Below are 113,124 nucleotides of genomic sequence, written 5' to 3'. Positions count from 1 at the left end.
CGCCGCCGCCATGGTGGCGGCCAGCCGCGCCGCATCACACTAAACGAAAGCACCAATGAAACACGTCGCACGCAAGCGCTTCGGCCAGAACTTCCTGACCGATAAACTCGTCCTGGGCAATATCATCGACGCCATCGGCCCACGCCGCGGCGAGGCGATGGTCGAAATCGGCCCCGGCCTGGCGGCGATGACGGCGCTGCTGCTGAAGGAACTCGACCACATGCACGTGGTCGAACTCGACCGCGACCTGGTGGCGCGCCTGGAAAAGGCCTACCCGCGCGAAAAGCTCACGATCCACGCCGGCGACGCATTGAAATTCGACTTCGGTTCGATCCCGGTGCCCGAAGGACAGAAGCTGCGCGTGGTCGGCAACCTGCCGTACAACATCTCCAGCCCGCTGCTGTTCCACCTGGCCGACTTTGCGCACCTGATCGAGGACCAGCACTTCATGCTGCAGAAGGAAGTGGTCGAGCGCATGGTGGCCGAGCCGGGCACCAAGGCCTACGGCCGCCTGTCGGTAATGCTGCAATGGCGCTACGACATGGCCCTGATGTTCATCGTGCCGCCCACCGCCTTCGATCCGCCGCCGCAGGTGGAATCGGCCATCGTGCGCATGGTGCCGACCCGGCGCCAGTTGCCGGCCGACGGCCCGACCCTGGAAGCAGTGGTGCAGAAGGCCTTCTCGCAGCGCCGCAAGGTGATCCGCAACTGCGTGGCCGGCATGTTCACCGAACAGCAGCTGCTGGACGCCGGCATCGACCCGGGCGTGCGTCCGGAGACCGTGTCGCTCGAACAGTACGTGGCGCTGGCGAACATCCTCAAGCCGGTGCAGTAAATTTCTTCCGGCGGTCCGCGTGGCCGCCGCGTCTCTTCTTTCCCGTTTTTCCTTCACTAGCCCGCTGAGCTACTGCGCTGCACAAACACGCTATATCGCCGTTTGACGCGCTTTGGCGCCTGCTTTTTGCAGTTCGTCGCAGGCCGCTGGAAGGTGGCCGAGGTGCTTGCTAATCTACTCCCATCGAAAGCCCGAATGCAGACGCAAAGGGCCCACCACTCAACCGAAGGGAGCCTGAAATGAACGTCCTCAAACACATGGAATCGATCTTCGTCGTCGCCGCACTGCTGGTCGGCGTCAGCACTTACGCCAGCGCCGAGAGCTACAAAGCGCAAGTGCGTGCCGACGCGATGGTGGCGGTGAGCACCGGCAAGATGGCGATCGTGAAGGTCAGCGGCAAGCGCCTGGTGCCGGTTACCAAGCTCGGTTGAGCGGCTGCCCCGGAGGTTGTGAAAAAATGGCCATGGCGGCGTTGCCTCGTCTCGCCGTAGGCTCGTACTGTCTTCGACTCGGCGCCTTGCCCTGACCATTTTTTCACAACCTCCCGTGCAGGGGCAAAAAAAAAGCCCACCGTTGCGGGTGGGCTTAAATCCAATTCTTTTCTGAGGAGAGTTGGAGGAGACAGGTAGGATTATGCTGCGCTACAACATATAAATCCAATTTTCTTTTGGAATGATCGTCATCAGCGCAGCGTATATCTGTCTCAAGGTCTGTCTCAGGCCGGATTGGCGACGCAGGTGACGTCGATGTTCGTGACCGGATTGTCGCCCATCGTGCCGGTGGGGTTGGCGACGGTGCAGGTATAGCCCGCAGGATTGGTCTGGACCGTCACGCCATAGGTCTTGCCGTAGGTGACAGGAACCGAGAAAGTGTAGGCGATGTCGGCCGGCGGTGTGACGGCCGGTGTGACGGCGGCGATGGAGAACAGGCTGTCGCTGCCGTTGTTCAGCACCAGGGTGCCGGCGCCCAGGCCCTTGACCTTGCCGCCGATGGTCGGCGTCACCAGCTGGCAGACGAAGTCGGCGCTGATGACCGACAGGCGTCCCGCCGTGTCGCTGGTGCGGCTGTTGCTGGCCGGTCCGCAAACCTGGTGCGGCGGCTGCTGGATGGTCACGTTGCCGGACGCATCGGTGACCTGCTTCTGGATGACGTTGTACACGTCGCCATACTCGAGCTTGTCCGGGAAGGCATACGTCACATCCTTGATGTCGGTGGCGGTATTGGTCGTGTTCGGCTGGATGGCCGTTTCCATGCCATTGGTGGTGAGTACCAAAGGACCATACTGCAGCCCGTAGACGACGCCGCCGATGGTGTACTTCGAGCCGCCGCCACCGCAGGAAGCCAGGGCCGCGGCCATGACCAGCGCCAGGCCCGCGCGGGCCGATACGTTGTTCTTCAAATTCATCTCCTGGAATGCGTTAAACCGTCAGGCGCAGGTCACGCTGACGTCGATCGTTTTCGGTTCGTCGGCGCTCGGCACCGTGCCGACACCGTTCTGGACGGTACAGGTCTGGCCGCTCGGCTGCTCGTACACGGTCACGCCGTAAGGCTGGCCCCAGCCAGCCTTCAACATCTCGAAGCTGCCGTTCGCCGTGACATCCTTGCGCACCGAGCCGTTGACCAGCACCAGGTTGCCGCCGCGCAGGCCGCTGACGTTGACGTTCAGGGGCTTCGACTTCAGCGTGCAGACGATCTCGACCGTGTTGATGTTGAAGGTGGCGCGGCCGACGCCGGTCGGCGAAATGACCTCGCACTTCTCGGCATTCTTGGGCGCCTGCTTGATCTCGACCCGGTACGAGGAGTCGGCATCGACCAGGTCGGGGAAGTAGAAGGTGGTGGCGCCGGCGGGCACGGCATAGTCGGAGCCGCCGTTATTCGTGACAACCAGGCCTTCCGCCGTGTTGTTGATAATGCTGCCGCCCAGGTAGAACTCACCGTCGCCGCCGCCGCAGGCGGACAGGCTCAACGCGCAAGCCAGCGCGACACCGGCACGCAGGGGGGAACGAATCATAATTTCTCCAAATAAAAGGGAACTGGACAAGACGCGCAACGGCGTCCGTGCCGCGTCGAAGCTGGAAGTTTGCCCATCATTTTAGAGCATTTGACAAGCCCCGGGCTCATCGCCGTTTGTATCACGGTGTAACGACGGGGCTGCGCACGGCGCGCGATTGCATTTCGCAGCCGGCCTCGCTATGCTCGGATCACCGTCTTTTCGCCCCGACGCCCGAATTGAAGCCTGACTTGATGCCTGAATTGAAGCCCGAATTGAAGTCTGCCACGCCGCCCGCGCGCCGGCCCTGGCCGCGTGCCGTCCTGTTCGACCTGGACGACACCCTGTGGCCGATCGCCCCCGTGATCCTGCAGGCCGAGCAGACCCTGTTCGCCTGGCTGGCCAGCCATGCCCCGCGCGTGGCCCAGCGCTTCACCATCGACAGCCTGCGCCAGGCGCGCCTGGAACTGCTGGCCAGCCGCCCGGAATTCCAGCTCGACCTGGGCGCCCTGCGCCGTGCCGGGCTGCTGGCCGCGTTCGAGCAGGCAGGAGAAGACACGGCCAAGGTGGAACTGGCGATGGTCGAGTTCTTTGCGGCCCGGAATGCCGTGACGCCCTACGACGACGTGCTGCCGGGACTGCTGCGCCTGAAGGGCCGGGTGCTGCTCGGCGCGGTCACCAACGGCAACGCCGATTTGCAGACCATCGGCCTGGCCCACCACTTCCAGGCATCGGTGTCGGCGCCGCGATTCGGCCGCGCCAAGCCGGACCCGGCGATCTTCCACGCCGCCTGCGAGGCGCTCGGCGTGGCCCCGCAGGAGGCGGTGTACGTGGGCGACGATTTGATCCTGGACGTACAGGGCGCCCAGCGCGCCGGGCTGCGCGGCGTGTGGATGAACCGCACCGCCAGCCGCCGCCACCTGGAAGAGGGCGTGGCGCCGGACGCGATCGTGGCCAACTTCGACGAACTGCTGGCCTGGCTCAGGCAAGCGTTCGGCTGACTGCGTGCCCGACTGCGCGGTTGACTGCACAGCCGCCTGCCAAAGGTGCATAATGGAAGCAGACCGGGAAGCGCAGCGCTTCCGATCCCCTTCCGCTTTCGCTTCTGTCCTTGCCTCCGCCTTATGCAACTTGATACCCGTGCCCAAACCCTGCTGAAAGCCCTGGTCGAGCGCTACATCGCCGACGGCCAGCCGGTCGGGTCGCGCGCGCTGTCGAAGATCTCCGGCCTGGACGTGTCGCCGGCCACGATCCGCAACATCATGGCCGACCTCGAGGAGATGGGCTATGTCGCCAGTCCCCACACCTCGGCCGGGCGCGTGCCCACGCCGCGCGGCTACCGCCTGTTCGTCGATACCCTGCTCACCGTGCAGCACCTGGGCGAGGGCGTCGACGCCGAGCGGATGCGCCTGCCGGCCTGCCAGCCGCAGAAAGTCATCGCCAACGCGGCGCAGATGCTGTCGTCGCTGACGCAATTCGCCGGCGTGGTGCAGAGCCCGCGGCGCGAATCGGTGTTCCAGCAGATCGAATTCCTGCGCCTGTCGGAAAAGCGCATCCTGCTCGTCATCGTCGACCCGCGCGGCGACGTCCAGAACCGCCTGCTGCTCACCGAGGCCGACTACACGCCGTCCCAGCTGGTGCAGTCGGCCAATTACCTGAACCAGAACTTCGCCGGCCTGTCTTTCGACGATGTACGCACCCGCCTCACCGGCGAACTGCGCCAGCTGCGCGAGGACATCGGCGGCCTGATGCAGGTAGCGGTGGAAGCGGGCAGCGAAGCCATGGCCGAGGGCGAGGACATGGTCATCGCCGGCGAGCGCAATCTGCTGTCGGTGGCGGACCTGTCGTCGAACATGACGTCGCTGCGCCAGATGTTCGAGATGTTCGAGCAGAAGACCGGCCTGATGCAGCTGCTCGACGTCTCCAGCCGCGCCGGCGGCGTGCAGATCTTTATTGGCGGCGAATCGAAGCTGGTGCCGATGGACGAAATGAGCATCGTCACCGCACCCTACGAGGTGAACGGCAAGATCGTCGGCACCCTGGGCGTGATCGGGCCCACGCGCATGGCCTACGAGCGCGTGATTCCGATCGTCGACATCACGGCCAAGCTGCTGTCGAATGCGCTGAGCCATTCATAACAACAGCGTTGTGTAAAACGGCGTAAAAAACGGCGTCGCGGCGCCGTTTCTTGTTGTTGTTGTTGTTGTTGTTGTTGTTGTTGTTGTTGTTCGTAGGGTGGGCACTTGTGCCCACGCGGTAGAACGTATGATGGTCGTACCGCTTCGCGAAGCAGTGGAGGTGTGCGGGAGTACGACCGCGTGGGCACAAGTGCCCACCCTACGTGTAAAACGGCGTAAAAAAACGGCGCCGCAGCGCCGTTTCTTGTTGTTGCTACCACAATCGATCAATCAATTCCCGCGGTGCGGGCAAGCCGTCTTGATGCAATTGCCGTAGATGGCCAGCGCGTGCTCGGCGATCTTGAAGCCGCGTTCGGCGGCGATCTTGTTCTGGCGCGATTCGATTTCCTCGTCGAAGAACTCTTCCACATGACCGCAGTCGAGGCAGACCAGGTGGTCGTGGTGCGAGCCGGCGTTCAGCTCGTAGATGGCCTTGCCGGTTTCGAAGTGATTGCGGTTCAGCAGGCCGGCCTGCTCGAACTGGGTCAGTACGCGGTACACCGTGGCCAGGCCGACGTCCATGTTCTCGGCCAGCAGGATCTTGTAGACGTCTTCCGCCGTCAGGTGCCGCACTTCGCTGTTCTGGAAAATTTCCAGGATCTTGAGGCGTGGCAGGGTGGCCTTCAGGCCGCTCGCCTTCAGGTCGGTGGGTTTGTTACTCATGTTTGTTACTCGTAGATGGGCGGAGTGCTTTATGATATAGCGTTTTGGAAGCTCCCGCTTAAACGTTTTGAGGTTACTTATGCGTGTCACCGATGCCGTTGTTCACAGTTTTAAGGTCCGGGCTGCGCTCGCCGCGGGCCTCGCATGCACGCTGTTGCTGTCCGGCTGCGCATCCTGGCGTAACCAGACCCGGCCTGCTGCACCGGCGAGCACCGACGCGGCAGCCGTAACAGCCGACGCCGACAAGGCCGCCGCCCTGGCAAATTCCGGCGCACAAACGACCCAGTCAAGCAAGCTGCAAAAATTCCTCTGGATCTTCTCGCCCTACCGTCCCGACATCCAGCAGGGCAACTTCGTGTCGCAGGAAATGCTGGCCCAGCTGAAGCCGGGCCAGACCCGCGAGCAGGTGCGCTTCCTGCTCGGCTCGCCGATGATCGCCGACATGTTCCACGCCGACCGCTGGGATTTCCCGTTCTACCTGGCACGCGGCGACGGCGAGCTGACCACCAGCCGCGTTACCGTCTACTTCAAGGACAATGTCGTCGAGCGTTTCGACGGCGGCAACCTGCCGACCGAGCGCGAGTACATCGACCGCATCGCCGGCCCGACCAAGTTCCCGACGAAAAACGCGCCGACCCGCGCCGTGGCCCCGGTGACGCCGGCGTCGCCGACCAATTCCAACATCCAGTAACCAGTACGTCATGACGCAATTGAAAATCGCGGTTGCCGGCGCCAGCGGGCGCATGGGCCGCATGCTGATCGAGGCCATCGCCGCCGCTCCCGACGCCACCCTGTCCGGCGCCCTCGACGTCGCCGGTTCGCCCTTCATCGGCAGCGACGCCGGCGCCTTTTCGGGCCAGCTGACCGGCGTGGTGATCCACTCCGAATTCGAGCGCGCGCTGGCCGGCGCCGATTGCCTGATCGATTTCACCCGTCCCGAAGGCACCCTCAAGCACCTGGAATACTGCGCTGCCAACGGCATCCAGGTCGTGATCGGCACCACCGGCTTCGACGACGCCGGCAAGGAAGCGATCCGCACCGCCGCCGAGAAAGTGGCGGTCGTGTTCGCGCCGAACATGAGCGTGGGCGTGAACGTCACCCTCAAGTTGCTGGAGATGGCGGCGAAAAGCTTCGCCGAAGGCTACGACATCGAGATCATCGAGGCCCACCACCGCCACAAGGTCGACGCGCCGTCCGGCACCGCCCTCAAGATGGGCGAAGTCATTGCCGACGCTTTGGGCCGCGACCTGAAGGACTGCGCCGTGTATGGCCGCGAAGGCGTGACCGGCGAGCGCGACCCGTCGACCATCGGCTTTGCCACCGTGCGCGGCGGCGACATCGTCGGCGACCACACCGTGCTGTTCGCCGGCACCGGCGAGCGCATCGAGATCACCCACAAATCCAGCAGCCGCGTCACCTATGCCCACGGCGCCCTGCGCGGCGCGCGCTTCATCGCCGGCAAAGCCAACGGCCTGTACGACATGCAGGACGTGCTGGGCCTGAAGGGCTGACATGGCCAGCGTCCAACTGAACGGCGCCGCGATCGTCGACGAAGCGGCCTTCCACCTTGAAAGCCGCCGCGCCTTCGGCTTCCCGGAGACCTACGCCGACACCATCGACGCCTGGGTCGACTGCCTGAGCTACCTGCGCGACGACGAGAACATGACGGCCTTCCGCCTGAAGCCGAACGAGGTGCTGGAGATCGTCATCACCGACGGACCAGCCCTGCAGGCGCGCCTGCCCGACCTGCTCGAGGAAATCGCCTTCTGCGTCGGCGGCATCAACGAGCGCTACGAAGACTACGGCGAAAAACCGGCCCTGAAGCTGGTGCTGCGCTAACAGGTTTTTGCCCGCAAACGGCCGGAACACTACCCTGGCTTTTTGTCTGCAAACGGCCCGGAACGTGTCTCGTACGGTGGGCCGGGCCGCGCAAGGCACTCCGTGCCCACGCGGATGGAGCACACCAATAACAGGGCAGCCGCAGCTCCACGACCCCGGACCGCCATGACCGCCGACGACCTCCTGCGCATCTCCCACTACGTCATGCCGGCCCATCCCGTAAGCTACTTCGGCCTGCCCGCCGAGCGCTGGCACGAGCACGACGAATTCGGCGCCCGCGTGCTGGGCGAGTTCGGCAAGATCCTCCCCTACATCGAGCAGGGCTTCCTGCGCGAGATCGACGCTCTGGGCGCCTATCCCACCGTGACGAAAGCGCCATGAAGCGCCTGGGTAAAGCCATGCTGGTGCTGCTCGCGGCGCTGGCCCTCTACCTTGCGATTGCCGCCGGCTGGGCCGCCGCTTCGTTCGACGATCTGCTGGCGCGCTGGCCGCGCGGCGCCGCGCCGGCCGCGCTGTCCCCACGCCAGACCGACATCCTGCTGCGCATCGAAGATCCCACCTTCCATACCCACCACGGCCTGAGCCTGGCCGAAGGGCAGGGCGTGGCCACGATTTCCTCGGCACTGGCGCGTGAATTCTTCCTGGAAGGCCCGCGCCTGGACGGCGTGCAAGGCAGCCTGCAAGGTTTCTATCGCCGCGTCTTCGACTGCTGCAAGCGCATCGACTTCGGCCGCGACACGATGGCGCTGGTGCTGGACGCCCGCCTGCCGAAGGAGCGGCAACTGGCGATGTACGTGCAGTCGGTCTACATGGGCCGCCACGATGGGCAGCAAGTGCGCGGCCTGGCGCAAGCGGCCCAGGCCTATTTCGGCAAACCGCTGGCGCAACTGAGCAACGCTGAAACAGCCGGCCTGGTCGCCATGATCAAGGCGCCGAACGCTTATCACCCCGTGCGCGAGCCAGTCGCGTATGCCGCCCGCCTGGTCCGGGTACAGGCGGTGCTTGACGGACGCTGCCGCCCGACGGGCTGGTTCGATACCGATTACTCCCATTGCGCCGCAGCGAAATGAACTGCCCGGGGTGATCGACCACGCTCGGGGAAAGGCATTGCCTCGCTACGCCGCAGTGCAAGATGAACCAGTATAATGTCCTGCTCACCCTCCAATATTCTTCCGCAGAACATCATGCAAGATAAATATAGTCCAGCCGAAGTTGAACAGGCCGCCCAGGCGTACTGGAAGTCGATCGACGCCTACAAAGCCGTCGAGAACGACCCACGTTTCCCGAAAGGCAAATACTACGCCTGTTCGATGCTGCCTTACCCATCCGGCAAGCTGCACATGGGCCATGTGCGCAACTATACGATCAACGACGTGATGTACCGCTACCTGCGGATGAACGGCTACAACGTGCTGATGCCGATGGGCTGGGACGCCTTCGGCATGCCGGCCGAGAACGCGGCGATGGCCAACAACGTGCCGCCAGCCGAATGGACCTATTCGAACATCGCCCACATGCGCGGGCAGATGGAGTCGATGGGCCTGGCCATCGACTGGTCGCGTGAGATGACCGCCTGCAAGCCGGAATACTACAAGTGGAACCAGTGGATGTTCCTCAAGATGCTGGAAAAAGGGATCATCTACCAGAAGACCGGCACCGTGAACTGGGACCCGGTCGACCAGACCGTGCTCGCCAACGAGCAGGTCGTGGACGGCAAGGGCTGGCGTTCGGGCGCGCCGATCGAAAAGCGCGAAATCCCGATGTACTACGTGCGCATCACCGACTACGCCGACGAGCTGCTCGACTTCGTCGACAACAAGCTGCCGGGCTGGCCCGAGCGCGTGCGCATCATGCAGGCCAACTGGATCGGCAAGTCGACCGGCGTGCGCTTCGCCTTCCCGCACGTGATCATGGATGAAGCGGGTGAGCTGATCAACGACGGCAAGCTCTACGTCTTCACCACCCGCGCCGACACCATCATGGGCGTGACCTTCTGCGCCGTGGCGGCCGAGCACCCGCTGGCCCAGCACGCCGCAAAAAACAACCCGGAACTGCAGGCCTTCATCGCCGAATGCAAGCTCGGTTCCGTCATCGAAGCCGACATGGCGACGATGGAGAAGAAGGGCATGCCGACCGGCCTGTCCGTCACCCACCCGGTGACCGGCGAGCAGGTGCCGGTCTGGATCGGCAACTACGTCCTGATGACCTACGGCGACGGCGCCGTGATGGGCGTGCCGGGCCACGACGAACGCGACTTCGAATTCGCCAAGAAATACGACCTGCCGATCAAGCAGGTGGTCGCTGTCGAAGGCCAGGAATACTCGCTCGACGGCTGGCACGAGTGGTACGGCGACAAGGAAAGCGGCCGCACCATCAACTCCGGCAAGTACGACGGCCTCGATTACACCGCCGCCGTGAACGCGGTGTCGGGCGACCTCGCCGCGCAGGAACTGGGCGACAAGAAGGTCACCTTCCGCCTGCGCGACTGGGGCATCTCGCGCCAGCGCTACTGGGGCACCCCGATCCCGATGATCCACTGCGGCGAGTGCGGCGTGGTCCCGGTTCCTGAAAAGGACCTGCCGGTCGTATTGCCCGAGCACCTGGTCCCGGACGGCACCGGCAACCCGCTGAACAAGGACGAGGCCTTCCTGAAGTGCGACTGTCCGAAGTGCGGCAAGCCGGCACGCCGCGAGACCGACACGATGGACACCTTCATCGATTCGTCCTGGTACTACATGCGCTATACCTCGCCGGGCTCGAACGATGCCATGGTCGACGCGCGCAACGATTACTGGATGCCGATGGACCAGTACATCGGCGGCATCGAACACGCCGTCATGCACTTGCTGTACGCGCGCTTCTGGACGAAAGTCATGCGCGACTTCGGCCTGGTGAAGTTCGACGAGCCCTTCGTCAACCTGCTCACCCAGGGCATGGTGCTGAACGAGACCTACTACCGCGACGACGCGGCCGGCAAGAAGACCTGGTACAACCCGGCCGACGTGGAACTGACCTTTGACGACAAGGGCCGTCCGCACAGCGCCGTGCTGAAGGCCGACGGCCAGCCGGTGGAAATCGGCGGTACCGAAAAGATGTCGAAGTCGAAGAACAACGGCATCGACCCGCAAGCGCAGATCGAGCAGTACGGCGCCGACACCGCGCGCCTGTTCACCATGTTCGCTTCGCCGCCGGAACAGACCCTGGAGTGGTCGGACAGCGGCGTCGAAGGCGCCAGCCGCTTCCTGCGCCGCGTGTGGGCGTTTGCGTATGCCCAGTCGAGCCGCGTCAAAGCCGCCCTGGCCAACACGGACGGCGCCGCGACCCTGGACGAAGCGCATAAAACCCTGCGCCGCGAAGTGCACAAGATCCTGCAACAGGCCGACTACGACCTGAAGCGCATCCAGTACAACACCGTGGTGTCGGCCTGCATGAAGATGCTCAACACGCTGGAGCAGGCTAAGCTGGCCGAAGGCCCGGCCGGCGACAGCGTGATCGCCGAAGGCCTGTCGGTCTTCCTGCGCATCCTGAACCCGGTGGCGCCGCACATCACCCACGCGCTGTGGCAGGAACTCGGCTACGCGCAAGCGCACGGCGACATCCTCGACGTGCAGTGGCCACAGGTCGACCCGGCCGCGCTGGAACAGGCCGAGATCGAGATGATGATCCAGGTGAACGGCAAGCTGCGCGGCTCGGTGAAGGTGCCGAAGGCAGCCGACAAGGCGGCGGTCGAAGCCGCGGCACTCGCGTCGGAAGCGGTACAGAAGTTCATCGAAGGCACGCCGAAGAAGGTCATCGTCGTGCCCGGCAAACTCGTCAACATCGTGGTGTAACCCATGCGCGCATCCTTTCCTTCCCTGATGCGCGCCGTGTGCGCGCTGTTGCTGGTGTCCAGCCTGGCCGCCTGCGGCTTCCAGTTGCGCGGCTCGAACGGCTCGTACAACATGCCGTTCCAGACCATCCACCTGGGCTTCGGCGATGCTTCGCCGCTCGGCAACGAGCTGAAACGCAACCTGCGTGCGATCGACAACGTCATCATCGTGCCCAAGGCCGATGCCGCGCAGGCGCGCTTCGAGGTTGTCTCCGAGGCGCGCAACAAGGCGGTCCTGTCGCTGAACAACCTGGGCCGGGTGCGCGAGTACCTGCTCAGCTACACCCTGGTGTTCCAGGTGCGCGACACGGCCGGCAATCTGATCCTGGCGCCGACCGAGATCACCCTGCGCCGCAACCTCACGTTCAGCGAGGAAGCCGTGCTGGCCAAGGAAGGCGAGGAAGCGCTGCTGTACCGCGACATGCAGTCCGACCTGGTGCAGCAGATCATCCGCCGCCTGGCGGCGATCAAGACCTGACGCGCGGAGCAGGACAGTACGATGCAATTGCGGCTTGAGGCGCTCGAAGGCCATCTGTCGAAAGGCCTGGCGCCGCTGTACGTGATCACCAGCGACGAGCACCTGCTCGCGCTGGAGGCCGCCGACAAGATCCGCCGCGCCGCGCGCGCGGCCGGCCATACCGAGCGCGACGTGCTGACGGTGGAGCGCACCTTCAAATGGGGCGAGCTGCTGGCGGCGAACCAGGCCTTGTCGCTGTTCGGCGACAAGAAGCTGATCGAGTTGCGCATCCCGGGCGGTAAACCGGGCAAGGACGGCAGCGCTGCGCTGCAGGCCTACGCCAAGGATCTCAGCCCCGACAACCTGACGCTGATCACGCTGCCCAAGCTGGACTGGCAGACGGCCAAGGCCGCGTGGGTGACGACGCTGCAGCAGGTGGCCGTGTACATCGACATCCCGAACATCGAGCGGGCGGCGCTGCCGGGCTGGATCGGCATGCGTTTGAGTGCGCAAGGGCAGAGCGCGGACCGCCAGAGCCTGGACTTCATCGCCGACCGCGTGGAGGGTAATTTGCTGGCGGCGCACCAGGAAATCCAGAAGCTCGGATTGCTGCACGAGCCGGGCAAGCTGAGTTTCGAGCAGGTGCACGACGCGGTGCTGAATGTGGCGCGCTATGACGTGTTCAAGCTGTCGGAGGCCATGTTGAGCGGAGATGCGGCGCGCCTGGCGCGCATGCTCGACGGGCTGAAGGGAGAAGGCGAGGCGCTGCCGCTGGTGCTGTGGGCGGTGTCCGAGGAAATCCGCACGCTGCTAAAATTGAAGTCCGGGATGGCGCAGGGGCGGCCGCTCGGGGCGCTGCTGAAGGAATACCGGATCTGGGGGCCGCGCGAGCGGATGATGGAGCCGGCGCTGCGGCGCGTGTCGCTGGCGACCCTGGAAGCGGCGCTGCAGGATGCGGCGCAGGTGGACAAGATGGTCAAGGGGTTGCGGGCCAGGGCGTTTGCGGGGGATGCGTGGGATGCGATGCTGCAGTTGGCGTTGCGGGTGGCCAGGTAACGTCAAGTTCGTAGGGTGGGCGCTCCTGTGCCCACGCGTGAACGATGAACATACGCGGCCTCATCCACGCCAACACGACGCACGCGTTACGCGTGGGCACGGGGCGCCCACCCTACTGTTTTGACATTACCACCACATCACCTGCTGTTTGAACGTACACGGGAACCAACACGATGGACATCACCGACTACATGCACACGCTGGGCCGCAATGCCCGGGCCGCGGCGCGGGCGATGGCGCGCGCCGATGGGGCGACGCGCAACCGCGCGCTGCTCCTGATCGCCGAGGCCATCGAACGCGAGGCCGCCGCGCTGTCCGCCGCGAACCAGCTCGACCTCGACGCCGCCCGCGCCAGCGGCCTGGCCCCGGCGCTGCTCGACCGCCTGGCGCTGCCGCCCGCGGCGATTGCCACCATGGTCGACGGCCTGCGCCAGATCGCCGCGCTGCCCGATCCGATCGGCGAGATCTCGAACATGAAGTCGCGCCCGAGCGGCATCCAGGTGGGCCAGATGCGCGTGCCGCTGGGCGTCATCGGCATCATCTATGAGGCGCGTCCGAACGTGACGGTGGATGCGGCGGGCCTGTGCATCAAGAGCGGCAATGCGGCGATCCTGCGCGGCGGCTCGGAAGCCATCCACTGCAACCGCGCGCTGGCGAAACTGGTGACCGAAGGCCTGGAAAAGGCTGGCCTGCCGCTGGACGCCGTGCAGGTGGTGGACACCATCGACCGCGCCGCCGTCGGCGCCTTGATCACCATGCCGCAGTACGTCGACGTGATCGTGCCGCGCGGCGGCAAGGGCCTGATCGCGCGCCTGATCGAGGAAGCCACGGTGCCGATGATCAAGCACCTGGACGGCATCTGCCACGTCTACATCGACGACAAGGCCGATCTTGCCAAGGCGCTGCCGGTGGCCTTCAATGCCAAGTGCCACCGCTACGGCACCTGCAACACGATGGAAACCCTGCTGGTGTCGCGCGCGATTGCGCCGGCCGTGCTGCCGCAGCTGGCTGCGCTCTACCAGACGAAGGAAGTCGAGCTGCGCGCCGATGAAGAGGCCCGCGCCATCCTGGCCGGCTATCCGTATCTCGCCGAGGCGGTGGAAGAAGACTGGCGCACCGAATACCTGGCCCCGATCCTGGCCGTGAAGGTCGTGGCCGGCATCGAGGAAGCGATGGACCACATCGACCGCTATTCGTCGAAGCACACCGAAGCCATCGTCACCGAGGACTACAGCGCCGCGCTGCGTTTCCTGCGCGAGGTCGATTCGGCCTCGGTGATGGTGAACGCCTCGACCCGCTTTGCCGACGGCTTCGAGTATGGCCTGGGCGCCGAGATCGGCATCTCGAACGACAAGCTGCACGCGCGCGGCCCGGTCGGGCTCGAGGGGCTGACCTCGTTGAAGTACGTCGTGTTCGGCCACGGCGAAGTACGCAGCTAAAAAACTCACACAAGGAACCGCATGTACCTCTGGATCAAAGCCTTCCACATCGTCTTCATCGCCTCCTGGTTCGCCGGCCTGTTCTACCTGCCGCGCATCTACGTGAACCTGGCCCAGGAAACCAACAACGTCGCCACCGCGCGCCTGCTGCTGATGGCGCGCCGCCTGTTCCGCTTCACCACCATGCTGGCCGTCCCGGCGCTGCTGCTGGGCCTGTGGCTGTTGTGGCTGTGGATGGAGGCCGGCATCAAGGGCGGCGGTTGGCTGCACGCGAAACTGGCGCTGGTGGTCCTGGCGATCGGCTACCATCATGCGTGTGGTTCGATCCTGAAGAAATTCGAGGCCGGCGTGAACAAGCGCAGCCATACGTGGTTCCGCTGGTTTAATGAAGTGCCGGTGATCCTGCTGCTGCTGATCGTGATCCTGGTGGTCGTGAAGCCGTTTTAATTTTTACGGACGGTCATCCGCGCGGCGGATTCGCGCGTTGATGGGCGTTCGCGCCATGTCATACGTGCGTTGACCGCGTGGGTTCTCGAACCCACCACCGCGCAATAACAACATCGAAACACCATCGTGGCTGCAAGCGACCGGCGCTTCCAGCCACATTATTTTTTCAACACCAACGGACAAAGGGTACCCCATGACCTCCTATTTTTGCCCCTGCCCACGCGGCATGGAAGCGGCGCTTGCCGAAGAACTTCTTGAGATCGCCCAACAGCACAGCACTACGCTGAAGGTCCACAACCAGGTTCCTGGCGGCGTGCACTGCTCCGGCACCCTGGTCGACTCCTACCGCGTCAACCTGCACTCGCGCATCGCTTCGCGGGTGCTGATGCGCATGGGCCAGCGCAGCTACAACAACGAAAACGACATCTACGACCTGGTGCTCGAGCAGCCCTGGGAAGACTGGTTCAGTGTCGACCACACGATCCGCGTCGATGTCACCGCCGTCAAGTCCCCGCTCAAAAGCCTGGAATTCACGACCCTGAAGATCAAGGACGCGATCTGCGACCGCTTCCGCGACCAGTTCAACAAGCGTCCGTCGGTCGACACGCGCGAGCCCGACATGCGCATCGTCGGCTTCCTCGACGCGCGCAACTTCATCATCTACCTCGACACTTCGGGCGAGGCGCTGTTCAAGCGCGGCTGGCGCGAGGAAACCGGCGACGCGCCGCTGCGCGAAAACCTGGCGGCCGGCATGCTGCGCGTGTCGGGCTGGAAGCCGGGCACGCCGCTGTTTGACCCGATGTGCGGTTCGGGCACGATCCTGGTCGAAGCTGCGCAGATGGTGCAGGGCATCCCGCCCGGCGCACGCCGCCGCTTCGCCTTTGAAAAGTTCGCCGACTTCGACCGCAACGCCTGGCAAGACATGAAGGCTGCGATCAAGGCCAATCCATTGCCGAGCGAACCAAGCATCTTCGGCTCCGACATCTCGGGCGACATGGTCGCCATGACCCGCCATAACCTCAAAATTGCCGGCGTGCTGTTCGCCGTGCCGCTGAAACAGATCGAAGCCCAGCACGTGTCGCCGCCGGTCGAGGGTCCGGGCATCCTGCTGACCAACCCGCCGTACGGCGAGCGGATCGGCGTGCGCGGCGACTCGACGGTGCCGCAGGACGAGATGGCCGTCTCCTTTTATTCCGCGCTCGGCACCACGCTCAAGCAGCGCTTCGCCGGCTGGACCGTGTTCCTGTTCACGGCCGATTTGTCGCTGCCCAAGCTGCTGCGCCTGAAGGAAGCACGCAAGACCCCGTTCTTCAACGGCGCCCTCGAATGCCGCCTGTTCCGCTTCGATATGGTGGCCGGCTACAACCGCCGCGAAGAAGCCAAACCGAAGCAGGAACCGACCGCAAATTAAGTAGACCATGCTGCCACCCACCGAACCCGACGAACTGCCCAAGGACCCGGTGATCCCGGTTCCGCTGCCGGAACCGCACAAGATCACGCTGCTGACCGCCGGCGGCCTGGCCACGTTGCTGGCCGGGTTGTCGATGCTGGGCCCGTTCTCGATCGATGCCTATCTGCCGGCCTTCCCGCAGATCCAGGCCAACCTGCACGCTTCCGCGCTGGAAGTGCAGCAGACCCTGACCGCCTACATGCTGGCCTTTGCCGGCATGGTGCTGTGGCATGGCGCGCTGTCGGACGCCTTTGGGCGGCGCAACGTGATCCTGGTGTCGCTGGTGGTGTTCGCCATCGGCACCTTCGGCTGCGCGGCGGCGTCCTCGGTGCATTACCTGTGGGTGTTCCGCATCATGCAGGGCATCTCGGCGGGGGCGGGCGTGGTGGTGGGGCGCGCCATCATCCGCGACCTGTATTCGGATACGGCGGCGGCGCGCCTGCTGTCGATGGTGACGATGATCTTCTCGATCGCGCCGGCGGTGGCGCCGGTGCTGGGCGGCTGGATCGTGATCCTGCTCGGCTGGCGTGCGATCTTCCTGGCGCTGTGCGTGTTCACGGTCTTCCTGGGCTGGATGTGCTGGCAGCACCTGCCGGAAACCGTGCCCAAGGAAAAACGCCAGCCCTTCAATCCGCGCTTCCTGGCGGGCAGCTACAGCGCCATCTTCGGCTCCTTCCTGTTCCTCATGAAGGCCGGGATCACGGCGCTGAATTTCGCCGGGCTGTTCCTGTACATCACGGCCTCGCCGGTGATGCTGCCCGAGCAGCTGCACCTGGGGCCGTCGGGCTTTGCCTGGCTGTTCGTGCCCACCGTGAGCGGGATCTTCCTCGGGTCGATGGCTGCCAACCGCATGGCCGGCAAGAAGAGCTTCTCGTACCAGATCTGGGCCGGCTTCGCCTTCATGCTGGCGGCGGTGGCGTTCAACGTGGGCTACCACCTGTTCCTGCCGCCGGCGCTGCCCTGGACAGTGCTGCCGATGTTCTTCTTTACTTTTGGCAGCTCGATCATCGCGCCCGGCGCGACATTGCTGGCGCTGGACCTGTTTCCGCATATCCGCGGCACCGTGGCATCCTGCCAGTCCTTCGTGTCGACCCTGCTGGGCGCGATCGTCGCCGGGCTGATCGCGCCGGCGCTGTCGCATTCGGTGCTGGCGCTGGCGCTCGGCCAGGCCGGCTTTGCCCTGGCGGCGCTGGCATGCTGGATGGTCTCGCGCCAGTACCGGCGCATCAAGGCACGGAATGCCGGGTAAGGCATCCGAGGGCAGCCTTATTCGATAAGGCTGCCCGGACAATATTTCTATATGCACAATAAAATTGTCTTGAATATACAAATCCTCACGTAAAAGCTCATGCTTTTAACAGAAAGTATTGTTCCTGATCAGAAATGTATATATGCTAAGACGCTTATTTTGTGCGAAGTGGCAATAAAAATAACATCCGGTTTCAACAGTACTTAAATGTCATGTCGTGGTAGCTCAGGGATGGAGCGCCACCTTCAAACCTTAGTGGCGTCCTCGAGCGAGACCATGCACCAACCAGACCAGGATATTCGCAATCGCCTGCTTGTTGCCAGGCTGCCGGCGATGCCGCAAATTCTCGTCAAGCTGCTCGGGCACTTGCAGGCCGACGACCTCGGCATGCAGGAACTGGCCGCCCTGATTGCCAAGGATGCCGGCATCACCGGCAAGCTGCTCGCGGTGGCCAACAGCTCGGCCTACCACCGCGGCAACCGCGCGGCCAACCTGGAGCAGGCGCTGGTGGCACTCGGCACCGACATGATCAAGACCCTGGTCATCGGCGATTCCGTCTTCCAGACCTTCAACAACTTCCCCCATTCGGGCAGCACCGACCTGCGCGCCTTCTGGAAGAATTCGCTGTCCGCGGCCGTGATCGCGCGCGACGTGGCGCGCCGCATGGACTATCCGCACCTGGAAGAAGCCTATCTTGCCGGGCTGCTGCACAACGTCGGGCGCCTGGCCCTGCTCGCCACCGCGCCCAAGGAATACGGCTTCAACTTCACCGCGCGCGACGACGAAGACCTGTGCGCGGTCGAGCAGCGCACCCTGCAGATCACCCACGCCGAAGCCGGCGCCTGGCTGGTCGAGCGCTGGGAGCTCGATTCCTTCCTGGCCGACGCCGTGCTGTACCACCACGAGTCGAGCGAACGCCTGGAATCGGCCCATCCCCTGATCCGCATCGTGCGCCTGGCGCACCTGATGGCCTGTCACCCGGAAGACGACGCGGCCCTGGCCGAAGGCGCGCTGCTGTGCGGACTGGCGCAGGACGAGGTCGCCGAGATGCTGGCCGCCAGCGCGCGCCAGGTCGACAAGGCCGCCGTCCACCTCGGCATCGACTTGACGGGAGCGGACGATATCCCGGCGCCGCCGGCCTATGCGCCGCCTGTCGTCGACCCGGTCCAGCAGCGCCTGTCGGAAGAGGTGCGCAACCTGGTGCTGGTGTCCGAAGTCGGCCAGGCCTTTGCGCGCCAGGAAGGGGAGAGCGCGCTGCTCGAGTCGATGACGCGCACCGCGCGCATCCTGTTCGACTTCGACAACACCGTGATCCTGCTCGAGAACCCGACCGGCCAGCTGCTGGTGGGCGCTCCCGGCATCGCCACCGCGCGCATCGCCGAATTCGCGATCCCGCTGGCCAAGGGCGGGCCGATTGCCGCAGCCGCGCTGGCGCGCCGCCCGGCCTATTTGCAGCGCGGCGGCGACGCCCTCGGCCTGCCCGAGGAACAGCTGCTGCGCATGCTCGGCACCGAGGGCCTGGTCTGCCTGCCGCTGGTGTCCGGCGCGCGCTGCCTGGGCGTGCTGGTGGGCGGCGTGGCATCCTGGCAGCTGGCGGCCTGCCAGAAGCGCGAGCGCTTCCTGCAATCCTTCGGCACCCAGGCCGCGACGGCGCTGGAAAGCGCGCTGCAGGAACGCCAGAATGCGCGGCGCCAGGTGGCCAGCGTGGCCGAGGAATACCGCGAAGCCTCGCGCCGCGTGCTGCACGAAGTGAACAACCCGCTGTCGATCATCAAGAACTACCTGAGTGTCCTCGACAGCAAGCTCGAACGCCACGAGCCGGTGGCGGGCGAGATGTCGGTGCTGAACGAGGAGATCGACCGCGTCGGCCAGCTGATCGGCACGCTCGCCGACATCAAGCCGCTCGAGACCGGCCCGCGCGCCACCGACGCGGTGAAGGTAGCCGAGGACGTGGTGCGCCTGTTCCGCGCCGGCCAGTTCGTACCGGGCAGTGTACAGATCGGCACCGCGCTGCACGACGATGCGCGCCTGGTCGAAGGCGACGCCGACACCCTCAAGCAGATCCTGGTGAACCTGGTCAAGAATGCGGTCGAGGCCCTGGCCGGCAGCGGCGGCGGGCGCATCGAGATCGCGAACCGCGGCCACGTGCACCGCGAGCGCCGCCTGTACCTGGAACTGAGCGTGTCCGACACCGGCCCGGGCCTGGCGCCCGAGGTGATGGCGAACCTGTTCGCGCCCGTGAAGAGCACCAAGGACGGCGCCCACCGCGGCATCGGCCTGTCGATCGTGCATGGCCTGGTGAAGAAGCTGAACGGCCACATCGCCTGCCGCAGCGGCCGCACCGGCACCGCATTCGAAATCCTGCTGCCGGCGTGGTCCGGCGCCAGCGCAGCGCCGGCCCTGCCCGTGCGCGTGCTGGGTTCTGTATAAGGTAAGACCAACGTGTACTCAGCCAGCGCAAGTTCAGCCATGTTCCAGGTTGTGGAGGGCCAGGTTGGCTCAGGTGCCAACGTTGAAACGGGCGCAGAAGTCCACCCCGAACCGCGCCTGCTGCTGGTGGACGACGAGCCGCGCCTGCTCGCTTCGCTCTACGAACTGCTGCGCGACCGCGGCTACCACCTGACCACCGCCAGCTCCGGCAGCGAAGCGATTGCCCATTTGTCGTCGTTGCGCTTCGACCTGGTGCTGCTCGATTTGCGCCTGCCCGACATCGGCGGCCACGAGATCATGGACTTCATCAACGCGCGCGGCATCGACGCCGACGTGATCGTGATGAGCGGCGAAGTCGGCATCGACGCGGCCATCGGCGCCCTCAAGCGCGGCGCCTACGATTACCTGCGCAAGCCCTACGCCCGGGAAGAGCTGCTGAAGACGGTCGGGAATGCGCTGGAGCAGCGGCGCCTGGCGACCATGAATGCGCACATCGCCAACCAGCTGGAAAACTCGGAGAAGATGTACCGCTACCTGGTCGACAGTTCGCCGGACATCATCTATACGCTGAACCACGAAGGCCGCTTCACTTTCGTGAACGACCGCGCTTACCAGTTATTGGGGTTCTCGCGCGATGAACTGATCGGCAAGCATTACTCGATCCTGGTGCACGACGAAGACCTGGAACGCGCGCGCTACGTGTTCAACGAGCGCCGCGTCGACGAGCGCGCCTCGCGCAACGTCGAGCTGCGCCTGAAGTGCCGCGGCGCGCGCAGTAACGCCGGCGACCGCACCTTCAACAATACCCTGATGACGATCTCGCTGAATTCGATCGGCATGCACGTGCCCGACCAGGACGTGAAGAAGCTCGAGTTCTTCGGCACCTATGGCGTGGCGCGCGACATCACCGACCGCAAGCGCGCCGAGGAGGTGATCTCCTACCAGGCCTACCACGACATCCTGACCGACCTGCCGAACCGCATCCTGTTCAAGGACCGCCTGGGCCTGGCCGTGATCCAGGCCAAGCGCAAGCAGACCGAATTGGCGGTGATGTTCATCGACCTGGACCGCTTCAAGCTGGTCAACGACACGCTCGGCCACGTGAAGGGCGACGAACTGCTGCAGCAGGCTGCCGTGCGTTTGAAGGAATGCCTGCGCAAGGGCGACACCCTGGCGCGCCAGGGCGGCGACGAATTCACCATCGTGCTGCCGGAACTGCGCGACCGCGACGACGCGCGCATGGTGGCCGACAAATTCCTGGAAAGCCTGCACCGTCCCTTCGACCTCGATGGCCACGAAGTCCACATCTCGGCTTCGATCGGCATCGCCATCTATCCGGGCGACGGCGAATCGATCGACGAGCTGCTGCGCCATGCCGACATCGCCATGTACCAGGTGAAGGCCCTGGGCAAGAACGGCCACAGCTTCTACCACGACTCGATGCTCGACGTGTCGCACCAGAAGATCGCGCTCGAACACGCGCTGCGCCGCGCGCTCGAGCACAACGAGCTGGAGATGTATTACCAGCCACAGCTCGACGCAGTGAATGGCCGCATCGTCGGCGCCGAGGCGCTGATGCGCTGGAACCATCCGACCCGCGGCTTGCTGTCGGCCGGCGAGTTCCTGCCGTTCGCCGAGGACAACGGCCTGATGCTGCCGATCTCGGACTGGATGATCGGCGCCCTGTGCCGCGACATGCTGCAGTGGAACCTGGCCAGCGGCCAGGAAGTGCGGCTGTCGCTGAACCTGTCGCCGCAATACCTGGACCGCGGCGACTTCTTCGAGAAGATGCGCGGCGCCCTGGTGCGCTACGGGATTTCGCCGAGCCAGATCGAGGTCGAGATCACCGAAAACATCTGCATCCGCAATCCGCAGTACGCGATCGAGCAGCTGCACAAGCTGTGCCAGCTGGGCGTGTCGGTGGCGATCGACGACTTCGGCACCGGCTACTCGTCGCTCTCCTACCTGCACCGCTTCCCGATCCACACGATGAAGATCGACCAGTCCTTCGTGAAAGAGATCCACGACGAGAACGGGCACTACCCGGTGATCCTGGCGATCATCTCGATTGCGCGCGGCCTCGGGCTGCACCTGATCGCCGAAGGCGTCGAGACCGAAGTCCAGTCGAACTACCTGAAGGCGAACGGCTGCGAGACCATGCAGGGCTACCTGTTCTACCGCCCGATCTCGCTGTCGAATTTCATCGGCGTGCTGCGCGCGCAGGGTGCGCCGGCAGGGTCCATTGCCGCGCGCGCCGGCCTGGCCTGATCCGGGACCCAGACTCCACCGATGGATTCCGCCACCGCCCCCGCCCAGGAACGCCACACGGCTGAATTCCTGCGCGTGAAGGGGCTGGCCGAGCGCGGCGTCGCCAGCGCCCAGCACAGCCTGGGCTTCATGTACGTGAACGGCCAGGGCGTGCCCCAGGACTACGACCTGGCCGTGTCCTGGTACCGCAGAGCCGCCGCCGCGGGGCTGGAACAGGCCCAGTACAACCTCGGCGTGATGTACCAGAAGGGCCAGGGCGTGGCCCAGGACCACGCGCAGGCGCTGTACTGGTATGGCTGCGCGGCCGAGCAGGGTTACGCGCCGGCCCAGTACAACCTGGGCTGGCTGCATGCGAAGGGGCTGGGAACGGCCGTCGACGTGCACCAGGCGCTGCACTGGTTCCGCCAGGCTGCGGAGCAGGGCGACGCCGGCGCCCAGCACAACCTCGGCCTGATGTACGAGGGCGGCAAGGGCATCGCCCAGGACCAGGAGGCAGCGTCGATGTGGTACCGGCGCGCGGCCGAAGGCGGCTATGCACGCGCCCAGTTCGCGCTGGCGCTGCGTTACGACAGCGGGCAAGGGGCAGTGCGCGACCCGGCCCAGGCGCTGGCCTGGATGCGCCGCGCCGCGGACCAGGGCCATGCGCCGGCCCAGTTCAACCTCGGCCTGCGCTACGACAAGGGCCAGGACGTGGACCAGGACAGCGCCCAGGCGGTGCACTGGTACACGCGCGCGGCCGAGCAGGATCACCTGAGTTCCCAGTTCAACCTGGCCCTGGTCCACGACAGCGGCCATGGCGTGCCGCGCGACGAGGAAGCGGCGCTGAAGTGGTACCGGCGCGCGGCCGAGGGCGGCCACGCCGGCGCCCAGGACAACCTCGGCCTGCGCTACGAGCACGGCCAGGGCGTGGCGCGCGACGCCGGCCTGGCCGCGCACTGGTACCGCAAGGCGGCCGAACAGGGCCTGCCGGCGGCGCAATACCACCTCGGCCAGTTGTTCGATGCGGGCCAGGGCATGGAACGCGACCCGGAGCAGGCGGCTGCCTGGTTCAAGCAGGCCGCCGAGCAGGGCCACCTGCGCGCCCAGTTCGACCTCGGCCTGCGCTGCGAAGCCGGCAACGGCGTGCCGCAGGATACGGCGCGCGCGCTCGACTGGTACCGGCGCGCCGCCGCGCAAGGCTATGCGCCGGCCCAGCACATGGTCGGCGCCCTGCTCGAGCGCGAAGACCGGGGCGACCCGCGCGAAGCGGCCGAGTGGTACCGCAAGGCCGCCGAGGGGGGGCATGCGCTGGCCCAGTTCGCGCTGGCGCTGCGCTACGACAGCGCCCACGGCGTCGAGCGCGACTACGAGGCCGCCCACTTCTGGTACCTGTGCGCCGCGCGCCAGGGCCATGCACGCGCCCAGTTCAACCTCGGCGTGATGGCGGCGGCGGGGCAGGGCACGCAGCGCGACCCGGTTGCGGCCTATGGCTGGCTGCACCGCGCGGCGCGCGGCGGCATCGCGGCCGCCACGCCCTACCAGAAACGCCTCGCGGCGCGCATGGCGCCGCTGCAGCTGGCGCAAGCCCAGGTGCTGACCGAAGGCGCATAGAAACCCCGCACATCTGATGCACCGGGCATTAGAATACCGCCCACAACACACCACCGTTCCCGGAGACACATGAACAAGAAGCTACTCGGCGCGCTGGCGCTGGCCTTTGCCGGCAGCGCGCTGCACGCCGCACCTGCATCCGCCGCCGCATCGTCCGCACCTGCCGCCAAGGCCGCGCCCTTCGACCGCGCCGCCTACAACATCAACCATAAAAAGTTCGTGCTGCAGAACGGCCTGACCCTGATCGTGCATGAAGACCACAGCGTGCCGGTGGTCGGCGTGAACATGTGGTACCACGTCGGTTCGCGCAACGAGAAGCGCGGCAAGACCGGCTTCGCCCACCTGTTCGAGCACTTCTTCTTCAACGGCTCCGAGAACTACCCGCACGGCTTCCGCGAGGCGATGGACGACCTCGGCGCGAACAACCGCAACGGCACCACGAATACCGACCGCACCAACTTCTTCGAAGACGTGCCGGTGTCGGCGCTGGAGCGCACCCTGTTCCTGGAATCGGACCGCATGGGCTTCCTCGGCAACTACATCTCGAAGGAGATGCTCGAGCGCGAGCGCGGCGTGGTGCAGAACGAGAAGCGCCAGGGCGAGAACCAGCCATATGGCCGCGTGCGCATGGAAGTGAGCGCCAAGATGTACCCGTACTCGCACCCCTACTCGTGGTCGACCATCGGCTACATGGAAGACCTGCAGGCCGCCTCGCTGGACGACATCAAGGAGTGGTACCGCACCTATTACGGCCCGAACAACGCGGTGATCTCGCTGGCCGGCGACATCACGCCGGAACGCGCGCTGGAACTGGTAAATAAATACTTCGGCGCGATTCCGCCGGGCCCGCCGCTGCCGCGCCTGGAAGCATGGATTCCGACCCTGGACCGCAACATCCGCGACGAGATGGAAGACCACGTGCCGCAGGTGCGTGTCTACCGCAGCTGGCATGCCGCCGCCTGGAAGGATGCCGACACCGCGCGTCTGTCGCTGCTGAGCGGCGTGCTGGCCGGCTCGAAGAGCGCGCGCCTGGACAAGCGCCTGGTCTACGACAAGGGCATGGCCACCAATGTCAGCGCCTACCTGAACGACGCCGAACTGGGCGGCACCTTCAACCTGGTGGTCACCGTGAAGCCGGGCGTCGACCCGCTGCTGGTGGAACGCGAAGTCGACGCCATCGTCGCCGAGCTGCTGGACAAGGGACCGAGCGCCGCCGAACTGGCGCGCGTGAAGACCAGTACCCTGGCCGACTTCTCGCGCAGCGTCGAACGCCTGGGCGGCATGGGCGGCCGCTCGGACGTGCTGGCCGAAAGCATGACCTACGGCGGCACGCCGGAAGCCTACCTGGACCGCCTGGAGCAGCTGGCGAACACCACCCCGGCCGAAGTGAAAGCCGCCGGCGGGCGCTGGCTGCGCGCGAATCACTACACGATGACCGTGCGTCCGTTCGCCAAGCTGGCGGCGGCGAAATCGGCCATCGACCGCAAGCAGCTCCCAAGCCTGGGCGAAGCGCCGGACGTCAAGTTCCCGGCCCTGCAGCGCGCCCAGCTGAAGAACGGCCTGAAAGTGATCCTGGTCGAGCGCCACAGCGCGCCGATCGTCAACGCGACCCTGGCCATCGACGCCGGCGCCGCATCGGACAGCAGCGCGAAAGCCGGCGCCGCCGCGCTGACGCTGGACCTGCTCGACAAGGGCACGAAGACGCGCGACGCCTTTGCACTGTCGGACGCATTGGAAAACCTGGGCGCCACCCTGTCCACCGGCACGGGGCTCGACCAGTCGCTGGTGCGCCTGCAAGCCACCGCCGCCAACCTGGCGCCGTCGCTGGCGATCATGGCCGACGCCGCGCTGGCGCCGAGCTTCCCGCAAGACCAGTTCGCCCTGCAGAAATCGCGCCGCCTGGCCGGCATCGGCCAGGAAAAAGCCCAGCCGAACAGCCTGGCGACGCGCATCCTGCCTGGTCTGCTGTACGGCCAGGAGCACGTGTACGGCAAGCCGGCCAGCGGCTATGAAGCCAGCGTCGCCGGCATCACGCGCGACGATCTGGCACAGTGGCACGCGACCTGGTTCAAGCCGGGCAGCGCGACCCTGGTCGTGGCCGGCGACGTCACCATGGACAAGCTGCTGCCGGCGCTGGAAGCCTCGTTCGGCAAGTGGGCGGCCGGTTCCGCTCCGGCCAAGCAGGTGAATGGCGCCGCTTCAGTGTCCACTGCTGGTGCGCCACGCAAGATCTATTTGATCGACAAGCCGGACGCGCCGCAGTCGACCATCGTCGCGGCCCAGCTGTCGCTGCCGTATGGCCAGCCGGAAGACCTGGCGATCGAGCCGGTGATGACCAACTTCGGCGGCATTGCCACCTCGCGCCTGAACCGCAACCTGCGCCTGGACAAGCACTGGAGCTACGGCACCAGCGCGCGCCTGTCGGAAGTGCGCGGCCAGCGCAGCTTCGTCACCATCGCGCCGGTGCAGACCGACAAGACGGTCGAGGCGATGCGCGAAGTGCGCAAGGAAGTGCAGGGCGTGGCGGGCGAGCGTCCGCTGGTCGGCGCCGAGTACGAGAGCATCATGCGCAACATGACCTCGCGCCTGGCCGGCCGCTTCGGCACCCTGAACGCGCTGGAAGGCGCGGCGCTGGCGACCGTCAACCTGGGCCTGCCGGAAGACTACTGGGCGAATTATTCGCGCAACGTCAAGGCGCTGACGCCGGCGCAGCTGGGCCAGGCGGCCGGCAAGTTCGTCAAGCCGGATGCAGTGACCTGGCTGGTGATCGGCGACCTGCGCAAGGTGGAAGCGGGGATTCGTTCGCTGGGCTGGGGCGAGGTGGTGGTGCTGGACCAGGACGGCAAGCCAGTGCGTTGATGTGGTCGTGGCCCGCGGTGGCGGTGGCGGGCGACGCCTCGCCGCCGCGGGTGCAAGGATGGGCACGTAACCGCGTGGGCACGGAGTGCCCACCGTACGGTCCCCTGCACAGTTGACGTAGCGTGGGCACCCTGTGCCCACGCGTAACGATGCATGGTGATGGCTTCCTTCCATTGAAATCTTGCCCCCCGCCAACGCATCCCAAGGCATCCCCGCACCTTCTCCATCTTCCTGTTGTACCCACACCTCACCCGCGCGCCACGCGCAACGCGACTGGTATATGCTGTACATCCATACAGCTCCACCTTTCGCGATGGAACTTACCGATAAGCTCGAAATCCTGGCCGACGCCGCCAAATACGACGCCTCCTGCGCCAGCAGCGGCGCTCCCAAGCGTGTGTCCGACAGCAACGGCGACGGCATCGGCGCCACCACCGGCATGGGCATTTGCCACAGCTACACGCCTGACGGCCGCTGCGTCTCGCTGCTCAAAATCCTGCTCACCAACTTCTGCGTCTACGACTGCCAGTACTGCGTCAACCGGCGCAGTTCGAACGTGCCGCGCGCCCGCTTCTCGGTCGAGGAAGTGGTCAAGCTCACCCACGATTTTTACCTGCGCAACTACATCGACGGTTTGTTCCTCAGTTCGGGCATCATCCAGTCCAGCGACTACACGATGGAGCAGCTGGTCGAGGTGGCGCGCCAGCTGCGTGAAGTGCACAAGTTCCGCGGCTACATCCACCTGAAGACCATCCCCGACGCCGACCCGGCCCTGATCGCCAAGGCCGGCCGCTATGCCGACCGCCTGTCCGTGAACATCGAGCTGCCCACGCACGACAGCGTCACGCGCCTGGCGCCGGAAAAAAACGTGCACATCATCAAGCTGGCGATGGGCTCGATCCGCCGCAAGCTCGACGAAAAGGCCGAGGAACCGAAGGCGCCGGCATTCGCGCCGGCCGGGCAGAGCACGCAGATGATCGTCGGCGCCGACGCCAGCGACGACCACACGATCCTGAACACGGCCGAGACCCTGTACGGCAGCTATAAACTCAAGCGCGTGTACTACTCGGCCTTCAGCCCGATCCCGCAGAGCCCGAAGAGCGTGCCGCTGGCGCCGCCGCCGCTGATGCGCGAGCACCGCCTGTACCAGGCCGATTTTCTCCTGCGCGGCTATGGCTTCACGGCTGGCGAAATCATTCCGCAGTCGGGCAACCTGGCGCTCGACATCGACCCGAAACTGGCCTGGGCGCTGGCCAACCGCGAGCACTTCCCGATGGACCTGAACCGCGCCGACGCTGAAATGATCGCGCGCGTGCCCGGCATCGGCATTCGCAACGCCAAGCGCATCGTCGAACTGCGCCGGCTGCGCCGCGTGCGCTGGGAAGATTTGTCGCGCCTGCGCTGCAGCATGAAGAAGATCGCACCCTTCGTCGTCACGGCCGACTACAAGCCGGCCCAGGGGCAATCGAGCACCCACCTGCTGCGGCGCCACCTGGCCGATGCGCCCGAGCAGATGAACCTGTGGCCGGAATTGCAGGCCGCATGAGCGCGGCGGCCGCGGCGTCGGCAGTTGCGGCCGGCCAGCCGCTGCTGGTCGCCAGCTTCGCCGAATGGCGCGAAGCGGCGCGCGACTTGCTGGTCCACGCGGTCCCGCCGGAGCTGGTCACCTGGAGCCAGCCCGGCGCCGGCGATCTGTTTTCAAGCGCGCCGGCGCCGGCCGAGCCTACTCAGCATCCATCCATCAGCCTGGATGCAACGCGGCCCGCGCCGCATGTGCCGCGCTCGCTGATGGACATGCTGCAAACGGCGGCCTGCTGCCGCATGCCGGACCGCTGGGCTTTTCTCTACCGCGTGATCTGGCGCTGGACGCAAGGCGAGCACGACGTGCAGTCCGCCGCCGATGCCGACGGCGGGCGCCTGCACTCGATGGTCAAGGCGGTGCACCGCGAAGAGCACGACATGCACGCCTACATCCGTTTCCGCGAACGTCCCGAAGCGGCAGGGCCGCCGCGCTTCGTCGCCTGGTTCGAGCCGCACCACGACGTGCTGCCCCAGGTGGCCGAGCATTTCGTCAGCCGCATGGGCAAGGTCAGCTGGATGATCGCCACGCCCGACGCCAGCGTGCTGTGGGACGGCGCCACCCTGCACAATACCGGCCCCCTGATGAACAGCGCGGCCGATCTCGACGACGCCGGCGAAGCGCTCTGGCTCACCTACTACCGCAGCATCTTCAACCCGGCACGCCTGAATACCCAGGTCATGCAAAGTCATATCCCTTCGCGTTTCTGGAAGAACCTGCCTGAAGGAGCGATTGTGCCGAACATGATTACCGACGCCGCCCTCGGCGCGCGCCGCACCGGCCAGGCCCAGGCCGTCGGCCGCAAGAGCGGCGCCACCATCCCGATTGCCCCGGCCGACGCCCAGCCGGAACGCCAGCAGCCGTCGAAGCTGGATGAATGCCGGCGCTGCGAGCTGTGGCAGTACGCCACCCAGGCCGTGCCCGGCGAAGGGCCGACGCATTCGCCGATCATGCTGGTCGGCGAGCAGCCGGGCGACCAGGAAGACCTTGCCGGCCATGCCTTCGTAGGCCCGGCCGGCAAGCTGCTCGACAAGGTATTCGAAGCGGCCGGCGTCGAGCGGCGCGGGCTGTATCTCACCAACGCAGTAAAACACTTCAAGTGGGAGCCGCGCGGCAAGCGCCGCCTGCACAAGACCCCGGCCCAGCGCGAGGTCGAGGCTTGCCATTACTGGCTGGACAAGGAATTGGCGGCGGTGAAGCCGAAAGTGATCGTGGCGCTGGGCAGCACCGCGCTGAAGTCGGTGCTGGGCACCGGCAGCGTGACGCTGAAGGACACGCTGGGCAAGCCGATCCGCCACGAGGGCCGGTGGGTGGTCACCGTCTACCACCCCTCGTACATCCTGCGCGTGCCGGATGAAAACGCGAAACAGCAGGCGTTCAAGGTGATGGTCGATGGCTTGAAGCTGGCGCAGGAGCTTCTGGAGCGGCCGCCGGAAGAACCGCCAGCCTGATGTGTGCGCAATGCTCGCGTCCTGTGTTCGTTATTCCAATCACGGACATCGAGGAAGGCGTAGGGTGGGCTCTCGAGCCCACGCGGTACGGCAGTGGCAGGTGGCGGAGGGTGATCTCGCACGCGGCCACGGATCAACCGATATCGATTGAACATCGTTTCGACCATCAGCAGTAGCACCGCGTGGGCACAAGTGCCCACCCTACAACGTCAAGGGCTTACCGCCACATCGAAGCGCACCAGATCCCCCGCACTGACCTGCTTCGCCGCCGACGCCGGCTCGATCCGCCCGATCGCGAACCCCGGCTGCACCTGCACGATCGCCACCGTGCCCAGCGGCGCTTCCACCGTCCCCAGCGGCACCAGCGGATCGTTGCCGTACACCTGCTGGCGCGCATCCGCGCGGTACAGCACCAGCTGGTCTCCCGGCGTCACCGACGAGGTACTGCCGGCATCGATAAATATCCGCTCGCCCTGCACCTGCACCACCTTGGCCATGAAGGGCAGCGGGGCGATATCGCGGGTGATCTGGGCAATGCCCTCGTCGAGCGCACGCAGGATCGCGCCGCCGAACGGCGTGGCGGCAAAGCTGGCGCTCCCAAAAGGCTTGTCGCGCCCGATGCGGCGTTCGCCCACGCCCTCGGCCACCACGGTGCGGCGCGCCACCAGGGCGCCGCTCAGGCCGTCGTGCACATACAAGGCGATCTCGATGCGGCGCGCATCCTTCTTGAGCAGGCCGTAATAGGCGGGTTTGCCGAAATTGCTGGCGTCGATGATCTCGCCCGAGATCACGAACTGGCTTTCGTACAGGCCGGCGATGCGGCGCACCGCGGCGGTGTCCGCGGCTGGCCCGATCGTGCCGGGCGCAATCACGTAGGGGCTGTCCTTGCCGAGGAACTTGCCGGTCTCGCCCATGCGGCGCAGCAGTTCCTGGGGCAGGCGGGTGGCGATGTTGTCGATGTCGTCGAGCTGGGGCGAGCTGCGCACGTGGAAGGGCGTGACGACGATCTTCTTGCGGTAGGCCAGGTTGACGTTGCCGCGTGGCCGCGCTTCTTCTTCCTTGACGGCCACGCGCACGTGCAGCAGCTGGCCGGTCTGCCATTCGCGCACGATCTTGTAGTTGTCGAATTCGGCGCCCGGCTGGACGCGGCTGCTTTCCAGGGCCTTGCCCGCCGGCTTGGTGCCGCTGCCGGCGGCCACGTCGACGCGGGCCGCGCTGCGCAAACCGAGCTGATCGAGCGCGTCGCGGATCGCCAGCTGGCGCGCACGCGCGGCACCGCCTTCGTCGATCAGGGCCACGCCTTCGGCTTCGGCCGGCGCCGCCTGGGCGGGCGCGTTGAATGCCAGCAGCAGCGCCAGCAAGGCGCCGCCGAACATGCGGCTTGTCTTATTGCTGGGCATGGTAGAACGACGCGCCGTAGGCAGCGCCGGGACCGGCGTTGCCCACCAGGGTGCGGGCGTTCTTGGCCACGGCGGGCTGGGCGGAAGCTTGCGCTTCGGTTGGGACCTGCATCTGCGGTGCATTGGTGTCGAAATCCATCTCCACGGTGGTCTCGTAGGTGCCGTCGTCGCGCTGGGCGTTGTTGGTCACGCGCGCGCCACGGATGAAAGCGTCAATATACACCTTGAAACTGTCATCCTTCAGGGCCAGCGAGCCAACCGTGCTGCCGCCTTCGACGCGCACGCCGTACACCTGCTCGGCCATGGCGCGGTAGGCATCCAGGCGCGCCGCGCGCATGGCCAGCAGCTTGCGCTGGGCCGGCGAGATACGGTCGCATTCGCCCTGGCAGAGGGCGGTGTTGACGGCGCCGTAGCCGGTGGCGGTCAAAGTGACGATGACAGGCTGGGCACGCTGGACGGGCGCCGGCTTGGCGGACATGGTGGGCATGCGCACGGTGCCGCATGCGGTCAGCAGCGTGGTAGCGGCAAGGGCGAGAGCAACGACGAGTTTCATGACGGTTCCGTAGAGTATTCGATGCGCAGTCGAGCGCGGTATCTCCATGGATAACGGATGCGCCCGCCGTATCTTGATGGCCACAGGAAATATTTGTACCGAAATGTCGCAAAAATGCGTGTTTCCTGATGGGTTTGATACTGATCCTGGTCAAACCGGCATTAAAAGAGATATCAATTATGCATATGCCTCTTGTAACATCTTGTTTCTTGCTTATATCGCTTGGCCGTATGACAATACTTTCAGCCAACTCAACAAGAGGGATGTCACGATGTTCACACGCGTTTTACCCGCTCTGACCCTGTGTTTCCTGACGCTGCCGGCGCTGGCCCAGACTGCACCGGCAAGCGAACCTCCAGCGCCTGTGGCCGAGGTGGCGCCGGCTTCCGCGGATGGCGAACCGCTGCCGCAAACTGTCATGGTCTCCGGCCAGCGGCCGGGCCCTGGCTTGTGGAAGGTATCGAAGGGCGAGCACGTGATGTGGGTATTCGGCGCCTACGATGCGCTGCCCAGGACCATCGAATGGCGTTCCCGGGATGCCGAACGCAAGATCGCCCAGTCTCAGGAATACCTGGGCACGCCCGACACCAATATCGGCGTCGGCTGGGGCGGCGTGACCGCCTTGCCCTTCCTGATCGGCTTCAAGAAGAATCCCGACGGCGTCACGCTCAAGGATGTGCTGCCACCCGAGTTATACGCGCGCTGGGCGCCCCTGAAACAGAAATACTTTGCCAACGACGACGACATCGAAGACGAGCGCCCGGTGTTCGTGGCCCAGGAACTGTATCGCCGTGCCATGATCGAGGCTGGCCTGGCGAAGGGAACGGATCCGCGCGAGGTACTCGGCAAGCTGGCCAAGAAGCACAACGTCAAGTACACCGCGACCGCGGTTCACGTGAAGATCGCGGAGCCGGTCAAGGCCGTGCGGGAGTTCAAGAAGACCGTCATGCAAGACGTGCCTTGCCTGGCTGCCACCATGAACAGCCTGGACACCGATATTGCCGCTATCCGCGTGCGCGCGAATGCCTGGGCTGTCGGCGAACTCGACGCCATCGAAAAACTGGATTTCGACGAACGCCAGACCGCCTGCAGCAATGCTTTCCTCAGCAGCGCAATCACGAAACTGCAGCCGGAAATCCTGACGATAAAACAGCGTGCCATCGACAACTGGATGGCCGCAGCCGAGAAAGCATTGGACAACAATACCAGCACCTTTGCCGTGCTGAGCATGCGCGAAGTCCTGTCGCCGCAAGGCGCGCTGGCGAAACTCAAGGCAAAAGGCTATACGGTCGAGAAGCCGAACTGAACGCTTCGTGCAAAGAAGGCGAGGGCGGCTGGCCCATTGTGGCCTGCCAGTTTCGCGCACGTCTGCCGTGCACTGAAATTATTGCTATTGCGATATGATTGCTGTCGCTGCGACATGGTTCTGTGACAAACGAAGCCAGCGCACCCACAGAATAATCAGTGTAAACAAAAGGCCAGAGCATGAAGTTATCCCGCGTCGCCGAGACGATCTCGAATTACGCGCGCGCCGAAATGTACGCGTTGTCCTCGATCCGCAAGCTGTCGGACGTGCACCTGATCTGGGGGCCGCTGTACGCGCGCTCGGCCTACGGCATCGGCGCCAAGGACTTTTCGCTGTACCGCCTGGCCAGCACGCCGAAGCACGCCTGGTCCGATTACCTGATCAACGAGCCGCTCAAGGCGAAATATGCGGCGATTACCTCGAAGGAAGCGCGCCTGATCGCGGACGACAAGTCGCGCTTCTTCGAGCATTGCCATGCCCACGGCATTCGCACCATCCCGATCCTGGCCCTGGTGACGGGCCAACCGTCGAATGGCGGCATCATCCCGCACCTGCACTCGGCCGAGGAACTGGCGCGCGTGCTGGTGCCGGGCGACTATTTCTTCAAGCCGAGCAATGGTTCGCACGGGAACGGTACCTTTTCGCTGCGCGTCGAGGGCAGCACCCTGCACTGGTCCGGCCGCAGCGGCTCGTTCGAGGATTTCTTCAGGCACTGCCAGGCCGCGCTGCAGTTCACGCGCGCGCTGATCGTGCAGCCGAAGATGGTGAATCACCAGATGATCCGCAACATCACCCAGGCCAAGGGTCTGTCGACGGTGCGCATCGTCACGGTGCGCAAGGGGAGCGAGATCAAGGTGATCGGTTCCTGCCTGCGCATCATCGTCGGCGACAGCGAGACCGATAATTTTACCCATGGCTCGAGCGGCAACCTGGTCGGCGCCATCGATTCCGAAAACGGCGAACTGATCGGCGTGCGCTGCTCGATCTCGCGCACCTGGCCGAAGATGACCGACGTGCTGGCCCACCCGCGCACCGGCAAGACCATCGTCGGCCTGAAGCTGCCGCACTGGCAGGACGTGGTCGAACTGGTGACTCGCGCCCATCACTCGATCGACAGTTTGTACACGGTCGGCTGGGATGTGGCGATCACCGATGACGGCCCGGTGATCGTGGAAGCGAACTGGCGCTACGACATCGACATCCTGCAGGTGGCCTACAAAAAGGGCTATCGCCAGGTGATTGCCGAGAACATGACGTTCTGAGCAGACTGCAAAGTTGTCAACGCGCTGCAAACGCGCGTAGAATGCTGGCAACGCGGGTGTAGTTCAATGGTAGAACGGCAGCTTCCCAAGCTTCATACGAGGGTTCGATTCCCTTCACCCGCTCCATTACCTTCCTGCCTTCTGGCGCAGCCAATCCGTGCTGCGGTGAAAACCGCTGTGGGCCGGACCGAAAAATACGCCGCTCGACAATCCTTGTAATTCACACCGTGAGCGCGCCAGCGCCATGCTGGAATCGTGCGCACGACCTTCCGTTCCGACGAACCTGATGTGCGGATGGCTGCCGGCAATCGTCAGCAGCTGCCGTTGGCGCGGCGCCAGGATGCCAGTACCGGGCAAATCCGGGCAGGCCGCCACGCGCGGCTGGATGGCGAGCGACTTGCCTTTAAAACGTATCCTGAGCATCAACGACTGTGGGAGAGAGAGGGTTTCCATGCGAAGCCTTGGTCGGTAAGGGCGCGCGGGCACGCCGATGATGGTGTTTTTATATTCTAGTGGAGTCGCCGGCATGAGGCCGCCCGGCTGACCCAAGCGTGCGCCCCTTGAGCGCGCCGGGGAACTGTGATGACATGGCGGCTCTGCTGGTCCATACCGATCCTTGCCGGAGCGAGCCATGTCATTGCCGTCCATCGAACGCAGGCGCATCCTCACAGCCTCGTTGCAAGCGATGCTTGCGGCCGGCGGCTGCGCGTTCGCTCCAACCTTGCTGGCGCAGCAGCAGGCACCCATCCTCACGCGCCCGATTCCCTCGTCCGGCGAACAGCTCCCGGTCGTCGGCCTCGGCAGCTGGATCACCTTCAATGTCGGCAACGACGCCCAGGCGCGCGCTGCCTGCACCGAGGTGGTGAAAGCCTTTTTCGCCGGCGGCGGACGCCTGATCGATTCGTCGCCCATGTACGGCTCGGCCCAGTCGGTGATCGGCGACGCGCTGGCACGCCTGCAGCATCCACAGGCGCTGTTCTCCGCCGACAAGGTCTGGACCGGCAGCGACGGTGCGGCCCAGATCGAGACCTCGCGCAAGCTGTGGCGCATCCCGCGCTTCGATCTGCTGCAGGTGCATAACCTGCTGGCCGTCGATGCCCACCTGCCGCTGCTGCTGCGCATGAAGGCAACGGGGCGCCTGCGCTACGCCGGCATTACCACGTCCGAGGGGCGGCGCCACGGCGAGATCGTCAAGCTGATGGAAAGCCAGCCGCTCGACTTCGTGCAGATCAGCTACAACGTGCTCGACCGTGAAGTCGAGAACCGCATCCTGCCGCTGGCGCGCGAGCGGCGCATCGCCGTGATCGTCAACCGGCCGTTCCGCCAGGGCGAGCTGACGCAGAGCCTGGCCGGCAAGCCGCTGCCCGCCTGGGCGGCCGAGATCGGCTGCACGACCTGGGCGCAGGTGCTGCTGAAGTTCATCGTTTCGCATCCGGACGTTACCTGTGCCATCCCCGCCACTTCGAACCCGCGCCATGCGCTTGACAACATGCTGGCCGCACGCGGGCCAATGCCGGACCAGAACCTGCGCCGGCGCATCGTTGCCGACGTCAAGAAACTGACGTGAGGAAGCTGACATGAGCGAGTGGTGGACCTACACCCTGTCGGACCTGCTGATGTTCTCGAAGCCGACTTATTTCCGCCTGTTCGCCCTGCTGAACGAGGCGGTATGGCCGGCGCACCTGATCGCGCTGCTGGCCGGGCTGGCGCTGGTGGGGGCCATCGTGCGCGGTGCGGGCAAGGCGGGGCGCCTGGCGGCGGCGCTGCTGGCCATCTGCTGGATCTGGGTGGCCTGGACTTACCACGCGCAGCGCTATGCCGGCATCAACCTGGCGGCGCCGTACTTCGCGATGGGTTTTGCCTTGCAGACCGTGCTGCTGTGCTGGCTGGGTACGCACCGCCGCGCGCCGGCCATCGCTTCCTGGCGCGGCCCGCTGGGCGGCCTGGCCTTTGCGCTGGTGCTGGCGGGGCTGGTGGTCTACCCGCTGTTTGCCGTGTTCGACAAGCGCGGCTGGCAGCAGGCCGAAGTCTTCGGCATCGCGCCCGACCCGACCGTGATTGCCACCCTCGGCATGTTGCTGCTGTGGCGCGCACCCTGGTTCCTGTGGATCGTGCCGCTGCTGTGGTGCGCGGTCAGCGGCGCCACGCTGATGGAACTGCGTTCGCCGCAGGCCTGGGCCTTGCCGGCCGCCGGTTTGCTGGCGCTGGCGGCGATGCTGGTTGCGCGTCTGCGCATGCGGCCGCTGCCGCGCCAGCACCAGCACACCTCGTCTACTGGCTGAGCAGGCTGCCCGTGCGGTAACCCGTTTCACCTGCGATCTTGCAAACGTGCATGCCACGCAGCAGGTGGCGATGCGAGGTGCTGGCAAAGAACACGCCGGCACGCGTTGGTTTGACGGGCGTCACCTTGCCCGTCACCGGGTTGACGATCTCGGCCACGGTTTCATCGGCTTGCACCCGGTCGCCCAGCTTTTTCAGGAACACCAGCACGCCCGAGTGCGGCGCGGCCAAGGGTTCCACGGCGTCGAGCGGGGTCGGCTGGCAGATCGCCTGCGGCAGCGGTTTCACCGGGATGTCGAGCACGCCGGCGTGCGTCAGGTATTGCAGCAGCGCTTGCGCATCCGGCTGGGCCAGGTCGTAGCGCACGTCGTTTTCGCCGCGCAGCTCGACGGTGATCGCCACGCAGGCCGGCGGAATCGCCACGTCCGGCCCGAAGTGCTCGGCCAGGTCCCACCACAGGCGGCTGCAGGCTTCATCGAAAGGCTCGCCGCCCGATTCGCGCGCCAGCAAAATGGCGTGGGCGCCCATCAGCGCCGCCAGCGGCTGGGCAGCCTCGGCCAGCGGCTCGCCGGCGTACATGTGCAGCACCGATTCGTTGTCGCAGTGCAGGTCGAGCATGATGTCGGCATCGATCGCCATCGACAGCAGGGCTTTTTTCAGTACGCCGCCGGCGGTGGACGGCGTCCATTCCGCCAGCGAGCTGCGCGCGTGCTCGCGGATCAGGGCGACATTCGCCTCGGCATCCTGGCCCAGCTTGCCTTCCAGGGAGACCTTCAGGTCTTGCGCCACGTGCTTGTAGGCGCGGTTGAAGTTGACGCCGGTCGACAGATCGTAGCGGCCGAAGGGTGTACCGTGGATGGTCTGCGACAGGCCGATCGGATTCGCCGCGGGCACCAGGACGATTTCGCCCTGGATGCGGCCCTCCGCTTCCAGGCGGTCGAGTTCCTGGCGCAGGAAGTGGGCGACGAGCATGGCCGGCACTTCGTCGGCGTGCAGCGAGGCCTGGATATACACCTTCTTGCCGATGCCGGGCTGGCCGTAGTGGAAGGAGGTAAGCTGGAAAGTGGCGACGTTGTCTTCGATCGCGATCGGGTGTTTGGTCGAATGCATCATGGCCTCGGCGGCTGCTGGAAGGAGGAAATATTATCGCGCAAATTGCCTTTATGATCACATCGTAATGTGGCGCAGCAACAGCTCTGCGGCAGGGTTGCAACAGTAATGATGCCGGGAGGGTAGGCTATAATGTCGCCGTTCTGTCCTCCTTGTTCTGTCCTCCTATCCCAGATTCCCATGTCCGAAGAAAAGCCAAGCAACGGCCCCGCCCGTACGATGCTGTACGACCCTACCGAACACCGCATCCGCAGTTTCGTCACGCGCGCCGGCAGGCTGTCGACGGGCCAGGCGCGCGCCTTTGAGGAATTCGGGCCGCAATTCCTGGTCGAGTACAAGAAGGAACAGCTCGACTACGAGGGCGCTTTCGGCCGCAAGGCGCCGGTCATCCTGGAAATCGGCTTCGGCATGGGCGACACCACGGCCCACATCGCGCGCCTGATGCCGGAGAAGGATTTCATCGGCGTGGAAGTGCACACGCCGGGCGTGGGCAGTTTGCTCAAGCAGATCGGCGAGCAGTCGATTTCCAACCTGCGCCTGATCCAGCACGACGTGTTCGAGGTGCTGAACCACATGATCCCGGACGGTTCGCTGGCCGGCGTGCACGTGTTCTTCCCCGACCCCTGGCACAAGGCGCGCCACAACAAGCGCCGCCTGATCCAGTCGCCGTTCGTCAAGCTGCTGTGCCAGAAGCTGGAAACCGGCGGCTACCTCCACCTGGCGACCGACTGGGAAGACTACGCGGTGCAGATGCTGGAAGTGCTGGGCGCCGAAGACATGCTGGCCAATACCGCCGAGGGCTATGCACCGCAGCCGGCCTACCGGCCGCTGACCAAGTTCGAGAACCGTGGCCTGAAACTCGGCCATGGTGTGTGGGATCTGGTGTTCACCAAGAAGTAATCAGACAAGCTGCCGGCATTGTTGGCATTGTCGGCCGTACCGACGTAGGGTGGGCGCTCCTGTGCCCACGCGTGAACGATGGGCACACGCGACGCTCATTAACGTCAACACGATGCACACGTCACGCGTGGGCACGGGGCGCCCACCCTACGCTAGCAAGCTGTATCGACGCCGGCGTTCGCCGCAGTGATCATCCATACACCTAGCGTTAGGTCATCGTCACAGCGCGGGGGCGGCGCGCAAAAATCCCGAAGCACAGGATGATGGCGTAGCAGATGGCCGGCACGGCCAGCGCCATCTTCAATCCCACCAGGTCGGCCGCGTGCCCGGTAATCAGGGGCACGATGGCGCCGCCGACGATCGCCACGCAGATCAGGCCCGAGCCTTCCGCCGCGCGCTCGCCCAGCCCTTCGCAGGCGAGCGAGAAGATGGTCGGGAACATGATCGAATTGAACAGCCCCACCGCCAGCAGCGACCAGCCCGACACCGCGCCGGTGCTGTTCGCCGACACCAGCAGCAGCAGAATCGTCGTGCCGGCCGCGCAGGCCAGCACTTTCCCCGGCGAGAACATGCGCAGCAGGGCCGCGCCGATGAAGCGGCCGACCATCGCGCCGCCCCAGTACAGCGGCACGTGCTTGCCGGCCGCTTCCGCACCCAGCCCCAGCACGTTGGCTTCCATCAGGTAGTTCACGATCACCGAGCCAACCGCCACTTCGGCGCCCACGTACAGGAAGATGCAGGCGGCGCCGAAGGCAAAGCGCGGCTGGCGCAGCAGCTCGAAGGCCTTCATCATGCTGACCTTCGGCGCCGGCGTCTCCACCAGCTTGGTGCGGTTGTGCCAGACCAGGGCCGCCACGATTACCAGCGCCACCGCCAGGCCGATATAGGTCTGCACCACCACGCGCGTTTCCTCGGCGCGGTAGGCGTCCAGCGCAGCCCCGCTCAGGGTCGAGGCATCGATGGTGGCCAGCGACCCGAGGATCAGGATCGCGCCCACATACGGGAACACCGTGGTGCCGAGCGAATTGAAGGCCTGGGCAAAGGTCAGGCGGCTGTGCGCCGTCTGCGGCGCGCCCAGCAGCGAGATCAATGGATTGGCCACCACCTGCACGATGGTGATGCCCGAAGCGAGCACGAACAGCGCAACCAGGAAGGTGGCGAACATGCCAGAGGACGAGGCCGGAATGAACAGCAGGCAGCCCGCCGTCATGGTCAGCAAGCCCACCACGGCAGTGCGCATGTAGCCGATGCGCTGCACGATGGCGGCGGCCGGGATTGAGACGACGAAGTAGGCGGCGAAGAAGGCCGATTGCACCAGCATCGCCTGCGCGTAGCTGAGCGTGAACAAATCCTTCAGCTTGGGGATGATGACGTCGTTCAGGCTGGTGATGCCGCCGAAGATGAAGAACAGCGCGAAGACGAAAGTCTGCAGGCTGGCGGCATTCGCCGGTACCGCATGGGCAGGGGAAGAGGCGGTAGAGGATTCGATGTGCATTGTTGGGATACGCTCCGGTTGAATCGTGCCGCGGCAGCTGCTACGGCATCTCGTTGATGATACCGACGATGTCGTCGCCGTAGGACACCAGCTTCTTCTCGCCCACGCCGGACACGCCGCGCAGTTCCTGCAGGGAGGTCGGCTTGACCTTGGCGATCTCGCGCAGGGTGGCGTCCTGGAACACCACATACGCCGGCACGCCGTGCTCGCGCGCCGCGCCCATGCGCCAGGAACGCAGGCGCTCGAAAATCGCCTGCTCGGACTTCGACAGTTCCAGCTCCTCGTAACCCTTCGAGGAAGCGAAGCTGCGCTTCGGCTTGACCGGCTTCTGGTACTGGCGCAGCTGCACCTTCTGCCCGCCCTTGAGCACCGGGCGCGCGGCGTCGGTGAGCTTCAGCGAACTGTAGGCGTCGTGGTCGACCGTCAGCAGGCCGAGCGCGATGGTCTGGCGCACGATGGCGCGCCATTCCTGCTCGCTGCGGTCGCTGCCGATGCCGTACACCGACAGCGCGTCGTGGTGCCACTGGCTGATGCGGTCGGTCTGCACGCCGCGCAGCACGTCGATCACGTGGCCGGCAGCAAAGCGCTGGTCGACGCGGTAGATCGCCGACAGCAGCTTCTGCACCGGTACCGTGGCATCAAAACTCACCGGCGGAATCAGGCAGGTATCGCAGTTGCCGCAGGGGCCGGATTGTTCGCCGAAATAGTCGAGCAGGCGCATGCGCCGGCACGACAGGGTCTCGCACAGCCCGAGCATGGCGTCGAGCTTCACCGACAGCACGCGCTTGAAGGTTTCGTCGGCTTCGGACTCGTCGATCATGCGCCGCTGCAGCACCACGTCCTGCAAGCCATAGGCCATCCAGGCGCTGGCCGGTGCGCCGTCGCGGCCGGCACGTCCCGTCTCCTGGTAATAGCCCTCGATGCTCTTCGGCAGGTCCAGGTGGCAGACGAAACGCACGTCCGGCTTGTCGATGCCCATGCCGAAGGCGATCGTCGCCACCATCACGATGTTCTCTTCGCGCAGGAAGCGCGCCTGGTTCGACGCGCGCAGGCTGTGGTCCATGCCGGCGTGGTAGGCGAGGGCGCGGATGCCGTTCTCGTTCAGGAAGGCGGCGGTCTCCTCGACCTTCTTGCGCGACAGGCAGTACACGATGCCCGAGTCGCCCGGATGCTCGGCGCTGATGAAGTCGATCAGCTGCTTGCGGCCGGTGGTCTTTTCGACGATGGCGTAGCGGATGTTCGGGCGGTCGAACGAGGACACGAACTGGCGCGCTTCGTCCAGTTGCAGGCGGTGCGCGATCTCGGCGCGGGTCTGCTGGTCGGCCGTTGCCGTAAGGGCGATGCGCGGCACTTCCGGAAAGCGCTCGTGCAGGATCGACAGGCGAATATATTCGGGGCGGAAGTCGTGGCCCCATTGCGACACGCAGTGCGCTTCGTCGATGGCGAACAGCGAGATGCGCGAATCGGCGAACAGATCGAGGCAGCGCTGGGTCATCAGGCGCTCGGGCGCCACATACACCAGGTCGATCTCGCCGGTGCGCACCAGGCGCTCGATGCGCAGGGTTTCCTCGAAGGTCTGGGTCGAGTTCAGGAAGGCGGCGCGCACGCCGACTTCTTCCAGTGCGTCGACCTGGTCCTGCATCAGCGCGATCAGCGGCGAGACGACCACGCCCACGCCGTCGCGCAGCAGGGCCGGAATCTGGTAGCACAGCGACTTGCCGCCGCCGGTGGGCATCAGCACCAGGGCGTCGCCGCCATTCGCCACGTGCTGGACGATGTCGCCCTGGTTCCCGCGGAACGCGGGGTAGCCGAACACGGTCTGCAAGACGTGCAGGGCGCGCGCTTCGGTGTCCTGGGCGTCGATCTCGGTATGCATGATAAAAATTCCTGGCTCTATTCCGCCCAGTTCACCAGGCCGTAATGCGCGGTGACGAGGACGATCACGCCGAACACGATACGGTACCAGGCGAAGATCGTGAAGTCGTGCGTGCTGATGTAGCGCAGCAGCCAGCGCACGCACAGGAAGGCCGAGACGAAGGCGGCCAGGCCGCCGATGCCGAACATCGGCAGGTCGCTCATCGACAGCAGTGCGCGTTCCTTGTACACCGAATACACGGTGGCCGACAGCAGGGTCGGGATCGCCAGGAAGAACGAGAACTCGGTGGCCGCCTTGCGCGACAGGCCGAACAGCATGCCGCCGATGATGGTGGCGCCCGAGCGGCTGGTGCCCGGGATCAGGGCAAAGGCCTGGGCACAGCCGACCTTGAAGGCGTCGAGCACGGTCATGTCGTCGACGGTCTCGATGCGCGCGGCTTTCGGCAGGTGCTTATGGCGGCGCTCGACCCAGAGGATGACAAAGGCGCCGACGATGAAGGCCATCGCCACCGGCACCGGCTTGAACAGCTCGTCCTTGATGGCGCGGCTGAAGATCAGGCCGAGGCAGGCGGCAGGCAGGAAGGCGACGATCAGGTTGATCACGAACTTCTGCTGGCGCCGCTCGGAGAACAGGCCGCTGCAGACGCGGGCGATGCGCGCGCGGTATTCCCAGATCACGGCCAGCATGGCGCCGGCCTGGATCGCGATTTCGAAGACCTTCACTTTCTCGCCCGTGAAATCGAGCAGGCTGCCTGCGAGGATCAGGTGGCCGGTCGAGGAAATCGGCAGGAACTCGGTGAAGCCCTCGACCAGGCCCATGATGATCGCTTTGACGGCGAGAAGAATATCCATGAAGGTGTGCGTGTGATGAGTGGGAGGAAAGTAAAGGCGCGGATGAAGCGGAGGCGACCCACAAGGCGTCGAAGCTTACCACGGACAGGGCCTCTGACGCTGAGTTGGCCACAACGGCCGGGGATATTTTACGACGCGAAGATTGCCTGTTTGTTACCGGAAATTGCCCTCTCTGCAAGCCTGGTACAGACGCGCACAATTCCGTGATGGATGCGCGCCACGCCGGTTTGATCGTGCTAGACTGGTCCGCATGAGTAACGCTGCCGTTTTCCAATGAGCATATTGGCGATCCTCGTCCTGCTGGCCGTTGCATGGTCGGCACTGACATTCGGTCAACTGCCCAACCCCCTGCTTACCCGCACCAGCCAGGGCCGTTCATGGCGCCGCGCCTTTCCGCGGGCGTCGAACAAGCAAATCCGCGAATTCCTGTCCGTCTTCACCTCGGCCTTCGATTTCCGCGATGTCGACATGCTGAAGTTCCGTCCCGACGATCAACTAGTCGGGATCTGCCGCACCCTGCACCCGTCGAAATGGGCCGCCGATGCCGCCGAGTTCGAGACCTTCGCGCGCGACCTGCGCACCCGCTTCGGCGTCGTGCTCGAAGACATCTGGGACGAACGCCTGACGCTGGGCGCCTTGTTCTCGCATATCCAGCAAACGCGTCCGGCATCGCGCTGACAGCGGGGCGCGCCCACGCCGACTTGTTCGCAGAATATTTATACCGCGCCGGCCACCAAGCCCGGGCAAGAAATTTCCACCACGGTCAAGAAGAAGAAAAAGGCGCGCCCGCTGATGCCGGGCGAATCTGAGGCCGACGCCGACGACAGCAAGCAATAAACCCCAGGTTCAGGGCGCCGTCGCCCGCTCGAGTTCGTCCAGCCAATGCATCGCCTGCTCGCGGCTGCTGCCGCACATCTCCAATGAGGGCTGCAAGCCGGCGCACACGGCCGGCCGCCCCGGCTGCCCGAAAATGCGGCAACGGTTGTCGTCGGCCAGCTGCACGCAGCGCACGCCGGCCGGCTTGCCGTGCGGCATGCCGGGTATCGGACTGGTGATCGAAGGCGCGGTGCAGCAGGCACCGCAATGGTCGCGGCAATTCATGTGTTCCAGGGGGAGTAGGCGCCCGGCATGCGCCCGGCAGCCGGCAAGTATAACGCGCCGGCGCAGCCCCTGGACAGCAATGCTTGGCGGGCGCTGCGTTGTAGACATTCCTGCTATGGTTGGCGCACCACACCTCAGGAGCGCAGCCGATTGGCCAGTTCGCTGAAACCCCTCGCCCAGCAAGTGATGGTCATCACCGGCGCCTCCAGCGGCATCGAGGCCATCCATGTGGTAGCCGACGTGATGGCGGCCTTCCAGGTGCCGCGCCAGCAGACCGGCCTGCCGGCGCGAACGCGCGAAGGCGCGCTCTACCGGGCCGGCGCGGAGGGGCGTATCTATGGTTGCGGCAGCGGCAAGGCAGGCAAGTAGAACGGCAGGTAAACACGGGCCGGATGGATTGCCACGGCAGGCGCATGCGCGCTTGACTGGCCTCCCACCCGGGACTATATTCGATGACTCTTTGAAAGTTGTCGGACAGAAGCATGGAATGCCCCTTTGACACCAAGCCGCGCTGGGAGCGCCGCAAGGATGCGCGTCCGCAGGAGTTATTGGCGGCGGCCATCGACCTGTTCGTCGAGCGCGGCTTTGCCGCCACCCGGCTGGAGGATGTCGCCCGCCGCGCCGGCGTGTCGAAGGGCACCCTGTACCTGTATTTCGAGAACAAGGAAGAACTGTTCAAGGCCGTGGTGCGCAACAGCATCGTGCCGGTGATCGGCCAGGCCGAATCCTCGGTCGCCGAATTCGAAGGCCATAGCGCCGAACTGCTGCGCACGGTGCTGATGAACTGGTGGGACCGGGTCGGCGCGAGCAAGGTCTCCGGCATCGTCAAGCTGGTCATGGCCGAAGCGAACAACTTTCCCGAGCTGGCCAAGTTCTACCAGGATGAGGTCATCAACCGCGGCACGCGCATGATTTCCAGCATGCTCGAACGCGGCATCGCCCGCGATGAATTCCGCGCAATCAATGTCACCCAAATGACGCAAGTGCTGATGGCGCCCATGCTGATGCTGGTCACCTGGAAGCATTCGGTCGGCCCCTGCGAGCGCGGCGACCTCGAACCGCTGGCCTTCCTCGATTCCTTCCTCGACATGGCGCTGCACGGCCTGCTGCCTCCGGCCAGCCCCACCGCGGGGTGAATGTCCAGTCTCTTCAGGACGCCTTTTCCGGGCGTTCATTCCACTTAAACTGCAGACTGTCGCAATTTCGCGATCTCGCGATGCCATCCCGATAAGATGTGCGTCCTGAGGCAGTTCAACGATAAAATATCGGATTATTTCTTTTACCACTGAGTATCAAGATGAATATCGAACAAGCCCGCTTCAACATGATCGAACAGCAGATCCGTCCCTGGAACGTGCTGGACCAGGACGTCCTCGACCTGCTGCACGTGGTCAAGCGCGAACAGTTCGTGCCCGAGGCGTACCAGAACCTGGCCTTCGCCGACGTCGAGATCCCGCTGCCGGGCGGCGTGGCGATGTTCAATCCAAAAGTCGAAGCGCGCATCCTGCAGGAACTGAAGCTGCAAAAGAACGAAACCGTGCTGGAAGTCGGCGCCGGTTCCGGCTACATGGCCGCGCTGATGGCGCACCAGGCACGCCAGGTCACCACCGTCGAGCTGTCGCCGGAAATCAAGGCGCTGGCCGAGCAGAACCTGAAAAAGGCCGGCGTCGATAACGTGACGGTGGTCGAAGGCAATGCCGCCGCCGGCTGGGACAAGGGCGCGCCGTTCGACGTGATCGTCATCTCGGGCGGCCTGGAAAGCCTGCCGGCAGCCTTCCTCCAGCAGCTGAAGGTCGGCGGGCGCATCGCCGCCATCGTCGGCCAGGCGCCTGCCATGACCTGCGAGATCGTGACCCGCGTGTCGGAAACCGGCTACGACACGGTCAAGCTGTTCGAGACCAACGCCAAGCCGCTGGCCGGCGCGCCGGTCGCCTCGCGCTTCACTTTCTAAGGACGGCACGATGCAGCACATCACCGCTCCCGAGCTGGCTGCGAAGCTGGCTGCAAGCGCGGCCGCTCCCGAAGGCGAGCGTCCGCTGCTGCTGGACGTGCGCGAGAACTGGGAATTCGCCACCTGCCACATCGCAGGCTCGACCCAGATCCCGATGCACCTGGTCCCGATCCGTGCCGGCGAGCTGCCAGACGACCAGGAAATCGTCTGCATCTGCCACCACGGCGCGCGCAGCATGCAGGTGGCCGCCTTTTTGGAGCGTAACGGCTTCGATAACGTAACGAATTTGACGGGCGGAATACACGCCTGGGCTGTACAGGTCGATCCGGCCATGCCGAAGTATTGACCTGCTTTCCTAACTTTTGATGACTCCGACGGAGACCGCAATGCAGAAACCCCTCATCGCCATGCTGCTGGCCAGCGCGTTCGTGTCGTTCGATGCGAACGCGATCGACCTGATCCAGGTTTACCAGCAGGCCCTGGCCAACGATGCCGCCTACGCCAGCGCGCGCGCTTCGCTCGCCGCCGGCCGCGAACGGGTGACACAGGGGCGTGCGGGGTTGCTGCCGACGGTCGCGGCATCGGGGTCCTACGTTAAGAACGACAACGATTTTTCGCCCTTCAACCAGGGCCAGACGGTGGTCATCGGCGGTGTGCCGACCGTGATTGCCGGCAGCGGTTCCGACCTGCGCACCAATCAATATGGCCTGTCGCTGACCCAGCCGCTGTTCCGCTGGGACCGCTGGCAGACCTACGAGCAAAGCAAACTTGCCCAGGCGATTGCCGAAGCCCAGTTTGCCCAGGCCCAGCAAGACCTGATCACGCGCGTGGCGCAGGCCTACTTCGACGTGCTGGCGGCGCAAGACACGCTGGAATCGACCCGGGCCCAGAAAAGCGCCGTGACCGAACAGCTGGCCTCGGCCAAGCGCAACTTCGAGGTCGGCACCCAGACCATCACCGACACCCACGAAGCGCAGGCCGCGTACGACCTGGTGGTGGCGCAGGAGTTTGCTGCCGTCAACGAGCTGGAAAACCGCCGCACCATGCTGCAGATGATCATCGGCCAGGCGCCGGACGCGCTGGCGACGCTGCAGGCCGGTGTCTCGCTGACTTCGCCGCAGCCGGCCGTGGTCGACCCCTGGGTCAGCTCGGCCGAAACCCAGAACTATGGCGTGACCGCCTCGGAACTGGCGCTGGAATCGGCCAAGCGCGACATCTCGCGCAACCGCGCCGGCCATCTGCCGACGCTGGACCTGGTGGCGAATACCGGCCGCAGCAACGTCAGCGGCCGCACCAATAGCTCGGGCGACGGACGCAACAACTCGATCGGCGTGCAGTGGTCGGTGCCGATCTTCAGCGGCTACGCCGTCACCAGCCGCGTGCGCGAATCGATCGCGCTGGAAGACAAGGCCCGCAACGACCTCGAAACCACGCGCCGCAACGCGGCCCTGCAGGCGCGCCAGGCTTTCCTGGGCGTGAACAGCGGCATGGCGCAAGTCAAGGCGCTGGAAGCGGCCGAAGTGTCGAGCCAGTCGGCGCTGGAATCGAACAAGCTGGGCTACCAGGTGGGCGTGCGGATCAACATCGACGTGCTGAACGCCCAGCGCCAGCTGTACTCGACCCGCACCGACCTGGCCCGCGCGCGCTACAACACCATCCTGAACGGCCTGCGCCTGAAGGCGGCGGCCGGTGCGCTGCGCGAGGCGGACCTGGTGCCGGTGAACAATCTGCTGCAAAAATAAGCATGCATACATAGTTGCATCCTGAGTCCTGGATGCAAATAAAAAACGGCGCCCCTGTGGCGCCGTTGTCGTTCCTTGAACGCTTATTTGCCATCGTCCTTTCTCGGCCGCAGCAGGCCCAACCCGGTGTTGGTACGCACGGCAATCGCGCCATCGTCGGCCACTGCTTCCGCCTCCAGCAGCACCAGCCCCGCCGGTAATTCCTTCACCCGCGTATTCAGGTCGACCAGGCCGTAGCCCGGTCCCCAGGCAACGGCGTGCTCGGGACCGGTGTTGCCGTCGACCGCCTGGCCGACGATCAGGCCGGAGGCGTTGATGGCATTCGCATCGGAGAAGCGGCCGCCGTTCAGCGTGCCCAGGCTGCGCATGCTCGTGCCGTCATGCACGAACGCGACCTGGCCAGCATCGCTGTAGACGTAGCCGACGACATGGCCGGCGTCGTTGATCGCATGGGGTACCGAACCGTTGGTGTCGGGCAGCATGCCAAGGTCCTGGAGTACGCCGCCGCTGTAGCGGAAGGCGCGCAGCAGGCCATCGACCACGGGGTCGCGCGCACTGATGGCGATCTGGCCGGCCTCGTTGATGTCGATTGCCTGGGAGCTGAAGCCGGGTGGATTCAGGTCCAGCAGCGGCGCGCCCGTGCGGGCGTCGTACAGGAAGGCGTGGAGCACGTTTTCGCCCGTGATGGTGGAGGTGCCGACCACCTGGCCGGCCGCATTCGCGTCGAGCGCCTCCGAGATCTGCCCGCCCAGGGTGCCGAGATCGCGCATCGACTTGCCGTCGTAATAGAAGGCGTGCCGCGGCGAGCCGGGCACCGTGGACCAGCCGGCCACCTTGCCGCAGGTGCTGATCGACACGCCCCAGGACTCGCCGCCCAGCGTGCCGATGTCGTGCAAGCTGCCGTCGTAGAAGAAGGCGTGGGGAATGCCGGACGGCGTCTGGCCCCAGCCGGCCACCTGGCCGCAGCGGTTGACGGCGAAGGCACGCGCGTTTGCCCCGCCGAAGGTGCCGAGGTCGATGTTGGTCTTGCCGTTGTACAGGAAAGCCCGGACGATGCCCGATGCATCCCACGAGCTGCCTGTCACCAGGCCGCCGTTGGCGATGCCTTGCCGGTCGACCACACCGTAGGTGATGCCGGGCAGGCCGATGGGGGTAAAGTCGTAGAGCGGACCCAGGTTGACCGGCGGCGGGGGTGGCGCTGGCTGGACGGGCGGCGCTGGATGTGGAGCATGGCTGTGGCCGCCACCACCGCCACCGCATGCAGTCAAGGAAGCGCAGAGCAGGGCCGACAGCGCCAGCGCCGCGCCCGGCATCGTTGCGCGGGATGGATGAAAAAGTTTGGACGAACGGGAACCGGACATGACGCGCCTCCATTGACGAGTTGATACTTCAGTCTAGGTCGGGCTCGGCTGCTTCGTTCGGGTATTGAAGAGTTGGCTTGTCCTCGGTCAAAGTGGTCGTTGACGCGATGCAATGATGACTCGTAAAAGCTTCCGCAAAGAAAAACGGCGCCGCAGCGCCGTTCCTCATGCATGACTTGCGTCCGGCTTATGCCGGGTTTAGGCCTGCCTTTTGCGCCATTCGATCATCTCGGCAATCGTCAGGATCGGGAAGCCGCGTTCCTCGGCGAAGCGCTCGATGGCTTCGCCGCGCATCATGGTGCCGTCCGGGTTCATCAGCTCGCACAGCACGGCCGCTGGCTGCAGGCCGGCCATGATGGACAAATCGACCGAACCCTCGGTATGGCCGGCGCGGGACAGCACGCCGCCCGGCGTCGCGCGCAGCGGGAACACGTGGCCAGGGCGCACCAGGTCATCCGGCTTCGCATCGGCGGCAATCGCGGCGCGGATGGTGGTGACGCGGTCGGCCGCCGAGACGCCGGTGGTCACGCCATGCCGCGCCTCGATCGACACCGTGAACGGCGTGCCGTAGCGGCTGCCGTTTTCGATGGCCATCGGCGGCAGTTCCAGCTCGCGTACGCGCTCGGCCGACAGGCACAGGCAGACGATGCCGCTGCATTCGCGGATCATCAGGGCCATGGTTTCGACGCTCAGCTTTTCGGCGGCAACGATCAGGTCGGCCTCGTTTTCGCGGTCGAAATCGTCGAGCAGGATGACAGGGATGCCGGCACGGGTGGCAGCCAGCGCCGCGGCGATGCGGCCTTCCAGGTCGGTGCTGTGAAGGGAATAGGTATTGACTAACATGTGAAACGCTCCTCGCGTAAAGTTGGCGAAAAACGCATCAGGGCAAGCGAATTGACACGCCTTGCCCGCGCGCCGCACGGACGAGCAAAGGCAAGGCGCATTGCAGCGCACATCTTCTTTCATCCGGACTATGACCGTCGGCCCTGGCATCGCACCAGATCTGCTGACCCTGTCACGGGAGTGACAGGCGCTCGCGGGCTTGGCCATGGCTGGCCTTACCGCCGGTGGGGATTTCCACCCCGCCCCGAAGACGTATTGGTTGCCTGCAGAAGCAGGCGCGGCAATTCTACCAGCAACTTTTTGGGGCTGCTGGCGAGGGCCGATTTAGTTGCTCAGGCCCGAACCGCCTTCGTTGTCCTTGCGCTGAATGAACTCGATCTTGTAGCCGTCCGGGTCGGTGACGAACGCAATCACGGTCGAACCGCCCTTGACCGGGCCCGGTTCGCGGGTGATGTTGCCGCCGGCGTTGCGCACGGCGTCGCAGGTGGCGTAGATGTCCTCGGCCGAGATGGCGATGTGGCCGTAGGCGGTGCCCATGTCGTAGCTGTCGGTGCCGTAGTTATAGGTCAGCTCGAGTTCCGCGTGGTCGGGGTTACTGCCGTAGCCGAGGAAGGCCAGCTTGTACTGGTACTCGGGATTGTCGCTGGTACGCAGCAGCTTCATGCCGAGCACGGTGGTGTAGAAATCGATCGAGCGTTGCAGGTCGCCGACGCGGAGCATGGTGTGCAGGATGCGCATGGGTGTTGTCCTTCTGAGAAAACGGAAAGCAGCAATTCTATGCGTTCGGGGCGATCCTTGCCGGAGGCGGGCTTGGCGGGAAAAGACTCGCTGCCCATATGTGCTGCCCTAGCACCGTCGTTCCATCGTTGGCGTCAACTGTAGGGTGGGCACTCCGTGCCCACGCGGTACGCACGCTTGCTTGCACTTGTGGCCGTGATTATTCGCTCGCACGATATGCGGAGGCCACGGACGTCATGCCGTGGCCTTCGGAGACGGTACGAGCGATCTTTTACGGCCGCAGGTGCATGGCGACGTGCGTAACCGCGTGGGCACGGGGTGCCCACCGTACGGTCAGCGCCTCAGGTGCAAGGAGGGCCACCTTGGCATGTGCCGTTTACCCCGCCGAATCAGTTCTCCAGGCGCGACGCCAGCGTGATCTCGGCATTGAGCAGCTTCGACACCGGGCAGTTTTCCTTGGCGGTGGTGGCTGCCTTGTCGAACGCCTCCTGGCTGGCGCCGGGAATCTTGGCGACCAGGTCCAGGTGCACGGCCGTGATCTTGAACCCGCCCTCGACCTTTTCCATCGACACCGTGGCCGTGGTGCGCAGTTCCTCGGCAGTCAGCCCGGCCTGGCCGAGCTGGCCCGACAGCGCCATCGTGAAGCAGCCGGCATGCGCCGCGCCGATCAGTTCTTCCGGGTTGGTGCCGGGGCCGTCCTCGAAGCGGGTGTTGAAGCCGTACTGCGAATCCTTCAGCACGCCGCTGCCGGTGGACACGGCGCCCTTGCCGTCCTTCAGGCCGCCGCTCCAGACGGCGCTGCCGTTGCGTTTGATGGTCATGATGTCTCCTTTATCGGTTCTTGCCCGGCACGGGCTCGACGGAATCGTGGTCGCGCATCGAGCGGTGGCGGTCGGGTTGCGGGTTGGCCTGGCCGGTGGCGTCGGCGTCGGGCTCGACGGCAACGCTGATGCCAGGGGTGTTGCGGGCGTCGGTATCGACCAGGCCCTGGGCCAGGTCTTCGGCAGCCTGCTTGATGATGCCGCGCGGCTCGGTGTCCTGGCCGTCGGGCGATTCGTCGCGCTCGTGCGGCTGGCGCTTGACGCCGTCGTTCTCGATCTTCGCATCGGTGTTGACGAAGCGGTCTTTGGTTTCGGTAACCATGGATATTCTCCTGTTGCTGACTCTTGCATTTATCCTAACGCGTCGCGCCGGCGACAGTCGCGCAATTGAACGACGGTTTATGATGCTTTTTTGCAATTAACTGGATAACATGAACGCTTCGCTATCATCGTTCTCTCCCGTTCCATGAAATCCGAAGCGCACCTGCACCATGGCCCCGCCAATTGCCCCAACTGCGGTTCCGCTTTGAGCGGCAATTTCTGCCAGGAGTGCGGCCAGGCCGCCATCCTGCACGTGCCCAGCGCGCGCGAATTCCTGCACGAGTTCGTGGCCCATTACGTGGCGCTGGAGGGCAAGCTGTGGCAGTCGGTCAAGCTGCTGCTGTTCAAGCCGGGCCAATTGACGCGCGAATACATCGAGGGCCGCCGCGTGCGCTACGTCGAGCCCGCTACGCCTGTACCTGAGCTTCAGCATCATCTTCTTTGCCCTGTTCAAGCTCAGTGGCATCAATATCGGCACCCAGGAAAAGGACACGGACGCGCCAAAGCCGAAGGCGTCCGTTGTGCAGCCGGCGCCGGCAGGCAACAGCGCGCCGGCCGCCGTACCGCCCGTCGCCAAGCCGGTGGACAAAGACAAGGCCAGGGAAAAAGACAAGCCGGCCCTGATCGAATTCGACGAGGACTCGCATGAAGTGCGCGATGCCGTCTCAAAAGTGAGCCCCTCGCTGGGCGCGAAGGTCGGGCACTTCAGCGATTTGCCGAAAGACGTGCGCAGCGACGCCATGAAGCGTGCCTTCTTCAGCTACGCCCCCTACGCCATCTTCCTGTTGATGCCGGTCTTCGCCGGCTTCCTGAAGTTGCTGTACCTGGGCTCCGGCCGCCGCTATGGCGAACACGTGCTGTTCGCACTGCACACGAATGCCTTTGCCTTCCTGTGCCTGAGCCTGCTCATGGTGATACCCGACTTCGTGCCGCTGGTAGGCAAGGCGCTCGGGCTGTGGCTGGTGTTCTATTTGCCGACCGCCATGCGCAAGGTGTATGGCGGCAGCCGCACCCTGACCGCCCTGCGCTGGATGGTCCTGATGACGGCGCATACGGTGAGCATTTTGCTGGCGGCGATCTTCGCTGCCGCCATGGGAATGATGGGCTGAACTTGCAGTTACCGTGCCGGCCCATCTATACTGTGATTTTGTACAGTATTCGATGCGCGGCCAAGTGGCAGGCGCTGGGATTATCGGTTAATCTCAGCGTGTTCGCCTTCTACTGCCGAGAGACCCATGCCCCCTGAGCAAGAAACAAATCAAGCGCAACAACTCATCGCGCTCGTGGTGCGGCAAAACACGGCCGGCATCGAAGAACCCGTCGAGCGCGTCCTGGCCTTTTTGCAGGAGGCCGGCTACCGCGTGGTGTTCGAGTCCGACACCGCGGCGCACCTGAACATGCCCGGCATCGAAGCGATGGACGTGAACGCCATCGGCGAGCAGGCCGATCTCGTGATCGTGATGGGAGGCGACGGCACCATGCTCGGCATCGCGCGCCAGCTGGCCAAGTACGACGTGTCGCTCATCGGCATCAACCTCGGCCGGCTCGGCTTCATTACCGACATCCCGGTCGAGCGCATGCTGCCGGCGCTCGGCGAAATCTTGCAGGGCAAGACCACCGCCGAAAAGCGCAGTCTGCTCGAGGGCCGCGTGATGCGCGACGGGCAGATGATGTTCTGCGGCGTGGCCGTGAACGACGTGGTGGTGGCGCGCGGCAGCGGCGCCGGCATGGCCGAGCTGCGCGTGACGGTCGACGGCCAGTTCATGTACAACCAGCGTTCGGACGGGCTGATCGTCTCCACGCCCACCGGTTCCACGGCCTATGCGCTGTCGGCCGGCGGGCCGTTGCTGCACCCCAGCCTGCAGGGCATCGTGCTGGTGCCGATTGCGCCGCACGCGCTGTCGAACCGGCCGATCGCCGTGCCCGACACCAGCGAGATCGTGGTCACCATTGTCAGTGGCCGCGACATCTCCGTGAACTTCGACATGCAGACTTTCGCCAGCCTGCAGCACGGCGACGAAATCATCATCTCGCGCTCGCCGAACACCATCACCTTCCTGCACCCGGAAGGCTGGAGCTACTACAACACCCTGCGCGAAAAGCTGCACTGGCACGAATACCCGTCCTACGACGGCAAACTCAAGTAAAAGAACCGACAGGAGACCTGTTTCTTCATGCTGCGCACACTGACCATCCGCGACTTCGTCATCGTCGACGCGATCGAACTCGAATTCGCCAACGGCTTTTCGGTTTTTACAGGCGAAACCGGGGCCGGCAAGTCGATCCTGATCGACGCGCTGCAACTGGCGCTGGGCGGCCGCGGCGAAGCGAGCATGGTGCGCGAGGGTGCGGCCAAGGCCGACATCACGGCCGACTTCGCCCTCACCGAAGAAGCAAGTTCCTGGCTCCAGCAGCATGAATTCGCGAGTGAAGAGGGCGGGGCGCTGCTGCGCCGCGTGATCGACAACGCCGGCCGCTCGAAGGCTTACATCAACGGCATCGCCGCCACTGCCGGGCAACTGCGCGAGCTGGGCGACATGCTGGTCGACATCCACGGCCAGCACGCGCACCAGAGCCTGTTGAAGTCCGACGCCCAGCGCGCCCTGCTCGACAACCAGATCGCCGTGCGCGATGCCGCCGCTGCCGCCGAGGCCCAGGAAGTGGCGATGGCCTACCGTGCCTGGCGCGCACTGTCGCGCCAGCGCGAAGAATACGAAACGAATGCCAAGAACGTGCTGCTCGAACGCGAGCGCCTGGAGTGGCAGGTGAGCGAACTCGACAAGCTGGCCCCGAAATCCGGCGAGTGGACCGAGATCACCAACGAGCACAGCCGCCTGTCGCACGCCGCCAGCCTGCTCGACGGCGCGCAGGAGGCGCTGGCCGCCATCTCGGAATCGGACCACCCGATCCTGTCGCAGCTGTCGTCGCTGAACACCAAGCTGGGCAAACTCGTCGACGTCGACGCCGAACTGCAGGCCGTGCTCGACTGCATGGAACCGGCGCGCATCCAGCTGCAGGAAGCGGTGTATGCGCTGAACAACTACATCGACAAGGTCGAACTCGACCCGGCGCGCCTGCGCGAAGTCGACGCCCGCATGGACGCCCTGCACAGCGCCGCGCGCAAGTACCACGTGACGCCGGAAGAACTGCCCGAGGAACACACGGCGCTGGCCGCCAAGCTGCGCCAGTTGGCTGACGCCACCGATATCGACGGCCTCAAGCGCCAGGAAGAAAAAGCGGAAAGCGCTTACCGCAAGGTCGCGAATCGTTTATCTGCGCGGCGCGTGTCGACGGCCCGGGCCCTGAGCGAACAGGTCACGCTGGCGATGCAGGAACTGAGCATGGGCGGCGGGCGTTTCGCCGTTGCGCTCAATCCTTGCGAGCCGGGTGTACATGGATTGGAGCAGGTCGAATTCCTGGTGGCCGGCCACGCCGGCGTGGCGCCACGGCCGCTGGCCAAGGTGGCCTCGGGCGGCGAGCTGGCGCGAATCTCGCTGGCCATTTCCGTCATCACCTCGAACGCCACCACCACGCCGACCCTGATCTTCGACGAGGTCGACAGCGGCATCGGCGGCGGCGTGGCCGAAGTCGTGGGGCGTTTACTCAAGCGCCTGGGCCAGCAGCGGCAGGTGCTGTGCGTGACCCACTTGCCGCAGGTGGCAAGCCAGGCCAACCAGCACTTCCAGGTGGCCAAGGGCACGACCGGCGAAGGGCGCACCGTGTCGCGCATCGAGGTGCTGAACAACAGGGCGCGCGTGGAAGAAGTGGCGCGCATGCTGGGCGGGATCGAGATTACGGAGACGACGCGCAAGCATGCAAGGGAGTTGTTGGCGTCTTGAACGGCGGGCTGCCGGCGCTGTGTATCGCGCCAGGTTCATCCCGTCATCATCCGGCGGCAAGCGCCTACCGGGCGCTGTTCACTTCACCCATCTGCCACAATCTCCGTCCAACCAAAACATGGAGGTTCGCATGAGCATCGAAAAAGTCCTGTACCGCGCCAAGGCCACCTCGCAAGGTGGCCGCGAAGGCACTTCGCGCAGCGACAACGGCGTGCTGGACGTGAAGCTGACCACGCCGAAGGAACTCGGCGGCAACGGCGCCACCGGCACCAACCCGGAACAATTGTTCGCAGCCGGCTATTCGGCCTGCTTCCTCGGCGCGCTGAAGTTCGTCGCCGGCCAGGCAAAAGTGAAGCTGCCGGAAGAGCTGACCGTGACCGGCGAAGTCGGCATCGGCCAGATTCCAACCGGTTTCGGCATCGAGGCCGACCTGACCATCCACGGTCCGGGCATGGAGCAGGCGCAGCTGCAGGAACTGGTCGACAAGGCCCACATCGTGTGCCCGTACTCGAACGCCACGCGCAACAACATCGACGTGCGCCTGCACGTGACGACCTGAGTTAGCTGCACACTGCGGCGCTAGCGCCAACAACTGTTGGGCTATCGCCGCAATCAGTATTATCTTCTCGAAGGCCGGGCGACACCCACCTATAATGGAGACCCAAGCGTTCCTGTCTCCTTTATGCCCTTTCGCAAAGAACCATCCCACACCCACGGCAGCATTGCCCACAGCGCCATTGTCCTCGTCAACCTCGGCACGCCGGATGCGCCGACCCGGTCCGCCGTCAAGCGCTACCTGAAGCAATTCCTCTCGGATCCGCGCGTGGTCGAAATCCCGCGCCTGGTGTGGTCGTTCATCCTGAAATTGATCATCCTGCCGTTCCGCTCGGGCGCGTCGGCCAAGAAGTACCAGATGATCTGGACGAAAGACGGTTCGCCGCTGAAGGTGCATACCCAGAAGCAGGCGCAGCTGCTACAGGCGGCGCTCGAGCAGCGCGGCCACGAAGGCGTGCAGGTGCGCATGGCGATGCGCTACGGTTCGCCCTCGCTGCCCGAGGTGCTGGATCAATTGAAGCTCGACGGCTGTGACCGCATCGCCGTGCTGCCTGCCTATCCGCAGTATTCCGGCACCACCACCGCCTCGATCTGGGACGCGGTGTTCGCCCACTACAAGAACGTGCGCAATATCCCCGAGCTGCGTTTGGTGAAGCACTACCACGACCATGAAGGCTACATCGACGCCCTGTACGACACCGTGCAGGCCTACTGGGACGCGTACGGCCGCGGCCAGAAGCTGGTGATGAGTTTCCACGGCGTGCCGACGCGCACCCTGGAGCTGGGCGACCCGTATTACTGCGAATGCCAGAAGACGGCGCGCCTGCTGGCCGCCCGCCTGCGCCTGGCGCCGGACGAGTACCTGGTCACCTTCCAGTCGCGCTTCGGCAAGGCCGAGTGGCTGCAGCCGTACACGGCGCCGACCGTGGCCGAGCTGGCGCGCCAGGGTGTCGAGCGGGTCGATGTGATCTGCCCCGGCTTTACCAGCGACTGCCTGGAAACGCTGGAAGAAATCTCGATGGAAGTGAAGCACGACTTCGAAGCGGCCGGCGGCAAGGATTTCCATTACATCCCCTGCCTGAACGAAGCGCCGACCTGGATCGTGGGCCTGGCGGAGATCGCCGAGCAGCATCTGATCGGCTGGCCGACCATGATGAGTCCGTCGCAGCGCGAGGCCGAGCGGCGCGATGCCGAGATCGCGCGCGAGCATGCGTTGCGCCTTGGCGCATGATGGAAATGGTGGGTTCGAGAACCCACCCTACCCGCAGCCGTCATCCGGGGTAACGATCGACGCGTGAACCGGGACCATCCACAATCGTAGGGTAGGTTCTCGAACCCACCACATCCCGCAACACCGGGCCTTCTGCGGTCCAACCTGCTAAAATGGCACGTTTTGTGGCGTGGTTTACACCCCGGCGTAACAAATGCACGCCGTTGCAAGGGCGGTGTAGACCACGACGGCGCTGCTGATCAAGTGCAATCTCATGCTGCTCTCCCACGTTGGGTTCTTGTTCTGTTCGCGCATGCAAAGCGCGTTGAAATCATCTTAGAACCTTGAACGCGGGAAAGAATCACCTCATCGGTAACTGTTGTAACAAATGTTGTCAGTCTTTCTGCTAACAGAGTCGCAATGTCCCTTGAAAATGTAGGAGATCGCCCCATATGCGGCGCTGTACGACAAGAAGCACTTGTCCAACCATTCAGCCAAGTCCTTGATTTCAGGAGTTTTTTCGATGCATGACCAAGAAAATCCAGAGGTGAATATCCAGCCGGAGGCCGAGGCCGCACCTGCCGCTGACACCACCGCAGCGAAAGGCGAACCGACCCTTGAAGAACAACTGAGCGCGACCGAAGCCAAGCTGGCTGAAATGCACGATGCATTCATGCGCGCCAAAGCCGACGGCGAGAATATCCGCCGCCGCGCCCAGGAAGACGTCAGCAAGGCCCACAAGTTCGCCATCGAAAGCTTCGCCGAGGCCATGGTGCCGGTATGCGACAGCCTGGAAATGGCCCTGAAGGTCGAAACGCAAACCGTCGAAGCCATGCGCGAAGGCGTCGAGATGACCCTCAAGCAGCTGAGCTCTGCGTTCGAGAAGAACCGCCTGGTGGAAGTCATGCCGGCGCAGGGCGACAAGCTCGACCCGAACAAGCACCAGGCCGTGGCCGTGGTGCCTGCCGACCAGGAAGCGAACACGGTCGTCACCGTCCTGCAAAAGGGTTACATGATTGCCGATCGTCTGCTGCGCCCGGCCATTGTTACTGCAGCACAGCCGAAGTAAGCAAGAAGAAAAAAGTAAGGTGCTGCCTGGCAAGAGGCCTTGAAAGCAGTCAGGTATTTCCCCATATCCGAAGCATTAAAACATTTCAGCATTCAAAGGAAAATAAATCATGGGCAAAATTATCGGTATCGACCTGGGAACCACCAACTCCTGCGTCGCGATCATGGAAAACGGTCAGCCTAAGGTGATCGAGAACGCCGAAGGCGCGCGCACCACGCCGTCGATCATCGCTTACCAGGAAGACGGCGAGATTCTCGTCGGCGCGCCTGCCAAGCGCCAGGCCGTCACCAACCCGAAGAACACCCTGTTCGCGGTCAAGCGCCTGATCGGCCGTAAATTCGATGAGAAAGAAGTCCAGAAGGACATCTCGTTGATGCCTTACACCATCAGCAAAGCCGACAACGGCGATGCATGGGTCGGCGTGCGCGACAAGAAACTGGCGCCACCACAGATTTCCGCTGAAGTCCTGCGCAAGATGAAGAAGACCGCCGAAGACTACCTCGGTGAAGAAGTCACCGAAGCGGTCATCACCGTGCCGGCCTACTTCAACGACTCGCAGCGCCAGGCAACCAAGGACGCCGGCCGTATCGCGGGCCTGGACGTCAAGCGCATCATCAACGAGCCGACCGCCGCCGCACTGGCATTCGGCCTGGACAAGACCGACAAGGGCGACCGCAAGATCGCCGTGTATGACCTCGGCGGCGGCACCTTCGACGTGTCGATCATCGAGATCGCGGACGTCGACGGCGAGAAGCAGTTCGAAGTGCTGTCGACCAACGGCGACACCTTCCTGGGCGGCGAAGACTTCGACCAGCGCGTGATCGACTACATCATCGACGAATTCAAGAAGATCAACGGCCTCGACCTGTCGAAAGACCCGATCGCCCTGCAGCGCATCAAGGCGTCGGCCGAGCGCGCGAAGATCGAACTGTCGTCGTCGCAGCAGACCGAAATCAACGAGCCGTACATCGCCATGGCGAACGGCGCGCCGGTCCACCTGAACCTGAAGATCACCCGCGCCAAGCTGGAGTCGCTGGTCGAGGAACTGATCAACAAGACCATCGAGCCATGCCGCATCGCCATCAAGGATGCCGGCGTCAAGGTCTCGGACATCGACGACATCATCCTGGTCGGCGGCATGACCCGCATGCCGAAAGTGCTGGAAAAGGTCAAGGAATTCTTCGGCAAGGAACCACGCCGTGACGTCAACCCGGACGAAGCCGTCGCCGTTGGCGCCGCCATCCAGGGTTCGGTCCTGTCGGGCGAGCGCAAGGACTTGCTGCTGCTGGACGTGACGCCGCTGTCGCTGGGTATCGAAACCCTGGGTGGCGTGATGACCAAGATGATCCACAAGAACACCACGATCCCGACCAAGTTCTCGCAGGTGTTCTCGACCGCCGACGACAACCAGCCGGCCGTGACCATCAAGGTGTTCCAGGGCGAGCGCGAAATCGCAGCAGGCAATAAAGGCCTGGGCGAGTTCAACCTCGAAGGCGTGCCACCGGCGCCACGCGGCACCCCGCAGATCGAAGTGACCTTCGACATCGACGCCAACGGCATCCTGCACGTCGGCGCGAAAGACAAGGCCACCGGCAAGGAAAACAAGATCACCATCAAGGCCAACTCGGGTCTGACCGAAGAGGACATCCAGAAGATGGTGAAGGACGCCGAGCTGAACGCGGAAGAAGACAAGAAGGTCAAGGAACTGGCCGAGTCGCGCAACCAGGCCGACGCGCTGGTGCACTCGACCCGCAAGTCGCTGACCGAATACGGCGACAAGCTGGAAGCCGGCGAGAAGGAAGCCATCGAAGCGGCGATCACCGACCTGGAAGGCTCGATCAAGTCGGGCGACAAGGCCGACATCGAAGCCAAGACGGCCGCCCTGTCGACCGCTGCCCGGAAGCTCGGCGAAAAGATGTACGCCGACATGCAGGCACAGCAGGCTGGCGGCGCTGAAGGCGGCGCAGGCCAAGCTGGCGGCGGCGCCGACGCATCGGCCAAGGCCGACGACGTGGTCGATGCCGACTTCAAGGAAGTGAAAGACGCGAAGTAATCCTTGGCGCGTACCGAACCGAGCCGCTGCAGCCTCCATGGTGCCGGCTCGGTTTTTTTGCTTCAGTATTTAAACAGTTTCGTTCAGTAGACAACAGCAAGGTGCCAAATGGCAAAGCGTGATTTTTACGAGATCCTTGGGGTCGCAAAGGGTGCTTCGGAAGAAGAGATCAAGAAGTCGTATCGCAAGCTGGCGATGAAGTACCACCCTGACCGCAATCCCGACAACAAGGAAGCGGAAGAGAAGTTCAAGGAGGTCAAGGAAGCCTACGAGATGCTGACCAATCCGGAGAAGCGCGAGGCCTATGACCGTTATGGTCACGCCGGCGTCGATCCGAACATGGGCGGCGGCGGCTTCGGCGGCGGCGCAGGCGGATTCGGCGATGCCTTCGGCGACATCTTTGGCGACATCTTCGGCGGCGGCGGCCGTGGCGGCCGCGGCGGCGGCGGACCCCAGGTCTACCGCGGCGCCGACCTGCGCTACAACCTCGAGATCACGCTGGAACAGGCGGCCAACGGCTTCGACACCACCATCCGCGTGCCGAGCTGGGACAAGTGCGACACCTGCCACGGCAGCGGCGCCAAGCCGGGCACCCAGCCGGTCACCTGCACGACTTGCCATGGCCACGGCCAGGTACGCATGCAGCAGGGCTTCTTCAGCATCCAGCAAACCTGCCCGAAGTGCCACGGCAGCGGCAAGATGATTCCGGAACCCTGCCCATCGTGCTCGGGCGCGGGCCGCATCAAGCGCAACAAGACGCTGGAAGTGAAGATTCCGGCCGGCATCGACAACGGCATGCGCATCCGCTCGACCGGCAACGGCGAGCCGGGCACCAACGGCGGCCCATCGGGCGATTTGTACGTGGAAATCCACATCAAGCCGCACGCGGTGTTCCAGCGCGAAGGCGACGATCTGCACTGCGAGATGCCGATTTCGTTCTCGAAAGCGGCATTGGGCGGCGAGATCGAAGTGCCGACCCTGTCGGGCAAGGTCTCGTTCACGATTCCTGAAGGCACGCAAACCGGCAAGACCTTCCGCCTGAAGGGCAAGGGCATCAAGGGCGTGCGCTCGGGCTACCATGGCGACTTGTTCTGCCACGTGATCGTCGAGACCCCGGTCAAGCTGACCGACAAGCAGAAAGACCTGCTGCGCGAGTTCGAACGCATGACGGTCGAAGGCGGCGCCAAGCACAGCCCGCAGAGCAAGGGCTGGATGGATAAAGTGAAAGACTTCTTCGAATAAGCAGTCGTCGAAAAACCGCCGGGCGCGCGAGCCTCGGCGGTTTTTTTTCGAATGACTGTTAGCAGGTGAGCACGTACGGTGGGCACTCTGTGCCCACGCGGAACGACGATCATGGTTGGCTTGATATCACCCTGTGGCGCTGGCCCATCGAAACGCATCCAAATGATCATTTGGACGCGCTAACCATGGGCTACCGGCGCGATTCGAAAACCGCAATCACCGCGCACGCTTCCGCGTGGGCACGGGGTGCCCACCCTACGAGGATGTGAAAAAATCGCCATGGCTGCGTTGCCTCGTCTTGCCGTACGCTCGTACTGTCTTCGACTCGGCGCCTTGCCCTGACAATTTTTTCACATCCTCTACGAGTCCGCCAACGCACATTCCACGTTCCCGCGCCACTCAGCTTACAATACGGAAAATCCAAAGAACACCACGGGCAGGCGCCCCGCGCCGCCCGCAGCAAGGAGAACCACATGGCAAAGACCCCCACCGGCCTGACGACGGAAGACCTGTTCAAGCGCAACCGCGAATGGGCAGCCTCGATGGTCGAGCAAGACCCCGGTTTCTTCAAGGACCTGGCTTCGCAACAAGCCCCGGAATACCTCTGGATCGGCTGCTCCGATAGCCGCGTGCCCGCCAACGAGCTGCTCGGCATGGCCCCGGGCGAACTGTTCGTGCACCGTAACATCGCCAACGTGATCTCGCATTCGGACCTGAACGCCCTGACCGTGCTGCAGTTCGCGGTCGACGTGCTGAAGGTGAAGCACATCATCCTCTGCGGCCACTATGGCTGCTCGGGCGTCGGCGCCGCACTGAACAATACCCGCGTCGGCCTGGCCGACAACTGGCTCGGCCACGTGCGCGACGTGCGCGACAAGCACGGCCAGTACCTGGGCAACGTCAGCGGCGTGTCCGCCACCAACCGCCTGGTCGAACTGAACGTCGCCGAGCAGGTGATCAACGTGGCGCAGACCACCATCGTGCGCGACGCCTGGGAACGCGGCCAGGAACTGACCATCCACAGCTGGGTGTACGGCGTGCACGACGGCCTGCTGCGCGACCTCGGCATCACCGTCAGCAGCTATGACCAGATCGCGCCGAAGCTGGAAGTGGTGCTGGACGGCTACCGCGACCGCGGCGAGGAACTGTGAGTTCTTTGGTCGAGCCGGTCGAGCAGGGCGACCTGGCCCGGCTGCGCGAGCTCGTGCGCGTGTTTGTCGACGAGCGTGATTGGGACCAGTTCCATACGCCGAAGAATTTGTCGTCGGCGCTGAGCGTGGAGGCGGCCGAGTTGCTGGAGCACTTCCAGTGGCTGCAGACCGGGCAGGCTGAAGAGCTGGGGCCGGACAAGCTGGTGCAGGTGCGGCATGAGATGGCCGACGTGCTGGTGTATCTCGTGCGGCTGGCCGACAAGCTCGACGTCGACCTGATGGCGGCAGTGCAGGAAAAGATGGTGCTCAACCGCGCCAAGTACCCGGCCGATAAAGTGCGCGGCGACGCGCGCAAGTACCACGAGTACAAGGACGCGTGACGTTGGTGTTGATGTTGACGTTGATGTTGATGGTGTAGGGTGGGCTCTCGAGCCCACGCGGTCGTACCGCCGCGTACCCATACGTCGGCGGGCGTTGCAAACGCTTGCGAGCGATGTTTTGTGGCACGTGTCCAGGTGATGCGCACGTAACCGCGTGGGCACGGAGTGCCCACCCTACCGTATTACGCCGCCATCATCTGTACCGATAATTGCCAGCAGCTCCTTCAGCGCAGTATGAAGATGTTGACGTGATTCGGCATCCTCGCCCTCAACCGCTCCCAGCGCCTTCTGCACCTGCCTCAGCACCCAAAACCGCGTTGGATGCCCCTCGATTCCCTCCAGCAGGCACCCACGCAAGCGCTCGAACGCCGCCAGCGCCACACCATCCAGTGCCGGCCGCAACGCGCGCAAGCGCTCCAGCACCCGCGGCACGATGAACAGCGGCGCATCCACCACATCGCGCAGCGGGTCGCGGTTCATCACATGCCGCCCATGCAGATGTACTTCACCACGAGATAATCCTCGATCCCGTACGCCGAGCCTTCGCGCCCCAGGCCGGATTGCTTGACGCCGCCGAACGGCGCCACCTCGGTCGAGATCAGCCCGGTATTCACGCCGACCATGCCGCTTTCGATTGCCTCGGCCACGCGCCAGACGCGGCCAATATCGCGCGAATAGAAATACGAGGCCAGGCCGAACTCGCTGTCGTTGGCCATGCCAATCACTTCCTCCTCGGTCTGGAAGCGGAACAGCGGCGCCAGCGGCCCGAAGGTTTCCTCGCGCGCCACCATCATCTCCGGCGTCACGTCGGCCAGCACGGTCGGCTGGAAGAAGCTGTGGCCCAGCTCGTGCCGCTTGCCGCCCAGCATCAGGCGCGCGCCTTTCGACAGCGCATCGGCGATGTGCTGCTCGACTTTCACCACGGCTTTTTCTTCGATTAGCGGCCCCTGGGTCACGCCGTCTTCCACGCCATTGCCCACCTTCAGTTTCTCGACCGCCGCCACCAGCTTGCGCGCGAACTCCTCGTACACGCCGTCCTGCACGTAGAGCCGGTTGGCGCAGACGCAGGTCTGGCCGGCATTCCGGTATTTCGAGGCAATCGCGCCTTCCACGGCGGCATCGATGTCGGCGTCGTCGAACACGATGAAGGGTGCATTCCCGCCCAGTTCCAGCGAGATTTTTTTCACGGTCGGCGCGCACTGTTCCATCAGCAAGCGGCCCACCGCGGTCGAGCCGGTGAAGCTGAGCTTGCGCACGGTCGGGTTGCCGGTCATTTCGCCGCCGATGGCTTTCGAGTCGCCGGTGACCACGCTGAACACACCTTGCGGCACGCCGGCGCGCTCGGCCAGCACCGCCAGGGCCAGCGCCGAGTAAGGCGTCAGCTCGGCGGGTTTCAGCACGATGGGGCAGCCGGCGGCCAGTGCCGGGGCCACCTTGCGGGTGATCATCGCCGCCGGGAAGTTCCATGGCGTAATCGCCGCGCAGACGCCGATCGGCTCCTTGGTGACCACGATGCGGCGGTCGGGCCAAGGGGACTGCAGGGTGTCGCCATTCACGCGCTTGGCTTCCTCGCCGAACCACTCGAAGAAGGAGGCGGCGTAGGCGACTTCGCCCTTCGATTCGACCAGCGGCTTGCCCTGCTCGGCCGTCATCAGCAGCGCCAGGTCGTCGGCGTTTTCCAGCATCAGGTCGTTCCATTTGCGCAGGATGAGGCTGCGTTCGCGCGCCGTCTTCTTGCGCCAGGCCGGCCAGGCGGCGTTGGCGGCCTCGATGGCGCGCCGGGTTTCCTGGGCGCCCATGTGCGGCACCGTGCCCAGCTTGTCGCCGGTGGCGGGATTGATGACGTCGACGGTGGCGCCCTCAAGGGCGTCGCACCATTCGCCGTCGATATAGGCCTGCTGGCGCAGCAGGCGGGGGTCGTTCAGGTTCAGCATGGGGTCCTCGTTCATCATCATTCGATAACCCCCAATACTAGACTTTTTTGCACGTTTCCGTGTCAGTTGCCCCGATACGTCGAGTAGCCGAAGGGGCTCAGCAGCAGCGGAATATGGTAGTGCTGGTCCGTCTTGTCGACCTTGAATTCGACCGGAATGCGCGGGAAGAAGGTGGCCTGGCCCTGGCGCGCGTAGTGCTCGCCGGTGGCGAACACGATGCGGTAGTCGCCGGCCGCGAAGGGTTTGTCTTCCGGATAGAGGGCGGCGATGCGGCCCTTGGCATCGGTGACGTTGGCGGCCAGCGTGCGCCAGTTGTCGCCGGCGCGTTGTTCCAGCGTCACCTTGATGCTGGCGGTCGGCTGGCCGCTTTGTAGATCGAGGACGTGGACGCTGAGCGGGTTGGCGGCGGCCAGCGTGGCGGCCGAGAACAGGACGCCGGCGAGGATGCACTGTTTGAAGGTCATGGGATTTCCTTTCAGTATGGATGGGAGGGATTGGTCGAAGGGTCAGTCGAGTTCGGGCACGGCGGCGATTGCGGCGCGTGCGCAGGCATCGTCGTTGACGGCGCCGCCACCGCCGGCCACGCCGATGGCGCCCACGGGCTGGCCCTGCGCCAGCAGCGGCAGGCCGCCGCCGAGCAGCAGCAGTTCGGGCAGGGTGGCGAGGTTGCGCGCGTCCGGGGCGGCGGCCTTGCGCGCCAGCTCAAACGTGCTGCTGCGCGTAGACAGGGCGGTGTAGGCCTTGCGGCGTGCAGCCTCTGTGTTATGCGGACCGACCGTGTCTGCACGCTGCAGCGCGACCAGGTTGCCGCCACGGTCGAGTACGGCCACCACGATGTCGCGTCCCTGCCGCCGGCAGGCCTCGATGGCGCCGCTGGCCAGGCGGTTGGCCGCTGCCAGCGTCAGGTCGGGCTGCTGGCGCAACTGTGCGGCGGCAGGCAGGGCGGTGGCGGCAAGGGAGATGGTCAGCAAGGCGGCAGGCAGTCGGGTCATGGCGTGATGGAGAAAGTGAGCGAGCTGGTGAACAAGCCGCCACCTTAGCGCGCGCCACCCGACGGCAAGCTGATTGCCAGATGACAGTTTCGTCATCTTCGGCGCCGCCGGATCGGCATAGAATGGCGCTTTTGCGCGCACCCCAGCCATGAGCATCCTGGTCATTGAAGACGAGCCGAAGACCGGCGATTACCTGCAGCGCGGCCTGGCCGAATCCGGCTTCGGCGTGCGCCTGGCGCGCAATGGCCGCGACGGCCTGCACATCGCGCGCGAAGAAGCGATCGAGCTGGTCGTGCTCGACGTGATGCTGCCGCGCATGGATGGCTGGGAAGTGCTGGCCGCCCTGCGCGCCGACCCGGCCACGGCGCAGATGCCGGTGCTGTTCCTGACGGCGCGCGACGAAGTCCAGGACCGCGTGCGCGGGCTCGAACTGGGCGCCGACGACTACCTGGTGAAACCCTTTGCCTTTGTCGAGCTGGTGGCGCGCATCCGCACCTTGCTGCGGCGCGGGCCGGTGCGCGAGGAAGCGCAGATCTGCATCGGCGACATGGAAATCGACGTGCTCATGCGCCGGGTGCGCCGTGGCGGCACGCCCATCGTCCTGACGGCCCAGGAGTTTGCCCTGCTGCACCTGCTGGCGCGGCGCCAGGGCCAGGTATTGTCGCGCGCGCTGATCGCGTCCCAGGTCTGGGACATGAATTTCGACAGCGACACGAATGTCATCGACGCCGCCGTGCGCAGGTTGCGGCGCAAGATCGACGATCCGTTTCCCGATAAATTGATCCACACCCGGCGCGGCATGGGCTATGTGTGCGAAGCCGTCCCGGCGGCGGCGCCATGACAGCTTTCACGACAGCAGGCTGGCGCCAGTCGCTGGCGCTGCGCGTGAGCGCGATGTTCACGCTGGTGGTGGTGCTGGCCGCGGCCGGGCTGGGCAGCTACCTGTACCACGCCTTTGCCGGCGAAATCGAACGGCGCGACGATATCCAGCTGCTCGGCAAGCTGCGCCAGGTGCAGCTGCTGCTCGGCCGTCCCGGCGCCGCCGATCTGCTGCGTGCCCAGCCGGATTATTTCCGCGACACGATGAGCGGCCAGGAAAATTCGCTGGTGCGCATCCTGGCGCCCGACGGCACGCCCCTGGCCGACATCAACGCCCTGCATGAAACCTACCCGCTGCCACCCGTGGCCGGCGTGGCGCCGACGCTTGATGCAATCCGCAGCTGGACGACCAGCGCTGCCGCACCCGGCCGGGTCGTGGCCGGCAGCGCTCGTTTGGACAATCGCCAGGTGCACATTGTCGTTGCCCGTGCCTATGCCGAGCGCAGCGCCATGTTCGCCGGCTACCGGCGCCAGATCGCCGGTGCGGCCCTGGTCAGTGCGCTACTTGCTGCTTTGCTGGCGGCCTTGTGGCTGCGGCGCGGACTGCGGCCTCTGCATGGCGTGGCCGAGCATGCCGCGCTGGTGCGGCCCGGCACCCTGGCGCAACGCCTGGAGGTAAAAGGCGCGCCGTCCGAACTGCTGCCGCTGATCCACGCCCTGAACGACATGCTGGCCCGGCTACAGGAAGGCTATGCGCGGCTCTCCGGTTTCTCGGCCGACCTGGCGCACGAATTCCGCACGCCGGTGGCGAACCTGCTTGGGCAAAGCCAGGTGATGCTGGCGCAGCCGCGCAGCAGCGGCGAGTACGAGGACCTGATCGCGTCGAACATCGAGGAGCTGGAACGGCTGGCGCGCATGATCGAAAGCATGCTGTTCCTTGCGCGCGCCGGGCAGGACGAGGTAGTGCTGGTGCGCCATCCGCTGGCGGCAGTGGAAGAACTGGAGAAGGTCGCCGGCTTCTTCGAAGGCATGGCCGAAGAACGCGGCCTGGCGTTCGCCTGCACTGGAGACGCCGCGTTGACCGTAGCGGCCGATGCCGCGCTGTTGCGGCGCGCGCTGGCTAACCTGGTGTCGAATGCGGTCCGCCATGCCGATACGGGCAGCACGATTTCCTTGATCGCGAACCGGCAAGCAGACGCTATCGAGCTAAGCGTGAGCAACCACGGTGCGCCGGTCGCATCCGCACACCTGGCGCACCTGTTCGAGCGCTTCTACCGCGCCGACCCGGCCCGCAGCGATGCCGAGGGATCGACCGGCCTCGGGCTGGCCATCGTCGGCGCCATCATGGACCTGCACGGTGGCCAGGCAAGCGTGCATGTAGAGGGCACGCGCATCACGTTCACGCTCGTGTTTCCAGCTGCTTGAGCCGCGACCTGAGCCCGATCCGGGGCCGCGTATGCTGGTGTCAGATTTTTCGACAAACAAAAAAAGAGCGCCGCAAGGGCGCTCTTCCTTTTTGCATCCGGCTGGCGCCGAAGGGATTACTTGCGGCGGCGCGCAGCTGCCAGGCCCATCAGGCCAAGGCCCAGGGTCAGCAGGGTGGCTGGCTCAGGCACTTCCGACGGCAGGGTCGGGTTGGTCGGGTTGCCCGGCAGGTCGATTGGCGGGACCGGCAGGGTGACGACTGGCGGCTCGGTCGGTACGTCGACCGGCGGGTTCGGTTCGGTCGGCTGGGTCGGCTCCGTCGGGTTGGTCGGCTCGGTCGGATTCGTCGGATTCGTCGGGTTGGTCGGGTTCGTAGGCTGGGTCGGCTCCGTCGGGACGGTCGGCTTGGTCGGCACGCGCTTGATGTCCAGCAGGATTTTCTTCAGCCACACGTCCTGGTCCAGGCAGAAGATGTAGTAGGCCGGGGTGCAGCCCAGCGAAATCGACAGGTCCAGCTTGTTATCGCCCAGCAGCGATGGCAGCACGTTGAAGCTGTAGGTCGTGTAGTCCTTGCCGACGTTGTAAATGGTGCCGGCCAGCACGTTGTCGAGCTTGACCGAGATGGTTTCCTTGGTGGTCCAGGTGTTGTTGGTCACGTCGGCAAAGGTCAGGTACAGCTTGGCCGATTCGATCTCGGTGCCCGGCTTGCTGTCGATCTTCAGGGTGGCGTTGTACGGATCGTTGGTGGTCAGGTAGGCCGGCAGGTAGGTTGCCTGGGCAGCGGAAGCAAAGCCAAGGGCGAGGGCGGCGGTAGCAATGATCTTTTTCATGGTCTGGGTTCTCGTCAGGTTGAATTCGGTTGGAAACACTATGCTTTCATAGAAAGCAATTAGTGTGCCCGAAAAGAAATATTCATTTCTTTCAAGAACTTATGTGACGAAGATCAAATCGGACGAGCTCGACTGTAAGATTTTTCGACAAACGCGACCGTACAGGCGAGGCCGGACAGGCGCTGCCGGTTCGTGTTGGCACCGTTCGTCGGTTAACGTTAAGCTTTTGCTATGGAAATCGCGTTTTACTAGCAGATCGATACTGCCAGCGCGCGCAAAGCGCACAGTGTTTGATCTGGATTAACGGCCACTCGCGCCTGGACCAGATTGCTCGTATGATGGTCTTCGTGCGCTCACGACAAGGTAGAGACCATGCGCCCCATCGTTATCGTTCCAGCATGCACGCGTGACTTCGGCGAACACCCGTATCACGCTGCCCAGCACAAGTATTGCGACGCCGTCGTCCTGGGGGCCGATTGCGCTCCCATGATCCTGCCCTCGCTCGGGCCGGCGCTCGACCTGGAAACCATGCTGCAGCTGTGCGATGGAATCATGCTCACCGGGTCGGCCTCGAACGTGCACCCCAGCTATTACTCCGAGGACGTGCTCGACCCCTCGCTGCCGCAAGACCCGGCGCGCGACGAAACCACGTTGCCGCTGATCCGCGCGGCCGTGGGGCGGGGCATTCCGATCATCGCGATCTGCCGCGGTTTCCAGGAGATGAACGTGGCCCTTGGCGGCAGCCTGCACCAGGCGGTGCAGGCCGTGCCCGGCAAGTTCGACCACCGCGAAAACGCCGAACTCGGCATGGATGAACAATACGGCGATGCGCACAAGATCAGCATCGTGCCCGGCGGCTTCCTGCACGGCGTGCTCGGCGCCGACGAGATTCCCGTCAATTCCCTGCACGGCCAGGGCGTGAATGAACTGGCGCCCGGCCTGGTGGTCGAAGCCACTGCCGAGGACGGGCTGGTCGAAGCGTTTTCGGTCGGCGCCGCGCCCGGCTTTACACTGGCGGTGCAGTGGCACCCGGAATGGCGCATCACGCACAATCCGTATTCCATGAAGATGTTCGGCGCCTTCGGCCAGGCTTGCCGCGACTACCGCGCCAGGAAACAGGGACGCCTATGACCGCCTGGGAAAAGTGGGCGGCGCGCGCCGTCCCCTAGCTTGCCTCGTTCACTCCAGCACCTACGTGCCGGCGTGCCTTTGCGCGCCTGCGAACCAAAGCGAACAATGAGGCAAACATGGCAATCCGCGAGAATTTTAGTTACACCGACATGGACGACTGGCTCAATGCCAAGCGCGTCACCGAAATCGAATGCCTGGTCCCCGACCTGACTGGCGTTGCCCGTGGAAAGATCCTGCCACGCGTGAAATTTACCGAAGAGCGCGGCATGCGCCTGCCGGAAGCCGTGCTCGGCATGACCGTGACCGGCAATTCGCCGACCAATGACGCGGCCTACGACAAGGCGATTTCGTCCACCGACCGCGACATGATCCTGAAGGCCGACCCGACCACCATCACCATGGTGCCGTGGGCGGTCGACCCCACCGCGCAGGTGATCCACGACTGCTATTTCGCCAGCGGCGAGCTGGTCGACTTCGCGCCGCGCTCGGTACTGCGCCGCGTGCTGAAACTCTACGAGAAGAAGGGCTGGAAGCCGCTGGTGGCGCCCGAGCTCGAGTTCTATCTCACCGCCAAGAACATCGACCCGGACTTGCCGTTGACGGCCCCGATCGGCCGCAGCGGACGCTCGGAAACCAGCCGCCAGGTCTACAGCATCGACGCCGTCAACGAGTTCGACCCGCTGTTCGAGGACATCTACGATTACTGCGACATGATGAACCTCGACGTCGACACCCTGATCCACGAGATCGGCGCCGGCCAGATGGAAATCAATTTCCAGCACGGCGACCCGCTGGGGCTGGCCGATAAAGTGTTTTATTTCAAGCGCACCCTGCGCGAAGCGGCGCTGAAGCACGACATGTACGCCACCTTCATGGCCAAGCCGATGGCGGGCGAGCCGGGCTCGGCGATGCACGTGCACCAGAGCGTGGTCGACGCCGCGACGGGCCGGAATATCTTCAGCAACGAAGACGGTTCCGCTTCCAAACTGTTCCACCAATACATTGGCGGCCTGCAGCGCTACATGCCGTCGGCGATGGCGGTGGTGGCGCCTTACGTCAACTCCTACCGCCGCATCGTGCGCCACACGGCTGCACCGATCAACCTGCAATGGGGCATCGACAACCGCACCGTCGGCTTCCGAGTGCCGGTGTCGGGTTCCCAGGACCGGCGCGTGGAAAACCGCATCATCGGCGCCGACGCCAATCCGTATCTTGCGCTGGCCGTCACCCTGGCCTGCGGCTACCTCGGCATGGTCGAGGGCACCGAGCCGTCGCCGATCGTCGAGGGCAGCGCCTACAACATGCCGGTCGAGCTGCCGCAAGGCTTGCCGGAAGCCCTGAACCTGCTGCGCGGCGAAGGGGCGCTGCGCGAGGTGCTGGGCGAACGCTTTATCGACGTGTACTCGGCGATCAAGGAGCTCGAGCACCAGGAGTTCATGACCGTCATCAGCCCATGGGAGCGCGAACACTTGTTGCTGCACGTATGACCAACTAGGGATTACCAACCAAAAGAGGTGCCATCATGGCAACCGACGAAACGGCGGTGCTTGCCGCCAGCTTGAGCTCCGCGCGTTTGCCGGACGGGGAAACCTTCGACACGCGCGCCATCCAGCAACGCGACGCGGCGCATTTCCTGCACCCGTTCACCGACCATGCGGCGCTGCGAAGTCGCGGCGCGCGCGTGATCGTGCGCGGACAGGGCGTGTACCTGTGGGATTCCGAAGGCAAGCAACTGATCGACGGTATGTCGGGCCTTTGGTGCGTGAACGTCGGCTATGGCCGCACCTCCATTTCGCAGGCCGTGTACCGGCAGATGGAAACCCTGCCGTTCTACAACAGCTTCTTCAATACCACCAATGTGCCGGCCGTCGAGCTGGCCACCGAGCTGGTGGCCCTGGCGCCGCCGCAGTTCAGCCACGTGTTCTTCACCGGCTCGGGCTCGGAAGCGAACGACACCGTGGTGCGCATGGTGCGCCGCTACTGGGATGTGATGGGCCAGCCCGGCCGCACGGTCATCATCAGCCGCCACAACGCCTACCACGGCAGCACGATGGCCGGGGCCTCGCTGGGCGGCATGGCCGGCATGCATGCGCAAGGCGGGTTGCCGATTCCCGACATCGTGCACATCGGCCAGCCCAGCTATGCCGAGAGCGGCCGCGGCATGAGCGAGAACGCCTTCGGCCTGCGCGCGGCGAGCTGGCTGGAAGAGCAGATCCTGGCCAGCGGGCCGGAGCGGGTGGCCGCCTTCATCGGCGAGCCGGTGCAGGGTGCGGGCGGCGTCATCATTCCGCCGGAAACCTACTGGCCGGAAGTGCAGCGCATCTGCGACAAGTACGGCATTTTATTGATCGCCGACGAGGTGATCTGCGGCTTCGGGCGCCTGGGCACCATGTTCGGCTCGGAGCTGATGGGCATGCGGCCGGACTTGATCAGCTTTGCCAAGGGTGTGACCTCAGGCTATGTGCCTTTGGGGGGCGTGCTGGTCGGCAAGCGGGTGGCGCAGGCGCTGGTCGAGCAGGGCGGCGACTTCAACCACGGCTTTACCTATTCCGGCCACCCGGTGGCCTGCGCGGCGGCGCTGGAAAACCTGCGCATCCTGCGTGAGGAAAAGCTGGTGGACAAGGTGGCGCTGGAAACCGGGCCGCACCTGAAGGCAGTGTTTGCCGAGCTGGCCGAGCATCCGCTGGTCGGGCATGCCGAGAGTTGCGGCATGGTGGCGGGACTGAACCTGGTGCGGCGCAAGGGCAGCGGGCCGCACGATTGCGAGCATTTCGCGCGCGAGCTGCAGGTGGGGATGCTGTGCCGCGGGCACATGTTCGACAATGGGGTGATCATGCGCGCCGTGGGCGACCGGATGATCGTGGCGCCGCCGCTGGTGATGACGAAGCTTGAAATCGACGAGATGGCCGAGCGGATTTGGGATTGCCTGGATCTGACGCTGGCGGATTTGCACCAGCGAGGTTGGATCTAGCCGGCAGCGTATTGATCGTACGGTGGGCACTCCGTGCCCACGCGGAACGTCGAGCTAACGAAACGCTTTTGGCACGTTGACCGATGCTCATGCGATCCGCGTCCAAATGAGCAGCTACGGTGCATGCTTCCGCGTGGGCACGGAGTGCCCACCCTACGTTATCGTACGCTAACGATCAGGCGCTCGCTGCGATGGTCTTCGCCGGCTCGGTCCGGTTCTTCAACACCTGCGGCGCCAGCGACCCGACGAACATGCCCGCAAACGCCGCCAGCAGCCCAGCCAACTGCCCCGGGAAATGCTCGCCCAGCGTCGAGATCTGCGGGAAGAACACGATCCACACCATCAAGCCGGCAGCAATCGAAAAGATCGCCCCCTGGGTCGTGGCACGCTTCCAGTACAGCCCCATCACCAGCGGCACAAAGGCCGCCACCAGCGTCACCTGGTACGCCGATGACACCAGCTCATAGATCGAGGTGCCTTCCATCGCAATCGCATACACCAGCACCAGCGCCGCAAAGATGACGATGGTCACGCGCATCGCGAACAATTGCTGGCGGTCGCTCATGCCCGGACGGATATTTTTCAGGATGTTCTCGGTAAAGCTGGTCGACGGCGCCAGCAGCGTGGCCGACGAGGTGCTCTTGATGGCCGACAGCAGGGCGCCGAAGAACAGGATCTGCATGATCAGCGGCATCCGGGTCATCACGAAAGTCGGCAGCAGTTGCTGGTAGTCGTTGCGCGCGATTTCCATGGCGTTACTGCCCATCACCACCACCGCAGCGGCGACGATAAACATCGGCACGAAGCCGAACAGGATGTAGCTGGCGCCGCCGATCACGGCGCCGGCGCGCGCGGTCGGGGCGTCCTTGGCCGACATCACGCGCTGGAACACGTCCTGCTGCGGGATGCTGCCGAACATCATGGTAATCGCCGCGCCGATGAAGAAGATGATGTCGTTGAAGGTGGGCTCCGGCAGCAGGCGCCACAAATTGGCTTGCTGGGCCATGTCCAGCACCTTGTCGGCGCCGCCGGCCAGGTCTGCTGCGAAGAAGGCGATGATCGACATGCCGATCACCAGCACGATCATCTGGATGAAGTCGGTCAGCGCCACGGCCAGGAAGCCGCCCACCACCACGTAGATCAGCACGGCCAGGGTGCCGATCACCATGCCGACGGCCGGCGCCATGGCGCCATTCGTCAACACCGAGAACACCAGGCCGAGCGCCGTGATCTGGGCTGCGACCCAGCCGAGGTAACTCAGGATGATGGCCACCGAGCAAAAAATCTCGATGCCCTTGCCGTAGCGCTGGCGGTAGTAGTCGCCTATCGTCAGCAGGTTCAGCTTATACAGCTTGGTCGCGAAGAACAGACCGACCAGAATCAGGCAGGTGCCGGCGCCGAAGGGGTCTTCGATGATGGCGTTCAGGCCGCCCTGCACGAAGCGGGCTGGCACGCCCATCACGGTTTCGGCGCCGAACCAGGTGGCGAACGTCGTCGTGATGACCATGATCAAAGGCAGGCTGCGGCCAGCAACGGCAAAGTCGCTGGTATTCTTGATACGCGAGCCCGCCCACACGCCCAGCGCCAAGGTGCCCAGCAGGTAGATGACGACACAGGTAATCAGGGTGTAATTCATAGGGAAGATGCCTCGGCAAGGGCAAGAAATGTTCGGGCGGAAAATCGGCGATTATAGCGGCAGAACATGGCTGAAGGAGCAACCCGGCCTGGATTTTCGTGGAGTTTTCTTTCATCATTGGGGGAACACTGGCATGACAACAACACACTGGCACGACCGTGCCGCCGCACTGGAAATCGATGGCCGCGCCCTCATCAACGGCGAGCGGGTCCATGCGCGATCCGAAGCCCGTTTCGACTGCATCTCGCCAATCGACGGCCGCAAGCTGGCCGAGGTGGCGCGCTGCGACCTGGCCGACGTCGACGCGGCAGTCGGCGCCGCCCGCGCCGCTTTCGAGGACCGGCGCTGGGCCGGCAAGGCGCCCGCCGAACGCAAGCGCGTGCTGGTCCGCTTCGCCGATTTGATGCTGGAGCACCGCGACGAACTCGCCTTGCTGGAAACCCTGGACATGGGCAAACCCATCCGCTACAGCCGCAGCGTCGACGTGCAATTGGCCCAGAACTGCGTCCGCTGGTATGGCGAGGCGATCGACAAGCTCTACGACCAGATGGCGCCGGCGCCTGAGGACAGCCTGGCCCTCATCACGCGCGAGCCAGTCGGCGTGGTGGCCGCCATCACGCCCTGGAACTACCCGATGCTGATGGCGGCCTGGAAGATCGGCCCGGCCCTGGCTGCCGGCAACAGCCTGATATTAAAACCCTCGGAAAAGGCGCCGCTGACCGCCTTGCGCCTGGCCGAGCTGGCGCTCGAGGCCGGCGTGCCGCCCGGCGTCTTCAGCGTGCTGCCCGGCTATGGCGAGGAAGCAGGGCGGGCACTGGGCCTGCACATGGACGTCGACTGCATCGCGTTCACCGGGTCCACCCGCACCGGCAAGGGGATCGTGCAGATGGCCGGGCAATCGAATCTGAAGCGCGCCTGGACCGAGCTCGGCGGCAAGTCCGCGAACATCGTCTGCGCCGATTGCCCGGACCTGGATGCCGCCGTGACCGCCGCGGTCGGCTCCATTTATTTCAACCAGGGCGAAAGCTGCAATGCCCCTTCGCGCCTGTTCGTCGAGGCGTCGATCAAGGATGCTTTCCTGGAAAAGGCGCTGGCGCTGGTGCCGAACTTCGCGCCGGGCGATCCGCTCATCGAGGACACGGTGATGGGCGCGATTGTCGATGCCGTCCAGATGAAGACCGTGCTCGGCTATATCGCCTCGGGCCAGGAAGAGGGCGCGCGGCTGCTGGCGGGCGGGACGCAAACGCGGGCCGAGTCCGGCGGCCTGTACATCGCACCGACCCTGTTCGACGGCGTCGACCCGGGCATGCGCATCGCGCGCGAGGAAATCTTCGGGCCGGTGCTGTCGGTGCTGTCGTTTACCGAGCTCGACGAGGCGGTGCGCCAGGCGAATGCCACGCCCTATGGCCTGGCGGCGGCGGTCTGGACGTCGAATATGAGCAAGGCGATCCGCGCCGCACGCAGCCTGCGCGCCGGCACGGTCCACGTGAACCAGTACGACAACGACGACATCACCGTGCCCTTCGGCGGCTATAAACAATCAGGCAACGGGCGCGACAAGTCGCTGCATGCCTTTGACAAGTACACCGAGCTGAAGACGACCTGGATCGGACTCTGAATCAGGAGTGGCCCGGCCTGGACAGTGTCGATACAATGGATCATGTACGTTGGCAACAAAGGGGATGCACGTGATGTCCGTATTCGTTGTGGTGGTCGTGGGCGCCTGGCTTGCCATCGCGGGCGTCATCTACGCCTGGCTGTGGCGTGCCTGGTTGCAGGAAATGGCCCTGCCCGGGCGCTGTGCGCTTAACCTGCTTGCGTCCGCGTTGCTGAGCCCGGGCGTGGTAACGGGACATGGCGTCGCGCCCTATCCCGGCGGCCTCGCTACCTTGGCGACAGCAAGCGGCCACGACAATTCGCTGCGGATCTTCAATGCCAGCATGTGGGTGCTGGCCTTGGTCCTCTTCCTCGTGCTCGACCGCTGGCTGCGGCGCAGGAAAGCCCGGGCAGCGCCGCATTAGCACTGGGGCAAGGCCGTGCGCTGCCGGCCTCGGGGATCAGGGCTTGGCCGCCGCCAGCGCCTGTGCGATCCAGCTGTCGAACAATTGCTGGTGGTACTTGATCCAGCCCGCCGTATGGCGCGCGATGTCGTCCTGCGAGTTTTCGCCGGTGCGCATGCGCTCGTTCTGCGCATTGATGTCGGCGATCGGCAGGCGCATCACTTCGAACAGCTTGACGGCCGCCGGGTTCTTCTCGGCCCAGGCGCGGTTGACGATGATGCGCGTAGTGTTGACCGAGAAGCCGTAGTCGCTGCCATCGGCCAGGCGGGTATTGTCCTTGCGCGGGTTGGCCGAGAACGGCACCTGCAGCCACACCACATCCTTGCCCGGCACCAGCACGCCACTGACCCAGTAGGGCGTCCAGGTGTAGTACAGGATGGATTCTCCGCGCCCGTAGCGGCCGATCGTGTCGGCAATCAGCGCCGAGTAGCTGCCCTGCACGTGCTTGACGCTGGTGCGCAGTTTATACGCGTCCATGTGGTGCTCGATCATCGCTTCGCAGCCCCAGCCCGGATCGCAGCCGGTCAGGTCGGCCTTGCCGTCGCCGTCGTGGTCGAACAGCTTGGCAATGCCCGGGTCGCGCAGCTGCTCGATGTTCGTGATGTTGTACTTCTCGGCCGTGGCCTTGTCGATCAGGTAGCCTTGCGCGGCCGGGCCGGCATATTCGCCGACGCGCAGCAGCTTGGCATCGCCGCCGGCATTCTCGTAATAGTCGCGGTGCAGCGGGTCCCAATGCACGGCAAGAAAAGTCGCGTCGCCGTTCGCAATGGCGATGTGCGCCGTCGGGTACGCCACTTCCTTGATCGGCTGCGGCGCGTAGCCCAGCTTTTCCAGGGCGCTGTTGACCAGCATGGTCTGGAAGGTTTCCTCGGCAACCGAGCTTTGCAGCGCCTGCACCTGGATGCCCTTGCCGGGCAAGCCGGCTGCCGGCGTTTGCGCCATGGCCAGGCCGGTGCTCAGGGTCAGCGCTGCCAGCGCCAGGACCGAGAACCACTGGAACCGGCGTGTCGTTTTATGTGTCGCTTTGAAGTGTTCAGTTTGATGCATACGATCCTTTCAATATTATTGGGCAGTGGCGGGCGCAGTCGGCGCGGCCGCATCGCCGCGCGTCGAACTGCCGCGTACCAGGCGCAGGACGAGGCCGGCCGGACCGGTCTGGTACCAGTGGCGCACGCCGCGCGTCGGCTGGCCCATGGCCTGGGTCAGGCGGTCCAGCATGATGGCCAGCAGGACGATGCCGAGACCGCCCACGGTGGCCAGGCCCATGTCCAGGCGGCCAATACCGCGCAGCACCATCTGGCCCAGGCCGCCGACCGCGATCATCGAGGCGATCACCACCATCGACAGCGACAGCATCAGCGACTGGTTGATGCCGGCCATGATCGACGGCATCGCCAGCGGGAACTGCACGCGCGTCAGCAGCTGCCAGGGCGAGGCGCCATAGGCGCGCGCCGCTTCGATCAAATCGGGACGGACCTGGCGGATGCCGAGGTTGGTCAGGCGCACCAGCGGCGGCAGGGCGAAGATGATGGTGACGATCACGCCCGGCGCATTGCCGATACCGAACAGCATGACCACCGGCACCAGGTAGACAAAGGCCGGCGTGGTTTGCATGGCATCGAGGACCGGGCGCAGGATGTTTTGCGCGCGGTCGCTGCTGGCCAGGAAAATCCCCAGCGGCAAGCCGATCGCCAGGCAGAAAGCGAGCGAGGTCAGCACCAGCGAGAGGGTGACCATCGCTTCCGGCCAGACGCCCAGCATCGACACGGCCAGCAAGGCCAGCATGGTGCCGACCGCCAGCGTGCGGCTGGTGAACTGCCAGGCCAGCAGGCCGATGATGACGATTACCACCAGCGACGGCGCGGCCAGCAGCAGGTGGCTGGCCGCATTCAGGGTGGCGTCGATCGGCGCGCGCACGGCCTGGAAGAAGGGACGGAAATGCGCCACCACCCAGCCCAGGCCCTCGTTGATCCAGGCTTGCAGCGGCAGCGAGCCGTCCAGGATGTGGGTGATGTCGACACCCGAGGCATGGTCGGCCGTGGCCGGCGGCGGCACCGCGTCGAGCCAGGACGTATCGGACGGCGGCATGGGCAGCCATGGGTTGACCTGGGCGGCCTGCTCGGCGACTGGCGTAGTCACCGGCGCGATGGCTGGCGCTGCCGCCTCTGTTGCCGCTTGCGCAGCGCTGACGGTACTCGAATTCATGCTTGTCCTTTCTGTGTCTGGTTCTGTGCTTGAACTTCAGGAACGGCCGGCGTATCGCGGTCGAGGAATTTCAGCAGGGTGGTCTTGCTGATCGCGCCGCGGAAACTGCCGTCGTTGGCCACCACCGGCACCGCGTACGGCAGCTGCGCCACCTGGCCGAACAGGCCGGCAACGGGCTCGTCGGCATTGATGGTCGGTACGTCCGGCAGGAAGGCATGCGCCAGGCCGAGCGGGCCGGTATGGCCGTCGAGCGCGCTGCGCAGGGAATCGGCCGAGACCACGCCGAGGAAGTCGCGCTTCGGACTGACGACATAGGCGTAGGCCCGGTCCTGCTCTTCCAGCATCGACAGCGCCGCGCGCGAACCGCGGGTGGGCGACTCCGACACCACGATCTGGCTCTTGCGGGCAATATCGCCGGCCTTGAAGACGGCCGCCGCATCGACGCCGCGCACGAAGTTGCGCACGTAGTCGTTGGCGGGGGTGCGCAGGATTTCTTCCGGCGTGCCGACCTGCACCACGTGGCCATCCTTCATGATGGCGATGCGGTCGCCGATGCGCATGGCTTCGTCGAGGTCGTGCGAAATGAAGACGATGGTGCGGCGCTTGATCTGCTGCAGGCGCAGCAGCTCGGACTGCATGTCGGTGCGCATGATCGGATCGAGCGCGGAAAACGCCTCGTCCATCAGCAGGATCGACGGGTCGGACGCCAGCGCGCGGGCCAGGCCCACGCGCTGCTGCATGCCGCCGGACAGTTCATCCGGATAGCTGGCGGCATAGCCTGCCAGGCCGACCTGTTCCAGCGCCTGCAGCGCCTGCGCATGGCGCTCGGCCTTGGGAATGCCGGCCAGCTCCATGCCGAAGGCGGTGTTGTCGAGCACGGTAATATGCGGCAACAGCGCGAACGACTGGAACACCATGCTGATGTCCTTGCGGCGCAGGGCGCGCAACTGGGCGTCGGGCAGGGTGTTGATGTCGTCGCCGTCGACCAGGATGCGGCCGGCGGTCGGCTCGACCAGGCGGTTGAGCATGCGCACCATGGTCGACTTGCCCGAGCCGGACAGGCCCATGATGACGAAGATTTCGCCGGCTTCGATGGTGAAGGTGGCATCGAATACGCCGATGGTGCAGCCGGTGCTGGCGAGGATGTCCTGCTTGCCGGCGCCCTGGCGGACCAGTTCCAGCGCCGCTTCGGGTTCGTCGCCGTAGACCTTGAAGACATGGTCGATGATGATTTGTTTTGCCACGTTGTGGTGCTCCTTCGATGTGGCGCATGGGCGGCAGTCCGCAGCCATTGGCGCCAAAGGAATGAATGGACCCGAGCCGTCGGCGATGCAAGGCGCACGAGCGCACGAACGCGCAGGCGACGGAAAGGGGCGAGACACGCATTGCCGGAGCAAATGCCGTTCAAGGGTGTCGTACGCGTGTCAAAAGAGGCTGGGGTTCAGGACTTTTAAGCACGCAGGCGCTGCGCATGCACGACGCCGGGAGTGTTGACGAGAAAGCTGCGTCAAACGATTACAGGTGTGGGCGCAAGGCCCTGGAGTGATTTCCCACATGTGGGAAATACGGTGCAGCAGAATGTCGTATTGACGACAATTGTTGTTAATTGTTGCCAATTGTAGTGCAAAATGACAAGAAAGTCAATTGGCAGTGCGAAACGGATGTGCTAGTAATGTGCTCTGGCGCACCAACTGCGGAAACTACGTAGCGAGGAAATCGCTGTCAATGTCTTGATTCCACCCTTGGGCACTTGCTGTTGATTGCGTTTAATTTAGCTGGTATTCAGCTATATTGACTTTATCCGTTTTACAGATAAAATGATTTTATCTGGATATCGGATATTTTTCTCATGTCACTTTTGCCAATTTCCCAAGTGCTCATTACCGCGCCACAACTTGGGCAGCTACTCGTCTCCACACGCAAACAGCGTAAGCTCACACAGGCGGCGGTAGCAAGTCGGGTCGGCCTGAGCCAGAATCGTATTTCCTATCTTGAAAACCATCCTGACGAAATCAGCGTTCGACAGCTGCTCAGCTGGTGTGCTGCAATCGGGTTGGAGCTCCGGTTGGGTGAGCGGGAAATATTGATTGCCAACAGCGCAGTGGAGTGGTAAGCATGGGTCGCAGATCGCATAGCCAGACACTGCATCTTTGGGCCAATGGCGATTACGTTGGCCGCTGGACGGTCAAGGCCAATGGAGAGTCCGAACTACAGTACGATGCCGCCTGGCGCTTGTCCGAGCGCGGCCGTCCGATCTCGCTGTCGATGCCGTTCAATCTCGGCAATGAGCCGATCAAGGGCGCCAGTGTTGCGCACTTCGAGGGTTTGCTGCCGGATAGCGACATCATCCGCAGACGCGTTGCAGCCCGATTCAAAACAGGTTCGACCGATGCTTTCGACCTGCTTGCAGCCGTTGGCCGCGACTGCGTGGGGGCCTTGCAGCTCTTGCCCGAAGGCGTGGAGCCGGAAGGACTCGCCCAGGTCGACGGCGTCGCCCTGGATGAAGAAGCCATCGAGCCGCACTTGCTCGAGGTGGTGAATCCGAGTCAGTACGGTGCGCCCTCCGATCCCGATGACGATTTCCGCATCTCGCTGGCCGGTGCCCAGGAAAAGGACGCCTTCTTGTGGTGGGATGTTGCCGCAATCGCAGCAGGCCGCAGCAGACATGCGCACACTGATGGCCTCGCAATTGCTGTTCTGGATGTTGCGCGCGCCGGATGGCCATGCCAAGAACTTCAGCATCCAACTGCTTGCCGGCGAGGGCCGCTTCAGGCTGACGCCCATCTATGATGTGATGTCGGCATACCCTGTCATCGGCCCGGGGCCGAACCAGTGGGCAGACCAGGACATCAAACTGGCAATGGCCTTGCTTGGCAAGAGCCGGCACTATCTGGCGCGCGGTATCATGCGGCGGCATTTCAATAGCACCGCCAGGAAGGTCGGCTACGGCGAGAGCGCCGAACCGCTGCTACAGGATGTCATTGCCCGCACGCCTGCCGTCGTCGCCAAGGTCCGCGCCGATCTTCCCGCCGGATTTTCGGAGAAGGTCGCCGACAAGATCCTGGGCGGCCTTCTCGACGCGGCGCGCGCACTGGAACGGATGGGGCCTGGCTGACCAGGCAAAGCAGGCACGTCGCCGGCGCTTCAAGAATAGGTCTGCAGCACCTGGTACACGCCGCCATTGTCCGGCTGCGATTCCACCAGCGCATAGCCATCGACTTTCCATATCAGCGGCGGCGCTTCAGGCGGCAGCACAACCCCGCTGGCACGGCGCGCAAAAGTCACATGCGGCCGGTACTTGCGCGCTTCCGGCTGCAAGCCGAGTGCAATGAGGGCATTCGACAGCTGCGCGTGCAGTTCCAACAGCTCGGGCGGTTCATTCAAAGGCTCAAGCACGGCGATGCCGTTGTGCCAGAGCCTGGGCACGCCGAGCGTCAATTCGAAGGGAGAGAAGGGCACCGCAAACCCGCGCCGCAAATCCGGCACGCGTTCGCTCGGCACGCTGCCGAGGAAGTGCAGAGTCACATGGAGCTTGTCGGGATGAACCGGACTGGCGCCGCGCGGCCAGTCCCAGAGGTCGCGCCGCTCGCGCAGCGCATGCCGAACCGCCGGGTCCGGCCAGAGGGCGAGGAACAGGCGAGTATTTGAGCCGCTGTCCATCGCCGCTTCCGTTCAGAAGCAGTGTTCCGGCGCCGGGAAGCTGCCGTCCTGCACCGCCGCCACATAGGCCTGCACGGCGCCGTCGATGCTGGTCTGGCCGTCCATGAAGTTCTTCACGAAGCGCGCCTTATGGCCTGGGAAGACGCCGAGCATGTCGTGCATGACCAGCACCTGGCCCGAGGTGTCGGGGCCGGCGCCGATGCCGATGGTCGGCACCTGCAGCAGCTCGGTGACTTCCTTGCCCAGTGCCGACGGTACCGCTTCCAGCAGCACGATGGCCGCGCCGGCCGCCTGCAATGCCTGCGCATCGTTCTTCAGGCGCTCGGCGCCCTCGCTGGTCTTGCCCTGCACCTTGAAGCCGCCCAGCTGGTGCACGAACTGCGGGGTCAGGCCGATGTGGGCGCAGACCGGGATGCCGCGCTCGGCCAGGAAGGCCACGGTCTCGGCCAGCCAGGCGCCGCCCTCGATCTTGACCATCTGGGCGCCGGCGCGCATCAGGGCCGCCGCGCTCTCGAAGGCGATTTCCCTGGTGGCGTAGCTGGCAAAGGGCAGGTCGGAGACGATCAGCGCGTTCTTGTTGCCGCGCACGACAGACGCGGTGTGGTAGACCATGTCGGCCAGCGTCACCGGCAGCGTCGACGAGTGGCCGGCGCACACCATGCCCAGCGAATCGCCGATCAGCAGGATGTCGACGCCGCAGCGGTCCATCAGAGAGGCGAAGCTGGCGTCGTAGCAGGTCAGCATGGTGATCCTGGTGCCCGCCGCGCGCATGGCGTGCAGTGCGGGAATCGTGACGGGTTTGCGCGCCGGCTTGGATGGTGGTGGGGTGTCGCCGCCCGTCATTTCCTTGCCTTGCAAATAAGCGCTCATGGTCATCCTTTGAAATACGAAATAAACAACGCCGTAGTGTAATGCCGCCGTGGGAATCCTGCTGGACCCTGGTTTGTTAACTACGGAAAATGAAATACACGGCCCCGACCAGGCACAGCGCCGCCCACACGTAGTCGAGCTTGAACGGCTGGTTCATGTAGAACATGGCAAACGGCACGAACACGGTGAGCGTGATCGCTTCCTGCATGATCTTCAGCTGGGCCAGGCTGTATTGGGTGGCGCCGATGCGGTTCGCCGGTACCTGCAGCAGGTACTCGAACAGGGCGATGCCCCAGCTGATCAATGCCGCGATATACCAGGCGCGGTTGTTCAGGCTCTTCAGGTGCCCGTACCAGGCAAAGGTCATGAAGATGTTCGACAGGACCAAGAGGCCCGCGGTCTGGAAGAAAACAGGAATCTGCATGCGCTAGTCCAGTCTGACGATGGCCTGGTCCGCCACGCCGGGCAGCAAATCGGCGGCGCGGCCACGGCCGGGAATGACGGCGTCGGGCGCGATCTCAAGCAGCGGCGCCAGCACGAAAGCGCGCGCGTGCATGCGCGGGTGCGGCACGGCCAGCGTCGGGGTGTCGATGCTGGCGTCGCCGTAGAGCAGCAAATCGAGGTCGAGCGTGCGCGGCGCGTTGCGGTAGGGGCGTTCGCGGCCGTGGGCCTGCTCGATGTCCATCAGCGCCGCCAGCAGGGCGTGCGCATCGAGGCCGGTGTCGACGGCGGCCACCGCATTGATGTAGTCGTCGCCCGAGGAGTCGATCGGCGCGGTGCGCCAGCAGCCGGAGGCCCGGGACAGGCGGCAGCCCGGATACGCATCCAGGCGCATCAGGGCATCGCGCACGTTGGCGCGCGCATCGCCCAGGTTGGCGCCGATGCCGACGTAGGCGATCATTCCTCGCCGGCGCCCGCTGCCGCTGGGGCGCCCATACCCGTATCGTTACCGGCGGCGCCTTCGCTGCGGTGGCGTGGGCCACGGCGCGGTGGGCGCTTTTTCTTTTCGCCGGCGGCCGGGCGTGCATTCGCCTGGGTCAGCAGGCGTTCGCGCTCGCCCGATTCGGCGTCGTAGAAGGCGGTCCACCATTCGCCGATCTCGGCGTCGAGTTCGCCCGAGGCGCAGCGCAGCAGCAGGAAGTCGTAGCCGGCGCGGAAGCGCGGGTTTTCCAGCAGCTTGTACGGCGCCTTGCCCTGGCGGCGCTCGAAGCGCGGCTGCATGGCCCAGATGTCGCGCATGTCGGTGGCGATGCGGCGCTGCAGGGCCAGGTTGTCGGTTTGCGTTTCCAGCACGTCGTCGGCGGCCAGGTGCAGGGCCGGGATCGGCGCTTCGCCGGCGGCGCGGTAGGCGTTCCACTTTTCCAGCACCTGGTGCCACAGCAGCGAAGCGAACAGGAAGCCCGGCGAGACACCCTTGCCGGCCTTCACGCGGCCATCGGTCGATTCCAGGGCCAGGGTCACGAACTTCATGCCGATCGGCTGCTCCAGCACGACGTCGAGCAGGGGCAGGAGGCCGTGGTGCAGGCCGGCCGAACGCAGCTCCTTCAGGCAGGCCAGCGCATGGCCCGAGAGCAGGAGTTTGAGCATTTCGTCGAACACGCGCGCCGCCGGCACGTTGTCGATCAGCGGCGCCATCACGGGAATCGGCGCGCGCGTGGTCGGCTCGATGGTGAAGCCGAGCTTGGCCGCGAAGCGCACCACGCGCAGCATGCGCACCGGGTCTTCGCGGTAGCGCGCTTCGGGCACGCCGATGATGCGCAGGGTCTTGTCGCGGATGTCCTCGATGCCGCCGTGGTAGTCCAGCACGGTCTGCGTGGCCGGATCGTAGTACATGGCGTTGATGGTGAAGTCGCGCCGCGCGGCATCCTCGTGCTGCGGGCCGAAGCTGTTGTCGCGCAGGACGCGGCCATGCTCGTCCTTCGGCGCGTTGGCGCTGCCGGCGCCGCGGAAGGTGGTCACTTCCAGCAGCTCCTGGCCGAACATCACGTGCACGATCTGGAAGCGGCGCCCGATGATGAAGGCGCGCCGGAACAGTTTTTTCACCTGCTCGGGCGTGGCGTCGGTGGCGATGTCGAAGTCTTTCGGCTTCACGCCCAGCAGCAAGTCGCGCACGGCGCCGCCGACCACAAAGGCCTTGAAGCCGGCTTCCTGCAGGGTTTGCGTGAGGCGGATCGCGTTCGGCGACAGCAGTTTGAGGTCGATGCCGTGCTGCTCGACGCCGAGGGTCACCGGTTCGGTCGGGTTGCGCCCGTCTTTCACGCCAAGGATTTTACGAATGAATTTTTTAATCATTGAAAAGATGAAGTAGTGGCCAGCCGTTGGCGTGTGCGTGTTGGGCGAGCGCCGCGTTGGGGTTGGTCGCAACCGGGTCCGACACTACGGATAATAGTGGAATATCGTTATGCGAGTCGCTATAGAACCAGCTGCGCTCGAAGGAAGCGAACGGACGGCCCAGGCTTTCCAGCCAGGCGTGCATGTGCGTGACCTTGCCCGGCCCGGAGGTCGGGGTGCCGGCCAGCTTGCCGGTCAGGCGGCCATCGTCGTCCAGCGCGGGCATGGCGGCGATGTGGTGCTCGACGCCGAAAGCCTGCGCGATCGGCGCCGTGATGTAGTGGTTGGTGGCGGTGATGATGGCCACCAGGTCGCCGGCGTCGAGGTGGCGCTGCACCAGGGCGCGCGCCTGCGGGCGGATCGCCGGACCGATCACTTCCGCCATGTACTGCGCGTGCATCGCGTCGAGCTCGCTGCGCGGATAGCGCGCCAGGGTGCCGAGGGCGAACTCCAGGTATTCCACCGGGTCGAGCACGCCGGCCTGGTACTGGGCGAAGAAGTCGTCGTTGCGGCGCTTGTATTCGAGCGCGTCGACGGCCCCGATCCTGACTAAAAACTGGCCCCACTCGTAATCCGAGTCGATCGGCAGCAGGGTGTGGTCGAGGTCAAACAGCGCAAGGTGTTTCATTCTTTGGATTCCGGCTGCGGGGTTCCCTGGAGCAGCAAGTCGCGCAGCAGCGGCAGCGTGACGGGGCGCTGGGTTTCGAGCGAATACTGGTCGAGGGCGTCCAGCATCGTCGCCAGGGAGCGCATGTCGCGCTTGAAATGGGACAGCAAATAGGGTAACACGCTGGCCGACAGCGTCAAACCGCGCGCCTCGGCCGCCTGGGTCAGCGCCGCGATCTTCTCGTCGTCGGACAGGCCGTGGATCAGGTAGATCAGGCCCCAGCCCATACGCGTGCGCAGGTCTTCGCGCACCGGCAGCACGGCCGGCGGCACCGGGCCGGTGGAGACCATGTAGGCGCCGTGCTCGCGGATCTGGTTGAACAGGGCAAAGGCGTCGATTTGCGCTTGCGGCGAGAGCAGGTTGCAGTCGTCCAGCAGGTACAGCGTGATCTCCGGCGTAAACACGAACTCTTCGCTCGGGGCGTCGGCGGCAATGTAGCGCGAAGCCGGCGTGGCCGCCAGGCCCTGCAGCAAATGGGTCTTGCCGGCGCCGGTATCGCCCCACAAATAGGCAAAATGCTCGCGCGACGCCCGCTGCGCGAACTGGTGCATCAAATGCGTCAGTTCCGCATTCGCCCCGACCTGGAAGGTATCGAGGCTCTGCGCCGGATGTTCGGCGCCAAGATCGAGCACCAGCTGTTTCATGGCGTCGGCCTCGCACGGGAATGGATATGTTTACCTGCGGCGCTGATCGGGGTTTCGTAGGATGGGCTCTCGAGCCCACGCGGTCTCACCGTCTGCACAACGCGGTATCGACCAAGGAACGCGCCAGCCGCATCCAATCGGAGCGCCGCCACAACATCGGCAATGTGTTCTCCAGTTGGCGAAAAAAATGGCATGTTTTTGTTGTTATCTCGGTTTAGCGGCGGTTTAGCGGTGAGGGCCAGCCCGTTTTGCTAGAATAGCGAATTGACCAGAAACAGGTCTACGCCTTCTATTTTACCGCCTCCGCTGCTAAATACCATGAGCCAACCATCTAATGTTTCTCTGTCTTACCGCGACGCGGGTGTCGATATCGACGCCGGCGATGCCCTGGTCGAAGCGATCAAACCCCTTGCCAAGCGCACCATGCGCGAAGGCGTGCTCGGCGGCATCGGCGGCTTCGGCGGTCTGTTCGAGATCAGCAAGAAGTTCAAGGAACCGGTCCTGGTCTCGGGCACCGACGGCGTCGGCACCAAGCTCAAGCTCGCCTTCGAGCTGAACCGCCACGACACGGTCGGCATCGACCTGGTCGCCATGAGCGTCAACGACATCCTGGTGCAGGGCGCCGAGCCGCTGTTCTTCCTCGACTATTTTGCCTGCGGCAAGCTGGACGTGGCCACCGCCACCGCCGTGGTCTCGGGCATCGCCAAGGGTTGCGAAGAATCGGGCTGCGCCCTGCTGGGCGGCGAGACCGCGGAGATGCCGGGCATGTACCCGGACGGCGAATACGACCTGGCCGGCTTCGCTGTCGGCGCGGTGGAAAAATCGCAGATCATCGACGGCAGCAAGATCGTCCCGGGCGACGTGGTGCTGGGCCTGGCGTCGTCGGGCATCCACTCGAACGGCTACTCGCTGGTGCGCAAGATCATCAGTGTCGCCAAGCCCGACCTGGAAGCCGACTTCCACGGACGCAAGCTGGCCGACGTGCTGATGGCGCCGACCCGCCTCTACGTCAAGCCACTGCTGGCGCTGATGGCGGCCATGGAAGTGAAGGGCCTGGTGCACATCACCGGCGGCGGGCTGGTCGAGAACATCCCGCGCGTGCTGGCCGATAACCTGACCGCGGTGCTGGATGGATCGTCGTGGACCATGCCGCCGCTGTTCCAGTGGCTGCAGCAGCACGGCGGCGTGGCGGATGCCGAGATGCACCGCGTGTTCAACTGCGGTATCGGCATGACCGTGATCGTGTCGAAGGAAAATGCGGATGCGGCCATGGCCCAGCTGCAGGCGGCCGGCGAGACCGTGTACCGCATCGGCGAAATCCGTGCGCGTGAAGAAGGCCAGGCGCAGACGGTGGTGGTGTAAGCCGGTCTGCGGTTGTGCAAAAAAGCGCCTGCGGGCGCTTTTTTAATTTGACGCCGCCGGCTATTTCGCGCCGCTGCCGATATGCCGGTCCAGGAACTTCTCGACCCGTCCCCAGAAATCGACCCGGTTCGCCGGCAGGCTCCAGCCATGTCCCTCGTCCTGGTACTCGAGCCACTCGACCTGCTGGTTGGCCGGCTTCACCGCGTCCAGGAATTTGCGGACGTGGAACATCGGCTGGCGCCGGCGATGCAGATGCGCTTCGGGTCGGCGTAGCCCTAGGCGATGGCCCAGCGCGCGCCGTCGGAGCGGCGCATTCTTCACGCCGTTCGCCGGCAGGGTCAGCAGCGCGGGAATCTCCATGCCGTCGCGCGCCTTGTAGCGCACCGCGTCCTGGCGCCCCATGCGCGCCGGGTCGATGCCCGGATAGGCCTCGCCAACCAGGTTCAGCTTGCCGGTCCGGAGGTTGTACAGGTGATAGAAGGGCGGCTTCTTGTCGGAATACGAGCGCACCAGCGCCCATTCGGCGTGGTTGCCAGACGGGAAGGACATCAAATTGATGGTGCCGGGCAGGGCCGCGTCGAGCTTTTGCTGCACCGCCTGCATCGGCGCGTCGAGCCAGACCGTGGTGACGGCATCGGTGCGCAGCCGGATGCCCAGCAGCTTGTCGCCGCTGCTGACGAGCGAACCCGAGAAGTCGTAGCCGGGCGTGACCACGAGCGGCTCGGCGCCCAGCTTGCCGGTGGCGGTATCGACGGTGAAGACGCTGGTGGTGTCCTTGCCGCCATGGGCCACCGCGTACAGGGTGCCGTCGCTGCCGAAGCCGAGCGGATCGAAGGCATCCTTGCCGCCCTTGTAGGTGTCGAAGCTGCTCAGCACGCGCCAGGCGCTTGTTGCGGGATCGCGGTACCAGATGGTGGTGACGCCTTTTTCGCTGCCCGAGGCCAGGCGCGGCTCGCCCTTGTGGTCGAGCATCCAGTCCGTCACCCTGGCCGGCCGCTGCACGCTCTGGGAGGCGCCGGTCAGCGTGTTCAGCTTCAGCAGGTTCACGGTGCGTATTTCGTGGCTGTCTTCCTCGTATTCGACGCTCTGGACGTAGACGAAGGCGGAATCCTGGGCGCCGCGCTCGCCCGTCATGAAGGTATGCCAGGGCAGCATCTTGCTGGTGATAAGGGTTCCGGTCGACTCGATGGCGTTGCCGCGGCGGTTGGCCAGCTGGCGCAGGTTGGCGCCGTCCTTGTCGACCGCGTACAGCCCGGCCGCCATGTAGGCGCCGCCCGGGCGCGCTCGATACCGCCGCCAGGTAGCGCGCGCTCGGCGACAGCCTGGCGCCGGCCAGTACCGGGTTGATGAAGAAGCGCTCGATGGGCGGCAGCGCGGCAGTGGTAGCGGCGGGGGCGGTAGTCGGTGCGGCGCCGGTGGCGGCGTGCAGGGGCGTGGCGATGCACAGGGCCAGCGCCAGCGTACTGGCGAGCCGGCCCGCATGGGGGCGTGAAAGCATGGATGTTCCGTTCAGGTCGTTATCGTCGGCCGCATGCGCGGCCATTTATGCCGGGAGAATAGCAGCTGGGTAAGCCGCGAAAGCTCACCAATTCCCACGGCACACCGGGAATTCATCCTCCCAGCACCTTCGGCACCCGCGCCCCGCGCAGGCGGAAGGCATCCGGCATGCCCGAACCCAGCAGCGGGCGCAGGTACAGGCGGAAGGCGTCGGTGACGTCGGTGCCGCTCTCGCTGATGAACGCGTCTTCCATGGTGCGGGTCTTGCCGGCCACCGCCTCCAGCGGCTGGAGTTCGTAGTCGACCGAATAAAAACCGGTGCGGCGGATCGCCACCGAGCCGTCGCGGTCGCCCCAGAGCGCAAACTGCACCGCCTTTTCGCCGACTTCGCGCGCCTCGCGCTGGTCGACGTCGGACACGCAGCCGATGAAGGAACGCTGCAGGTAGCCGAAGGTGTCGCCGCGCACGCGCTTGATGCCGAGCTTGCCCTTGATCTCGTCGCACAGCAGGTCGGCCAGCGCGCCAGTGCCGGACAATTGCACGTTGCCGTGCTGGTCGCGCTCGACTTCCCGGGACAGCAGGGTGGCGACCGGTTCGCCCGAGGCATCGTGGATGCCTTCCGAGACCGCGATCACGCAGCGCCCGTGGCGTTCGTAGGTCGCCTTGACGTCGGCCAGGAAGCGTTCCAGGTCGAACACGCGCTCGGGCAGGTAGATCAGGTGCGGGCCGTCGTCGGGAAACTTCTTGCCCAGGCTGGCTGCGGCGGTCAGGAAGCCGGCATGGCGCCCCATCACCACGCCGACGTAGACCCCGGGCAGGGCGGCGTTGTCGAGATTGGCGCCGGCAAAGGCCTGGGCCACGAAGCGCGCCGCCGACGGAAAGCCTGGCGTGTGGTCGTTGCCGGCCAGGTCGTTGTCGATGGTTTTCGGGATATGGATGCAGCGCAGCGGATAGCCGGCCTGGCGCGCTTCCTGGCTGACGATGCGCACCGTGTCGGCCGAATCGTTGCCGCCGATGTAGAAGAAATGTTCGATCTCGTGCGCGCGCAGGGTCTCGAAGATGCGCCCGCAGTAGGCGGCGTCGGGCTTGTCGCGCGTCGAGCCCAGCGCCGAGGACGGCGTGGCGGCCACCAGCTCCAGGTTGTGGCTGGTTTCCTGGGTCAGGTCGAGGAAATCCTCGTCGACGATGCCGCGCACGCCGTGCAGGGCGCCGTAGACGCGGGTGACGCCCTGGAAGCGCCGCGCCTCGAGCGCGACGCCGACCATGGACTGGTTGATGACGGCGGTCGGACCGCCTCCCTGTGCTACGAGGATCTTGCCAGATGACATAGGACCTCCTTTGGTTGGTAGCAGGTTAGGGCAGGCCGCCGCCGTCAATGCTGCTACAAGGCTGCGCCCTTGCCGATGTTTTTGTCGAGGAACCTCTCGACACGGCTCCAGAAATCGATGCTGTTCTTCGGCAGGTAGAAACCGTGGCCCTCGTCCGGGTACTCGACCCATTCGACGTTCGGATTGGTGCGCTTGACCGCCGAATGGAACCTGGTGCCGTGGTCGATCGGCACGCGCACGTCGGCGCCGCCGTAGGCGAGTAGCAGCGGCTGCTTGATGCGGGCGGCCTGCTCGATCGGGGACGTGGCCTTCAGCTGGGCCGCGTCCTTGACCTGGTCGCCGATCATCTCCGGCATGCCATAGCGTTTCCATTCGTCCGACATATCGCTGGTGTGGTTGGCGCTGCCATACATCAGGTTGATGTCGGTGACGCCCACCCAGTCGACGCCGCATTTGTACAAGTCCGGGTCATTGATCAGGCCCATCAGGGTGGCGTAGCCGCCATAGCTGGCGCCGGCGATGCAGACGCGCTTCGGATCGACCAGGCCCTTGTCGATGGCCCAGCGTACGCCGTCGGCGACGTCGTTCTGCATGGCCAGGCCCCATTGCTTGAAGCCGGCCTTGTAGTGGGCCGTGCCGAAGCCGGTGCTGCCGCGGAAGTCGGGCTCCAGCACGGCGTAGCCGCGCGAGGCGAGGAATTGCGATTGCGGGTTCCAGCCCCAGGTACTGCCGCGTACCCAGGGGCCGCCGTGCACCAGCACCACCAGCGGCAGGCCGTTTTTCTTGTCGCCGGGCGGCAGAGTCAGCAGGGCCGGAATCTCGAGGCCGTCGCGCGCCTTGTAGCGCAGCGGCTGCTGGCGGCCCATCAGCTTCGGATCGATGCCGGCGTAACTTTCGCCGGCCTTGCTGAGCTGCCTGGTATCGCGGTTGTAAAGATAGAAGCTTGTCGGGATGACGTCCGAGTAGGCGGTCACCAGCAGCCACGGGGTTTGCGAATGCTTGGGTGGCGGACCCACCAGGTTGACCGTGGCCGGCAGCAGCTGGTCGACGGTTTGCTGGATGGCCTTCATGTCCGGATCGAACCACTCGACCGAGGTGGCGTCGGTGGTGAACAGCATGCCCAGCAGCTTGGTGCGCGAGGTCAGGACCGTGCCGTCGAAATCGTAGCCGGGGGTGCTCAGCAGCGGTTCGGGATTGATCTTGCCGGTGGCGAAATCGAAACGGTAGACAGCACTGGTGTCCTTGCCATTGTTGGCGACCACATACAGCGTGCCGTCCGGCCCGAACTTGATCGGTTCGATGGCCTCGGAGCTGGTGTCGTAGGCCTTGAAGCTGGTCAGCTTGCGCCATTGCTTCGACGCGGGATCGAGATAATGGACCAGGACCGTGTCGCCAACCTGCCCCGTCGCCAGGCGCGGCTCGCCGTTCTGGTCGAGCAGCCAGTTGCTGACGTCGGCCACCGGGCGGCTGACCGGCTGGGCGCGTCCGGTGCGCGTGTTCAGGCGCAGCAGTTCGACGCGCGTGGTGCGGTTGTCGCTCTTGCGCGCCACGTTGCGCACATAGACGAAGTCGGAATCCTGGGCGCCGGTTTGCGCCAGCATGAAGGTGTGCCAGGGCAGCAGCTTGGCCGCGGTGCGGCTCGTGCTGGAATCGTAGCCGCGGTCGACCAGCTGCAGCAGTTCGCTGCCGTCGGCGTTGACGGCGAACAGGCCCGGCGCGTGGTAGGTGTCGCCCTGGCCAACCTTGTTGTCGTCGAAGTTGAAGATCAGGCGCTTGCCATTGACCCACTGGATGGCGTCGACGTCGGCGTCTGCATGCGAGGCCACCACCTTGCCGGTATTGTTCTGCAGGTCGATGACCGCCAGTGCACGGCGCTGGCCGGGGGCGCTGGTGCGCGCGGCCAGGTAGCGGCCATCGGGCGAAAGGATGCCTCCAGTGAACGTAGCGTGGTTGAAGAAACGCTCGATCGGCGGCGGCGGCGTACTGGCCTGGGCCCGAACCGAAGGTGCGGCGCACAACATCAGCGCCAGGGCGCCGTACAGTGAAACCCGGGTGAACAACATGTGGTTTTCCTAGTCGAGAAAAAGGCCGCTCTCCGGCGGATGCGCATGAAGCTTGTTTCTCAAGAATAACATTTGGACATGACAAAAAGCTATGCCACCAGGATATTTTGCTCCTCTGTTGTACCGATACAGCAGCCGCCGCGCTGGCTCATTCCGGCGCCCGGATATAGTCGACCAGCCCATCGCTGGCGCGGCTCGGCGGCGCCGTGAGCAGGCTGACCAGCACCACCGCCGCGATCCCCGCCGGCACCCCGAAGATTCCGGCCGACATCGGCGCAATGTCGAACCAGGCCGCATCCATCCGCCCGCCCAGGATAGTGTTGGTGCGCAGCATGTAGTAGAGGCAGGTGAGGAAGCCGGCGATCATGCCGGCGATCGCCCCGGCGTGGTTGGCGCGCTTCCAGAACACGCCCAGCACCAGCGGCGCGAACAGGGTCGAGGCCGCCAGCGAGAAGGCCGCGCCCACCAGCGACAGGATGTCCGCCGGCTTCTGCGAGGCGGCATAGGCGGCAATGAAGGCGACGGCCAGCAGCAGCAGTTTCGAGATCGTGACGCGCTTCTGGGTAGAGGCGCCAGGGTCGACGATCTTGTAGTACACGTCGTGCGACAGCGCGTTCGAGATCGCCAGCAGCAGGCCATCGGCGGTGGACAGGGCCGCAGCCAGGCCGCCGGCCGCCACCAGGCCGGAAATCACATAGGGCAGGCCGCCGATTTCCGGCGTCGCCAGCACCAGCACGTCGCCATCGATGGCAATCTCGGCCAATTGCACCAGGCCGTCGCCGTTGATGTCGGTAACGCTGATCAGGGGATTGATCTTGTCGACATTCGCCCAGTAGGAAATCCAGGTCGGCAGCGAACGGAAATCGCTGCCGACCAGGCTCGTATAGATATCGTATTTCGCCAGCACCGCCAGCGCCGGGATACTCAAATAGATCAGCAGGATGAAGAACAAGGTCCAGAACACCGATCCCCGGGCAGCATGCACCGAGGGCGTGGTGTAGGACCGCATCAAAATATGGGGCAAAGCGGCGGTGCCGAACATCAGGCAGAACACCAGGGCCAGGAAGTTGTTGCGGCGCGCATTCGATTCGGCCTCGGTGGCGCCGGGGAAGGGCGCGGCGTGCGGCTGCGGCGGCTGGGCCCGCGCCAGCAGGCGCGCCCGCTGCGCGCGCCACAGGGTGTCTGCATCCTCCACCGTTTTCGGATAAGCGGCCAGGGCGCGCTCGGCAGTGCGCACCTCGCCCAGCGAGGCGTTGCGCAGGCGCGCGGTGTCGAGGCGGCGCTGGGCGTCGAGCCGGCCCCCTTCCCAGGAGCCCGGCAGGGCGGCCAGGCGGGCGCCGTAGTCCTCGGCCTGGCGCCGGAACTGGGCGCGCACCGCTTCCTCGCGCGGATCGGCCGCCAATTGCGCCTCGCGCTGGGCCAGCTTCGGCAGCACCGAACCGTAGGCCACTTGCGGTATGGGATTATCGGCATGCTTGGCCGACAGCCACATGGTCGGAATCAAAAAGGCGACCAGGATGATGATGTACTGCGCCACTTGGGTCCAGGTGATGCCGCGCATGCCGCCCAGGAAGGAACAGACCAGGATGCTGGCCAGCCCCAGGAAAATGCCCACCGAAAAATCGACGCCGGTAAAGCGCGAGGCGATCAGGCCCACCGCATAGATTTGCGCCACCACGTAGATGAAGGAAACGATGATGGTGGCGCCCACCGCCAGCGCGCGCACCGGCCCGCCGCGCCCGCCCGCGCCGCCGCCGTAGCGCGCCGCCAGGTAGTCGGGAATCGTGTACTGGCCAAACTTGCGCAAATACGGCGCGATCAGCAAGGCCACCAGGCAATAGCCGCCAGTCCAGCCCATGATGTAGGCCAGGGCGTCGAAGCCATATAGATACAGGCCGCCGGCCAGGCTGATGAAGCTGGCCGCCGAGATCCAGTCGGCGGCGGTGGCCATGCCGTTGAACAGGGCCGGCACGCGGCGCCCGGCCACGTAGTATTCGGTCACGTTCGAGGTGCGGCTGACCACGCCGATGGTGGCGTACAGCACGATGGTGGCGAACATGAACAGGTGGCCGATCCAGAGGCGCGGCATGCCTTCCTTTTCCAGCACCGTCAGGGCCAGCAGGAAACCGGCAAAGCAGACGCAGAACCAGGCGTAGTAGCCGGACAGCCGCCGGAAGTAGCGCTTGTTCGCCGTCACGCTGCCTGCTCCAGCGCGCGCGCATAGGCGGCATCAAACTGGCGCATGCGCCAGGCGTAGAAGCCGATGATGGCCAGGCAGACCAGGGACGCGCCTTGCGCCGCCATGTAGAACGACAGCGGCCAGCCGAACACGGTGATGTGCGCCAGCTCGCGCGCAAAGTACACGGTGCACAAGCCGGTGAGCAGCCACAGTCCGAGCAGGATGGTGGTCAGGCGCCGGGTGCGGCGCCAGTGCAGGGCGCGCGCGGCCAGCACCAGGCGCTGGCGGCGCAGGTCGGCGTCTTGCGGCGTTGCCGGTGGGGGCGGGGATTCAGGCGGCATCGATGGGGTCGCTGGCAGGTGGCGGGAAGGTCAGCCGGAACAGGCTGCCCGGGAATTTCTTGGAAAGACTGCGCGGGTTGTTGAAGATGTCGACCTCGGCATTGTGCTGGCCGGCGATTTCGCGCACGATGGCCAGGCCCAGGCCGCTGCCGCTGGCGCTGTTGCCAAGGATGCGGTAGAAGCGCTCGAACACGTGGGCGCGCTCGGCGGGAGCGATGCCGGGGCCGGTGTCCTCGACTTCCAGCAGCGCGTGTTCGCCACTGCTGCCGCCACCGCGCACGCGCACCGTGACGCTGCCGCCGGCCGGGGTATAGCGCAGGGCATTGTCGATCAGGTTCGACAGCAGTTCGCGCAGCATCATGGCGTTGCCGGCAATGACCACCGCTTCGTCGTGGGGCTCGTAGCCGAGGTCGATGTCATGGGCGAACGAGGCTTGCACCCAGTCCTGCACCACGCTCACGGCCAGCGCGCCGAGCTCGATTTCCTCGAAGGCCAGGCCGGCATGCGGCTGGTTTTCCGCGCGCGCCAGGGCCAGCAGCTGGTTCACCAGGCGCGTCGCCGATTCCGAGCTCTTGGCCAATTGTTCCAGCGAACGGTGGATCTCGCCCGGGTCCACCTGGCGCAGCGCCAGCTCGGACTGCATGCGCATGCCGGCCAGCGGCGTCTTCATCTGGTGCGCGGCATCGGCAATGAAACGCTTCTGCATGTCGATGGTCTGGGCCAGGCGGCCGAGCATGTCGTTCAGCGAGCCGACGAGCGGAGAAATTTCCTCGGGTACCTGGCGCGAATCGATGGGCGACAGATCGTCCGAGGAACGCGCGCGGATGCGCTCCTGCAGTTCGGCCAGCGGCGACAGCCCGCGCGACAGGGCAAACCACACCAGCGCCAGGATCACCGGCAGGATGATGAACTGGGGCAGGATCACGCCCTTGATGATCTCGTTGGCGAGCAGGGCGCGTTTATCCAGGGTCTCGGCCACCTGCACCAGGGCCTTGCGCGCGGCCGGTTCGCCGTCGTTGGCCGCCGCATCGGCCTGGTGGAAAGGGTCGAGGTTCAGGTACAGGTAAGCGACGCGTACCGGCGTGCCGTGCACGGCGTCGCCGCGGAAGTGGACCGCGCCGTCCTTGTCGGCCTCGTCCTCGCGCGGGCGCGGCAGCTCGCGGTCGCCGTCCACGTGGCGGCCCCGGGCGTCGAGGATCTGGAAATACACGCTGTCGACGTCGTCGGCGCGCAGGATGTCGCGCGCGCTGCCCGGCAGGCGGGTGGCGATGGCGCCATCGACCTCGCGCACCTGCTGGGCCAGCACCGTAACCCGGTCTTCCAGCGCATGATCGAAAGGCTGGTTCGCGATGGATTTGGCCACCAGGTAGGTAATGGCGATGCTCATCGGCCACAGCAGCAGCAGCGGCGCCAGCATCCAGTCGAGGATTTCGCCGAACAGCGAATGCTGGATGCTTTCCTCGGGCTCGGGATTCGGCGGCGCATACAGGGGTTCGAGCGGTGGCTCGAAGGCACCCGGGGGCAGGGCGCTGTCGGGCGGCACCAGGCCGGCATCGCGGTCGTTCACGTGCGCTCGATTACTTGTGTTCGCTGGCTGCTTCGGTGCCTGCGCCTGCCCCTGCGCCTGTGCTTGCACGCGCGGCGTCGGAATACTTCTCCAGGCAATAGCCGAGCCCGCGCACAGTGGCAATGCGCACGCCGCCGACCTCGATCTTCTTGCGCAGGCGGTGCACGTAGACCTCGATGGCGTTGTTCGAGACTTCCTCGCCCCATTCGCACAAATGGTCGACCAGTTGTTCCTTCGAGACCAGGCGCCCGGTGCGCGCCAGCAGGATTTCCAGCAGGCCGAGTTCGCGCGCAGAGAGGTCGAGCATCTGCTCGTTGATGTAGGCGCTGCGGCCGACCTGGTCGTACACCAGCGGACCGTGGCGGATCACGGCCGGGCCGCCGCCGGCGCCGCGCCGGGTGAGGGCGCGCACGCGCGCTTCCAGCTCGGACAGGGCAAACGGTTTGGCCATGTAGTCGTCGGCGCCCAGGTCCAGGCCCTCGACGCGCTGCTCGACCGAGTCGGCCGCGGTAAGGATCAGCACCGGCAGCAGGGACGAGCGGGCGCGCAGGCGGCGCAGCACTTCCAGGCCGGACATGCGCGGCAGGCCGAGGTCGAGGATGAGAAGGTCGAATTCCTGGGTGGAGAGGGCGGTGTCGGCATCGGCGCCGTTGCGCACGCAATCGATCGCGTAGCCGGACTGGCGCAGTGAGCGCGTCAGCCCGTCTGCGAGTACGCTATCATCTTCTGCAAGTAGAATTCGCATGGTTGTACCTTGTTTTTCGATTAAACCCCGGTGCTACCTTCATTGTGTTTGATTTGGCACAACAATGCGAGTTTTCTCAAGCCGACATTTCATTTTTTCGCTTGCCAAAACCACTGGATTTTTATACAGTACTAGCTATTGAAACGCGCGACGGCGCCCACACCTTGGTTACCTCCAAGACTGAAAGAAAATTATGGACGACAAAAAATCCGCATTGAATGCCTCCGAAAAAGGCAAGGCGCTGGCTGCCGCCCTCGCGCAAATCGAAAAGCAGTTCGGCAAGGGTTCGGTCATGCGCATGGACGCCAATACCCCGGTCGAGGAAGTGCAAACCGTGTCCACCGGCTCGCTGGGCCTGGACATCGCCCTCGGCGTCGGCGGCCTGCCGCGCGGCCGTATCGTGGAAATCTACGGTCCGGAATCGTCGGGTAAAACCACGCTGACCCTGCAAACCATCGCCCAGATGCAAAAGCTTGGCGGCACCTGCGCCTTCATCGACGCCGAGCACGCGCTCGACGTCACCTATGCGCAAAAGCTGGGCATCAAGCTCGACGAGCTGCTGATCTCGCAGCCCGACACCGGCGAGCAGGCACTGGAAATCACCGACGCCCTGGTGCGTTCGGGTTCGGTCGACCTGGTGGTCATCGACTCGGTGGCGGCACTGACCCCGCGCGCCGAGATCGAAGGCGACATGGGCGACTCGCTGCCGGGCCTGCAAGCCCGCCTGATGTCGCAGGCGCTGCGTAAGCTCACCGGCTCGATCAACCGTACGAATACCCTGGTCATCTTCATCAACCAGATCCGTATGAAGATCGGCGTCATGTTCGGCAGCCCGGAAACCACGACCGGCGGTAACGCGCTGAAGTTCTACGCCTCGGTGCGCCTGGACATCCGCCGTACCGGTTCGATCAAGTCGGGCGACGAGGTGATCGGTAACGAAACCAAGGTCAAGGTCGTCAAGAACAAGATCGCGCCACCGTTCAAGGAAGCCCACTTCGACATCCTCTACGGAGAAGGCACCTCGCGCGAAGGCGAAATCCTCGATCTGGGCGCCGACAACAAGATCGTCGAGAAGTCGGGTTCCTGGTACAGCTACGGCGGCGAACGCATTGGCCAGGGTAAGGATAACGCGCGCCAGTACCTGAAAGACCGTCCGGCACTGGCCCGCGAAGTCGAAAACAAGGTCCGTGCCGCCCTGGGCGTGCGCGAACTGCCGCCGGTTGCCGCCGCCCCTGCCGGCGACGACGACAAGGCAAAGCAGAAAGCCGTTTCGGAATAATTCCGGAACAAGCTGGATGGGTAGTCTGCAACCGTTGGTGCCATGCGCGCGCCACCGCTGAGCCTGAAAGCCCGGGCCCTGCGCTTCCTCTCCATGAGGGAGCACAGCCGGCTCGAGCTGGGGCGCAAGCTGGCGCGCCATGCCGAGGAGGGCGACGATGTCGAAGCCCTCCTCGATTTCCTCGAAAAGAACAACTGGCTGTCGCAGGAGCGTTTCGCCGAGTCCCTGATTCACCGAAAAGCCTCCCGCTACGGCAATAGCCGGGTGGTGGCCGAGCTGCAAAGCCACGGCGTGAACGGCGAAGCCCTGGCCGAGCTCAAGTCCGGGCTGGCCTCGAGCGAAAAGGCGCGCGCCGTCGAAGTCTGGCGCCGCAAGTTCGGCACCGTGGCGCAAGACGCGGCCGCGCGCAGCAAGCAAATGCGCTTTCTGATGGCGCGCGGTTTCTCCAGCAGCGCCGTGCGCGAAGCACTCAAGGGTGCGCCGGAAGACGAAGACGAGTTCTAGTCCGCCTTATTTCTAGTATTAACAAAGGAGCGCCTGACAAAAGCTCCAGGGCAAGGCGCGTCGTCGAAGACAGTACGCCTGTACGGCAAGACGACGCAAGGCCGCCATGGAGTTTTTGTCAGGCGCTCCGCAGGCGCCAGCGCGGAGCGCCATTCGTTGATATGCCTGGCATATTCCTCAACGACGGATGGTGCTGCGCGCTGATGCCTGCACGCAGCTGCCTTGTGCGGTTGCGCCTGCGGCGTTTGACCGCACCAGAACCGCGGCGCCAGCCGCAAGCACGCGAACAAGAAGGGACAAGCATGAAAGCGCTGCTGCTCGCACTCGGACTCACCGCCACCCTTGCTGGCTGTGCCCAGCCACCCGTCACCCCCACCGGCGTCTACGTCCTCAGCACCGCCGAGATGTCGGTCGTCCTCGACGTGCGCCCCGGCGGCGACTACGTCCTGCAGACCAGCGGCCCCGGCCGCAACACCGACGAAATCCGCGGCTCCTGGCGCGAAGAGGTCGGCCCGGCCCTGTCGGTGTCGTTCTCCGGCGTCGTCTGGCACGGCACCGAGCCCGAGGCCGGGAATGCCGTCTGGGCCGCTACCATCGACAGCGATTCCCAGATCTGCCTCGACCGCGACGGCCAGAATTGCTTCTTCCGCAACGATTTTTCCTGAACCCGGCAGGGCCGCGCCACGCATCCACCCCCAGACCCAGGCAAGATTGGCAGGCTTGCCACGCTTCCTGGATAGCCCGCCCATCCGTATGGCCAATCAGGCATCTAAAAGTGCAGCCGCACACCGCCTGTGCTAAACTTTCACGGTTTAAGCAGCGCCGCATGAGCGGTTGTTGCCGCAGAAGCTGCGGTGACGTGCGAATCAAGCACACCGGCTGCATACATTTACCGCCGCCCTGTCGGCATTGTTTTTTCTATGCCCTTGTCTTCTCCCGCTTCGCGCCAGCTCCGGCACACGCGCGCCATTACCGTCGAGGCGTACGCGCGCGACGATGGCTTGTGGGATCTTGACGCGCGCATCCGCGACATCAAGGCGCAAGACATCGTGCTCGCCTCCGGCACGCGTCCCGCCGGCAGCGCCGTGCACGACCTCAGCCTGCGCATCACCATCAACCGCGACCTCGAGATCGTCGACGCCGAAGCCGCGTCCGACTCGGTACCCTACCCGGGCTATTGCGACACCATCGGTCCTGCTTATAAAAAGCTGATCGGCATGTCGCTGGCCAAGCATTTCCGGCTGCACCTGAAAGACCGCCTCTCCGGCGTGCTCGGCTGCACCCACCTGACTGAACTGGCGCAGGTTTTGCCCACAGCGGCAATCCAGGCCTTCGCCGATGATGCGTTCGAGACGCGCAATGCCGCCGGCGACGACAGCACTGAACGTCCGTACGAAATCGACCGTTGCCACGCGCTGCGCGCCGACGGCCCCGCTGTGGCACAGTATTACCCTCGCTGGGCGATCAAGGCCGTACCGGGTTAGACTCCGAGGTTGAAGTTTTCCACGAAGTTTTCCACGAAGTTTCTAATTAACTATCAAATCAGTAACAGAGAAGAAGGGAAGCCAGCATGAAAATCCATGAGTATCAGGGCAAAGAAATCCTCCGGAAGTTCGGGGTGACGGTACCGCGCGGCATTCCGTGCATGTCGGTGGAAGAAGCCGTCAAGGCCGCTGAAGAGCTGGGCGGCCCGGTCTGGGTCGTCAAGGCCCAGATCCATGCTGGCGGCCGTGGTAAAGGCGGCGGCGTGAAGGTTGCCAAGTCGCTGGAACAAGTCAAGGAATACGCAGAGCAGATCATGGGCATGCAGCTCATCACGCACCAGACCGGCCCTGAAGGCCAGAAAGTGCGCCGCCTGCTGATCGAAGAAGGCGCCGACATCAAGAAAGAACTGTACGTGTCGATGGTCACCGACCGCGTCACCCAGAAGGTCGTGCTGATGGCCTCGTCGGAAGGCGGCATGGACATCGAGGAAGTTGCGCACAGCAACCCTGAAAAAATCCACTCGATCGCGATCGACCCATCGGTCGGCCTGACCGACGCCGAAGCGGACGACATCTCGACCAAGATCGGCATTCCTGCCGAGTCGCTGGCCGAAGCCCGCCAGAACCTGAAAGGCCTGTACCAGGCTTACTGGGAAACCGATTCGTCGCTGGCCGAAATCAACCCGCTGATCCTGACCGGCAACGGCAAAGTCATCGCCCTGGACGCGAAATTCAACTTCGACGCCAACGCCCTGTTCCGCCAGCCGGAGATCCTGGCCTACCGCGACATCGACGAAGAAGATCCAGCCGAAGTCGAAGCATCGAAGTTCGACCTGGCCTACATCTCGCTCGACGGCAACATCGGCTGCCTGGTGAACGGCGCCGGCCTGGCCATGGCCACCATGGACACCATCAAGCTGTTCGGCGGCGAGCCGGCCAACTTCCTGGACGTGGGCGGCGGTGCGACGGCTGAGAAAGTTACCGAAGCATTCAAGATCATGCTGAAGAACCCAGGCCTCAAAGCCATCCTGGTGAACATCTTCGGCGGCATCATGCGTTGCGACGTCATCGCCGAAGGCGTGATCACCGCATCGAAGGCCGTCTCGCTGCAAGTACCGCTGGTCGTGCGCATGAAGGGCACCAACGAAGACCTGGGCAAGAAGATGCTGGCCGACTCCGGTCTGCCGATCATCGCTGCCGATACGATGGAAGATGCAGCCAAGGCCGTGGTCGCCGCTGCAGCTGGTAACGCCTAATTCGAAGGAATAAACAAATGTCGATCCTGATCAACAAAGATACTAAAGTCATCACCCAGGGTATCACCGGCAAGACCGGTCAGTTCCATACCCGCATGTGCCGCGACTACGCGAACGGCAAGGCTGCCTTCGTTGCTGGCGTGAACCCAAAGAAAGCCGGCGAAGATTTCGAAGGCATTCCGATTTTCGCCAACGTGTCGGAAGCGAAAGCCGCCACCGGCGCCACCGTGTCGGTCATCTACGTGCCGCCGGCAGGCGCCGCAGCTGCCATCTGGGAAGCCGTCGAAGCCGACCTCGACCTGGCCATCTGCATCACCGAAGGCATTCCAGTGCGCGACATGATGGCCCTGAAGGACCGCATGGCCAAGGCCGGCTCGAAGACCCTGCTGCTGGGCCCGAACTGCCCAGGCCTGATCACCCCGGACGAAATCAAGATCGGCATCATGCCAGGTCACATCCACCGCAAGGGCCGCATCGGCGTCGTCTCGCGTTCGGGCACCCTGACCTATGAAGCAGTCGGCCAGCTGACCGCACTGGGCCTGGGCCAATCGTCGGCAGTCGGCATCGGCGGCGACCCGATCAACGGCCTGAAGCACATCGACATCATGAAGATGTTCAACGACGATCCTGATACCGACGCGGTCATCATGATCGGCGAAATCGGCGGTCCGGACGAAGCCAATGCCGCGCATTGGGTCAAGGACAACATGAAGAAACCAGTCGTCGGCTTCATCGCCGGTGTCACCGCTCCTCCGGGCAAGCGCATGGGCCACGCCGGCGCGCTGATCTCGGGCGGCGCCGATACCGCGCAAGCCAAGCTGGACATCATGGAAGAGTGCGGCATCAAAGCCACCAAGAACCCATCGGAAATGGCACGTCTGCTGAAAGCCATGCTGTAATACCGGACAGTTCTTGTCACGATAAGGGAGCCTGCGGGCTCCCTTTTTTATTTGGACAACAGTTGGGCTGGCATGGAGGCGACAAATTTTGCGCGTTCGATCATTGCCTGACAGAAATTGCGCATCGACTGACAAAATTTGTCATGCCAGAAGCGGGCTCTGCCGTAATTTGTCAGTTTTGTTTCAGAGAAACTAATGATTTTGTGGGGAAATGGCCTGGCACGGCGCTTGCAATAGGTAGAACGTGGCACCAAGCAAAGCATCACCAACCGAATTCACTTACCCCTCTGGAGATTCACCATGAAACAAATCAAAATCGTCAAGAAAGCACAAGCCGGCTTCACCCTGATCGAACTGATGATCGTTGTTGCCATCATCGGCATCCTGGCTGCTGTCGCTATCCCTGCATACCAGGACTACATCGCCAAGTCGAAAGCTTCCGCTGCCTACGCCGATATTTCGGGCGGCAAGACTGGCTACGAAATGGCTGTTGTTGAAGGTAAAATTACCAGCGACGAAGATTTCACCACGGCTTCGGGCCTGCAAGAACAAACCGGTAATTGCACCATCGCCGTTGTTGCACCTACCGCTGGCGCTGCAAGCGATGTGATCACCTGCACCATCAAGAACGCAGGTCGTCTGGCAGCTGCTGCCGGCACTGATCCGACCATCGCCCTGAACCGCTCGGCTGAAGGCGTCTATACCTGCAAAACCACTGGTTTCGCAAACACCGACAAGTTCCTGCCAACCGGCTGCTCGCAGGGTGCTGCTGGCGGTGCCGGTGCCGGTGCAGGCGAAGGCGCAGAAGGCGGCTAATCGCAGTGAGTCAGACTGGGCCGGTCAACCAGACGGCCCAGCAACAAAAAAGACCGCTTCGGCGGTCTTTTTGCTTTGTCGTGCTGGAATATCGAAGAAGCGAGGTCTGCTTCAGACGATCTTCTGCCGATCCGCCAGCAAGGCCTCGTAAGTCATGTTCTGCAACAGCGTGTAATGCACCGGATCGAGCGCGGTGAATTGCAGTCCGTAGGTGTACACCTCGCCATCTCCCGCCTGCACCACGTTCACATTGCGGATCGCCGTCTTGGTAGCAACGCGTACTTCCTGGTTGTCCGGCGGCGCCTTCAGCGCAAACGCCAGCATGAGCGCTTCCTCGTCCTGCGGCAGGCGGCTCTTCGATTCGATCAGCGCGCCGCTGACCGACAGATTCACGATGGTGCAGTCCTGCTGCCCGTCGTGCCCCTCGCCACCTATCCGCGCCGGCAAGTCCACCTTGACCCGCATCGCCGTGCGCAGGCTGGTGCCCTGTACGGATCGTGGAAAAGAGACGTGCACATAGAACAGCGGCCGCATGAAGATGCGCTCGACGGTGCAGGCGAACGAACACACCTTGATGCCCGAGAACACACGGATCGTCAGGCGCTCGCCTTCGGCCAGCGCGATCGGCGCGCCATTCTCCATCGGGATCTTGAGGATGATGTACTCGTCCTTCAGGTAACCGATCAGGCAAGAGAAATGCTGGACCGGCTTGATGCGGCGATGCGTGATGAATTGCAGGCGTGTGCCGACCTGCAGGTTCATGGTCTCGAAATCGATATCCTCGGGTTTCAGCTCGTGCGCTTGGCCGACATGCATGATGGGTATCCGGATAGCTGACCGCCTGGCCAGCAAGGACCGGTATGATACCAGTGCTTACAGGAATGAAAAATCGTCTATTGTCACAATAGCCAAAAAAAAGCCCGCTAGGTCAGCGGGCTTTGCGGTCGAAGGGACGATGTCAGCGCTTCAAGTAATGGTCGAGCCAGTCGATCACGGTGTGGTGCCAGAGCACCGAGTTGGCCGGCTTCAGCACCCAGTGGTTCTCGTCCGGGAACATCAGGAACTTGCTCTCGATGCCTTTGCGCTGCAGCGCCGTGAAGGTCGACAGGCCCTGCGCGGTCGGGATGCGGAAGTCGAGGTCGCCCTGGACCACCAGCATCGGCGTCTTCCACTTGTTCACGTGGTGCACCGGGTTGAAGCGCTCATGGTTTTCCGGAACGGCGAAGTAGGGGCCGCCGCTTTCCCAGTCGGTGAACCATTGTTCCTCGGTCGAATAGGCCATGCCGCGCGTGTCGAACACGCCGTCGTGGTTGACGATGCACTTGAAGCCGTCCGGCCAGTTGCCCTCGATCCAGTTCATCATGTAGCCGCCGTAGGAGGCGCCGAGTGCGCAGCTGCGCTCGCGGTCCAGCCACGGGAATTTTTCGACAGCGGCAGCCAGACCCTTTTGCAGGTCTTCGAGCGGCTTGCCGCCCCAGTCGCCGCTGATGGCGTCGGTGAACTTCTGGCCATAGCCGGTTGAGCCGTGGAAGTCGATGAACACGGCGGCATAGCCGGCGCCGGCGTAGATCTGCGGATTCCAGCGGTAGCTCCAGGCATTGCCGAAGCTGCCCTGCGGGCCGCCGTGGACCAGGAAGGCGACCGGGTACTTTGCGCCCGGCGTGGCATTCCACGGTTTCATCACATAGCCATGGACCGTGTCGCCGCCCGCGCCCTTGAACGAGAACTGCTCGAACTCGCCGAAGCGCACGTCGGCCAGCTTGTCGGTGTTGTTCGTGGTCAGCTGCTGCGGCTTGCCGCCAGCCAGTTTCACAGAATACAGCTGGGCCGGCGAATCCAGGGTGGCCAGCGAGTAGGCGACGGTATTGCCGCGTACGTCGAAACCGCCGATCGAACCCTTGTCGGTCAGTGGCGTGATCTTGCCGCTGGCAAGCTCGATGCGGAACAGGCGGTGCTGGCCGATGTCTTCGGCATCCACTACCACCGACTTGCCATCGACGCTCCACTGCAGGCCGCCCGCCGAGCGGTCCCAGTCGGCGGCCAGCTTGCGCTTGGCGCCGGTGGCCACGTCCATCAGCATGATCTGGTAGCGGTCGGCCTCGAAGCCGGGGCGCGCCATCGCCAGGTAGGCCATGGTGCGGCCGTCCGGCGAGAACACGGCCTTGGTGTCCCAGGCCGGATTCTCGGCGGTCAGGTTGCGCGGTGCGGCGCCGCCGGCGGCCGGCACGCTGTACAGGTCGAAGTTGGTCGACCAGGCTTCGCTCTTGCCGGCGATGCGCGCCGAGAACACGACGGTCTTGCCGTCCGGGCTGAAGCGGTATTCCTCGCGGTCGCCGAAGGGTTTCGAGGGCACGTCGCCGTCCAGCGAGCCCGACAGGCTGACCGGTGCGCCGCTCGCCACGCCCTTGCCATCGAGCGCAGCCGAGAACAGCACGGCATTGCGGCCATCGTTCCAGGTATCCCAGTGGCGCACGAACAGGCGGTCGTAGACCTTGCCGCTGGCCTTGTTCTTGGCTTGTTCCTTCAGGCGCGTCTCCGTGCAGGCCAGGTCCGGGCAGTCGCGGAACACGGCCATGCCCAGGGCGATACGGTTGCCGCTTGGCGAGACGCGGAAGTTGTCGACGTCCAGCGGCAGGTTCGTTACCTGCACCGGCGCGCCACCGGCGGCCGGCTGGCGCCATACCTGCGAACTGCCCGATCGGCTTGAGAGGAAGTAGACGGCGTCGCCCTTCGGCGACCATTCCGGATCGGTGCTGCTGCTCGCGTCGCTGACGAAGACCGCCGGCGCCGGCTTGGCGCCGCGCAGATCGACCATCCACAATTTGGTATGGCCGCGGTTCTTGTCCATGTCCGTGCTGCGCACGGTGTAGACGGCGCGGCTGGCGTCCGGCGACAGCACCGGGGCGCCGACGCGTTCCAGGGTCACCAGGTCTTCCACGGTCAGGCCGCGCGGCGCGGCAACGGCGCTGGAGGCGGCCACGGCCGCACCCAGCATCAGCAAGCGTAATGTCATTCGATCCTCTTCAAACGTGTCTCGGTGTTGTTGTGTTTCGCGCGCATGGTTGTGCCGCGGGCAAACCAGCAATTTAACACGTTGCAGAATTGACCGGGATGGAGGCTGGCTGGGGGTACGCGCCTGCGCGGTTCAGGGCGCCACGCTGAGCGATACGGCAACCAGCGTGTGCCGCGCATAGGTCAGGCGGGCGATGCCGTTGACGCCTGGGTCCTTGTCGCGGTACTCGACGATGCGTGCGCCGTCCTCGTGCAGGTGGTAGGGCGCCGTCCAGTCGATGTGCAGCCCGCGCTTGTCGGCATAGGCGCGCAGTTGCGCAGCCGCCTCCTTGGCGTCGTGCAGGCCGCCTGCGCGCGCGTAGCGCATGATGGATATTTCGGGCGGCAAGCCCGTTCTTTCGAAACGCGACCCGTCGGGCCAGGAAAACGCCAGCCAGCTTTGCGCCGCCTGGTCTGCCGCACCTTCCGCCACGCCGGCCTTGCCCCTGCATACCGAGGGAGCGCCCTTGCGTGCGGCCAGGTAGCGATAGAAGGTGTCGCCGGAACGGATGTCCGCGGCCAGGGCAGCCAGCGCGGCCGGGGAGCCGCCGGCCGGGCGGCAGGGCAGGGCGCCGCTTGCCGCCGCGGAAAAGGAAGCGGCGGCAAGGGCGAGGCCCAGGCCCAGGCCCCATCGTGCGTAGCAGGTCTTGTTCACGGGTTTCCTAGCTGGATCTCCATATGATAGACATTATTTTCTTCCAAGAGCCGCGACCGGGCCGCCGCGATTGCCCTGAACAAGGTCCTGCCATTCGCGCTGAAGTTCGACAACGGCACATCGACCACGCTGATGGTGGCCGGGTCGGCGCAGTGTTTCGAGACGTTCGAAGGACCCTGCGCCAGGATGGCGTTCGTCATGGCCGCCTGGATCGTTGCCGCGTTTGCGCTGGCCTGCGCCAGGGTCATGCCTTGCGTCTGGCTCTCGAATACGCCGATCACGGCATCGCCGGGAGGGGCATAGATGGCCGCGTGTGGTGGCGGTGACAGTGGGGACCGGACATCGAGACCCGAGCCGCCGGAATCAAGGTGTTTAAAGCGACGGGCTCGCTCCAGTGCAGCGGCGGCGGTCTCTCGCTCAGCGCCCTGCAAGCGCAACTAACAGCGGCCAACGTCCAGGTCCGCTCTGCCGAGTGCGGGACAGATGGCCAGCCTGTGCCGGCAGTATGCGGTGTCCCGGACGGCAAGATCGGAATCTTCGCGCTTCCGATCGGTGAGGAGGCTACAGCTGCCGCAGCCGGCTTCAAGCCCCTGAGCACCCTGCCGGGTGCAAAAGCGGCTCCTTGCTCATGAAGGGATGTCGGGCTGGCCGAACGACGACTATACAGCCGCCGTCCAATCGCCCGATTTCCCGCCGTGCTTTTCCAGCACCCGCACATTCGTCATGACCATGCCGCGGTCGGCCGCCTTGCACATGTCGTAGATCGTCAGCAAGCCAACCTGCACCGCAGTCAGCGCTTCCATCTCGACCCCGGTCTTGCCATGTAATTCCACTTGCGCGCGGCAGTGGACACTGCTGGAGTATTAGGAAAACTTTGTTCTTGTCCCACATGTTGGGACAAAATTGGGACAGAAACCTTCCTGTCGCAGCCAGTGTACAGATATCACTGCGTTGGCTCAAGATATCAAAAAATAACTTTCGGTCGTCTTTTTATTGCTGACCGTGCTATAGTTGAGTTGCTCTACGTATAGACGTAGAGGGAACGCACATGATGTCAACTGCAGCCCGCGCAGACACCTGACTGGCAAACCAGACTGACACCGCCATCGTGACGAGGAACAGCATCATCGCCTCCTTGGTAACATGGTAATACATTTCTAACATACGTGGCTCGTGTCCGCTTAGCGGATGAAATGGTAGTAAGACTGCTGGCCTAATCCGGAGGGGCGACAAATTGATCGCCACCATCAAAGCCCCTCCGGTTTGCTACACATCAGATAACCTATGGGCACTTCCAAACGAAGTTGGTATCGCCGACGGGGATATCCGCATTTTGATCACCCAATAAGCTACGGTGATGCAAAGCGCATTGTTAAAGATCCCAATCAAGTTGCTCGACACAGTTTTTATCCGTTCGTTGAGTTTTCCCTCCAAACGTTTAAACTCAAAAAAGATCCGGTTACATCAAAATTAAAACGTGTGGGTAAAACACGGCCCATCGCGTACGCTTCTCACGTAGATAGTCACATCTACTCTTACTACTCATTAAAGCTCGCTAAGCAGTACGAGAAGACAATTTCGCATTATGGGTTAGGCGAAGCTGTGCTCGCATTTCGGGCTTTAGGTAAGAATAATATAGAATTTGCCGCAAATGCTTTTGATGTCATACGGGGGCATGGAGACTGCTACGTCCTTGCATTTGATATCTCTGGATTCTTCGATAATCTCGACCACCAGATCCTAAAGCAGATGTGGGCGCGGGTCCTGAATGTTCCGTCTCTTCCAGTCGACCATTATTCCGTATATAAGTCGCTTGCGAATTTTGCAAAAGTAGAGTTGAGCGCGCTTTACAAGCTTTTTGGCTATTCTCTCAACAATAAAAACACTGTACCAAAAAGGCTGTGTTCGGCTAAAGAGTTTAGAGATGTGGTTCGTTCAGCAAATAACTTAGTAACCGTCAACGGGAGTAAGAAAGGTATTCCTCAAGGGTCTCCGCTGAGTGCACTCTTATCCAACATTTACATGCTGGAGTTTGACATTGCTCTTAATGAGTTTGTCAAGTCGCGGGGAGGCCACTACTTTCGCTATTGCGATGATATTTTGGTAATACTTCCGCCAGAAGCTGGCGAAGCTGAGGAGAATTTTGTGTTGTCTGAAATCTCTAAGCTTAAGCTAAATGTTAATCCCGACAAGACAGACCGGGTACGCTTTTCCTGTTCAGCAAGTGGTGAAATACTGGGATCAAAAGCTCTCCAATACCTTGGCTTTCTCTTCGATGGGAAAAAGGTTTTTCTGCGGTCTGCTTCATTGGCTCGCTATCTGCAAAAAATGCGACGTGGAGTGCGTGTGGCAAAAGCGACAATGGAAAAGCGCAATGAAGCTAGGCACGCGCGAGGTGATGCAACTACAACGCTCTTCAAAAAGACGCTTTATAAACGCTATAGCCACATTGGAAGAAGAAATTTCTTAACTTACGGATATAGTGCAGCCCAGACCATGAAATCCGAAGCAATCCGTAGGCAACTTCGCGTATTATGGGGAAGGCTACAAGATGAGATTAATGCGTCGTAGTTTAATAAATGTTGATGGCATCTTAAACAACGCATAGCTCCCATGATGCGCGTTGGCATAGATAGAACTTAGTGGAAAAATTGTGGCGCAGCAGAACCGAATTTCATATGCATGGTGGTTGAACGGTTGGGACTTCGAAGCGCGGGATGTCGCTACCCTAACGGAAAACGGTGAAGCAATTCCGCCAGAGGATTACGCACTCGAAATGAAGGGCAGCATTTTCTGTCCGGGTTGTTTCACACCGCTTTTTCGATCTCCTGCTGAGGGAGCCCATTTCGCTAATAGAAGAGTTGCTCGTTATAATCATTATGCCTCATTCGCCCACATAGAATGCGGGCTGCGATCCCCTAAAGCTGAGGCGCTAAAATTCGCAACTGAGGAACTAGCTCAACAGGCAATCGAGAACGGTAAGCTTACTGTCGTTCATGAGTTTCGATCGGCTGCGCCTGAGGCAGAGGGGAATTTGGGGGCGGCGGGAGGTATAGCTTTTCACGAAGATGTTGATGGCCCCGTGTCGGCCTACCCAGTCTCAAGATATAAAGGCGAAAGTTTTGCTCTCCCTACTAAAATTTCATCAGTTGCGAGCATATGCCGACGCTTCGATAGAAATTTATTTAAATACTATGTCTTTCCGGGCCGTGCTAATGCATTAATGCTGTCAGCCGAGCTAACTGACATCAGAACGGTAGTTCAACCGGATGAGACTCCTCGACTGTACTTCGCAGAAATCGTGCGCACTGAAAAGATGGGAAAGTCTGACCAAAATTTACGGATGACCTATTTTGCGTGCCATGCAAATGTGCACGATTTTTGCATGAAGGCAACAATTGCTGAGCAGAGCGAAAAAGGCATCGATGAAAATGTGGTTCGGCGGTTTATCCTTATCTGGGGAGTGGTGACAGAAAGCGGCATCGGACTCTGTATTAATCGCCCTAAGTGGGGAGAGTACGCATTGCTTCCAGCGCAGTATGAGCGGCTTTTGCCGAGGTAAAGAGCCGCGAGCTCGAATGGCTTTCTTAGTAGGACAGGACAGAAGTGCTGAAAGGCCGTACGGCTGCCCAAAATATCTATGGCACTCTCCCGCACAGCTCAGCCGTTCGCCGCGAGGCGAGGCTGTGGAAGGCTTAGCCGAACGTTTTGAGTAGGCGCGAAATAGTGGACTTGTGCCACGAAGCCCCGTTCAGGGTGGCGATGTTCCGGGCGGTAAGTTCTTCGGCTACTTGGTCAAGAGTCATGCCCTGCGAGCGCAATTGCAGGATGGTCGGCAGAACCCTAGCGGTGAACTCAGCAGCACGGGCGGCGTTAGCGGCGTGGCCTTTGGCTTGGGCGTCTGCGAGGTTGGTACGGTTGCCCAGCACGACGCCTTGTGCCTTCTTTGCAGCCAAAGCGGCTTTGGTACGTGCACCAATCATCTTGCGTTCTTTTTCGCCCAGTGCCGCGTACAGGTGCAACACGAATGGGTCAACGTCGGCTCCCAGTTCGGAGACGATGAACGGCACGCCCTTTGCCATGAGCCCGGAGATAAAGGCAACGTCGCGTGACAGGCGATCCAGCTTGGCGACGATAACAGGGCAGCGAAGCTTCTTAGCCTTGGCAAGAGCGGAGCGGAGGCCGGTACGATCTTCAATGCCCAGTTTGCCGCTTGCTACTTCCGACACTACTTCTACCAGTTCGAAGCCTTCGGCAGCAGCAAACGCCCGGATTGCTGCTTCCTGTGCGGCCAAGCCCAACCCCGACTTGCCTTGCTCCGAAGTCGAGACACGTACAAGGGCGATTGCTGGCTTTGTGGTGGAGGTCATGGCATTTTCCTTCGGTATCGGACTGCGTTGCAATCATTATACGGACGTATAGAGATCGCAACAAGGCTAATTTCGAAAGCGCCGGGTGTAACTTTCTCGACTGGACAACCCGTTAACCTACGAACGGCGGCTATCTCTGCTCCAAGTCGAGAGCCTGACCAGTATCACGGGTACAGATGGGGATGTGCAGCTTTAAAATCGGCAACGTACTGCTTTGTCGATTTACTTTGTAAGGCTTCGTTTTTTGGCCTGAGTCGATTTGCAATCCAATCGAAGATCAAAGGGTTCTGGCTACGATTATGGTAGATGCCTTCTTGAATCGCCTGCGAGCGCAACAGCAAAGCGTTTGCATCGTATCCGGGACGTAAGGCCTGGTTCCACGATTCCTCAACTGCCGCCTTCATCGACTCTAGGCGCGAAATCGCGTCACGATTATCAAGCACCAGCTTAGGAGGGCGGTCTCAAGAACCAATTGCAACACCGGGGTTAATGGATC

The 113,124-nt window shown here is 64.1% G+C and carries 108 protein-coding genes, 1 tRNA gene, 2 pseudogenes and 1 riboswitch (1 of these 112 only partly in view); of the genes and pseudogenes, 65 read left to right on the top strand and 46 right to left on the bottom strand.

Annotated features, from left to right (window positions below):
* From pdxA to QWL29_RS04545, 3 genes are all read left to right on the top strand, one after another.
* Positions 1-43 carry the 3' end of a 4-hydroxythreonine-4-phosphate dehydrogenase PdxA gene (gene pdxA, locus QWL29_RS04555; protein ID WP_305821700.1) on the top strand. Its footprint begins 1,007 nt before the window's first position, so 43 of the gene's 1,050 nt are visible here — the last part of the coding sequence; its start codon lies off the left edge, out of view; its stop codon occupies positions 41-43.
* 12 nt (positions 44-55) lie between these two features.
* Positions 56-835: a 16S rRNA (adenine(1518)-N(6)/adenine(1519)-N(6))-dimethyltransferase RsmA gene (gene rsmA / locus QWL29_RS04550; protein WP_305821699.1), complete on the top strand. Its 780-nt coding sequence runs from the start codon at positions 56-58 to the stop codon at positions 833-835.
* 239 nt (positions 836-1,074) lie between these two features.
* Positions 1,075-1,266, top strand: a complete 192-nt coding sequence (locus tag QWL29_RS04545; protein WP_305821698.1) for a hypothetical protein — start codon at positions 1,075-1,077, stop codon at positions 1,264-1,266.
* A 284-nt stretch (positions 1,267-1,550) separates the two neighbouring features.
* Here the strand turns inward: QWL29_RS04545 and QWL29_RS04540 are convergent, their stop codons facing one another.
* Positions 1,551-2,234, bottom strand: a complete 684-nt coding sequence (locus tag QWL29_RS04540; RefSeq protein WP_305821697.1) for a hypothetical protein — start codon at positions 2,232-2,234, stop codon at positions 1,551-1,553.
* A gap of 27 nt (positions 2,235-2,261) precedes the next feature.
* Positions 2,262-2,846: a hypothetical protein gene (locus tag QWL29_RS04535; RefSeq protein ID WP_305821696.1), complete on the bottom strand. Its 585-nt coding sequence runs from the start codon at positions 2,844-2,846 to the stop codon at positions 2,262-2,264.
* Positions 2,847-3,079: 233 nt separating this feature from the next.
* Here QWL29_RS04535 and QWL29_RS04530 point away from each other — a divergent pair, with 233 nt between their 5' ends.
* Positions 3,080-3,826: an HAD family hydrolase gene (locus tag QWL29_RS04530; protein WP_305821695.1), complete on the top strand. Its 747-nt coding sequence runs from the start codon at positions 3,080-3,082 to the stop codon at positions 3,824-3,826.
* Positions 3,827-3,949: 123 nt separating this feature from the next.
* Positions 3,950-4,963, top strand: a complete 1,014-nt coding sequence (gene hrcA / locus QWL29_RS04525) for a heat-inducible transcriptional repressor HrcA (protein WP_305821694.1) — start codon at positions 3,950-3,952, stop codon at positions 4,961-4,963.
* Positions 4,964-5,233: 270 nt separating this feature from the next.
* Here the strand turns inward: hrcA and fur are convergent, their stop codons facing one another.
* Positions 5,234-5,665 carry a ferric iron uptake transcriptional regulator gene (gene fur / locus QWL29_RS04520; protein WP_305821693.1) on the bottom strand — a complete coding sequence of 144 codons (432 nt, stop codon included), beginning with the start codon at positions 5,663-5,665 and terminating at the stop codon, positions 5,234-5,236.
* Positions 5,666-5,744: 79 nt separating this feature from the next.
* Here fur and QWL29_RS04515 point away from each other — a divergent pair, with 79 nt between their 5' ends.
* The 18 genes from QWL29_RS04515 to QWL29_RS04430 all read left to right on the top strand — a co-directional run bounded on the left by QWL29_RS04515 (position 5,745) and on the right by QWL29_RS04430 (position 29,647).
* Entirely contained in the window at positions 5,745-6,356 is a 612-nt protein-coding gene (locus QWL29_RS04515; RefSeq protein ID WP_305821692.1) for an outer membrane protein assembly factor BamE, read from the top strand.
* A 10-nt stretch (positions 6,357-6,366) separates the two neighbouring features.
* Complete coding sequence (gene dapB, locus QWL29_RS04510; RefSeq protein WP_305821691.1) at positions 6,367-7,176, top strand: 4-hydroxy-tetrahydrodipicolinate reductase; 810 nt, start codon at positions 6,367-6,369, stop codon at positions 7,174-7,176.
* Position 7,177: 1 nt separating this feature from the next.
* The gene (locus QWL29_RS04505; RefSeq protein WP_305821690.1) at positions 7,178-7,504 is read left to right on the top strand and encodes a barstar family protein; all 327 of its coding nucleotides are present in this window, start codon (positions 7,178-7,180) and stop codon (positions 7,502-7,504) included.
* A 165-nt stretch (positions 7,505-7,669) separates the two neighbouring features.
* Entirely contained in the window at positions 7,670-7,885 is a 216-nt protein-coding gene (locus QWL29_RS04500) for a hypothetical protein (protein WP_305821689.1), read from the top strand.
* Positions 7,882-8,574, top strand: coding sequence for a transglycosylase domain-containing protein (locus tag QWL29_RS04495; protein WP_305821688.1), 693 nt, complete (start codon positions 7,882-7,884; stop codon positions 8,572-8,574). The genes QWL29_RS04500 and QWL29_RS04495 overlap by 4 nt, the downstream gene beginning before the upstream one ends.
* Positions 8,575-8,688: 114 nt before the next feature.
* Entirely contained in the window at positions 8,689-11,334 is a 2,646-nt protein-coding gene (leuS, locus tag QWL29_RS04490) for a leucine--tRNA ligase (RefSeq protein WP_305821687.1), read from the top strand.
* A gap of 3 nt (positions 11,335-11,337) precedes the next feature.
* Positions 11,338-11,850: an LPS-assembly lipoprotein LptE gene (locus QWL29_RS04485; protein WP_305821686.1), complete on the top strand. Its 513-nt coding sequence runs from the start codon at positions 11,338-11,340 to the stop codon at positions 11,848-11,850.
* A gap of 21 nt (positions 11,851-11,871) precedes the next feature.
* Positions 11,872-12,885, top strand: coding sequence for a DNA polymerase III subunit delta (gene holA, locus QWL29_RS04480; RefSeq protein WP_305821685.1), 1,014 nt, complete (start codon positions 11,872-11,874; stop codon positions 12,883-12,885).
* Between the two features lie 173 nt (positions 12,886-13,058).
* Positions 13,059-14,324 carry a glutamate-5-semialdehyde dehydrogenase gene (locus QWL29_RS04475; RefSeq protein WP_305821684.1) on the top strand — a complete coding sequence of 422 codons (1,266 nt, stop codon included), beginning with the start codon at positions 13,059-13,061 and terminating at the stop codon, positions 14,322-14,324.
* A 21-nt stretch (positions 14,325-14,345) separates the two neighbouring features.
* Positions 14,346-14,771: a CopD family protein gene (locus QWL29_RS04470; protein ID WP_305821683.1), complete on the top strand. Its 426-nt coding sequence runs from the start codon at positions 14,346-14,348 to the stop codon at positions 14,769-14,771.
* Between the two features lie 193 nt (positions 14,772-14,964).
* Entirely contained in the window at positions 14,965-16,182 is a 1,218-nt protein-coding gene (locus QWL29_RS04465; protein WP_305821682.1) for a THUMP domain-containing class I SAM-dependent RNA methyltransferase, read from the top strand.
* A 7-nt stretch (positions 16,183-16,189) separates the two neighbouring features.
* On the top strand, positions 16,190-17,470 hold the full coding sequence (locus tag QWL29_RS04460) for a multidrug effflux MFS transporter (RefSeq protein WP_305821681.1): 1,281 nt from the start codon (positions 16,190-16,192) through the stop codon (positions 17,468-17,470).
* A gap of 276 nt (positions 17,471-17,746) precedes the next feature.
* On the top strand, positions 17,747-19,900 hold the full coding sequence (locus QWL29_RS04455) for an HDOD domain-containing protein (protein ID WP_305821680.1): 2,154 nt from the start codon (positions 17,747-17,749) through the stop codon (positions 19,898-19,900).
* Between the two features lie 39 nt (positions 19,901-19,939).
* Positions 19,940-22,168 (top strand): EAL domain-containing response regulator, encoded by a 2,229-nt coding sequence (locus QWL29_RS04450; RefSeq protein ID WP_305821679.1) that lies wholly within the window; start codon positions 19,940-19,942, stop codon positions 22,166-22,168.
* A gap of 21 nt (positions 22,169-22,189) precedes the next feature.
* Positions 22,190-23,758: a tetratricopeptide repeat protein gene (locus tag QWL29_RS04445; protein WP_305821678.1), complete on the top strand. Its 1,569-nt coding sequence runs from the start codon at positions 22,190-22,192 to the stop codon at positions 23,756-23,758.
* Positions 23,759-23,827: 69 nt separating this feature from the next.
* On the top strand, positions 23,828-26,617 hold the full coding sequence (locus QWL29_RS04440; RefSeq protein ID WP_305821677.1) for a M16 family metallopeptidase: 2,790 nt from the start codon (positions 23,828-23,830) through the stop codon (positions 26,615-26,617).
* A 313-nt stretch (positions 26,618-26,930) separates the two neighbouring features.
* Entirely contained in the window at positions 26,931-28,163 is a 1,233-nt protein-coding gene (locus tag QWL29_RS04435) for a putative DNA modification/repair radical SAM protein (RefSeq protein WP_305821676.1), read from the top strand.
* Positions 28,160-29,647 carry a UdgX family uracil-DNA binding protein gene (locus tag QWL29_RS04430; RefSeq protein ID WP_305821675.1) on the top strand — a complete coding sequence of 496 codons (1,488 nt, stop codon included), beginning with the start codon at positions 28,160-28,162 and terminating at the stop codon, positions 29,645-29,647. Before QWL29_RS04435 ends, QWL29_RS04430 begins: the two co-directional genes overlap by 4 nt.
* Positions 29,648-29,856: 209 nt before the next feature.
* Here the strand turns inward: QWL29_RS04430 and QWL29_RS04425 are convergent, their stop codons facing one another.
* The gene (locus tag QWL29_RS04425; protein WP_305821674.1) at positions 29,857-31,047 is read right to left on the bottom strand and encodes a flagella assembly protein FlgT middle domain-containing protein; all 1,191 of its coding nucleotides are present in this window, start codon (positions 31,045-31,047) and stop codon (positions 29,857-29,859) included.
* A complete protein-coding gene (locus QWL29_RS04420) occupies positions 31,034-31,600 on the bottom strand; it encodes an LPP20 family lipoprotein (RefSeq protein WP_305821673.1) in 567 nt (188 codons plus the stop codon). Before QWL29_RS04420 ends, QWL29_RS04425 begins: the two co-directional genes overlap by 14 nt.
* A gap of 271 nt (positions 31,601-31,871) precedes the next feature.
* Between QWL29_RS04420 and QWL29_RS04415 the strand changes: the two genes are divergently transcribed.
* From QWL29_RS04415 to QWL29_RS04405, 3 genes are all read left to right on the top strand, one after another.
* On the top strand, positions 31,872-32,906 hold the full coding sequence (locus QWL29_RS04415) for a TraB/GumN family protein (RefSeq protein ID WP_305821672.1): 1,035 nt from the start codon (positions 31,872-31,874) through the stop codon (positions 32,904-32,906).
* 179 nt (positions 32,907-33,085) lie between these two features.
* A complete protein-coding gene (locus QWL29_RS04410; protein ID WP_305821671.1) occupies positions 33,086-34,168 on the top strand; it encodes a sugar-transfer associated ATP-grasp domain-containing protein in 1,083 nt (360 codons plus the stop codon).
* Positions 34,169-34,220: 52 nt separating this feature from the next.
* Positions 34,221-34,294 (top strand) — tRNA-Gly (locus QWL29_RS04405).
* Here QWL29_RS04405 and QWL29_RS04400 read toward each other — a convergent pair.
* Positions 34,295-34,621: a hypothetical protein gene (locus tag QWL29_RS04400; protein WP_305821670.1), complete on the bottom strand. Its 327-nt coding sequence runs from the start codon at positions 34,619-34,621 to the stop codon at positions 34,295-34,297.
* A 178-nt stretch (positions 34,622-34,799) separates the two neighbouring features.
* Here QWL29_RS04400 and QWL29_RS04395 point away from each other — a divergent pair, with 178 nt between their 5' ends.
* On the top strand, positions 34,800-35,735 hold the full coding sequence (locus QWL29_RS04395; RefSeq protein ID WP_305821669.1) for an aldo/keto reductase: 936 nt from the start codon (positions 34,800-34,802) through the stop codon (positions 35,733-35,735).
* A gap of 10 nt (positions 35,736-35,745) precedes the next feature.
* A complete protein-coding gene (locus tag QWL29_RS04390; RefSeq protein ID WP_305821668.1) occupies positions 35,746-36,450 on the top strand; it encodes a DUF6064 family protein in 705 nt (234 codons plus the stop codon).
* On the opposite strand, the gene QWL29_RS04385 is transcribed toward QWL29_RS04390, so the two are convergent.
* Positions 36,440-37,558, bottom strand: a complete 1,119-nt coding sequence (locus QWL29_RS04385; protein WP_305821667.1) for a succinylglutamate desuccinylase/aspartoacylase family protein — start codon at positions 37,556-37,558, stop codon at positions 36,440-36,442. The two genes, QWL29_RS04390 and QWL29_RS04385, sit on opposite strands and share 11 nt — an antisense overlap.
* A 219-nt stretch (positions 37,559-37,777) precedes the next feature.
* Between QWL29_RS04385 and trmB the strand changes: the two genes are divergently transcribed.
* On the top strand, positions 37,778-38,458 hold the full coding sequence (trmB, locus tag QWL29_RS04380; protein WP_305821768.1) for a tRNA (guanosine(46)-N7)-methyltransferase TrmB: 681 nt from the start codon (positions 37,778-37,780) through the stop codon (positions 38,456-38,458).
* A gap of 208 nt (positions 38,459-38,666) precedes the next feature.
* Here the strand turns inward: trmB and QWL29_RS04375 are convergent, their stop codons facing one another.
* Genes QWL29_RS04375 through QWL29_RS04365 form a run of 3 tightly spaced genes read right to left on the bottom strand, consistent with a single transcriptional unit; the run spans position 38,667 to position 42,680 of the window.
* A complete protein-coding gene (locus tag QWL29_RS04375) occupies positions 38,667-39,953 on the bottom strand; it encodes a sugar MFS transporter (protein ID WP_305821666.1) in 1,287 nt (428 codons plus the stop codon).
* 40 nt (positions 39,954-39,993) lie between these two features.
* Positions 39,994-41,829, bottom strand: coding sequence for a DNA helicase RecQ (gene recQ, locus QWL29_RS04370; RefSeq protein WP_305821665.1), 1,836 nt, complete (start codon positions 41,827-41,829; stop codon positions 39,994-39,996).
* A 17-nt stretch (positions 41,830-41,846) separates the two neighbouring features.
* Positions 41,847-42,680, bottom strand: coding sequence for an undecaprenyl-diphosphate phosphatase (locus QWL29_RS04365; protein ID WP_305821664.1), 834 nt, complete (start codon positions 42,678-42,680; stop codon positions 41,847-41,849).
* A 282-nt stretch (positions 42,681-42,962) separates the two neighbouring features.
* Here QWL29_RS04365 and QWL29_RS04360 point away from each other — a divergent pair, with 282 nt between their 5' ends.
* Positions 42,963-43,358, top strand: coding sequence for a hypothetical protein (locus QWL29_RS04360; protein WP_370663663.1), 396 nt, complete (start codon positions 42,963-42,965; stop codon positions 43,356-43,358).
* 168 nt (positions 43,359-43,526) lie between these two features.
* On the opposite strand, the gene QWL29_RS04355 is transcribed toward QWL29_RS04360, so the two are convergent.
* Positions 43,527-43,781, bottom strand: coding sequence for a YkgJ family cysteine cluster protein (locus QWL29_RS04355; protein ID WP_305821662.1), 255 nt, complete (start codon positions 43,779-43,781; stop codon positions 43,527-43,529).
* Positions 43,782-43,931: 150 nt separating this feature from the next.
* Between QWL29_RS04355 and QWL29_RS04350 the strand changes: the two genes are divergently transcribed.
* From QWL29_RS04350 to QWL29_RS04330, 5 genes are all read left to right on the top strand, one after another.
* Positions 43,932-44,150, top strand: coding sequence for a hypothetical protein (locus tag QWL29_RS04350; RefSeq protein ID WP_305821661.1), 219 nt, complete (start codon positions 43,932-43,934; stop codon positions 44,148-44,150).
* Positions 44,151-44,263: 113 nt separating this feature from the next.
* Positions 44,264-44,917, top strand: coding sequence for a TetR/AcrR family transcriptional regulator (locus tag QWL29_RS04345; RefSeq protein WP_305821660.1), 654 nt, complete (start codon positions 44,264-44,266; stop codon positions 44,915-44,917).
* A 161-nt stretch (positions 44,918-45,078) separates the two neighbouring features.
* Positions 45,079-45,732, top strand: a complete 654-nt coding sequence (locus tag QWL29_RS04340) for a protein-L-isoaspartate O-methyltransferase family protein (RefSeq protein ID WP_305821659.1) — start codon at positions 45,079-45,081, stop codon at positions 45,730-45,732.
* A 10-nt stretch (positions 45,733-45,742) separates the two neighbouring features.
* Complete coding sequence (locus QWL29_RS04335) at positions 45,743-46,078, top strand: rhodanese-like domain-containing protein (RefSeq protein WP_305821658.1); 336 nt, start codon at positions 45,743-45,745, stop codon at positions 46,076-46,078.
* A gap of 40 nt (positions 46,079-46,118) precedes the next feature.
* On the top strand, positions 46,119-47,474 hold the full coding sequence (locus QWL29_RS04330) for a TolC family outer membrane protein (RefSeq protein ID WP_305821657.1): 1,356 nt from the start codon (positions 46,119-46,121) through the stop codon (positions 47,472-47,474).
* Positions 47,475-47,557: 83 nt separating this feature from the next.
* On the opposite strand, the gene QWL29_RS04325 is transcribed toward QWL29_RS04330, so the two are convergent.
* The 5 genes from QWL29_RS04325 to QWL29_RS04305 form a co-directional block, all read right to left on the bottom strand.
* A complete protein-coding gene (locus QWL29_RS04325; protein ID WP_305821656.1) occupies positions 47,558-48,835 on the bottom strand; it encodes a hypothetical protein in 1,278 nt (425 codons plus the stop codon).
* Positions 48,836-49,033: 198 nt separating this feature from the next.
* Entirely contained in the window at positions 49,034-49,678 is a 645-nt protein-coding gene (ribB, locus tag QWL29_RS04320; RefSeq protein ID WP_305821655.1) for a 3,4-dihydroxy-2-butanone-4-phosphate synthase, read from the bottom strand.
* Between the two features lie 107 nt (positions 49,679-49,785).
* Positions 49,786-49,934: riboswitch (FMN riboswitch) on the bottom strand.
* Between the two features lie 68 nt (positions 49,935-50,002).
* Positions 50,003-50,416 carry a lactoylglutathione lyase gene (gene gloA / locus QWL29_RS04315; RefSeq protein ID WP_305821654.1) on the bottom strand — a complete coding sequence of 138 codons (414 nt, stop codon included), beginning with the start codon at positions 50,414-50,416 and terminating at the stop codon, positions 50,003-50,005.
* Positions 50,417-50,805: 389 nt separating this feature from the next.
* Entirely contained in the window at positions 50,806-51,237 is a 432-nt protein-coding gene (locus QWL29_RS04310) for an OsmC family protein (RefSeq protein ID WP_229439148.1), read from the bottom strand.
* 10 nt (positions 51,238-51,247) lie between these two features.
* The gene (locus QWL29_RS04305) at positions 51,248-51,559 is read right to left on the bottom strand and encodes a hypothetical protein (RefSeq protein ID WP_290421924.1); all 312 of its coding nucleotides are present in this window, start codon (positions 51,557-51,559) and stop codon (positions 51,248-51,250) included.
* A gap of 144 nt (positions 51,560-51,703) precedes the next feature.
* Between QWL29_RS04305 and QWL29_RS04300 the strand changes: the two genes are divergently transcribed.
* The 11 genes from QWL29_RS04300 to QWL29_RS04250 all read left to right on the top strand — a co-directional run bounded on the left by QWL29_RS04300 (position 51,704) and on the right by QWL29_RS04250 (position 63,057).
* Complete coding sequence (locus QWL29_RS04300; protein WP_305821653.1) at positions 51,704-52,207, top strand: DUF3667 domain-containing protein; 504 nt, start codon at positions 51,704-51,706, stop codon at positions 52,205-52,207.
* Positions 52,140-52,667 (top strand): hypothetical protein, encoded by a 528-nt coding sequence (locus QWL29_RS04295; protein WP_305821652.1) that lies wholly within the window; start codon positions 52,140-52,142, stop codon positions 52,665-52,667. Before QWL29_RS04300 ends, QWL29_RS04295 begins: the two co-directional genes overlap by 68 nt.
* Positions 52,668-52,793: 126 nt before the next feature.
* Positions 52,794-53,705 carry an NAD kinase gene (locus tag QWL29_RS04290; RefSeq protein ID WP_305821651.1) on the top strand — a complete coding sequence of 304 codons (912 nt, stop codon included), beginning with the start codon at positions 52,794-52,796 and terminating at the stop codon, positions 53,703-53,705.
* Between the two features lie 27 nt (positions 53,706-53,732).
* On the top strand, positions 53,733-55,397 hold the full coding sequence (recN, locus tag QWL29_RS04285) for a DNA repair protein RecN (protein ID WP_305821650.1): 1,665 nt from the start codon (positions 53,733-53,735) through the stop codon (positions 55,395-55,397).
* A gap of 130 nt (positions 55,398-55,527) precedes the next feature.
* Positions 55,528-55,956: an organic hydroperoxide resistance protein gene (locus QWL29_RS04280; protein ID WP_305821649.1), complete on the top strand. Its 429-nt coding sequence runs from the start codon at positions 55,528-55,530 to the stop codon at positions 55,954-55,956.
* A gap of 123 nt (positions 55,957-56,079) precedes the next feature.
* Positions 56,080-57,183, top strand: coding sequence for a ferrochelatase (gene hemH / locus QWL29_RS04275; protein WP_305821648.1), 1,104 nt, complete (start codon positions 56,080-56,082; stop codon positions 57,181-57,183).
* A 502-nt stretch (positions 57,184-57,685) separates the two neighbouring features.
* A complete protein-coding gene (gene grpE / locus QWL29_RS04270) occupies positions 57,686-58,231 on the top strand; it encodes a nucleotide exchange factor GrpE (protein ID WP_305821647.1) in 546 nt (181 codons plus the stop codon).
* Between the two features lie 109 nt (positions 58,232-58,340).
* Positions 58,341-60,284, top strand: coding sequence for a molecular chaperone DnaK (gene dnaK, locus QWL29_RS04265; protein WP_305821646.1), 1,944 nt, complete (start codon positions 58,341-58,343; stop codon positions 60,282-60,284).
* 108 nt (positions 60,285-60,392) lie between these two features.
* Positions 60,393-61,526: a molecular chaperone DnaJ gene (gene dnaJ / locus QWL29_RS04260; protein WP_305821645.1), complete on the top strand. Its 1,134-nt coding sequence runs from the start codon at positions 60,393-60,395 to the stop codon at positions 61,524-61,526.
* Positions 61,527-61,999: 473 nt separating this feature from the next.
* On the top strand, positions 62,000-62,677 hold the full coding sequence (can, locus tag QWL29_RS04255; RefSeq protein ID WP_305821644.1) for a carbonate dehydratase: 678 nt from the start codon (positions 62,000-62,002) through the stop codon (positions 62,675-62,677).
* A 5-nt stretch (positions 62,678-62,682) separates the two neighbouring features.
* Positions 62,683-63,057, top strand: coding sequence for a nucleotide pyrophosphohydrolase (locus QWL29_RS04250; RefSeq protein ID WP_305821767.1), 375 nt, complete (start codon positions 62,683-62,685; stop codon positions 63,055-63,057).
* Positions 63,058-63,231: 174 nt separating this feature from the next.
* Here the strand turns inward: QWL29_RS04250 and QWL29_RS04245 are convergent, their stop codons facing one another.
* The 4 genes from QWL29_RS04245 to QWL29_RS04230 form a co-directional block, all read right to left on the bottom strand.
* Positions 63,232-63,537, bottom strand: a complete 306-nt coding sequence (locus tag QWL29_RS04245) for a hypothetical protein (protein ID WP_305821643.1) — start codon at positions 63,535-63,537, stop codon at positions 63,232-63,234.
* Positions 63,537-64,991: an NADP-dependent succinate-semialdehyde dehydrogenase gene (gabD, locus tag QWL29_RS04240; RefSeq protein WP_305821642.1), complete on the bottom strand. Its 1,455-nt coding sequence runs from the start codon at positions 64,989-64,991 to the stop codon at positions 63,537-63,539. Before gabD ends, QWL29_RS04245 begins: the two co-directional genes overlap by 1 nt.
* 62 nt (positions 64,992-65,053) lie before the next feature.
* Positions 65,054-65,455: a hydroxyisourate hydrolase gene (gene uraH, locus QWL29_RS04235; protein ID WP_305821641.1), complete on the bottom strand. Its 402-nt coding sequence runs from the start codon at positions 65,453-65,455 to the stop codon at positions 65,054-65,056.
* 42 nt (positions 65,456-65,497) lie between these two features.
* Positions 65,498-65,983: a GlcG/HbpS family heme-binding protein gene (locus QWL29_RS04230; protein ID WP_305821640.1), complete on the bottom strand. Its 486-nt coding sequence runs from the start codon at positions 65,981-65,983 to the stop codon at positions 65,498-65,500.
* Positions 65,984-66,131: 148 nt separating this feature from the next.
* Here QWL29_RS04230 and QWL29_RS04225 point away from each other — a divergent pair, with 148 nt between their 5' ends.
* Together QWL29_RS04225 and QWL29_RS04220 are read left to right on the top strand one after the other, a co-directional pair.
* Positions 66,132-66,824 (top strand): heavy metal response regulator transcription factor, encoded by a 693-nt coding sequence (locus QWL29_RS04225; protein ID WP_305821639.1) that lies wholly within the window; start codon positions 66,132-66,134, stop codon positions 66,822-66,824.
* Positions 66,821-68,227, top strand: a complete 1,407-nt coding sequence (locus QWL29_RS04220; RefSeq protein WP_305821638.1) for a heavy metal sensor histidine kinase — start codon at positions 66,821-66,823, stop codon at positions 68,225-68,227. Before QWL29_RS04225 ends, QWL29_RS04220 begins: the two co-directional genes overlap by 4 nt.
* A 116-nt stretch (positions 68,228-68,343) precedes the next feature.
* Here the strand turns inward: QWL29_RS04220 and QWL29_RS04215 are convergent, their stop codons facing one another.
* Entirely contained in the window at positions 68,344-69,057 is a 714-nt protein-coding gene (locus QWL29_RS04215) for a PEP-CTERM sorting domain-containing protein (protein WP_305821637.1), read from the bottom strand.
* A 372-nt stretch (positions 69,058-69,429) separates the two neighbouring features.
* Between QWL29_RS04215 and QWL29_RS04210 the strand changes: the two genes are divergently transcribed.
* The 3 genes from QWL29_RS04210 to QWL29_RS04200 all read left to right on the top strand — a co-directional run bounded on the left by QWL29_RS04210 (position 69,430) and on the right by QWL29_RS04200 (position 73,159).
* Positions 69,430-70,188, top strand: a complete 759-nt coding sequence (locus QWL29_RS04210) for a gamma-glutamyl-gamma-aminobutyrate hydrolase family protein (RefSeq protein WP_305821636.1) — start codon at positions 69,430-69,432, stop codon at positions 70,186-70,188.
* 116 nt (positions 70,189-70,304) lie between these two features.
* On the top strand, positions 70,305-71,675 hold the full coding sequence (locus tag QWL29_RS04205) for a glutamine synthetase family protein (protein WP_305821635.1): 1,371 nt from the start codon (positions 70,305-70,307) through the stop codon (positions 71,673-71,675).
* A gap of 35 nt (positions 71,676-71,710) precedes the next feature.
* Positions 71,711-73,159 (top strand): aspartate aminotransferase family protein, encoded by a 1,449-nt coding sequence (locus tag QWL29_RS04200; RefSeq protein ID WP_305821634.1) that lies wholly within the window; start codon positions 71,711-71,713, stop codon positions 73,157-73,159.
* Positions 73,160-73,334: 175 nt separating this feature from the next.
* Here QWL29_RS04200 and QWL29_RS04195 read toward each other — a convergent pair whose 3' ends face one another.
* Complete coding sequence (locus QWL29_RS04195; RefSeq protein WP_305821633.1) at positions 73,335-74,795, bottom strand: high affinity choline transporter 1; 1,461 nt, start codon at positions 74,793-74,795, stop codon at positions 73,335-73,337.
* A gap of 133 nt (positions 74,796-74,928) precedes the next feature.
* On the opposite strand from QWL29_RS04195, the gene QWL29_RS04190 reads away from it, so the two are divergent.
* Together QWL29_RS04190 and QWL29_RS04185 are read left to right on the top strand one after the other, a co-directional pair.
* On the top strand, positions 74,929-76,413 hold the full coding sequence (locus QWL29_RS04190; protein ID WP_305821632.1) for an aldehyde dehydrogenase: 1,485 nt from the start codon (positions 74,929-74,931) through the stop codon (positions 76,411-76,413).
* Positions 76,414-76,486: 73 nt separating this feature from the next.
* Positions 76,487-76,816: a hypothetical protein gene (locus QWL29_RS04185; RefSeq protein WP_305821631.1), complete on the top strand. Its 330-nt coding sequence runs from the start codon at positions 76,487-76,489 to the stop codon at positions 76,814-76,816.
* A gap of 36 nt (positions 76,817-76,852) precedes the next feature.
* Here the strand turns inward: QWL29_RS04185 and proX are convergent, their stop codons facing one another.
* Genes proX through proV form a run of 3 tightly spaced genes read right to left on the bottom strand, consistent with a single transcriptional unit; the run spans position 76,853 to position 80,304 of the window.
* Complete coding sequence (gene proX / locus QWL29_RS04180) at positions 76,853-77,902, bottom strand: glycine betaine/L-proline ABC transporter substrate-binding protein ProX (protein ID WP_305821630.1); 1,050 nt, start codon at positions 77,900-77,902, stop codon at positions 76,853-76,855.
* Positions 77,903-77,917: 15 nt separating this feature from the next.
* Positions 77,918-79,060, bottom strand: coding sequence for a glycine betaine/L-proline ABC transporter permease ProW (proW, locus tag QWL29_RS04175; RefSeq protein ID WP_305821629.1), 1,143 nt, complete (start codon positions 79,058-79,060; stop codon positions 77,918-77,920).
* Positions 79,057-80,304, bottom strand: coding sequence for a glycine betaine/L-proline ABC transporter ATP-binding protein ProV (gene proV, locus QWL29_RS04170; RefSeq protein ID WP_305821628.1), 1,248 nt, complete (start codon positions 80,302-80,304; stop codon positions 79,057-79,059). The genes proW and proV overlap by 4 nt, the downstream gene beginning before the upstream one ends.
* A 605-nt stretch (positions 80,305-80,909) precedes the next feature.
* Here proV and QWL29_RS04165 point away from each other — a divergent pair.
* The gene (locus QWL29_RS04165; protein ID WP_305821627.1) at positions 80,910-81,173 is read left to right on the top strand and encodes a helix-turn-helix domain-containing protein; all 264 of its coding nucleotides are present in this window, start codon (positions 80,910-80,912) and stop codon (positions 81,171-81,173) included.
* Positions 81,174-81,175: 2 nt separating this feature from the next.
* Positions 81,176-82,175, top strand: a pseudogene (locus QWL29_RS04160) (HipA N-terminal domain-containing protein).
* 29 nt (positions 82,176-82,204) lie between these two features.
* On the opposite strand, the gene thpR reads toward QWL29_RS04160, so the two are convergent.
* The 7 genes from thpR to hda form a co-directional block, all read right to left on the bottom strand.
* Complete coding sequence (thpR, locus tag QWL29_RS04155; RefSeq protein WP_305821626.1) at positions 82,205-82,720, bottom strand: RNA 2',3'-cyclic phosphodiesterase; 516 nt, start codon at positions 82,718-82,720, stop codon at positions 82,205-82,207.
* 12 nt (positions 82,721-82,732) lie between these two features.
* Positions 82,733-83,590, bottom strand: a complete 858-nt coding sequence (panB, locus tag QWL29_RS04150; RefSeq protein ID WP_370663662.1) for a 3-methyl-2-oxobutanoate hydroxymethyltransferase — start codon at positions 83,588-83,590, stop codon at positions 82,733-82,735.
* A 76-nt stretch (positions 83,591-83,666) separates the two neighbouring features.
* On the bottom strand, positions 83,667-84,014 hold the full coding sequence (locus QWL29_RS04145) for a DMT family protein (RefSeq protein WP_136220979.1): 348 nt from the start codon (positions 84,012-84,014) through the stop codon (positions 83,667-83,669).
* A gap of 3 nt (positions 84,015-84,017) precedes the next feature.
* Positions 84,018-84,491, bottom strand: coding sequence for a 2-amino-4-hydroxy-6-hydroxymethyldihydropteridine diphosphokinase (folK, locus tag QWL29_RS04140; RefSeq protein WP_305821625.1), 474 nt, complete (start codon positions 84,489-84,491; stop codon positions 84,018-84,020).
* The gene (gene pcnB, locus QWL29_RS04135) at positions 84,488-85,882 is read right to left on the bottom strand and encodes a polynucleotide adenylyltransferase PcnB (protein ID WP_305821624.1); all 1,395 of its coding nucleotides are present in this window, start codon (positions 85,880-85,882) and stop codon (positions 84,488-84,490) included. Before pcnB ends, folK begins: the two co-directional genes overlap by 4 nt.
* Positions 85,875-86,549: a histidinol-phosphatase gene (locus tag QWL29_RS04130; protein WP_305821623.1), complete on the bottom strand. Its 675-nt coding sequence runs from the start codon at positions 86,547-86,549 to the stop codon at positions 85,875-85,877. The genes pcnB and QWL29_RS04130 overlap by 8 nt, the downstream gene beginning before the upstream one ends.
* Positions 86,546-87,232 carry a DnaA regulatory inactivator Hda gene (hda, locus tag QWL29_RS04125; RefSeq protein WP_305821622.1) on the bottom strand — a complete coding sequence of 229 codons (687 nt, stop codon included), beginning with the start codon at positions 87,230-87,232 and terminating at the stop codon, positions 86,546-86,548. Before hda ends, QWL29_RS04130 begins: the two co-directional genes overlap by 4 nt.
* A 318-nt stretch (positions 87,233-87,550) precedes the next feature.
* Here hda and purM point away from each other — a divergent pair, with 318 nt between their 5' ends.
* Entirely contained in the window at positions 87,551-88,594 is a 1,044-nt protein-coding gene (gene purM / locus QWL29_RS04120; protein ID WP_305821621.1) for a phosphoribosylformylglycinamidine cyclo-ligase, read from the top strand.
* 60 nt (positions 88,595-88,654) lie between these two features.
* On the opposite strand, the gene QWL29_RS04115 is transcribed toward purM, so the two are convergent.
* From QWL29_RS04115 to QWL29_RS04085, 7 genes are all read right to left on the bottom strand, one after another.
* Positions 88,655-89,857, bottom strand: a complete 1,203-nt coding sequence (locus QWL29_RS04115; RefSeq protein WP_305821620.1) for an alpha/beta hydrolase family protein — start codon at positions 89,855-89,857, stop codon at positions 88,655-88,657.
* A gap of 347 nt (positions 89,858-90,204) precedes the next feature.
* Positions 90,205-91,419, bottom strand: coding sequence for a 6-phosphofructokinase (locus QWL29_RS04110; RefSeq protein ID WP_305821619.1), 1,215 nt, complete (start codon positions 91,417-91,419; stop codon positions 90,205-90,207).
* A 53-nt stretch (positions 91,420-91,472) separates the two neighbouring features.
* Positions 91,473-93,482 (bottom strand): S9 family peptidase, encoded by a 2,010-nt coding sequence (locus QWL29_RS04105; protein WP_305821618.1) that lies wholly within the window; start codon positions 93,480-93,482, stop codon positions 91,473-91,475.
* A 148-nt stretch (positions 93,483-93,630) separates the two neighbouring features.
* Positions 93,631-95,679, bottom strand: coding sequence for a VC_2705 family sodium/solute symporter (locus QWL29_RS04100; RefSeq protein WP_305821617.1), 2,049 nt, complete (start codon positions 95,677-95,679; stop codon positions 93,631-93,633).
* Positions 95,676-96,002, bottom strand: coding sequence for a DUF4212 domain-containing protein (locus tag QWL29_RS04095; RefSeq protein WP_305821616.1), 327 nt, complete (start codon positions 96,000-96,002; stop codon positions 95,676-95,678). Before QWL29_RS04095 ends, QWL29_RS04100 begins: the two co-directional genes overlap by 4 nt.
* Positions 95,992-97,569, bottom strand: coding sequence for a sensor histidine kinase (locus QWL29_RS04090; RefSeq protein ID WP_370663661.1), 1,578 nt, complete (start codon positions 97,567-97,569; stop codon positions 95,992-95,994). The genes QWL29_RS04095 and QWL29_RS04090 overlap by 11 nt, the downstream gene beginning before the upstream one ends.
* Positions 97,570-97,579: 10 nt before the next feature.
* A complete protein-coding gene (locus tag QWL29_RS04085) occupies positions 97,580-98,314 on the bottom strand; it encodes a response regulator (protein ID WP_305821615.1) in 735 nt (244 codons plus the stop codon).
* A 193-nt stretch (positions 98,315-98,507) separates the two neighbouring features.
* On the opposite strand from QWL29_RS04085, the gene recA reads away from it, so the two are divergent.
* From recA to QWL29_RS04050, 7 genes are all read left to right on the top strand, one after another.
* A complete protein-coding gene (recA, locus tag QWL29_RS04080; protein WP_305821614.1) occupies positions 98,508-99,593 on the top strand; it encodes a recombinase RecA in 1,086 nt (361 codons plus the stop codon).
* Positions 99,594-99,635: 42 nt separating this feature from the next.
* Positions 99,636-100,097 (top strand): recombination regulator RecX, encoded by a 462-nt coding sequence (recX, locus tag QWL29_RS04075; protein ID WP_305821613.1) that lies wholly within the window; start codon positions 99,636-99,638, stop codon positions 100,095-100,097.
* Between the two features lie 302 nt (positions 100,098-100,399).
* A complete protein-coding gene (locus QWL29_RS04070; RefSeq protein WP_305821612.1) occupies positions 100,400-100,762 on the top strand; it encodes a hypothetical protein in 363 nt (120 codons plus the stop codon).
* Between the two features lie 255 nt (positions 100,763-101,017).
* Positions 101,018-101,581, top strand: a complete 564-nt coding sequence (locus QWL29_RS04065; protein WP_305821611.1) for a DUF2889 domain-containing protein — start codon at positions 101,018-101,020, stop codon at positions 101,579-101,581.
* 86 nt (positions 101,582-101,667) lie between these two features.
* Complete coding sequence (sucC, locus tag QWL29_RS04060; RefSeq protein WP_305821610.1) at positions 101,668-102,837, top strand: ADP-forming succinate--CoA ligase subunit beta; 1,170 nt, start codon at positions 101,668-101,670, stop codon at positions 102,835-102,837.
* 17 nt (positions 102,838-102,854) lie between these two features.
* On the top strand, positions 102,855-103,736 hold the full coding sequence (gene sucD / locus QWL29_RS04055) for a succinate--CoA ligase subunit alpha (RefSeq protein WP_193688192.1): 882 nt from the start codon (positions 102,855-102,857) through the stop codon (positions 103,734-103,736).
* A 300-nt stretch (positions 103,737-104,036) separates the two neighbouring features.
* Positions 104,037-104,552: a pilin gene (locus QWL29_RS04050; protein WP_305821609.1), complete on the top strand. Its 516-nt coding sequence runs from the start codon at positions 104,037-104,039 to the stop codon at positions 104,550-104,552.
* Between the two features lie 111 nt (positions 104,553-104,663).
* Here the strand turns inward: QWL29_RS04050 and QWL29_RS04045 are convergent, their stop codons facing one another.
* The 5 genes and pseudogenes from QWL29_RS04045 to QWL29_RS04025 form a co-directional block, all read right to left on the bottom strand.
* Positions 104,664-105,368 carry a flagellar brake protein gene (locus QWL29_RS04045; RefSeq protein WP_305821608.1) on the bottom strand — a complete coding sequence of 235 codons (705 nt, stop codon included), beginning with the start codon at positions 105,366-105,368 and terminating at the stop codon, positions 104,664-104,666.
* A gap of 142 nt (positions 105,369-105,510) precedes the next feature.
* Complete coding sequence (locus tag QWL29_RS04040) at positions 105,511-107,565, bottom strand: S9 family peptidase (protein ID WP_305821607.1); 2,055 nt, start codon at positions 107,563-107,565, stop codon at positions 105,511-105,513.
* Between the two features lie 132 nt (positions 107,566-107,697).
* The gene (locus QWL29_RS04035) at positions 107,698-108,258 is read right to left on the bottom strand and encodes a hypothetical protein (RefSeq protein WP_305821606.1); all 561 of its coding nucleotides are present in this window, start codon (positions 108,256-108,258) and stop codon (positions 107,698-107,700) included.
* Entirely contained in the window at positions 108,255-108,539 is a 285-nt protein-coding gene (locus tag QWL29_RS04030) for a hypothetical protein (protein ID WP_305821605.1), read from the bottom strand. The genes QWL29_RS04035 and QWL29_RS04030 overlap by 4 nt, the downstream gene beginning before the upstream one ends.
* A gap of 378 nt (positions 108,540-108,917) precedes the next feature.
* Positions 108,918-109,118, bottom strand: a pseudogene (locus tag QWL29_RS04025) (cyclic pyranopterin monophosphate synthase MoaC); the annotation flags it as partial.
* A 424-nt stretch (positions 109,119-109,542) separates the two neighbouring features.
* Between QWL29_RS04025 and drt2 the strand changes: the two are divergent.
* Together drt2 and QWL29_RS04015 are read left to right on the top strand one after the other, a co-directional pair.
* A complete protein-coding gene (drt2, locus tag QWL29_RS04020; protein ID WP_305821604.1) occupies positions 109,543-110,829 on the top strand; it encodes an antiviral reverse transcriptase Drt2 in 1,287 nt (428 codons plus the stop codon).
* A gap of 82 nt (positions 110,830-110,911) precedes the next feature.
* A complete protein-coding gene (locus QWL29_RS04015) occupies positions 110,912-111,820 on the top strand; it encodes a hypothetical protein (protein ID WP_305821603.1) in 909 nt (302 codons plus the stop codon).
* Between the two features lie 133 nt (positions 111,821-111,953).
* On the opposite strand, the gene QWL29_RS04010 is transcribed toward QWL29_RS04015, so the two are convergent.
* Both QWL29_RS04010 and QWL29_RS26735 read right to left on the bottom strand, forming a co-directional pair.
* Positions 111,954-112,628 carry a recombinase family protein gene (locus tag QWL29_RS04010; protein WP_305821602.1) on the bottom strand — a complete coding sequence of 225 codons (675 nt, stop codon included), beginning with the start codon at positions 112,626-112,628 and terminating at the stop codon, positions 111,954-111,956.
* Positions 112,629-112,792: 164 nt separating this feature from the next.
* Complete coding sequence (locus QWL29_RS26735) at positions 112,793-113,071, bottom strand: S-4TM family putative pore-forming effector (protein ID WP_370663660.1); 279 nt, start codon at positions 113,069-113,071, stop codon at positions 112,793-112,795.
* Positions 113,072-113,124 lie beyond the last annotated feature (53 nt).

The organism is Massilia brevitalea (assembly GCF_030711405.1).
In the GTDB taxonomy this organism is placed as follows: domain Bacteria; phylum Pseudomonadota; class Gammaproteobacteria; order Burkholderiales; family Burkholderiaceae_D; genus Telluria; species Telluria brevitalea.
The sequence above is the reverse complement of the archived record's forward strand: the minus strand, read 5'-3'. Positions and strand labels throughout refer to the sequence as shown.

Excerpts from the sequence above, each read along its gene's own strand:
- rsmA (WP_305821699.1), top strand. The coding sequence starts at position 56 with ATGAAACACGTCGCACGCAAGCGCTTCGGCCAGAACTTCCTGACCGAT.
- QWL29_RS04545 (WP_305821698.1), top strand. The coding sequence starts at position 1,075 with ATGAACGTCCTCAAACACATGGAATCGATCTTCGTCGTCGCCGCACTG.
- QWL29_RS04535 (WP_305821696.1), bottom strand. The coding sequence starts at position 2,846 with ATGATTCGTTCCCCCCTGCGTGCCGGTGTCGCGCTGGCTTGCGCGTTG.
- QWL29_RS04530 (WP_305821695.1), top strand. The coding sequence starts at position 3,080 with ATGCCTGAATTGAAGCCCGAATTGAAGTCTGCCACGCCGCCCGCGCGC.
- hrcA (WP_305821694.1), top strand. The coding sequence starts at position 3,950 with ATGCAACTTGATACCCGTGCCCAAACCCTGCTGAAAGCCCTGGTCGAG.
- fur (WP_305821693.1), bottom strand. The coding sequence starts at position 5,665 with ATGAGTAACAAACCCACCGACCTGAAGGCGAGCGGCCTGAAGGCCACC.
- QWL29_RS04515 (WP_305821692.1), top strand. The coding sequence starts at position 5,745 with ATGCGTGTCACCGATGCCGTTGTTCACAGTTTTAAGGTCCGGGCTGCG.
- dapB (WP_305821691.1), top strand. The coding sequence starts at position 6,367 with ATGACGCAATTGAAAATCGCGGTTGCCGGCGCCAGCGGGCGCATGGGC.
- QWL29_RS04505 (WP_305821690.1), top strand. The coding sequence starts at position 7,178 with ATGGCCAGCGTCCAACTGAACGGCGCCGCGATCGTCGACGAAGCGGCC.
- QWL29_RS04500 (WP_305821689.1), top strand. The coding sequence starts at position 7,670 with ATGACCGCCGACGACCTCCTGCGCATCTCCCACTACGTCATGCCGGCC.
- QWL29_RS04495 (WP_305821688.1), top strand. The coding sequence starts at position 7,882 with ATGAAGCGCCTGGGTAAAGCCATGCTGGTGCTGCTCGCGGCGCTGGCC.
- leuS (WP_305821687.1), top strand. The coding sequence starts at position 8,689 with ATGCAAGATAAATATAGTCCAGCCGAAGTTGAACAGGCCGCCCAGGCG.
- QWL29_RS04485 (WP_305821686.1), top strand. The coding sequence starts at position 11,338 with ATGCGCGCATCCTTTCCTTCCCTGATGCGCGCCGTGTGCGCGCTGTTG.
- holA (WP_305821685.1), top strand. The coding sequence starts at position 11,872 with ATGCAATTGCGGCTTGAGGCGCTCGAAGGCCATCTGTCGAAAGGCCTG.
- QWL29_RS04475 (WP_305821684.1), top strand. The coding sequence starts at position 13,059 with ATGGACATCACCGACTACATGCACACGCTGGGCCGCAATGCCCGGGCC.
- QWL29_RS04470 (WP_305821683.1), top strand. The coding sequence starts at position 14,346 with ATGTACCTCTGGATCAAAGCCTTCCACATCGTCTTCATCGCCTCCTGG.
- QWL29_RS04465 (WP_305821682.1), top strand. The coding sequence starts at position 14,965 with ATGACCTCCTATTTTTGCCCCTGCCCACGCGGCATGGAAGCGGCGCTT.
- QWL29_RS04460 (WP_305821681.1), top strand. The coding sequence starts at position 16,190 with ATGCTGCCACCCACCGAACCCGACGAACTGCCCAAGGACCCGGTGATC.
- QWL29_RS04455 (WP_305821680.1), top strand. The coding sequence starts at position 17,747 with ATGCACCAACCAGACCAGGATATTCGCAATCGCCTGCTTGTTGCCAGG.
- QWL29_RS04450 (WP_305821679.1), top strand. The coding sequence starts at position 19,940 with ATGTTCCAGGTTGTGGAGGGCCAGGTTGGCTCAGGTGCCAACGTTGAA.
- QWL29_RS04445 (WP_305821678.1), top strand. The coding sequence starts at position 22,190 with ATGGATTCCGCCACCGCCCCCGCCCAGGAACGCCACACGGCTGAATTC.
- QWL29_RS04440 (WP_305821677.1), top strand. The coding sequence starts at position 23,828 with ATGAACAAGAAGCTACTCGGCGCGCTGGCGCTGGCCTTTGCCGGCAGC.
- QWL29_RS04435 (WP_305821676.1), top strand. The coding sequence starts at position 26,931 with ATGGAACTTACCGATAAGCTCGAAATCCTGGCCGACGCCGCCAAATAC.
- QWL29_RS04430 (WP_305821675.1), top strand. The coding sequence starts at position 28,160 with ATGAGCGCGGCGGCCGCGGCGTCGGCAGTTGCGGCCGGCCAGCCGCTG.
- QWL29_RS04425 (WP_305821674.1), bottom strand. The coding sequence starts at position 31,047 with ATGCCCAGCAATAAGACAAGCCGCATGTTCGGCGGCGCCTTGCTGGCG.
- QWL29_RS04420 (WP_305821673.1), bottom strand. The coding sequence starts at position 31,600 with ATGAAACTCGTCGTTGCTCTCGCCCTTGCCGCTACCACGCTGCTGACC.
- QWL29_RS04415 (WP_305821672.1), top strand. The coding sequence starts at position 31,872 with ATGTTCACACGCGTTTTACCCGCTCTGACCCTGTGTTTCCTGACGCTG.
- QWL29_RS04410 (WP_305821671.1), top strand. The coding sequence starts at position 33,086 with ATGAAGTTATCCCGCGTCGCCGAGACGATCTCGAATTACGCGCGCGCC.
- QWL29_RS04400 (WP_305821670.1), bottom strand. The coding sequence starts at position 34,621 with ATGGAAACCCTCTCTCTCCCACAGTCGTTGATGCTCAGGATACGTTTT.
- QWL29_RS04395 (WP_305821669.1), top strand. The coding sequence starts at position 34,800 with ATGTCATTGCCGTCCATCGAACGCAGGCGCATCCTCACAGCCTCGTTG.
- QWL29_RS04390 (WP_305821668.1), top strand. The coding sequence starts at position 35,746 with ATGAGCGAGTGGTGGACCTACACCCTGTCGGACCTGCTGATGTTCTCG.
- QWL29_RS04385 (WP_305821667.1), bottom strand. The coding sequence starts at position 37,558 with ATGCATTCGACCAAACACCCGATCGCGATCGAAGACAACGTCGCCACT.
- trmB (WP_305821768.1), top strand. The coding sequence starts at position 37,778 with ATGCTGTACGACCCTACCGAACACCGCATCCGCAGTTTCGTCACGCGC.
- QWL29_RS04375 (WP_305821666.1), bottom strand. The coding sequence starts at position 39,953 with ATGCACATCGAATCCTCTACCGCCTCTTCCCCTGCCCATGCGGTACCG.
- recQ (WP_305821665.1), bottom strand. The coding sequence starts at position 41,829 with ATGCATACCGAGATCGACGCCCAGGACACCGAAGCGCGCGCCCTGCAC.
- QWL29_RS04365 (WP_305821664.1), bottom strand. The coding sequence starts at position 42,680 with ATGGATATTCTTCTCGCCGTCAAAGCGATCATCATGGGCCTGGTCGAG.
- QWL29_RS04355 (WP_305821662.1), bottom strand. The coding sequence starts at position 43,781 with ATGAATTGCCGCGACCATTGCGGTGCCTGCTGCACCGCGCCTTCGATC.
- QWL29_RS04345 (WP_305821660.1), top strand. The coding sequence starts at position 44,264 with ATGGAATGCCCCTTTGACACCAAGCCGCGCTGGGAGCGCCGCAAGGAT.
- QWL29_RS04340 (WP_305821659.1), top strand. The coding sequence starts at position 45,079 with ATGAATATCGAACAAGCCCGCTTCAACATGATCGAACAGCAGATCCGT.
- QWL29_RS04335 (WP_305821658.1), top strand. The coding sequence starts at position 45,743 with ATGCAGCACATCACCGCTCCCGAGCTGGCTGCGAAGCTGGCTGCAAGC.
- QWL29_RS04330 (WP_305821657.1), top strand. The coding sequence starts at position 46,119 with ATGCAGAAACCCCTCATCGCCATGCTGCTGGCCAGCGCGTTCGTGTCG.
- QWL29_RS04325 (WP_305821656.1), bottom strand. The coding sequence starts at position 48,835 with ATGTCCGGTTCCCGTTCGTCCAAACTTTTTCATCCATCCCGCGCAACG.
- ribB (WP_305821655.1), bottom strand. The coding sequence starts at position 49,678 with ATGTTAGTCAATACCTATTCCCTTCACAGCACCGACCTGGAAGGCCGC.
- gloA (WP_305821654.1), bottom strand. The coding sequence starts at position 50,416 with ATGCGCATCCTGCACACCATGCTCCGCGTCGGCGACCTGCAACGCTCG.
- QWL29_RS04310 (WP_229439148.1), bottom strand. The coding sequence starts at position 51,237 with ATGACCATCAAACGCAACGGCAGCGCCGTCTGGAGCGGCGGCCTGAAG.
- QWL29_RS04305 (WP_290421924.1), bottom strand. The coding sequence starts at position 51,559 with ATGGTTACCGAAACCAAAGACCGCTTCGTCAACACCGATGCGAAGATC.
- QWL29_RS04300 (WP_305821653.1), top strand. The coding sequence starts at position 51,704 with ATGAAATCCGAAGCGCACCTGCACCATGGCCCCGCCAATTGCCCCAAC.
- QWL29_RS04290 (WP_305821651.1), top strand. The coding sequence starts at position 52,794 with ATGCCCCCTGAGCAAGAAACAAATCAAGCGCAACAACTCATCGCGCTC.
- recN (WP_305821650.1), top strand. The coding sequence starts at position 53,733 with ATGCTGCGCACACTGACCATCCGCGACTTCGTCATCGTCGACGCGATC.
- QWL29_RS04280 (WP_305821649.1), top strand. The coding sequence starts at position 55,528 with ATGAGCATCGAAAAAGTCCTGTACCGCGCCAAGGCCACCTCGCAAGGT.
- hemH (WP_305821648.1), top strand. The coding sequence starts at position 56,080 with ATGCCCTTTCGCAAAGAACCATCCCACACCCACGGCAGCATTGCCCAC.
- grpE (WP_305821647.1), top strand. The coding sequence starts at position 57,686 with ATGCATGACCAAGAAAATCCAGAGGTGAATATCCAGCCGGAGGCCGAG.
- dnaK (WP_305821646.1), top strand. The coding sequence starts at position 58,341 with ATGGGCAAAATTATCGGTATCGACCTGGGAACCACCAACTCCTGCGTC.
- dnaJ (WP_305821645.1), top strand. The coding sequence starts at position 60,393 with ATGGCAAAGCGTGATTTTTACGAGATCCTTGGGGTCGCAAAGGGTGCT.
- can (WP_305821644.1), top strand. The coding sequence starts at position 62,000 with ATGGCAAAGACCCCCACCGGCCTGACGACGGAAGACCTGTTCAAGCGC.
- QWL29_RS04245 (WP_305821643.1), bottom strand. The coding sequence starts at position 63,537 with ATGAACCGCGACCCGCTGCGCGATGTGGTGGATGCGCCGCTGTTCATC.
- gabD (WP_305821642.1), bottom strand. The coding sequence starts at position 64,991 with ATGCTGAACCTGAACGACCCCCGCCTGCTGCGCCAGCAGGCCTATATC.
- uraH (WP_305821641.1), bottom strand. The coding sequence starts at position 65,455 with ATGACCTTCAAACAGTGCATCCTCGCCGGCGTCCTGTTCTCGGCCGCC.
- QWL29_RS04230 (WP_305821640.1), bottom strand. The coding sequence starts at position 65,983 with ATGACCCGACTGCCTGCCGCCTTGCTGACCATCTCCCTTGCCGCCACC.
- QWL29_RS04225 (WP_305821639.1), top strand. The coding sequence starts at position 66,132 with ATGAGCATCCTGGTCATTGAAGACGAGCCGAAGACCGGCGATTACCTG.
- QWL29_RS04220 (WP_305821638.1), top strand. The coding sequence starts at position 66,821 with ATGACAGCTTTCACGACAGCAGGCTGGCGCCAGTCGCTGGCGCTGCGC.
- QWL29_RS04215 (WP_305821637.1), bottom strand. The coding sequence starts at position 69,057 with ATGAAAAAGATCATTGCTACCGCCGCCCTCGCCCTTGGCTTTGCTTCC.
- QWL29_RS04210 (WP_305821636.1), top strand. The coding sequence starts at position 69,430 with ATGCGCCCCATCGTTATCGTTCCAGCATGCACGCGTGACTTCGGCGAA.
- QWL29_RS04205 (WP_305821635.1), top strand. The coding sequence starts at position 70,305 with ATGGCAATCCGCGAGAATTTTAGTTACACCGACATGGACGACTGGCTC.
- QWL29_RS04200 (WP_305821634.1), top strand. The coding sequence starts at position 71,711 with ATGGCAACCGACGAAACGGCGGTGCTTGCCGCCAGCTTGAGCTCCGCG.
- QWL29_RS04195 (WP_305821633.1), bottom strand. The coding sequence starts at position 74,795 with ATGAATTACACCCTGATTACCTGTGTCGTCATCTACCTGCTGGGCACC.
- QWL29_RS04190 (WP_305821632.1), top strand. The coding sequence starts at position 74,929 with ATGACAACAACACACTGGCACGACCGTGCCGCCGCACTGGAAATCGAT.
- QWL29_RS04185 (WP_305821631.1), top strand. The coding sequence starts at position 76,487 with ATGTCCGTATTCGTTGTGGTGGTCGTGGGCGCCTGGCTTGCCATCGCG.
- proX (WP_305821630.1), bottom strand. The coding sequence starts at position 77,902 with ATGCATCAAACTGAACACTTCAAAGCGACACATAAAACGACACGCCGG.
- proW (WP_305821629.1), bottom strand. The coding sequence starts at position 79,060 with ATGAATTCGAGTACCGTCAGCGCTGCGCAAGCGGCAACAGAGGCGGCA.
- QWL29_RS04165 (WP_305821627.1), top strand. The coding sequence starts at position 80,910 with ATGTCACTTTTGCCAATTTCCCAAGTGCTCATTACCGCGCCACAACTT.
- thpR (WP_305821626.1), bottom strand. The coding sequence starts at position 82,720 with ATGGACAGCGGCTCAAATACTCGCCTGTTCCTCGCCCTCTGGCCGGAC.
- panB (WP_370663662.1), bottom strand. The coding sequence starts at position 83,590 with ATGAGCGCTTATTTGCAAGGCAAGGAAATGACGGGCGGCGACACCCCA.
- QWL29_RS04145 (WP_136220979.1), bottom strand. The coding sequence starts at position 84,014 with ATGCAGATTCCTGTTTTCTTCCAGACCGCGGGCCTCTTGGTCCTGTCG.
- folK (WP_305821625.1), bottom strand. The coding sequence starts at position 84,491 with ATGATCGCCTACGTCGGCATCGGCGCCAACCTGGGCGATGCGCGCGCC.
- pcnB (WP_305821624.1), bottom strand. The coding sequence starts at position 85,882 with ATGATTAAAAAATTCATTCGTAAAATCCTTGGCGTGAAAGACGGGCGC.
- QWL29_RS04130 (WP_305821623.1), bottom strand. The coding sequence starts at position 86,549 with ATGAAACACCTTGCGCTGTTTGACCTCGACCACACCCTGCTGCCGATC.
- hda (WP_305821622.1), bottom strand. The coding sequence starts at position 87,232 with ATGAAACAGCTGGTGCTCGATCTTGGCGCCGAACATCCGGCGCAGAGC.
- purM (WP_305821621.1), top strand. The coding sequence starts at position 87,551 with ATGAGCCAACCATCTAATGTTTCTCTGTCTTACCGCGACGCGGGTGTC.
- QWL29_RS04115 (WP_305821620.1), bottom strand. The coding sequence starts at position 89,857 with ATGGCGGCCGGGCTGTACGCGGTCGACAAGGACGGCGCCAACCTGCGC.
- QWL29_RS04110 (WP_305821619.1), bottom strand. The coding sequence starts at position 91,419 with ATGTCATCTGGCAAGATCCTCGTAGCACAGGGAGGCGGTCCGACCGCC.
- QWL29_RS04105 (WP_305821618.1), bottom strand. The coding sequence starts at position 93,482 with ATGTTGTTCACCCGGGTTTCACTGTACGGCGCCCTGGCGCTGATGTTG.
- QWL29_RS04095 (WP_305821616.1), bottom strand. The coding sequence starts at position 96,002 with ATGCCGCCTGAATCCCCGCCCCCACCGGCAACGCCGCAAGACGCCGAC.
- QWL29_RS04085 (WP_305821615.1), bottom strand. The coding sequence starts at position 98,314 with ATGCGAATTCTACTTGCAGAAGATGATAGCGTACTCGCAGACGGGCTG.
- recA (WP_305821614.1), top strand. The coding sequence starts at position 98,508 with ATGGACGACAAAAAATCCGCATTGAATGCCTCCGAAAAAGGCAAGGCG.
- recX (WP_305821613.1), top strand. The coding sequence starts at position 99,636 with ATGCGCGCGCCACCGCTGAGCCTGAAAGCCCGGGCCCTGCGCTTCCTC.
- QWL29_RS04070 (WP_305821612.1), top strand. The coding sequence starts at position 100,400 with ATGAAAGCGCTGCTGCTCGCACTCGGACTCACCGCCACCCTTGCTGGC.
- QWL29_RS04065 (WP_305821611.1), top strand. The coding sequence starts at position 101,018 with ATGCCCTTGTCTTCTCCCGCTTCGCGCCAGCTCCGGCACACGCGCGCC.
- sucC (WP_305821610.1), top strand. The coding sequence starts at position 101,668 with ATGAAAATCCATGAGTATCAGGGCAAAGAAATCCTCCGGAAGTTCGGG.
- sucD (WP_193688192.1), top strand. The coding sequence starts at position 102,855 with ATGTCGATCCTGATCAACAAAGATACTAAAGTCATCACCCAGGGTATC.
- QWL29_RS04050 (WP_305821609.1), top strand. The coding sequence starts at position 104,037 with ATGAAACAAATCAAAATCGTCAAGAAAGCACAAGCCGGCTTCACCCTG.
- QWL29_RS04045 (WP_305821608.1), bottom strand. The coding sequence starts at position 105,368 with ATGCATGTCGGCCAAGCGCACGAGCTGAAACCCGAGGATATCGATTTC.
- QWL29_RS04040 (WP_305821607.1), bottom strand. The coding sequence starts at position 107,565 with ATGACATTACGCTTGCTGATGCTGGGTGCGGCCGTGGCCGCCTCCAGC.
- drt2 (WP_305821604.1), top strand. The coding sequence starts at position 109,543 with ATGGGCACTTCCAAACGAAGTTGGTATCGCCGACGGGGATATCCGCAT.
- QWL29_RS04010 (WP_305821602.1), bottom strand. The coding sequence starts at position 112,628 with ATGACCTCCACCACAAAGCCAGCAATCGCCCTTGTACGTGTCTCGACT.